The sequence below is a fragment of the Collinsella aerofaciens genome (assembly GCF_039062315.1).
Classification (GTDB): domain Bacteria; phylum Actinomycetota; class Coriobacteriia; order Coriobacteriales; family Coriobacteriaceae; genus Collinsella; species Collinsella aerofaciens_BG.
On record NZ_JBCJBG010000008.1, the window covers coordinates 1 to 86,143 of the forward strand.

The following is an 86,143-nucleotide window of genomic DNA, read 5'->3' on the forward strand; positions in this document are numbered from 1 at the left end:
CGCAACCGGTGAAACCGCCTTTGCGCGAACGGCGCGCCTGTTTAGCGAAACTGGTGAAAAATAGATTGACGCTAACAACATCGGGAGGTTCCCGGACCACGACCACCTGGCCTCGTACTGCGGCATAGCCCCGAGGGTGAGGAGCTCCGGCACGTCGGTGAGGTCGGTCAGGGCGTCCAGGCGCGGCGACGCGAGGCTCAAGTCCCTGCTGATCTTCTCGTGCAACAGCCTGGTGAGGTCCTCGGGGCGCTACGGCGAGTACTACCGGGCCTGCAGGGCGCGGGGCATGGGGCACGGGCGGGCGCTCAAGGCCGTCGCGAGGAAGCGGCTCAGGGCGATATACGCCGTGATGCGCGACCGGGTGCCCTACCGGGAGTAGCCCCGACGGTTGACAAAACTATAGGAACACCCAATGACTACGCAAAAAACGAGCGAGGATCATGGGACCCTCGCTCGTTTTTGTTTTAGGCGATGTTTCGACCGTGCGGCTACTTGTCGGCAGCGGTCTTTTTGGTGGTCGACTTCTTCGCGGTCGTCTTCTTGGCGGCAGTGGCTTTCTTAGCCGTGGTCTTCTTTGCCGCCGTGGTCTTCTTCGCCGTGCTCGCCTTGGTCGCAGTCTTGCGGCCGCGGGCGGGCTTCTTCTCCTTGGTCGGGCAGTCCATGTTGACGCAGATACGCCACGGACCGCGCGCCGTGTTGACCACCACGATGGGAGCGCCGCACTCGGGACAGGTCTCGCCCGTCGCCTCGAGTTTTCCACGCGCCGGCAGCGGATAGCTCACGCCGCAATCGTCATAGTTGGTGCAGCGGATAAAGCGCTTGCCGCTCTTCTCGCTCTTGTGTGCGATCAGGTCGCCATGGCGTCCGGCCTCGGCACACACCTTGCACTCACCCACCTTAAGGTCGGGCTCGTAGTTGGTGGGGCACGTGGGGTTCACGCAGATCTCGAAGGCCTTCTGGCGGAACGGCTGGCACTTAATGCGCGGCGCACCGCACTCGGGGCACACGGCGGCCTCGCCCTCGAGCGGGCTTACCTTGACGCCACTCGGCACCGGATAGGTCACGTCGCAGTCGGGCCATCCCATGCAGCCGATAAAGCTGCCGCGGGTCTTGGCGCTCGTCTTCATAACCAAATCCTTGCCGCACTTGGGGCAGGCGCCCACGCGCGCATCGGCCGTGACGGCGTCGCTGATGGCGTCGCCCAGCTCCTGCGTATGCTTGAGCAGCTCGTCGAGCACGCCGGCCAGCAGCGCGCGCGAGTGCGTCACGACATGCTCTTCGGTGTCCTCGCCGCGCTCCACGCGGGTCATGTCGCCGTCGAGCTCGCTGGTCATATCGGGGCTCGTGATGCGCGGGGCAAACCGCGACAGCGCATCGATGATGGCGATACCCAGCTGGCTCGGCTCCACGGGATCGTTTTTGAGATAGCGCACGGCGTACAGGCGCTCGATGATGCTCGCGCGCGTGGACTTGGTACCCAGGCCGCGCTTTTCCATCTCCTGCACGAGCTTGCCCTGGCTGTAGCGCGCGGGCGGCTCGGTCTGCTTGGCCTCGAGCTTAATGTCGAACACGTCGACCGTATCGCCCTGCTCCAGCGGCGGCATCTGCTCGTCGCGCTTGAGACCGTACGGGTATGCCTCGCGGAAACCGGGGGTCACGAGCACATCGCCCGAAGCCACGAACGGCTCGCCGTTCACATCGAGCTCGAGCTTGGTGTTCTCGATGGTCGCAGGCCCCATGAGCGTCGCCAGGAAGCGGCGGGCGATGAGGTCGTAGAGCTTGCGCTGGCCGCCATCGAGCGCGGACGGGTCGCCCTCGCCCGTAGGATAGATAGGCGGGTGGTCGGTGGTCTCGACCTTGCCGCGCGTGGGCTTCATGGGACCGGCGAGCACCTTTTTGCACACGGGCGCCAGCGCCGGGTTGATCTTTGCCAGGTCGCTCACCACGGCACCCAGATCGAGCGTCGCAGGGTACACGGTATTGTCGACACGCGGGTAGCTGATGAGACCGGCCATGTAGAGGGACTCGGCGATGCGCATGGTACGCGCAGGCGAGATGCCCTCGGCCGCGGCGGCAGCCTGCAGCGAGGTGGTCGCAAACGGCGTGGGCGGCTGCTGCTTGCGCGAACGCTTGGTCACCGCGGCGACGGTTGCCGTCGCAACGCCGTCAACATGGCCGTATGCCGTCTCGGCAGCATTTTTGTCGGTAAAACGCGCCGTCTTGTGCGCAATCTTAAAGCGGTCGTCCTCGGCAGCACCCTGTGCGGCGCCCATGCCGCGGATCTGCCAATAGTCCTCGGGCACAAACGCCATGCGCTCGCGCTCGCGCTCGACCACCAGGGCAAGCGTCGGCGTCTGCACACGGCCGGCAGAGCGCACGTTACCAAAGCCGCCAAACTTGGCGAGCGTCAGGTAGCGCGTGAGCACCGCACCCCAAATGAGGTCGATGTGCTGGCGGCTCTCGCCGGCGTCGGCCAGATTCTGGTCGAGCGAGACGAGATTATCGAAGGCCTGCGTGATCTCGGCCTTGGTAAACGAAGAATACTGGGCGCGGGCGACCGGCAGGTCGGGCGCAACCTCGCGCACCTTGTTGAGGGCGTCCGAACCGATCAGCTCGCCCTCGCGATCGAAGTCCGTGGCGATGATGACACTGTCAGACTTCTTGGCAAGGTTCTTGAGCGAGCGAATGAGCTCTTTCTCGGCCGGCCGCTTAATGACGGGCGCCCAGGTGAGGTAAGGCAGGCTTTCGAGCTTCCAGCCCTTGATAGAAATGCCGTCGGCAAGGAACGGCTTGCGCTTGGTGTCGTAAGGCGGACGAGCCAGGCCATCGGGCATGTCGGCCGGCAGTATCTCACCGTCCTCGGTGACCGAATACCAGCCCAGCTTTTTATCGAACAGCACGCTGTCGCAAAAATCGGGCGCAAGGATGTGACCGGCAAGGCCGATCGTCACGCACTCCTCGCCCTTCCACTCAAAACGGTAGATGGCGGTGTTGTACACCTTGTCCTTTTTGGGCTTGCCCGTGGACAGACGCTCGGCAATCTGACGCGCGGCGTCGTTTTTCTCGGCGATGATGAGCTTCAAAAGAGGCTCCTATCTCGTATCTCTGCGGCTACGCCCGCCCGTATGGCGGCCGACTTACGCCCTTGCTTGCTCAATCTGCCCGATGAGCCAATCGCACCAGGCATCCATGCCCTCGCCCTTACGCGCGCTAACGGAAAACCGCGGCGCCTGCGGATTGAGGTCATCGAGTGTCTTAGTATACCTATCCATGTCAAAATCGAAAGCCGGGGCCACATCGACCTTGTTGAGCAGCTGCGCGCCGGCGTGCTGGAAGATGCCCGGGTACTTGATGGGCTTGTCGTCGCCCTCGGGCACCGAGAGAATCATGATGGACAGGTTTTCGCCCAGGTCAAAGTCGACTGGGCAGACCAGGTTACCCACGTTTTCGATAAAGATGACGTCGATGTTTTGAAGACCCACAGCCTGGTCGAAGGCGTCAACGGCCTCCATGATCATATTGCCCTCGAGATGGCACAGGCCGCCCGTGTTGATCTGGATGGCGGGCATGCCGGCTTCCTTCATGGTGATGGCGTCGACATCCGAGGCGATATCGCCCTCGATGACGGCACAGCGCAGGCCGGCCTTGTCACGTAGACGCTCGTTGGTGCCCAGGATCGCGGTAGTCTTGCCCGAGCCGGGGCTTGACAGCACATTGATCACATAGGTGTTTGTCTCTTTAAATCGCTGTCGCAGCTGATCTGCCAGGCGCTCATTGCGCGACAGAATCGGCGACGCGATATCAATCGTTTTCTCGGCCATATTCGGCACTCCTTAATTTCCAACATTTATACCCCGTCCCCAGGTGGCTGGCGGGCTAATCGTCGGGGGTTTCGATTTCTATACTGGCGATGTCGAGCTCGCGGCCGTGCAGTAGGCGCACATTGGCGCCACCGCACTGGGGACAACGGCAATGGAAGCGGTCGTGCTCAAAGACCTCGCCGCAGTCCAGACACTCGCTTTGTGGATGGACTTCCTCTACGGCAAGCTCGCAGCCGCGCGTGAGCGGGTCCTCGTCGCGAAATGTCTCCCATGCAAAGTCGAGTGCCTCGCGCACGACCTCGGTCATATCCCCGATACGCAGCGTTACCAAAACGGCGCGCGAGGCCCCCGCCCCACGCGCCGCGCGAATCACTGTATCGAGTATGCCGTTGACAATGCCAACCTCGTGCATACCGATTTACTCCTCGTCGTCCTCGTCGTCCGAGAACAGGTCCAGACGACTCACGAACAAGCCCTCCTTGCCCTCGCGCGCGGTAATGACCACACGGGCGATGGCAAGCGAAATCTCGTAGAGCGAGAGCAGGGCGCCATACATAAGGCCCAGCGTAACGGGCGAGCCGTCGGGCGTAATCACAGCCGAGCCCACAAGCAGACCAACATATACGAAACGCCAGGCACTGCGGAAGGCCGCGTAGGACACGATGTGGAAGACGGACAGGTAGAAGATGATGAGCGGCAGCTCAAACGCCACACCAAAGCCGATCATAAAGAGCAGCTCCATGTTGACGTAGTTCTCCAGATCGGGCAGCGCCGTGGCGACGGCCGAAGTCTCGCCGATGAGCCACTCAAAGCCCGCAGGGATGATGATGAAGTAGCAGAAGATTGCGCCCAGGAAGAACAGCACCGTCGAGGCGAGCACCGTGGGTACGACCCATTTGCGCTCGTTGGGGCGAAGCGCCGGCAGGAAAAATGCCAGAATCTGCCAGATGATCATGGGCGTGCACATGACCACGGCCATCTTGATGGCCAACGAGAAGCGCAGGCCAAAGCCGCCGAGCGTGGTGGTGATGTAGAACTTACCGTCCGGCACAAAGGAGCGGATGGGATCTTCCAGGATGTCGAGCACAACAGGCGTGGCGAAATACAGCACGATAGCGGCGGCAAACACCGACACGACCACGATGGTCAGGCGGCGACGGAGCTCTCCCAGGTGATCGAAGAGCGGCATACGCGCAGGTCCGATAGGCATTACTCATCGCCTCCCTTCGGGGCGTCGGCGGCAGCGGCGTCGTCCTCGGCCTCGAGCTCGCGAGCGAGCTGGTCGACGACGGCCTTGCGCTTGCGGGGACGACGAGCGTAGAGGTCAGCCGTCGTGGGCTCTGCCGGCTCGGGCTCGGGCTCCGGCTCTGCAGCAGGCTCGGGCTCGACGGCGGCATCGGCAGGCTCGGCCTTGGCGGGCTCGGCGCTCTCAACCTCTTCAGCAGCACCTTCGCCCTCGGTGGCACCCTCGCTCGCGGCCTTCTCAGCGGCAAGGCGGGCACGGCGCTCGGCAAAGGTCTCCTTCTTTGCGGGCGCGGCCGTCTCGACGGCATCCTCGTCCGCATCGGAATCGTCATCGACGACAGCCTTCTTGGGCTTGACCGGAGCCGACGCGGCCTCGCTTACCGGATCGATGATCTCGGACTGAACAACGGCCGTCATCTTTTCCTGCGTCTCGCGGAACTGACGGATGGCACGGCCGATCGTGCGGCCCATCTGCGGGAGCTTATCCGGGCCAAACAGCAAAAAGCCGAAGACCACGATGATCGCGAGCTCACCCTCTCCAATACCAAACACACATACCTCCAAGGCTCGATGTGAGTCGAGCCCGCACCGCGCCATTCGGCCGGAACTCGTCTATTCATTCGGTCAAGTATAGCGCCCGGACGCCAAAACGTCCGAGCGCATCACAAACATATGCCAAACGGCACGCCCTTTTGGGGGCAAAGATTATGCCGCCGTGATCGAAATCTCCTGGTCGACGCCCAGCAGCTGAACCACGCGCATCACCTGGGGCTGCACATTAGTGCAGCTAAAGCGCTTACCGTGGTCGACCGCGTGGTGCGCGGCGCCCACGAGCACGCCAATGCCCGTCGAATCGATGTAGCTCACCTGGGCAAAATCGAGCTCAACGGCCTCAGTGGGCTGCTCGAGCGCCAGGTCGATAGCATTGCGCAGGCTATCGGCGTTAGAGATATCGATCTCGCCAGTTACCTTAATGGTGTAGATCTCCGGCGTGGGGTTGGTGGAAATACCCAAATCCATGTATACGCTCCTTTACGTATCGAAAGTGCGGATAGTACTGGGCGCGGACTTGCGGGGCCCTAGGCGTTAGGCGCGCTCGGCACGAGCAAGCTCGGCAGCGACAAGCTTAACGGCCAGCACCAGCACGTCGAGCGCGGCCTCCAGGTCATCGACCGTGGGATAGCTCGGCGCGATGCGGATGTTGGTGTCGCGCGGATCCTTGCCATAAGGCCAGGTGGCACCAGCCGGCGTAAGCTTGACGCCCAGGTCGGCACAAAGCGCTGCGACCTTTTGGGCCGAGCCCTCGGGACCATCAAAGCTCACAAAGTAGCCGCCGCGGGGATGCGTCCAAGTGGCGCAACCCGTATCGCCCAGGCCCTCGGTGAGCTTACGCTCAACGGCCTCAAAGCGCGGGCGCAAGAACTCGGCATGCTTTTTCATGTGCTCCTTGACCGCCTCGATGGTGGGAAGGAAACGCACGTGACGCAGCTGGTTGAGCTTGTCGGCGCTGATGAGGCCGGCCTTCAGGCGCTTGGAGAACTCCGCGATAACCGCGGGGCTCGCACCGATAAAGCCGATGCCGGCGCCCGGGAAGGTGATCTTGGACGTCGAGGCAAAGGCCACCACGCGATCCTCGGTGCCCGCCGCGCGAGCGAGGTCGAAGATATTGGCGAGCTCGTCGGTCTCGTCGTACAGGTCGTGCACGCAGTAGGCGTTGTCCCAGAAGATGCGGAAATCGGGCGCGGCCGTGGGCATCTCGACCAGGCGACGCACGGTGTCCTCGCTAAAGGTGATGCCCGTGGGGTTGGAATACTTGGGCACGCACCAGATGCCCTTGATGGAGTTGTCGGCGGCAACCAGGCGCTCGACCTCGTCCATGTCGGGGCCGTTGTCGGTCATCGCGACGGGGACATTCTCGATACCCAGGTCGGCGGTGATGCCAAAGTGACGGTCGTAGCCGGGAACAGGGCACAGGAACTTGACTTTCTTGCCGTCGTGCGCGGCCTCGTAAGCCTCCCAAGGCTCGCTGCCGCACGAACCGCAGCGCCAAAACATGCCGGCGATATCGTGCTCGATCAGAAGGCTCGACGAACCCAGTACGAGCGTCTGCTCGGCAGGGCAACCCAGGAACTCCCCCGCCAGCTTGCGCGCCGAGGGAATGCCCTCAAAGCAACCGTAGTTTGAGCAGTCGACGTTGCCGTCGTGCAGATCGGCATCGGCATTGAGGATATCGAGCATGGGTCGAGAGATGTCCACCTGGGAGGGCGACGGCTTGCCGCGGGCCATGTCGAGCGCCAGGCCCTTGGCCTTGACCTCGGCGACCTCGGCTTTGAGCGCCTCGATGGCGGCATCGAGTTCGGTGGTTTCCATCTTCTGGTAGATCGTCTGCATGGGTGCGACCTTTCGCGAAGCGGGACGTTGCAGTTCGTCTAAGTATAGACCGCCACCGCCGCAACGGCATGAAGCCGTGATAGATTAAGTTCATCGCAATGATTTACGAATCGCCGCGCATGCCGGCGTGGGGCGCCCAAGGAGGCACTATGGAGTACGGATCGTTTCAGGCCGAGGAATTCGGCGACCTGCAGCGCCTGGTCGACGGACTGTTTTACGACCGCCACGCCATCGACCGCCTGGATCTCATCGTGCAGGCCGAGATCTTGGACCTGGCGCCCGACCTCATGGAAATCGTGAACCTTTTGCCGCCCGGCTACTACGACCGCCAGTCACTTTGTGACCAGCTCAACTCCGCCTTGGCCGCCCACGGCTGGGGCGCCGTCTACGGAACGGTGGAATAAGCCTAGTCATTTAAGAACGTCCCCATTGACTAAAACGCCGCTTGTGATGGTGTCCACAGGCGGCGTTTTCAAACTTGTATATGCTTTTACTTGTCTTTGGGCGCGGGGTGTTTGCAGACCACGCTCATGTAGATCATACCGAGCACGGCAGCGGTGACCGAACCGGCAAGGATGGCGGCCTTGGCAGCCAGAACCTCAAACTGGGCCGTCGGGAAGGCAAGGCCGCTGATGAGGATCGACATGGTGAAGCCGATGCCGCCCAGAATGCCCACACCGGCAATCATGTGCCAGTTAACGTTATGCGGCAGCTCGCAGACCCTAAACTTAACCAGGGCAAACGTCATGCCAAAGATACCAATCGGCTTGCCCAGCAGCATGCCAAAGTACACGCCGAGCGTCACCGGGTCGGTGAGCAGCGTGCTCATGTCCACGCCCACTAGGCGAACCTGTGCGTTCACGAACGCAAAGATCGGCAGAATCACAAAGTTGACCGGCGTGGAGATCAGACGCTCCATGCGGATGAGCGGCGGGGTCACGCGGTGCATGACGCGCTCGACCCTGGTGGTCGAGACGGTAAAGTCATGCTGGCCCAAGATGTGCGCCTCGTCGTCGTAGCGGTCATCAAGCAGCGGCAGGCACTCGCCCAACCAATCGGTGAGGCTATCGAGCTTGACGCCGCACTTGGCCGGGATGGTAAAGGCCAAGATGACGCCGGCGAGCGTGGCATGTACGCCGCTCTTGAACATGCAGAACCACAACAGCAGACCCAGTACCGAATACGGGGCAAGGCGGTAATGCTGCGTCTTGTTGAGCCACACGAGCGCGCAGGTCACAAGCGCAGCGGCGCCCAACCAAAACGGATTGGGGCTCTGACCGTAGAAGATGGCGATGGCGGCGATGGAGATAAGGTCGTCGGCGATGGCGAGCGTCGAGAAGAACACGCGCACGCCGTTGGGCACGCGGTTGCCCAAAAGCGACAGCACGCCCAGCGCAAAGGCAATATCGGTTGCCATGGGGATGGCCCAACCGTTGCGGGCGCCGGCATGGTTAAAGATCAGGTAGATGCAGGCGGGAACGACGACGCCGCCCACGGCCGCCAGCATGGGAAGCATGGCCTGACGCGGATTCTTGAGCTCGCCGACCGTCATCTCGTACTTAAGCTCAATGCCCACCAACAAAAAGAAAATCGCCATGAGGAAGTCGTTGACGAAAAGCTCAACGGTGAGACCGGCCGTAAGGTTGCCCAGACCCACATACAGCGGGGTCTCCAAAAAGTGATGGATGGCCTCGTAGGCATCGGTATTGGCGCAAATGACGGCGGCGATGGCGGCGAAGACCATGACGGCGGCGGAAATCGTGCCGTTCTCGGCGATGCGCTCCCAAATGTCGTGGCGTTCAAAGCGCTTGCGCTCACGGACGTTGAACAGCTGCTCAGTTGCTGCCATGGGCGGCTCCTTTCACGGGAAAGCTCCCGTCTTAAAAAAGCACGGCCCGCCCAAGTGGCGGCGCCGCGCTCTAACGTATTACGCTTGCATCTAGCCTACCCTGCACGACAAGCACGCAGGCGCGGCCGAAAAGCGGAACCACAGGTTGAACATTATTTGCTCAACGGCACGGGCACGCCTGTCCAAGAGACGACGCGGCGCATGCACAAAAAACGACCGGAGCGCGGGGCGTCCGCGATCCGGTCGTGGCGTTCGGTCAACTAAACCTAGCAGGCGGCCATGATGGGGGCAGCGACCTGCTTCTTACGGGAGAGGACGCCCGGCATCCAAACGCCGTCGTGCTCGTCGGCAATGCCCAAGCCCTTCTGAGCGGCCTCGGTCTCGCCCTCGAGCAGAACCTGCGAGCCCTCCTCCATGATGTCGGTGATGCACAGGACAATGCCGTCAGCACCCTTCTCGGCGGCGTAGGCGCGCATGGCCTCGCGAATCTCGTCGATCATGCCGAGTGCGCGGGTCTTGTCGACGGTCTCGTACTGGCCGATGAGCAGCTTCTTGCCGGCGGGCTCGAACATCTTGATGTCGTTGCCGACCATCTCGGCAGCGGTGAAGGAGCCGGACGGGCGGGTAAGGAAGACCTCCATGCCAAACTTGACCGGGTCGACGCCCACCTGCTCGCCGAGCTTGGCGGCGACGGCGCGGTCGACATCGGTGGTGGTGGGGCTCTTGAGCATGAGCGTGTCGGTCATCATGGCCGAAAGCAGCAGCTTGGCCTGGACGTCGGAAAGCTCAACGCCGAGCACGCCGGCGAGCTTGGTGACGATGGTGCAGCTGGAGCCCCAGGGCAGGCAGATGTAGTGCAGCGGGCCGGCGGTCTCGAAGTCGCCGATGCGGTGATGATCGACAACACCAAAGACCGTGGCGTCCTTAAGGCCGGCGACGGACTGGGCGGACTCGTTGTGGTCGGTGAGGACGACGAGCTGACCGGCCTCGACGGACTCGATCACGCGGGGCTCGGCGATGCCGGCGTCGGCGAGCAGCTTGGCGGACTCGGCCGGAAGCTGACCAAGGGCGCAGGCCTCGTAGGTGTTGCCGGCATACTCAACCTGGTTGAGCAGCTGGGACAGGACGACGGCGCTCATGATGGCGTCGTTATCGGGGTTCTGGTGACCAAAGACAAGAACGTTTGCCATGGATATCCTCCACTTGATATGTGTACTTGGACGTAGCTATGGTAGCACGCCGATGCCGAGCCTTCGCAGACGGAAGGGCCACGGCATATTTTGTGGCAGGTATGGGGGCCAAGGCTGTCCCTTTTGCACCATGTTGGTGCAAAGTAACCTGACCCCCTTGCACCAGCTATTTACCGGCGGCGCGCAGGGCTACGTAGGCGGCACCGATGATGCCGGCGTCGTTTCCGAGCGAAGCGACCTTAATGGGCGTCTCGCGCGAGGCGGAAAGCGCGTAGCGCTGGAAGTGCTCGCGAACCTTATCGAGGTAGACATCGGCCGAAGCGGACGCGCCGCCACCGATCAGGAACATCTCGGGGTCGACCACGTTGGCGATAAGTGCCAGAGCACGACCGAGATAGTCAGCCATGGTATCGGCAGCTGCCAGCGCGAGCTTGTCGCCCTCGCGGCAGGCCTGGAACACGTCCTTGGAATCGGAGGGGCCGGTGAGCTCGATGGGCTCGACGCCCGCCTTCTTGCACTCGGCCAGGTAATTGCTCACCACGCCGGTGGCGCTGGAATACTGCTCCAGGTGGCCATGGCCGCCACAGCCGCAGGTGCGCTCCTCGGCCGGGTTCAGGCACATGTGGCCAATCTCGCCGCCGGCACCCACAACGCCCGACACCACGTCGCCGTTAACGATAACGCCGCCGCCCACGCCGGTACCGATGGTGACCATCACCACGTTCTGCACGCCCTTGGCAGAACCGAGCCAGGCCTCGCCCATGGCAGCGGCGTTGGCATCGTTCTCATACTTAACGACCGCATCAGGGCAGTGCTCCTGGATGGCGATCTTGAGCTCGGGCAGGTTAATGGCAATGTTGGCCTTGACCTTGGCATCGCCCGACGCCGGGATGGGGCACGGAACGGCCAGGCCAATGCCTGCCACAAAGGCGCGCGGAATCTGCGCCTTGGCGACCACCTGGTCGATAGCCTCGGTCACCGCGGCAAAGCCCGCAGCGTCAACGATGGGAGGCGTGGGCACGCTGGCCTTGGCCAGCAGATTTCCGTCCTCGTCGAACAGGCCCTCCTTAACCGAAGTGCCGCCGACGTCGATGCCGATGTAGTACTGCTTGGGTTCCATGGGGGCCCACCTTTCTCGTTTAAACATTGCCTGTATGGTACCGCTCCCAAAGCAAAAACCTACCAAAAAGGGACAGGTTTGTTTTGGCAGGTTTTATCTGGGGAAACGCAAATGGCCGCTTAACACGACATTACTCATATGTCTATCTATTTAGAGCGCTCTGATTTATATGCAAAGCGACTTTTAATTATATCTTTCTCGAACTTTTTCAATATATAATAGGGATGCTTAGGTGTTAACTATACTTTCTTTTATACTCAATCAAGTTGGAAAGGAGGTTCCATGATTCCCAAATACGAGGCGATAGCTGCAGATATTCGTCGAAGTATCGAGGATGGCGCTCTTAAACCGGGCGACAAGCTTCCCACCGTCGTTGAGTTCTGCGAGCTCTATAGCGTTTCCAAAATCACCGTCAAACGAGCTATCGAGCAAATCACCGAGGAAGGTCTTATTACCAGCCGTCGTGGATCGGGTACCTACGTTAAGGACACGGCGGGGCTTCCCGGCCAGGCGTTTTTCCAGGGCAAAAACGACCGTGCCCAGGGTTTTTCGTATGAGCACCGCGGGGAGAAGGTGACCTCGGTGGTCTACGATTTCTCGATTGTTAATCCACCAGCGGACATCGCAGCCCAGCTGGGAATTGCCGAGGATGACTTTGCCTATCACATCGTGCGCGTGCGTCAGGCCGATGAGAAGCCCATCGTTATCGAGTACACCTACATGCCGCTCGAGCTGATTCCGGGCCTTAAAAAGAAGGACCTGTACGGATCGGTCTACCGCTTTGTCCGCGAGCAATGCGGGCTGAAGATTTCGAGCTTCCACCGCACCATTCGCGCCGTGGCAGCAACCGAGGAAGAAGCCGATCGCCTGGACACCAAACCTGGCTCTCCCCTGCTCGAGCTCACCCAGATTGGCTTTTTGGACAGCGGCGCGGCCTTTGAGTATTCGGTCTCGCGCAACGTTGGCGACCGCTTTGAGTTGTACAACGTAACGTTGGCATAGGTTTTTGTAGTCATCCGGGCGCTCGCTTTGAACAGTTTTACGCAGCGCCCGCGCAACACAATGGGGGTATGAATATGTCCGATTTGATTAAGCTGACGCCGATCTTCCACGAGAAGATCTGGGGCGGACGCCAGCTCGAAACCGTATTTGGCTACGACATTCCCGATGGCCCCATCGGTGAGTGCTGGGCCATCTCGGCCCACCCCAACGGCGACTGCCAGATTGCGGAGGGCCCGTATGCCGGCCACACGCTGTCGTGGCTGTGGGCCGAGCATCGCGAGCTCTTTGGCAACTGCGAGGGCAAGGAGTTCCCGCTGCTCATTAAGATTCTGGACGCCAAGGACGACCTTTCGATCCAGATTCATCCCAACGACGAGTACGCTGCCGAGCACGAGAACGGTAGCCTGGGCAAAACCGAGTGTTGGTATGTGCTGGACTGCGAGCCCGACGCCACGATCATCGTCGGCCAGCGTGCCAAGGACCGCGCCGAGGCCGCACAAATGATCGAGGAAGGACGTTGGGACGACATGCTCAACGTGTTGCCGATTCACAAGGGCGACTTTTTCCAGATTGATTCCGGTACCGTGCACGCCATCAAGACCGGCACGCTCATTTTGGAGACGCAGCAGTCGAGCGACGTGACGTATCGTCTGTACGACTACGACCGTCCCGGCACCGACGGCAACCTGCGCCCGCTGCACATTGAGCAGAGCCTCGACTGCATCGACTTTGATGCTCAGGCTCCGACCGACGGCACGGTGACCGCGCCCGAGGTGGACGGCGTGACCGAGCTCGAGTCCAACCCCTGCTACACCGTCGATCGCGTGCGCGTCGACGGCAGCAAAACCATCGACCAGCGCTGGCCCTTCATGTGCCTGTCGGTCATCGACGGCGAAGGCACCGTCTGCGGCGACCCCGTCCACAAGGGAAGCCACCTGCTAGCTCCGAGCACCGTCAGCTCCATTGACCTCGAAGGCAAGATGGAACTGATCATCAGCCACCTCTAGTTTGCAACAACAACCAAAACGAAACAAGGGGCTCCCCCGTTCATCAACGGGGGAGCCCCTACTCGTATCTATATATCAGCCCACCCAGCTCTCCAGATCAAAAAGCGGACGAGCAAAGCGACGTTCGCGAGCAACGTTATCTAAGGTCCTGGGCGGGCGTATGGGGCAACATCGATCGCGAGTTCCGCACGAGCCGGAGAGCACTTAATGTGCTCTCCGTGCGAGCAGGACTGCCCGAGCAGGCGATGTTGCCCCATACGCCCGCCCAGGTCCGCCGGGATTATGACAGCTTGACGATCGGAGCGAATCCCTTCATGAGCTTTTTGGTCTGGCCGGTCTTTTCGAACTGGACCTCGATCATGTCTCCGGCGACCGAGATCACGGTACCCGTGCCAAAGGTCTTATGGCTCACGGTATCGCCCGCGGCAAAGTCCTGCGATGCGCTGGCGCGATCGACCTTGCGCTCCACCGTCGGGGACACCTTGGACGACGGCTTTTTGGCTCGCGGCGCGCCCGAGCCAAAGGTCGAGGCAACACGGCCGGCGTCGGGCGAGACCCCACGATGGCGCTCGGTCCCGTAGCTGCTGCCGCCAAAGAAATCGTCAAAGCTCGATCCACCGCGCGAACCGGAACCGCCGGTCGAGCGCGTATGCGAGCCAAACACCTTGCCGCCATACATATCCGAACCCATGCCCGAGCCAAAGGTGCCGTGACGGTCGCCGCGCTTCTCCCAGCCCGTGCCTTCAAAACCGGCAGAACCGATACCGCTAAACTCGATATCCTCAAACGGAATCTCATTGAGAAAGCGCGAGCGTGGGTTGGCAGAGGTCGAGCCGTAGGTGCGACGCGTGGCCGCATAGGTCAAGAACAGGCGCTTACGAGCGCGCGTAATGGCAACGTAGGCCAGGCGACGCTCCTCCTCGAGCTTACCCGGGTCATCGCTGCCGCCAAAGTCGTGCACGTGCGGGAAGATGCCCTCCTCCATGCCAGCCACGAACACCGCAGGGAACTCCAGGCCCTTGGCGGAGTGGATGGTCATCATGGTGATGGCATGCGTCTCGCCGGCCAGGGAATCCAAGTCGGAGCGCAGGGCCAGCCACTCCATGAGTGCCGGCAGCGCCTTACAGGTGAGCGGACCGTAGGTGCGCTCAATCTCGTCGGCATGCACGGCACCCGCCGGCATCTCCGTCGGCGCGGCATACGCGTTGCCCGCGATGGCGGCGGCCAGGGCATCCTGCGGAGACAGCGCCGGAGCAGCCAGGCTATCGAGCGGATTGGAGCCCGCGGCATCGCGCGCGCCGACGAGTGCCTCAAACGAGGATGCCGGGGCAGATGGCCCCGGTTCGGGCGCGGGCGCGCTCACCACGACGGGCTCGGGCTCGGCGCCGGCAGGCACGTCGGCAACACCGGCTGCGCGCAGCTCTTCCAAGCTCTCGAGCGTACCCTCGATGTCCTCGTGCGTCTCCTCAAATTCGGCAGCGACGCCCAGGAATTCCTGGATGTTCTCGGCGCGGCTCTCGGACTCCATGGTGCCCTCGGCGCGGAAAGCCTGCAGTAGGCCCGTCTTATCGACAATCATCTCGACAACGTCCTTGAGCTCGCCGTCCATGCGGCGACCCTCGCGCACCAGCGACACAAAGCTCGACAGGCCGTTGCGCACCTTGGCGCTAAACATGCCGGTTTCGGCACACGCGATCTCGCAAGCCTGGAAGAACGAGCAACGGTTGTCGCGCGCCAGCTGCTCGATTTTTTGGATCGAGGTGGAGCCGATACCGCGGCGCGGTGTGTTGATGACGCGCTTGACGCTCATCTCGTCGGCCGGGTTCACGATCATCTTAAGGTAGGCCATGACGTCGCGGATCTCGGCACGGTCGAAGAATCGCGTGCCGCCCACGATCTTGTAGGGCACGCCCGCGCGCAGGAACATATCTTCGAGGATACGCGACTGGGCGTTGGTGCGATAGAACACGGCGATGTCGTCGTAGCTCGTGCCTTTGGCATGCAGTTTCTCGATCTCGCCGGCAATCCAGCGACCCTCGTCGCGTTCGTCGCTCGCCTGGAAGGCCTGGATCTTCTCGCCATCGCCCTCGGCCGTAAACAGGCGCTTGTCCTTGCGCTGCGAGTTGTGGCGCACCACGGCGTTGGCGGCGCTCAGGATGTGACCCGTAGAGCGATAGTTCTGCTCCAGCTTGACGGTCTTGCAGTTTTTAAAGTCCTTCTCAAAGTCCAGGATGTTGGTGATGTCGGCGCCACGCCAGCTGTAAATGGACTGGTCATCGTCGCCCACGACCATGAGGTTTTGATACTTAGCGGCCAGCAGGTTGGCGATCTCGTACTGGACGTGGTTGGTGTCCTGATACTCGTCGACGCTAATGTAGCGGAAGCGCTCTTGGTACTTATTGAGCACCTCGGGGCGGGTGCGCAGCAGCTCGAGCGCGCGCACGAGCAGGTCGTCAAAGTCCATCGCATTGGCGGCGCGCAGGCGGCGCTCCAGCTCTAGGTAGACCTGCGCGGCCTTTTTGTCGTTGGGGCTATCGGCGCTCTTGAGCATGTCCTCGGGGCCGATCATGGCGTTTTTGGCCGAGCTAATCTTGCTGCGGATCATGTTGATGGGGAACTGCTTTTGCTCGATGCCGAGCGCCTGCATAATGTCGCGCACCATGCGCTTTGAGTCATCGTCATCGTAGATGGTGAACTGGCCGGTGTAGCCCAACAGGTCGGCGTCCTCGCGCAGCATGCGCACGCACATAGCATGGAAGGTGCACACCCACATGCCACGGGTGCCGCTGGGAATGAGTGCCGCCAGACGCTCGCGCATCTCTGCCGCAGCCTTGTTGGTAAACGTAATGGCAAGAACCTGCCAAGGCTTAACACCCAGGTCGCCGAGCATATGTGCGATGCGGAAGGTCAAGACGCGGGTCTTGCCCGAGCCGGCGCCGGCGAGCACCAGCAACGGGCCCTCGGTGGACAGGACCGCCTCGCGCTGGGCGGGATTAAGGCTGTCGATGTCGACGAGCGGTTTGGCGGGCTTGGGCGCCGGCGCGGGAGCGTCGTAGATGTCGAGCGGAACGAGCTCGGGCTCCGGCGCAGCGGGGGCGGTGTATGCATCGAGCGGCACGGGTTCCGGCGCGGGCGGTACGGGTACCGCGGCGTTCTTTTCCCAGGGCAGGGGCTGGGTCATGGGCGACTCCTCATCTGACGGACGGCGCGCCTGCGGGCAGCGCCATAGTTTGAGCCGTACCAGTATACCGAGCCGCGCGGACACCGACGCAAATCACACCACGACTCCGTGCGTCACCGTCAGGCCCGCCCCAGCGGATTTGGCGCAAAGTAACCTGTCCCCATTGCACCAAAAAGGCGGCATAGACCTTTTGGTCATGCCGCCCCCTTTGAATGACAAGTTGTCGCTCTGGCCGCCGCGCAGCGTCAACCAAGTTACAGGCCGAGCATAGGCTCCAGAACGAAGAAGTATGCGAGCACCACGATGCCCAGAATGATGCGATAGACGCCGAAGCACTTGAAGTCGTGACGGCGGACGAAGCCCATGAGCCACTTGATGGCGATGAGCGACACCACAAAGGCCACAACGCAGCCCACGCCCAGGATAGCGACCTCGTTGGCGCCGAACGTACCGCCCTTGATGAAATACTTGACCAGCTTGAGCGCACTCGCGCCAAACATGACAGGGATGGCCAGGAAGAACGTAAACTTGGACGCCACCGAACGCGTGCAGCCCAAAAGCAGGCCGCCGATGATGGTGGAACCGGAGCGCGACGTGCCCGGAATCAGCGAGAGCACCTGAAAGCATCCGATGCCCAGTGCGGTCTTCCAACTTAGGTCCTCGAGCGTGGTGATGGAACCAAAGTCCAGATCCTCGTCCTCGTCATCGTCCTCGGCAACATCTGCCGCGGGCGCCGCAAAGTGTGCACCGGCGGGACGTCCACCCGACACCACAGCACGCGAACCAAACGAACCGGCAACGGCCATTTCCTCGCGCTTGCTCGCGCGCCAGTTCTCGATCACGATAAACAGCACGCCGTACACAATGAGCGCCAGCGCCACGACGGGAGCATTGTAGAAATGCTCCTCCATCCAGTCGTTGAGCGGCAGACCGATCGCCGCCGCAGGAATGCAGCCGAGCACAATCTTGCCCCACAGCACCCAGGTGTCGCGACGGCCCTCCTTGCCCTTGCTGGGCGAGAACGGATTGAGCTCATGGAAGAACAGCACACAGACGGCCAGAATGGCGCCGAGCTGAATCACGACCAGGAACATATTCCAGAACGTCTCGCTCACGTTCATCTTGACGAACTCGTCCACCAAGATCATGTGACCGGTCGACGAAACAGGCAGCCATTCGGTGATGCCCTCGACCAGGCCCATGAAGGCAGATTTTAGAAGCTCGATAATATCCAAAGGGACCCCCTCGTTAGACACCCGCCGATATTGTTCTGCGGACGGTGCGGGCGATGTCCCATTATCAACCGTTGGCGGCGCGCCTGCGCCTACCCTTACCAAAAAACTCGCCCGTTCACAGAATTGCGAGCGGTCAAACCCAAATCCTTGGGTATAACTGCAACAAGATAAAGTGTCCGGCGGCCGACGCGCCCGCGCCCGCCCGATGCACGAGCCCCGCGCCCGTGCGATAGACCAAGGAGGAAACCATGAACGAGGGCTACACCAAGGTATTTGTTTCACTCGACGGTACTGAGCAGCAGGATTTTGTGCTCGCACGCGCCATCAAGGTCGCCGCGAACAACGGCGCCAAGCTGATTATCGGCCACGTTATCGATTCCACGGCACTCGAGAGCGCCGGTTCCTATCCGGTCGATCTGGTCAACGGCCTGGAGGAGGCATTTAAGAACTCCATCGCCAAGCAGCTCGAAGAGGCCAAGGCCAATCCCGATATTCCCGAGGTCGAGGTCATGATTCGCGCCGGCCGCATTCGCGAGACGCTCAAGGACGAGATGCTCGACGTGGTTAAGCCCGACCTGGTGCTCTGCGGCGCCCGCGGCCTGTCCTCAATCAAGTATGCGCTGCTGGGTTCGATTTCGACGTTCCTGCTGCGCAACACGGACTGCGACATCTTGGTCGTGAAGTAGCGTTGCTCCCACCGGCCGCGGGGCCTGCGGGGTTTCCACGGGCACGTCCTCGCCGCGTTGCGGCTGCGGGATGTGCCCTTAGGAAACCCCTCCCGGCCCCGCGGCCTTCGCAGCCTTACTTCAACGAGTTGTCTGATAGAAAAATGGCGTGCCGTCCCGTTTGGGGCGGCACGTTTTGTTTGGGCGGACGTCTGCCGCGTGCGTTACTCGAAATATTGAAACTTATTCGTTGAAAAAGCGAATGTTACGACAAAGCCTTCGCCGGAATCGGATGCCGCGGTGACGTCGATGCCCATCTTGGAGCACAGACGCGCCACCAGGTAGAGGCCGATGCCCGTTGCGCGCTTGGTGGTACGGCCGTTGTCGCCGGTAAAGCCCTTCTCGAACACGCGCGGCAGGTCGGCCGCGCTCACGCCGCAGCCGTTGTCCGCGACGGTAAGCTCGATGCGCTCGCTCGCCAGGCCCTCGTCCAGCAACGCACCCGAAAACACGATCTTTGCGCCGTCCTCACGCGCATATTTAATGCTGTTCTGAATGAGCTGGCCCAGAATAAACTCGAGCCACTTCTCGTCGGTAAAGACCTCAAAGTCGAGGTTCTCGCACACCGGCGCCACGTGTGCCGCGATGAGCTCACGCGCATTGGCCTTGATTGCGCCCGTCACCAGAGCCTTGAGGTTCCAACGTCGAATCAGGTAATCGCGCTCCACAACCTCCGAGCGCGCGTAGTACAGCGCCTGGTCGATATAGCGCTCCACGCGAGCCAGCTCGCGACCGAGGTCATCTACGCGCGACAGGTCATCTTCGCTGCCGTCCAGGTTTTCCAAAATCAGATGGGCTGCCGCCAGAGGCAGCTTGGCCTCGTGGACCCAGCTCTCGATATAGTCGCGATAGTCATCGGTCTGGCGCCTGCCTTCGGCAACCTCGTCACAAGCGGTTTTGCCCACCCGACGCAAGACCTCATACTCGAGCTCGCCCTCGGCATAGGTCGGACATTGCACCATCTCCTGCACCCATGCGGGACTCTCGAGCTCCTCTGCCGCACGCTCCAGCTGGCGCAGAAAACGACGACGGCGCGCGTATTCGATCACGATGCCAAGCATGCCAAAGATAAAGGACACGCCGACCGCCACGACCACGATAGAGACGGGTGCACCGGCGACCGTCAGCACAAAGCAGCTCAGCAGCACGCCGCACGTCCACACGGCGACGGGAAGCAGCGCGTCTTTAAAGAACTTGCCAAACGACATAGCCGGCCCCTAGACCGAATAGCCTTGGCCGCGGTGCGTTGTCAAATACCCCTTGATGCCGATTTTTTCGAGCGTGGTGCGCAGGCGGTTGATGTTGACGGTGAGCGTATTGTCGTCCACGAAGGCGTCGGAGTCCCACAGGTCCTGCATGATGGCCGAGCGCGAAACAATCTTGCCCGCGCGGCTCAGAAGCAGTGAGAGGATACGCAGCTCGTTTTTGGTGAGCTCGGTGCTAGTGCCGGTTTGCGTGTTGGTAACCATGGAGCGGGCGAGGTCGAGCTCCAGCCCCTTGTGGACAAGTGTGCTGCGCTCGCCTGCCGCCGCGGTGCGACGCAGCAGTGCGTTGATGCGCGCCACGAGCACACGGGCGCTGTAGGGCTTGGGAACAAAGTCGTCCGCGCCGAGCGTCATGGCCATGACCTCGTCGATCTCGGTCGTGCGCGACGTGAGGACGATAATGGGAACCTCGGATTCGCGGCGAACCTCGTGGCAGATATGCTGGCCGTCCTTGACGGGAAGTGTGAGGTCGAGCAGCACCAGGTCGGGCGCGGCGGCGAGAATATCGCGCGAGACATGCTCAAACGATTCGCAGGCCTCGATTTCAAACCCGGCGCGGGCAAGGATGTCGATAAGCTCACGACGAATGGGCTCGTCGTCCTCAACGACATAGATCAGCGCCATGTGTCCTCCCATTTCGCGTAACTTGCACCTTCCACACCATTATGCCCACGGCGTCGCAACGATACGACCCCGTGGGCACCTAATATGACAAAAGTGTTCGATAGCCTTAAGAGAAAATAGGGGCCGACCGGTCCTAAACCGATCGGCCCCATCACTTCGACCTCGAGCCTCTACTCGAGCGTACGCATGTATGCAGAGATGGAATGATTCTTTAATCCCCGTCCCAGAAAAATCATTTAGCGACGGGCGCGGAGCTTTTCGTAGCCGTCGGCGAAGAAGGTGACCATAGCAGCGTCCGCCTCGGCGGCATCGGTATCGTCGGCGGGAACCACGCCGTGCTCGTCGCTCACCAGGAACAGCGCGCCCTTAAGCTGCGCGGGAATGTCTACGCGCGTGACCGGGATGCCCTTGGTCTGGGCCAGCTGCTCGATGAGCGTCGCCGTGCCGCACAGAAACTCGTCCGCCGGCGCCACAAAGGCGAGCTCGCCGTTGTTGACAGCGGCGAGCAGCTCGGGCGCCACGCCGGTTTCGTCGGCCTCGGAGCGGGCCTCGGCGGAGCGGGCACGCAGCGCCTTGGCCGACGTATCGGCGAGCGGCTCGTACTCCCCCACCGTCATGGCGGCGTTGCCGTTAACGTCGATCACCAGCATGAGCACGCCGTCGCGTGCGGTGTAATCGCCCTCGGCAAGCGACCACTCAACGTGCTGTTTGGCCCAGCTGAGCATGTTATGGGTAAGCGGCTCGCCCTGCACCAGGCGCTCGGACAGCGCACGAATGTGGCGGTTGAGCATGGGCACCTTTTTGTTGGACATGCGCCAGCGGCAGATAAGCGCGGGCTTGTCGAGCGTGAACTTCTCGACCGCCTCCTGATTGGCGCAAAAGTCCTCGTACGCACGCTGATCCTCGGCATTGCCAAACAGCTCGGCATCATCAATCTGGGGCATGGTTGTACCTTTCGTGTTAGTCATTCCGTCCTCTTATACCAAAAAGACGGCCCTCCAAACGGAGCAGCCGTCTTTTGCAGAGATTATTTTGTTCCGGGGCGAAACTTAGTGCCTAAAGTGGCGGGCGCCGGTAAAGACCATAGCAATATTGTGCTCGTTGCAGGCCTGAATGCTCTCGTCATCGCGCTTGGAGCCGCCGGGCTGGATGATGCAGGTCACGCCGTGCGCGGCAAGCACGTCGACGTTGTCGCGGAACGGGAAGAATGCGTCGCTTGCGCAGGCAAAGCCGCCCTTCTCCACGCCCTCACGCTCGCAGAAGTCCTCGGCACGCTCGCAGGCCAGCAGTGCGGAGTCAACGCGGTTGGGCTGACCGGGGCCCATGCCAATGCCGGCCTTGCCCTTGGAGACCAGGATGGCGTTAGACTTGACGCCCTTGCAGACCTTCCAGGCAAACTCGAGCTCGGCCATCTCGGCGTCGGTGGGCTTGCGGTCGGTGGGGAACGTAAAGGTCGCGGGATCCTCGGTCACGTGGTCGACTTCCTGCACCAGCATGCCGCCGTCGATGGAGCGCAGCTCCACCTGGGCGCCGTGGTCCACGCCGCCGGTGGCCAGCACGCGCAGGTTGGGGCGCTTGACCATGCGCTCGAGCGCCTCGGCAGTGTAGCTCGGGGCGATGATAACCTCGACGAACTGCTTGTTCTGATCGGCAAAGTGCTCGACCAGCTCATAAGGAACCTCGCGGTTGCAGGCGATGATGCCGCCAAAGGCGCTCTTGGGATCGCAGGCGAAGGCGCGGTCGTAAGCAGACGTAATGTCCTCGGCAACGGCGGAGCCGCAGGGGTTCTGGTGCTTGAGAATCACGCAGGCCGGCTCGTCGAACTCGCGGACCAGGTTCCAAGCGGCGTCGGCATCCAGATAGTTGTTGTAGCTGAGCGGCTTGCCCTGGATCTGCTCGGAGCCAACGAGCGGGAACTGCGAGCTCGCGGTGTTCTCGCAGCCCTCGGCAAAGCGGTAGACCGTAGCCTTCTGCTGAGGATTCTCGCCATAGCGCAGGTCGTCGACCTTCTCCAACGAAATCTCGAGCTTGGCAGAGGTATCCGCCACGTCGCTTGCCTGGGCGGCAAGCCAACGGGAGATAGCCGTGTCGTAGGCGGCGGTGGTCTGGTAGACCTTCACCTGCAGGCGACGACGGGTGGAAAGCGTGGTGCAGCCACCGGTCTCGTGCATCTCGGCCAGGACGGCATCATAGTCGGCCGGGTCGGAAATGACGGTAACGCTCGTAGCGTTCTTGGCGGCAGAGCGCAGCATGGAGGGGCCACCGATGTCGATGTGCTCGATGGCGTCCGCGAAGGTGACCTCGGGGTTGGCGACGGTCTTCTCAAACTCATACAGGTTAACGACGACCAGGTCGATCAGCTTAATGCCGTGCTGAGCGGCCTCCTGCATGTGCTGCTCGGAATCGCGGCGGGCCAGCAGCGCGCCGTGGACCTTGGGGTGCAGGGTCTTAACGCGGCCGTCCATCATCTCGGGATAGCCCGTGAACTCCTCGATGGGGGTTACGGGAACGCCCGCGTCCTCGATGGCACGAGCCGTGCCGCCCGTAGAGATGATCTCGACGCCAAAGTCATCGACCAGCGTCCGTGCGAAATCGACGACGCCCGTCTTATCGGTAACCGAGATCAACGCGCGTGCGATCTTCACATCAGATCCCATGCAGTCCTCCTGTCTGGTACGCCGCCGTGCTCTGTGAGTCGGTGATACGTCGATCTGCAGCGCTCGCGCAGCGGCATTGAAAATACTGATTCAATGTAGCGCATCGAGCGCATCGATGCACCCCGCAACGGGCGCATGTGCAGAAAAAGTTTGCGAGCGGAGGGGATGGGCGCAGCACCGGGCACGGTGAGTTCATGGAACACAGGGGCACCATAATTTGATGCCAATGGCGTGGTAGAACTGTGCTCGATATGCATCCGCAAAAGAAAGAGGCACCATGGTCTCGCGGGTTCTCTACCGACCGTTTGATACCGAAGACTTCGACGCCATCGCGCTGATTCTGCAGCAGCTTTGGCATAACAATTCGGATAACGATGAGTACAACCGCCTCGAGGCCGCGTGCGACCTCGCCTACTGCCTTTCGTCGTCGACGTTTTCACAGGTTGCGGTGATTGACGGCGAGGCGCGCGGCATTGCACTTGCACGCGCAGGACAGAACTCCAGCGTCACTATCAACGAGCATTGGATGGATACCGAACGCGCGTTGCTGTCGCAGATGCGTGAGCTGGAGCCTGATGCCTGCGCCGAATATCTCTCGTTTGTGCGCGCAACCATCCGAACCAACAACCGCCTGCTCGAGAGCAGCCCGTTGCCGCACGACAACGAGGTCACGCTGCTTGCCGTGGATCGCGATGTCCATGGCCTGGGCGTTGGCACGGTTCTGCTCGATGCCGCGGTCTCGCACCTGTCCTCGCTTGGAGCGACGAGGGCGCACCTGTACACCGACTCCAACTGCTCGTGGAAGTTCTACGAGCTGCACGGCTTTAAGCGCACGGCCACGCACCGTGCCAACCGCGAAGAGCGCCGTCACGACATGCCGCGCGAAAGCTTCCTCTACGAACTCGACCTAACAGCCTAAACCTGGCAGTTAGGGACGTTCCTTTTATGCCGGCACCCCGGGACACTCCTTGGCAGCAACCACACCTAGTCGTTGGGGACGTTCTTAAATGACTAGTCGTTGGGGACAGTCTTGATCAAAACGGCCGCCGAAGCCCTCGTTGGCATCGCCCTATAGGGGGTCTGCAAATAGCTGTGGTCAAAAAACATCAAAAATGAGTACTGTTACCTTTTTAGTAGCAGCGCAATTCGGCTTTTTCGGGTCTCTTAGGCGTCTCGGCGCGTCGGATGAACTAACGTATCTCCCCAAATGTACAATAAAATGGACTCCTAACGAGAAATAATATCGTTAGGAGTCCATTATTTAGTACAAACAAATGTGACAATCTAGGCAACAGTACTCATATTTGGCATTTTTTGCCCACTGCCCCTTGCGCGAAGGTCCGCAGCGGAAAGTATGGCCCGTTTCGATGCACAAAAATGGGATGAATCTTCCCTGGCAACCGCCCAGAAAGATCCACCCCAAAGCAAGCGCTCGCTAGAACGTTCCGCCGCCGCCTCCGCCGACGCCTCCGCCTCCGCCGCCCGAGAAGCCACCGCCTCCGCCACCGCTCGAGCTATCGGAACTCGAAGCCAGCTCGCGGATGGTCTCGTGGTACACGTCGTTGAACGAATCGAGCGGAGACTCGTTGCCGTAGTGATGGTAATACCACCAGTAGCAGGGGTAGTTGTCGTAGAAATCGTCGCTGTTGCGCAGGTCCGCAGGCACGGCCTCGGCCAGCTGTCGCAGCACTTCTTTCGAAACGCCCAGGGCAACGCCCATCACCAGCAGCTTGTTCCACAAGATCAGATCGCTGGGGACGGCCTCCTTCAGGCGCGTAAAATCCTCGAGCCAATGCTTGAGCGCCTTGCAGCGAGCCGCCACCTCGGCGCCCTCCGACGTGTAACGGCGGAAGGTGCAGCTCAGGACAAAGCCCACAATCGTGACGGGGATCGAGATCATAGCGGCACCGACGTTGGCGTCCGCAAAGTCGGTATAGAACAGAGAGCCCAAAATGCCAAAGACAATGATGATGCCGAGAACCAAGCCGGCAACCAGGGCGACGGTGCCGTCCGAGGCGATAAGCTCGCGCGCCTCCAGCTTGCCCTTAACTGTGCTCTGATAGTCCTCGAGCTTGTCGCCAACAGATGTGGTGCGCTCGCTAGCGTACTCCTCCAGCTCGCTAAACGTGCGCGAACGGACTCCGTCCTTATCGGGCTTAACGCCGGCGAAGAAGACCTTGAGCACATCGCGATCGATGCCGTCCTTCTTGGCAGCCTTCCAGGCCTCGTCGGTCACTGTGATGCGATACGTCTGCTCCTCTTTTTCGCGACGGAGCAGACCCTTCTTCTTGGTCTCGGTCGCTTCTTCCAGCTTGATCACGCGGTCGTCGGTCAGCTTCATCAGCGTGGCGATATATGCCTGATCGGGCACGTCGTTCCAGCTCATAAGAGTTGCAAGCACCGCGGGATGATCAGCGGAGGGTACATCGCGGAAGTACTCGTCCTGGAAGAGCGGCTTGGGCTTGGGCCTGCGCAGCTTGAGCATCACGATCACGCCGGTATAGGCAACCGCCACGACAACACACGCCACGGCAATCGCGCTGGCAACCGCACGCGCGTGCTCACGGCGGGCGTTAGCTTCGTCGGCCCATTCCTTCTCTTCGCTCAGGATCGTTGACATGCGCTCTTCGCCCGAAGCGGCAAGCTGCGGCACCCAGTCGCTAGGGAAGGCGATGCGTGCCTCGGCGAATTCGCCCTGATGCACGCAGGGAATGGTATAGGTGACCATGGGTTCGTCCGCATCGAGCGATACATCGCCCGTCAGCGGGCCGTGGCCCCATGCGCGGAAGTTATCGCCCTTGACGGCCGCCGTCCCGGCAGCGGCATTTGCGAAGTACACTTCCATCTCGACATCGTCGGAGTCCGCGGACCAGCCGTCGCCCACAAACTTCCAGTAGAGCTCGGCAGTATCGGCCCAGTTCATGACCGCACCGGTCATGGTGTAGCTCACGTAATAGATCGCGCTGTCGCCGCTCTCGTGGGGGCTGAACACCTTAATCCTTACGCCGTCACCGGCCTGCTCGACCGTGTAGACGCCAGAATCGCCCTTGTTCGCGCTATCGACTTTGTTAAACGCGGTGTCCTCTTCCTCGACACTCAGCACGTCAACGTCCGCCGTGCCGCCCTGCTGGTTGGTGCCCGCATTGATCTCCCAAAACACGCCGTTGATGTCGTCGTCGAAATCAAACTGGCGTCCCTCGACAACGGTCAGCGAGCCATCGGCCTCGACCGTAGCACTGATGTAGGTTTGGGTCATGGAATAACCGTCGGCGTGTGCGGCGGCGGGCAGTAGCAGCAATGCAAGCGCGACGAGTGCGCAGACGGAAGCAAATCGCGCAAACAGGCGGCGCTGCCGGCTGACTTTGGCGGCGAGGGCGTTCATAGGCACATCCTTTGTCTGTGGTACCAACAGCGTTATTGTCCCACGTTTGCGAGCGTACGACACGACCGTCTAGGCAAGCGGGGCGTCAATTGGGACAAAAGTCACGCCCGCGCCCGGCACCTAGAAAATGATCTATTGGAGACGGAGGAAAACGGGTCATTGAGTTGAACCGACGGACAGCAACAAATTTGTCGTTTGGGACGCTCTTTGGCCGAGTCCCGCTCCGGCAATAGATACCACTTCATAGCTCCATCACAGGTGTAGTGGCTTTGTGTGGGCGCGGCACGCGTTGATTGAGCCGCCAACCGAGGGGCATAAAGCAGTTGAGCGAAAACGGTTTGCCCCTTTGCCGTTCGCTTGAGGATCATGTCCCCCTTTTCCGCGGAGACCCCGGCAGTTGCGAAGAGCTGCCGGGGTTTCTGTCGTTTGAGGGGTTGGCTGGCGGGCGCGATCGAGCTGTCGAGCCGGTGGTCCGGCACGCGCAACGCGCGGCCACGGCAACTTGCAGGCCACGGCAGCGTCTCCCCCACCGCACCCCGCGCTATACTCGTCCGCATGGATATCAACGCACGCAACATAGCAACACACGCCGCGGACGTACCAGCAACGGCAGCGCCCACCCCCGTCGTGGGCCGCTTTGCCCCGTCGCCCTCGGGCCGCATGCACTTGGGCAACGTGTTCAGCTGCCTGTGCGCATGGCTTTCGGCCCGCAGCCAGGGCGGCAGCATCGTATTGCGTATCGAGGACCTGGACGATCGCTGTAAGCGCCCGGAACTTGCCGCTCAACTGATTGACGACCTGGCCTGGCTAGGGCTTGAGTGGGACGAAGGCCCCTACTACCAGCACGATCGCCTCGACCTGTACGAGGACGCCCTGCGCCGGCTGCAAGACGTCGGCCTCACCTATCCCTGCTTTTGCACGCGCGCCGAGCTCCACGCCGCGAGCGCGCCGCACGCGAGCGACGGCACGCCCATCTACCGCGGCGCCTGCCGAGGCCTTTCTGCCGAAGAGGTTGCCCGCCGCAGCATCCTGCGCGCTCCGGCCACGCGCCTGCGCGTGCCCGTCGTCGACGACCTCGCAGACGATGTGATCGAATTCGTGGACCGCACGTATGGTGCCCAATGCGAGGCGCTCGCCACCGAGTGCGGCGACTTTTTGGTGCGCCGCAGCGATGGTGTTTTTGCCTATCAGCTGGCCGTGGTGGTCGACGACGCTGCCATGGGCGTCACCGAGGTCGTGCGCGGATGTGACCTGCTTGGTTCCACGCCCCGCCAAATCTACCTGCAGCATCTACTGGGACTGCCCACGCCGCACTACGCGCACATCCCGCTGCTCATGTCACCGGACGGACGCCGCCTTTCCAAGCGCGACCGCGATCTGGACCTGGGCGAACTCCGCGCTCGCTTTGGCACGCCCGAGGCGCTGCTGGGCTGGCTCGCCGGGCAAACAGGCATCGCGCCGGACACCACGCCGCGCTCTGCCGAGCAGCTGGTCGAGCACTTTAGCTGGGACGTCATCCGTGCGCACCGGGAAAACATCACTTTAACGGCTGAGTAGCCAAATACGCCCCGCCCCCTCGTCCCCCTTCAACGAGGACATAATTCTGTGTCTTGTTATGTACGGAATAATTCCGTACAATTATGCAAAGGAGGTTTTTGCCATGCCAACGATTGAGAAACAACGCCGTATGGATCTAAGGTTGACCGAACGTCAACGCCTTACTTACGAGCGCGCCGCGGCCTTACGTGGCCAAACTCTCACCCAATGGGCCACAGCTCACCTTGACGAGAGCTCCGCACGTGATATCGCCGAGGCGTCAACAACCTATCTTTCTCCTGATGGTTTCGATGCATTTTGCGAAATGCTCGATTCCCCCATGCCCCAAGCCGCAAAAGCGCTGCTTGACCGTAAAGCGGTTTGGGAATGAGCACATTTACCAAGCCCGTTCAACTCCCCGTTGGCCAAGGCATCGAGGCTTTCCACTGCGGAAATACTCTTGTAGACGGATGGGCTAAAAACAGATCAGCCTCGGCGCGAAGAAGAGGATCAGCAGTTATATACGCATCGTATTGCGACGGCGCAGTCGCTGGGTTTTATACGTTGTGCACGCACTCCGTGGCTCGCGAAAATGTTGATGGAGGATGGTTCTTGCGAAACTCCCCCTCCCAAGTCCCCACAGTGCTGCTTGGAATGATGGGGGTCGATGAGAAGTTCAAGGGGCTTGGTCTTGGAGCTTCACTGCTCAAAGATGCCATCGAGAACGCCTTGAAAATATCTGCCCTAGCAGGAGCGCGAGCATTGGTTGTCGATCCAGTAGATGATGAGGCGGCAGCATTCTATGAACATTTTGGCTTCGCCACCTTACCCGGCACCAACCGAATGGCGCTGAAACTCTAGATCGTCGGGCGACATCTCCTCCAGCTCCCAGCATGCCTTAAGTTACCCTACAGATATTGATTACTACTGAAATGTAGGGTAACTACCCAAGGCATCGTATGAAGCGCTCGCTATGCCCGCCCCTACGCAACATCCCAGGGCTGGAGCTCGTCGCCCAGGCGAACGATGCAGTCGTAGAGCACGGTATGGCGCTCGGCAGGGTTGGCATCCCGATGAATATGCCCGTAGTACCAGCGCTTGTAATCCAAGCGGTCTTCCAGCTCATCGAAAAATGCCGTAAGCCGATCAACGGCGGGGTAATTCCAGCCGGGTGCCGGATAAAGCGTGGGCGAAAGCATGCGCGTGGAGCAGGTGTGGGTGATCACGTAGTCGACCTTCCAGCCCACGCTGTCGAGCTTTGCCCGCGCCTCCTCAAAGTTGCGCTCGTCCGGAAGCTCCTGCGGCCACCAGCTGGAATACGGAATGCGATATTCCTTGTCCACGCTCGTGGCGCCGCCCATGGTAAAGATCATTGAGTCATCGAGCTCGAAAGTCTCGCCACGCGTCAGGCGCCGTATGGGAGAGGTATCCGACAGGCGCTGCGTCAGCCCGCCGTGCCACAACTCCATGGGGCGCTCCGACCAGTGATCGAAACGCTCGTGGTTGCCGTCGACAAACAGCAACGTATAGGGGCGCGACTCCAGCCAAGCGATATCGGCGCATTCCTCGGCAGAGAAATCCCACGGAAAGCCAAAGTCGCCCGCGATGATGAGATAGTCGTCACTCGTCAGACCATCCCCAAGATCCCAGTCGCGAAGCTTTTGCATGTCGACGCCGCCGTGAATATCGCCCGTCACATAGACCGTCATCGGATCACCACTTCCCTGCAAGTCGCTAGCCCACATCCTGCACGATTACTAAGCTAACCGTTCCAGCCCTTCCATCCCTTAGGGCTTACCCCTCGTTCTTCCATCCAAACGGGTCAAGCACCCAAAAAACCAGATCAAGCACGCCGCCAGTCATCATGGCGCCGGCAAGGGCCATGCAAACGTGCAGGGAACTGGTACTTCGGAGCACGTCGAATGGCCCCAGAACAGCCAGCAGCGCGACCGCTGCGCCGGCTACGCACAGCGCGAGGCACGGTCCCGCGTCCTTGGCGCACTTCTTTGCGAGATGCTTGGTGTTGTCACTCATCAATATCGAACTCCTTAGAGGGTCATTGTTCAGACGCATGCCGCCGCGGCAGAGCGGGGCGGCAGGGTAAGTGTCACATGCCGTGCGGACATCAATGGAGAAACCGCCTGCTCGACCAACCTTTGACGCCGTTTTGCACCGGCACCCCATCCCCCCGCTATCGAGGTCTAATACTTTTCCCGAGAAGTGAACGGCTGTTTTTGAACCCCTGAAACATCCGCATTTTTCGGCGGCAAAATCGCAGGATTTCAGCGCCGAAACCGCAGGAAGCGGCACCTTTAAAGTGTCGATGCTTCGGGGGTCCGTTTTAGCTCGTTCACTTCTCGGAAAAGTATTAGACCTTGCTGCTAGCTACCCAGAAGGACACCTCTCCCTTCCCCACCGCCACCCAAAAACTCATCCAACATTAATCTTGGCTCAAGAATCGCTTAATCTATAACCTGCACTATAGAGTTCGACCAAGGGCGGGGCGGCGCCGCGCAGGCCGCCGAACGCAACGCTCGCGCCCGGGCAAATCGCCCGGCGTCGCATCCATCGAACGAAAGGACAGGTCATGGACGACCTCGAAAAAGTTGAAACCATCCGCACCAAGTGCAACGTGAACTACACCGATGCCAAGGCCGCGCTCGACGCCGCCGACGGCAACGTTTTGGACGCCATCATTTGGCTCGAGTCGCAGGGCAAGACCCAGACCACGTCGGCGCACGCCGCCACCGAGTCCGCGCCAGTCGATGAGCCCTCGGCCGAGATGGTCGCCGCGCAGGCCGCCTACGAAAAGTCGAGCGAAAAGACCGACTTCTCCAAGAAAATGGACAGCGTGTGGGAGTACCTCAAAAAGCTCTTCCGTCTGAGCCTGGACACCAAGTTTATCGCCACGCGCCGCGATGCGATCATCCTCAACATCCCCATCCTGATCCCCATCGTCGCGCTGTTTGCCTGGGGTGCCACGATATGGCTGATGCTGATTGGCCTGTTCTTTGGCATGCGCTACCGCATCGACAGCGACGGCGACGTACCCGGCAGCATCAACAACCTTATGAATCACGCTGCCGATGCCGCAGACGACATCAAGCAAAATCTCAACGACGACAAGTAATCGCAGACGGGGGCACGCATGGCACGGATCCTGATCGTAGAGGACGAGGAGAAAATCGCCCGCTTTGTGACGCTCGAGCTGGAGCACGAGGGCTACCAGGTGGAGCACGCCGCCGACGGCCGCACCGCCGTGGACCTGGCACTGGAGCGCGACTACGATCTGATTCTGCTCGATGTACTGCTGCCGCAACTCAACGGCATGGAGGTCCTGCGGCGCGTCCGCAAGCACAAGGATGTGCCGGTGATTATGGTCACCGCGCGCGATGCCGTGATGGACAAGGTGGCCGGGCTCGATGCCGGCGCCGACGATTACCTGACCAAGCCATTTGCGATTGAGGAGCTGTTCGCACGGATTCGCGTGGCGCTGAAGCGCTCGGAGGCCGCATGGACGGCTTCGGGCGTTAGCGGCGCCGGTGCTGGGGCGGGCACGGCAGGCGGCGCGGGTGTCGGACCCACTGCGATACCCCCGGTCAGCGACTCGACCCAGGCTTCTGCCTCTCCCTCCTCCGCCACGCTCGCCGTGGGCTCGGTCGCGCTCAATCTCGACCGCCGCGAAGTCATGGTCGGCGGCTCGCCCATCGCGCTCACGGCCCGCGAGTTCGACGTCCTCGCCCTGCTTATGGCGTATGCCGAGACCGTGCTCACGCGCGAGCGCATCGCGCACGAAGCGCTGGGCTACGAATACGTGGGCGACACCAACAACGTCGACGTACACATCGCGCACCTGCGTGCCAAGATCGAGGACGCCGGTGGTACCCGCATCATCCAGACTGTGCGCGGGGTGGGCTATGTCTGCCGCGCGTAACGCCGAGGCCAAGCGCGTCACCTCCATCGCCCGCGCCATCAACTGGAGCTATATGTGGCGCCGCTTGATGAGCTACGTCTGGCTCGATCTGTTGCTGTTGGTTATTGCGGCGGCGATCCTCGTCTATGGATACAACCAGACGCTGCCCAACGGCGCGTTTACCGCAGGATGGATCCCCAGCGCCACCGTTCGCGGCATGTCGCTGACGCCCGCGCGCGGCTGGGACCTGACAACGCTCACCTATACCGTCGAGCTTGCGCGTACCAGCAAGACCTTCCCCCTCGCGCAGGACCTCGTCACGCTATGGCCTCTCTACCTTGTCGTTGTGGGTTGGCAGGTCATCGGCGTGCTCAACATGCTCGGCGGCGCCCGCCGCGTGCGCCGCACTATGGCACCGCTCAACGACCTGGCCCTGCGCGTAGACGAACTCGGTCGCATGCAACTCGCCGGCGGCAAGATGGAAACACTGGAGCAGGCCATCGAGCGCGCAAGCGTCGACTCGCCGAGCGTCACCACCGGCGACGCCGACCTGGCAAGCATCGAGGTCGCGCTCAACCGACTGCTGCGCCAGATGCAAGAGGCCAAGCTGCAGCAGATGCGCTTTGTCAACGATGCAAGCCACGAGCTGCGCACGCCCATCGCGGTGATTCAGGGCTACGTAAACATGCTCGACCGCTGGGGCAAAGACGACCCGGACGTGCTGGCGGAGTCCATCGCCTCGCTCAAGGCCGAAAGCGAACACATGCAGGAGCTCGTGGAACAGCTGCTGTTTTTGGCACGCGGCGATGCCGGGCGCACGGTCCTGCGGCGCGCGAATACCAACCTGGCCGCACTGGTCGGCGAGGTATGCGAGGAATCGCAGATGATCGACGCCGCGCACACGTATCGGCTGGCGTACGACACCACGCTTGCCGGCGACCCGCGCTGCGACGCGTCCGTCGACGTGGCGCTCGTGAAGCAGGCTCTGCGCGTGATCGTGCAAAACGCCGCCAAGTACTCGGATGCGGGAACGACCATCACATTTGGCGTAGCGCCGGATGCGGGCGCGGGCACGATCGACATAAGCGTTGAGGACGAGGGTATCGGCATGAACCAGGAATCCGCGGCTCACGCGTTTGAACGGTTCTACCGCGCCGACAACGCACGCGATGCCGGCGCGCAGGGCTCGGGTCTGGGGCTTGCCATTGCCAAGTGGATCGTCGACAGCCACGGCGGCGTCATCGGCGTGACCTCGGTCGAGGGCGTCGGCAGCCGCTTTACGATTCGCCTGCCGCGGTAGGAAGCCCCTCGGCATAAATAAAGGGATAGGACCACGCGGCCCTATCCCTTTTTGCTAGCTATGGTAGCTTGTGCACTACTCGCGGCACAGATGCACGGCGAAGCCGGCGAACTCGCGCTTAAAGTACACGAGCTTGGTGCCGCCGTCGGGCAGCAGCACGCGCGACTCCTCGTTGACCTCGAGCCCGCGCTCGGCAAACCACTTCTCGGCCGCATCGATGTCGTTGACGGCAAAGCCAATGTGGCCCTTGGCGCCACGACCGTTCTGCTTCATGATCTCGACCAGCGAATCGTTAAAGTACGAAACGGGGGTCTCGATAACGGGCAGGCCCATCATCGTCGAGAACAGCTCCGCAATCTCCAAGGCATCTGCCGGGTCGGTGGCGTTAATGCCCACATGGGCAACGCGCATGCCAAAGAGCTCGACCGGATTGGCGCTCTGCTCATTCATACAGGCAGCGCCTACTGAGCCATAACGTCAAGGACGGCCTTCTCGGCAGCAACGCGGTTCATGCCGGTCATGAAGGGCACGCCGCTCACGTACGGGCAGGTGAGGCCCTCGGGGGCAACGGTGGTGGCGATCAGCAGGTCGGCGCCCTCGTCGCAAGCGTCCTTGGCCTCAGAGATGGCGCACTGCACGATCTCATACTTGCCGGCATAACCATTGGCGTCGAGCATGGTAGCGACCTTCTGGGCAACGAGCGTGGAAGTAGCAGCGCCAGCACCGCAAGCCAAAACGATCTTCTTCATAGGTAATATCTCCCTTCATGGTTTACTTTAGGTAAGTGTACCGCAGCGAGCGATGGCACTCAGCCTCGATGAGCTTTTATGCTAGTTTGCTTGCGCGCTGCGTATAATACATCTAGTACGTGTTGTCATACCGCTTGTTTTACGAGCGACTAAGGACCCTAATATGCCCGATTCCCGCACACTCTGGACCGCCGTCGTTATCATCTGCATCGCCGTGTCGGTGTTCTTTAGCGTCAAAAAACGCACCACGTTTAAGCGCCTGCAGCAGCTTATGGCTGCCAAGAAGTGGGACGAGTTCGATCGTTTGCTCGACGGCAAACTCACCAGCATGCTGTACCCACGCTACAACCGCGACTACCTGCGCCTGAACTCCTATCTGCTGCGCGAGGACCACGAGCGTGCCAGCGAGATGTTCGACCTGCTGCTGGGGCTCAACCTCCCCAAGATGCAGCGCGTCGACCTGGTGATCAAAGCCTTTAACTACTATGTTGGCCAAGAGGACCGCAAAAAGTCCAAAGAGCTGTTGCACGAGATCAAGGGCTTTGAGGGCGGTCAGGCCGAGGCAGTTGCGCACGAATGCCAACTGATGTACGACACGATGATCCTCAAGCGCCACAACGACATTCCCGAGCTGGAGCGCATGCTCGAGGATGTCGGCGACGATAAGGTTAAGGGTTGCCGCTTGGAGTACCTGTTGGCCCTACAGTACAAGAACAAAGGCGACGAGGCCAAGTTTGCCGAGTACTTGGAAAAGTCGGGCCGGCACTCGATGGCTGTCAACGCGTAACGGGCGGCTTGTGCTAGACTTCTAGTCTCACGGGGGCGTGGCGGAATTGGCATACGCAGGAGACTTAAAATCTCTCGCCGCAAGGATTGTGGGTTCGAGTCCCACCGCCCCTACCATGTATTGTCTACGAGCCCGTGTCCCTTTGGGATGCGGGCTTGCTTCTTTTGGGCGCCGGTGGGGCTCGAACCCGCGAGGGGGCGAGCGTCAAGCGGACGCGCAGCGTCCGCAGCGAGCCGGCGAGGGCGCCGGCAGGCGGCCGAAGCCGGTGCGGATTTGCGCAGCAAATACGCGGACGTCCCACCGCCCCTACCATATGGAGCTTTCGAGCCCGTGTCCCCAAGGGATGCGGGCTCGTTTCTTTTAGATGCCGGCGGGGCTCTAAGTTGCGGTGGAATAGATCCTGTTTATACCGTTTACCAGCTTATTTAGGAACTATTTCACCGCAACTCAGAGGAAGACGGTTAAAGAGCACTCAGACTCGGGGTCCAGGCGATGGTGGGAGTCGCGCCGTCGAGAGTTTCGTTGATGGTGGCGGCCATGCCGGCGAGTAGGCTGTTCTCGCTTACGGTGAGCGTCTTGTAACCGCCAGCTCGCATGAGCTCGCGAATTACCACGGCGCCAGCGAGAATCACGCCCGCGCGTTTGGACTGCACGCCTGGCAACGCGGCAATGCCTGCAACATCCAGCGCAGACATATGATCGATAGCGTCCGAGATCTGCTCCATCGAAAGCTCGCGCAGGTGCACAAAGTTCGAGTCGTACGGCTCCAGTTCGTGGACCAGCGCCACGAGCGTGGTGACGGTACCGCCCACCGCAACGAGGCGCTCAGCACGCTCAAAGTCACTGGGTAGGCCTTCAAAATAGGCGGAGAACTGCTCGCCCGCCCACGCGGCGGCAGCCGCAAGCTCGTTCGTCGACGGCGGCAGCGCAGAGAAAAACCGCTCGGTCACGCGCCGGCAACCGATGTCCAGCGAGCGCGTTCCCTCCAGCGCAAAGACCCCGCGCTCCGGAGCGTATACGCCCGTCGCGAGCTCCGTGGAGCCGCCGCCCGAATCGGCGACGATAATGCGTTCACCGGCAAAGTCGTGCGCCACGCCAAAAAACGTCAGGCGCGCCTCGACCTCGCCCGGAATCACCTGCGGTTCGAGCCCCAGCCCGCGCAGGCCGTCCAGCAGCAGCGCGGCGTTGGACGCATCGCGCGCGGCACTCGTGCAGGTGGTACAGACGCACGCGGCTCCAAAGGCGCGCGCCTCATCCACAAACATGTGACACGCATCGAGCACACGCTCGACAGCCGCCTCGCAAAAGCGCCCCGTCGCGTCCACGCCTTCACCCAAGTCGGTAATCTCGGTATGCTTGGACGATTCCACAATCGCCCCGCCCTCGACCTGGGCCAACACCAGTCGCGACGACACCGTTCCCAGGTCGATCGCGGCCACCTTATAGCGTTTGCAATTTGTCATTGCGGGCTCCCCTCCGGGCGCTATTTGCCGTTGGACACGACCGTCTGGCCCTCGACGCCGTTAAATCCAAACAGCATGTCGAGCGCTTGGATGTACCACGGCGCGTCCTTACCGACTTCTTCGATTTCCTTGGCAACTTCGCTGGCCTTCTTGGCGTTCGACGACTTCTGGCTCGACAAGGCATCCGAATCGCCGTCCAGGCCCTGCACTTCAATCCTCTTCTCGCCGGGCATCACCAAGCCCAGGTCCTCGGATGCCGCATCCTTGATACCCTCCTCCGAGAGCAGCTTGTCGACGCTTTTTTGCAGCCCATCATTGTATTGCTGGCGAATCTCGACCTGCTTAGCCAAGATATCGCTCGAACGCTTTGCCACGTACAGGTCGCGCACGGGGAAATACAGGCTCACGAGCACCAGGGCAACGACGATGCCGATGAATAGCCCTCGCTGAGGACCGTGGGTAAAGTCGTAGATCGCCTTGACCACCGCGTTGTCGTTGGCGTAGTGCATAAAGTCCGAGCCCGAAAGACGGTTCGAGGGCCTGCTCGATTTGTCGTGTGCCTGAGTCGAGGGACGCGATGCATGCGACGAACGTGCCGGGCGCACCGGTCCATCTGCCGAAGTATTCACTTGAGCACTGGGGCGCGAGGTACTTGTCGGGCGCTGCGTGGAGCGGTCGGCGCCGGCGTAGGCGGACCCACCGAGCTGCACCGTGCGCGCACGGCGAGGCGACGGCTCACGCGAACCGGCGGAATAGTACCTGTTGTCGTAAATCTGATCCATGTGCGCCTTGTGCGGTTGAGGTTTGTTTGCGCTAAGTATTCTAGTTATAGCACGAGCGCGCGCACCACCTTCGGCAGCCTTTGCTCGACATAAAAAAGGCGCTGAGCCATATGGCCCAGCGCCCACAGCGCTTTGCGGCGTCCAGCCAAGGCGGGGCGGAGCCGAGTCAGCCTCCCCCTCGCCAAATTCGCCCGTTTAGCGAATGTTGTAGAACGCGGCCTTGCCGGCGTAGCGCGCGCTGCCCTCGAGCTCGTCCTCGATGCGGATGAGCTGGTTGTACTTGGCGATACGGTCGCTGCGGCACGGGGCGCCCGACTTGATCTGGCCGGCGTTGACGCCCACGACCAGGTCGGCGATCGTGGAGTCCTCGGTCTCGCCGGAGCGGTGGCTCACGATGCAGGCGTAACCGGCCTCCTTGGCGGTCTCGATGGCCTCGAGCGACTCGGTGAGCGTACCGATCTGGTTGACCTTGACCAGGATCGCGTTGGCGGCGCCCAGCTCAATGCCCTTCTTGAGGCGCTCGGTGTTGGTGACGAACAGGTCGTCGCCTACGAGCTGCACCTTATTGCCAATGCGGCGGGTAAGCTCGACCCAGCCGTCCCAGTCCTCCTCGGCCATGCCGTCCTCGATGGAGATGATGGGATAGGTGTCGACGAGCTTCTCCCAGTAATCAACCATCTGGGCACTCGTGTACTCCACGCCCTCGCCCTTGAGCTCGTACATGCCGGTCTCGGCGTTGTAGAACTCGGTCGAGGCCGGGTCCATGGCGTACATGAAGTCGACGCCGGGCTTAAAGCCGGCCTTCTCGACGGCCTTGGTGATGTACTCGAACGGCTCGGCATTGGTCTTAAGGTTGGGTGCAAAGCCGCCCTCGTCGCCCACGCCGCCGCCCAGGCCGGCCTCGTGCAGCACGCCCTTGAGGGTGTGGTAGACCTCGGCGCACCAACGCAGGCCCTCGGCAAAGCTCGGGGCGCCCACCGGCATGATCATGAACTCCTGGAAGTCGACGTTATTGTCGGCATGCACGCCGCCGTTGAGGATGTTCATCATAGGTGTGGGCAGCAGATGAGCGTTGACGCCGCCCAGGTACTGGTACAGCGACAGGCCCGCCGACTCGGCGGCGGCGCGGGCAACGGCCAGCGACACGCCCAGGATGGCGTTGGCACCGAGCTTGGTCTTGTTGGGGGTACCGTCCGCGGCAATCAGCGCGGCATCGACGGCGCGCTGGTCGAAGGCGTCGAGGCCCACGACGGCGTTAGCGCACTCGTTGTTGACGTGCTCGACGGCCTGCGAAACGCCCTTGCCCAGGTAGCGGCCCTTGTCGCCATCGCGTAGCTCGCAGGCCTCAAAGGCGCCGGTCGAAGCACCCGAAGGCACCATTGCGCGGCCAAAGCTGCCGTCCTCGAGTACGACCTCGACCTCGACGGTGGGATTGCCGCGGCTGTCGAGTACCTCGCGACCGTAGACGTCCAAAATATCGCTCATGTTGTCTCCCTCTCACTTGGAAACGTAGTGGATGCAAGCGACCGGCTGACCGTGCACCATCGGTGCGCCTCCGTAAGTTAGCCATGTCGCACTTTTTGCATTATGCCCTAAGTTAGCCGAGGGATACACTTGATTTTCGAAAAATTTAGCGGGAACGATGAGGCGTGTCAGCCCGTCGTTCCCGCAGTCTTACTCCTCCGCCTTTGCGGCATCCCACAGGTCGTTGAGGCCGTGGGTCGAAAGCTCGGCAAGATCAACGTGGGCATCGGACGCCATCTGCTCCATCGCGGCCCAGCGACGGCGGAACTTTGCCGTGCTGGCGCGCAGGGCACTCTCGGCGTCGATCCCCTCTTTGCGCGCGACGTTGACCAAGGCAAAGAGCAGGTCGCCAAACTCCATTTCGCGCTCGGGCGAGCCAGGGGCCTCGGCCTCAAACTCGGCACGTTCCTCGGCGACCTCGTCCCACACGTCCTGGACCGTCTCCCACTCAAAGCCCACGGCAGTCGCCTTGCGCGACACCTTCTGAGCCTGCATCAGCGCCGGCAGATGCGTGGGCACGCCGTCGAGCAGGCCCTCGGGCGCGGCCTCGCCCGCCGCCACGGCCTTGTCCTTGGCGGCTTTCTCGGCAAGCTTGACCTCGTCCCAAATCTTGAGTACCTCGTCGGAGCTGTCGGCATCTACATCGCCAAACACGTGCGGGTGGCGACGGATGAGCTTGGCATTGATATCGCGCGCCACGTCGGCCAGCGTAAACTCGCCGGCGTCCGCCGCGATCTGCGCGTGCAGCGCCACCTGCATGAGCACGTCACCCAGCTCCTCGCGCAGGTGAACCGCGTCGTCCGCCTCGATGCAGTCGAGCGCCTCGTAGGCCTCCTCGATCATGTTCTTGCCAATGCTGCGGTGCGTCTGCTCACGGTCCCACGGGCAGCCATCGGGCTGACGCAGACGCCAGATGGTCTGCACCAGATGCTGCAGCTCGGCCGACGCGTCTACCAGCGTGGACAGATCGCGCGAGCCCTCGGCATTTTGCTGAGCCATATGCTGCGCCATGGTTATTCCTCCTCCAGGATCACGTGGCGGAACGCACCGCCCTCGTAGATGCCGTAGCTGTGCGTGCCGTCCTTGGGGATGCTCACGCTGCCGGGGTTGAAAAGCCACAGGCCCGGGTGCGCCTCGCTTGCCTCGTTAACCTTGATGTGCGTGTGACCGTAGACGAGCGCGGAGCCCTCGGGCAGCGCGGGCGCGTGGTCGACGCTGTTGTGCATGCCGGCGCCAAAAACGTGGCCGTGCGTCAGGAACAGCTCGCGGCCGGTCTCGTCGAACAGCGTGGCGTAGTCCGCCATGACCGGGAAGTCGAGCACCATCTGGTCGACCTCGGCATCACAGTTGCCGCGCACCGCGATGATTCGGTCAGCCAGGGCGTTGAGCAGCGGAATCACGCGCTTGGGGGCGTAGTCGCGCGGCAGGTCGTTACGCGGACCGTGGTAGAGCAGGTCACCCAGCAGGACGATGCGGTCGGGCTGCTCGGACTCGATGGCGGTGACCAGGCGCTCGGTCCAGTATGCCGAGCCGTGGATGTCGGAGGCGATGAGGTATTTCATGGTGGTCCTTTCGGTGAGGTTGATGGGGTGGGTGTGGCGCGTCGTTGGCCTGTGTCACTCAAATCGCAGTGCCGCGCTCTGAGCCGTCTGCATCACGCGCTGGAGCGGCACGTTGTGCTCGTGGGCGAGACGGGCACAGTCCTCGTACTCGGGCGCCGCACGCTCGCTGCCGTCGGGCAGGGTGGCCACCTTGACGAACACCTCGCCCCAAGGCGTCGCCACCTGCTCAAAGCGACGTGGCAGGCAAACACGCTCCATGACCTGGCGACGAATGCCGTTGGTCGTGGTTTCCAAAAAGATAATCGTCTGCAGGCGCTCGATATCCTCATGCGAGCAAATCACCTGCAGCTGCCAGCCGGGGCGGCCTTTCTTGCAATAGAGGGGCAGCCAGTGTACCTCGCGGGCGCCTGCCCCGCGCAGACGGTCGGCGGCGTAGGCGAGCACCTCGGGCGACGCATCGTCGATGTCGCATTCCAGCTTGACGATGGTCTCGGGCGCATCGGTCTCGCGAGACAGCGGAGATTTGCTATCGCATGGCATACGGTCCGGCTCCTTTCCGCACGGGCTCGTTTTGTTCATCCAAACGCTAGCACATCGCGGGCGGCGCAGGGGCGGCGTCATGGGATAGGTGCGACTTTTGCTGGGCGCAAGTGCTGGCGCGCTCCAACGCCGGCCCGCTCCATTCAAACGTGTACGTCAGCCTCCAAACATGTCATTTTTTGCAGCTTTTGGAGGCTGACGTACACGTTTTGAGACAGGGCCGATGTCGTGCGGCAGCTCTTGCGCGCCGCCTCGCCCTTTCCAGTCGGTTTCGACTTGCAGTGCTCCCGGCGCGCCAGGGGTCGCGCCGTTACAATGGAGCGGATTCGCTTGACGCAAAGGAGCCGCCATGTCTGCTTGCCCGCTGGTCGATTGCCATACCCACACCTCGTTTTCGGACGGGCATGCCTCGTTTGAGGACAACGTTCGCGCCGCTGCTGCGGCCAGCTGCCGCGTCATGGTCTCGACCGACCATCTCACCCTGCCCGCCAGCATGGACGCCAACTGCGAAGTGCAGGTTGTCGAGGGCGACCTGCCGGCACATCGTCTGGCCTTTGAGGACGCCCGCAAACTCGCCGCGCAGATTGCGCCGGAGCTCGAGCTTATCTATGGCTTTGAATGCGATTGGTACGAGGGCTGCGAGCCTTTGGTCGAGCGCTGGTCCCGAGGCGCCGTCGTGCGCCTGGGCAGTGTGCATTGGATTGGTAACCCAGGCGATATTGCGGCAGGTGCTGCGGGCACGGCGGGGACGGAGGACGTCGCTCGTCCCGATACGCCCGATTCGCGCTGCGGCTGGATCGACGATGACGCCAATCTGCATGTTTGGGAAAACTTAGGCGTGCGCGGCGTGTGGGAGCGCTATGTCGATGACTGGTGCCGCGCCTGCGAGAGCCCGCTCAACTTTGATGTGATGGCTCACCCCGACCTGGTCATGCGCTTTTCGAAGGAAGGCTTTGCGCCCGATTTTGACCCCGCACCGTTTTGGCAGCAGATGGCCGAGTGCGCGCACGATACGGGCCGCCGCGTTGAGGTCTCGACCGCCGCACCGCGCAAGGGGCTCGACGACTACTACCCCGCAACCGGTCTTTTGCGCTGCTTTGCCCATGCCGAGGTGCCGATCACTTTTGGCTCGGACGCGCACCGCGCCTGTGATATCTGCTGGATCATCCGCGAGGCCCAGGCCCACGCCTACGACTGCGGTTATCGAACCTTCGACATCCCCCACCTCACCGGAGAATGGGAGTCCACGCCCCTCGCCTAACTAGTCGTTTAAGAACGTCCCCAATGACCAGTGGCGGCGGGCGTTGAGTTCGCCGGCTAGCTCGTCGAGGGTGATACCGTAGCGCTCGAGCGTCACGAGCAGGTGGTAGATCAGGTCGCCGACCTCGTAGCGGATGTGATCGTGATCGTTATCCTTGCAGGCCATGATCACCTCGCTCGCCTCCTCGGCAAGCTTCTTGAGCAGCTCATCCTCCACGTCGGTCAGCAGACGCGCGGTATAGCTCTCCTGCGGCGATGCATCACGACGGCCGTGAATCACCTCGGCCAGACCCGTCAGCGTCTCACCGATATTTCCATCCTGAACATTCGCGGTGCGCACACCCATGGTTCAATCCTTTCTGGTTGGCCAAGCGCCTAGTCGAGCGCCCGCCCTACGCGAGTTTCTTAAAGAAGCAGGTACGGTTGCCGGTATGGCAGGCCGGACCCGGCGAGTCGACCTTGACCAGCAGCGTATCGTTATCGCAGTCGGCCCAAAGCTCCTTGACCTCCTGCATGTTGCCGCTCGTCGCGCCCTTGTTCCAGAGCTCCTGACGGCTGCGGCTCCAAAACCACGTGGTGCCGGTCTTAAGCGTCAGCCCCACCGATTCCTCGTTCATCCAAGCAACCATAAGCACCTCACCGGTGTCATACTGCTGAACCACACAAGGAATCAGCCCCTTGGCGTCGTATGTAAGCTTTGAAGGATCGGTTATCTCTTCCATTTCTCTTCTCAATTCAAACATCGCAGGTCGGCGAGGGTTGTCCAGGTGCCCGAGATTCCGAGCGACAAGCCCGACGACGCGTACTTAAGTACGCGAGGAGGGTTGGAGCCGGAAGGTCGGGTGCCTGGGCAAGCCGCAGCGCTAGAAGTCCAACCTGACAGGGATGCCTTGAGAGGCCATATACTCTTTGACTTCGCGAATGCTGAAGGTTCCAAAGTGAAAGACGCTGGCCGCCAGCACGGCATCGGCCTCGCCCTCGATCACGCCCTCGGCAAAATGCTCGAGCGTTCCCACACCGCCGCTCGCGATCACCGGAATCGGCACCGCGCGCGCCACGGCGCGGGTGAGCGCCAGGTCAAAGCCGGCCTTGGTGCCGTCGCGATCCATACTGGTGAGCAAGATCTCGCCGGCGCCGCGACGAGCCGCCTCCTCGGCCCACGCCACCGCGTCGATGCCCGTGGCGTTGCGGCCGCCCGCCGTGAAGACCTCCCACTTGTCGGCACCAGATGCGCCGGGCAAACCGACGCGCTTGGCATCAATCGCCACGACCACGGCCTGGCTACCAAACGCCGCGGCAGCCTTGCTAATCAGCGACGGGTCGCGCACGGCGGCAGAGTTGAGCGACACCTTGTCAGCACCGGCTGCAACCATGGTGCGCATGCCCGCCAGGTCGCGAAAGCCGCCGCCCACGGTATAGGGAATGGCGAGCTCCTCGGCCGCGTGCGCCGCCATCTCGATGGTCGTCGCGCGGTTGTCGCTCGTCGCGGTAATGTCCAGGAAGACGACCTCGTCCGCGCCCTCGCGGTCGTAGGCACGTGCCAGCTCCACCGGGTCGCCCGCATCGCGCAGGCTCACAAAGTTGACGCCCTTGACCACACGGCCGTCCTTGACGTCCAAGCAGGGAATCACGCGTTTGGCAAGCATGGGCTACTCCTCCCCTCGGACGGCGTCCAGCGCCTGGGTCAGCGTAAAGTTGCCCTCGTAGAGTGCGCGACCGGTAATGGCACCTTCAATCGCGCCCTCACCCACTGCGGCCAGCGCACGGATGTCGCCGAGCGTCGAGATGCCGCCCGATGCCACGACGGGAAAGCCCGCGACCTCGGCCACATGGCGATACGCCGCCACATCGATGCCCGTCTGCATGCCATCGCGCGCAATGTCGGTATACACCAGATGCTTAAAGCCCAGCTCGGAAAGCTGCGCCACGGCATCGTCGAGCGCCACGTCCGCGCCGTCGCGCCAGCCGTTCACCTTGACCTGGCCGTCGCGCGCGGCAATATCTGCCACCAACAGCTCGCCAAAGCCTTGGGCCGCCACCTCGGCAAAACCCGGCTCGGTCACGAGCACCGTGCCCAGTGCGATGCGGCGCGCACCGTAGCCGGCCAACTCGTCGATGCGCGCGAGCGAGCGGACGCCGCCGCCCGCGTCCACGGACAGACCGTCGACGCCGCAGATGGCCTTGATCGCCGCCGAATTGGCAGCGCATGTGTCCTCATCCTCGCCAAAGGCAGAGGACAAATCGACGACGTGCACCCAGCTCGCGCCCTGCTCGGCAAACGAGCAGGCGACTGCCACGGGGTCGTTGGAATATACCTTGCAGCGGCTGCGGTCGCCGCGCTCCAGGCGCACGACCTTGCCGCCGATCAAATCGATTGCGGGAAACAGGATCATCGGCCAGCCTCCTCGACGATGTTGACGAAGTTCTTAAGGATGCGCTGACCCAGCGCGGAGGATTTCTCGGGATGGAACTGGCAGCCCCACGCGTTGCCATGGCGCACGATGCACGGGAAGCTCCGCGTATAGTGCGTGCGCGCCAGCACATCGGCGGCATTGGCATCGTCGGCCACCGCGTAGCTGTGGGTGAAGTACATGTTGGCACCCTCGGCAAAACCGACAAGCAGCGGATCGACCGCACCGGCGGGCGTCATGTGCACCTGGTCCCAGCCCACGTGCGGCACCTTCAGGCGGCTCGACTCCAGGCGCGTGCACGAACCGCGCATAATACCCAGGCCATCGACCCAAGGACCGCCAGCCTGCTCGGAGGCGTTGCCGTCGGCGACCGCGCCCTCGTCCGCAGGCACGCCCTCGTTGCCGCGCTCAAAAAATAGCTGAAGGCCCAGGCAGATGCCGAGCAGCGGAGTTCCGGCGGCGACGGCATCGAGCACCGCGTCTGCCTCGCCGCTCTGGCGCATAAAGGCGATCGCATCATAGAACGCGCCCACGCCCGGGATGACCAGGCCGTCGGCGCTGCGGATCTGCTCCGGATCGTCCGACGTGCAGGCGGCGGCACCGGCGCGCGCAAGCCCACGCGCAACGCTAGACAAGTTGCCCTTGTGGTAGTCGACCACCACGATCTTCGGTTCGCCCACGCGACCCTCCTTTTCCCCATTCAAAACCACCACAAAGGGGACAGGCACCTTCGTGGTGGTTTTTGCCTTTGTGGCGGTTACAGCGAGCCCTTGGTGCTGGGGATGCCCTGCACGCGGGGATCGAACTCGCAGGCGCGGCGCATCGTGCGGCCCACGGCCTTAAAGGCGGCCTCGATAATGTGATGCGAGTTACCGCCCGCCAGCTCACGCACGTGCAGCGTGAGCTTGGCGTCGCGCGCAAAGGCATAGAAGAACTCGACGGCCAGCTCGGTATCAAAGGTGCCCACGCGCTCGGTCGGTACGGGCAACTCGCAGTAGGCCTGCCCGCGGCCCGAGATATCCACGGCGGCCATCACGAGCGTCTCGTCCATGGCGATCGTCGCGTCGGCAAAGCGCGTAATACCCGCTTTATCGCCCAGCGCCTGGCAAAACGCCTCGCCCAGCACAATGCCCGTGTCCTCGACGGTATGGTGTGCGTCGACCTCCACGTCGCCCGCCGCGTGTACCGTCAAATCGAACAGACCATGGCGACCAAAGGCGTTGAGCATATGGTCGAAAAACGGCACGCCGGTCGAGATATCGCACACGCCGCTCCCGTCCAGGTCGAGCTTAACGACAATGTCGGTCTCCCCCGTCTTGCGGGTCACCTCGGCATAACGGCCCATCTACATTTCCTCCTTCACCAGCGCGACAAACGCAGCCAGCACCTCGTCGTTTTCCTGCGGGGTGCCCACGGTAATGCGCAGACAATCCGCGAGCCCCGGCGCGTAGCTAAAGTCGCGCACCAAAATCGAATACTCGTCGCGCAGGCGCTCGCGCACGCGCGTGGCATGCGGCGTGCGCACGAGCACAAAGTTCGCCGCGCTCGGCCATGCCTCCACGGGCAGGCCCTCGGCAGCCATTGCGCGCAGGGCGGCCAGCTCGCGCTCGCGCTCGGATGCAACCTGTGCCACCACGGGCGCATACGCATCGCGAGCGCGCACGCAGGCGAGCGCGGCGGCCTGGCTCAGCACATTGACCGAATAGATCTGGCGAATCGCAGCGAACACATCGATGACCTCGGGCGCGGCGATCACATAGCCCAGACGCGTGCCGGCGGCGCCAAACGCCTTGGACAGCGTATGCAGAATCACCAGGTTGGGATGCTCGGCGATAAGTCCCTGCGCCGTGGTGGCCGCGCCAAACGAATCGTCGGCAAACTCAACGTAGGCCTCGTCGACCATCACCATGCCGGGGCACGCATCGCACAAGGCCGCGACAAAGTCGAGCGGTGCCACGTCACCCGTGGGATTGTTAGGCGAGGTCACGATCGCCAGGTTGCACTCGGGCGCGGCCGCGAACATAGCCGCCTGGTCGAGCTCAAAGGTCGCCGGGTCGCGCCACACATCGCGCACTTCAGTCTGGCAGAGCGACGCAAAGAACGCATACTCGCTAAAGCACGGCGGGCAGTTGAGCAGGGTCCGCCCCGCGCCGCCAAACGCCAGCAGGTAGTTATAGAGCAGCTCGTCACCGCCGTTACCCACGCAGACGTTCTCGCGCGCCACACCATGCCAAGCGGCCAGCTCGTCGCGCAGGTCACAGGACATGGGATCGGGGTAGCGGTTGAGCGGCGTGACAGCCAGGGCGGCGTCGACCGCCTCGCGCACGCCGGCCGGCACGGGATAGGTGTTCTCGTTGGCCGAAAGATTGATGCGCGTGGGCGTAAAGTTGGGATCGTAGGGCTCAATACCGGCCAAGTAAGGCTGGACGAGCTCCTTCATGCGCGGCGTGAGTTCGGCCATGTTAAGCCTCCTCGCCGGTCGCGCCAGCGCCATCCGAGCCTGCAGCCGCCAGGTCCACACCCTCGGCGACCGTCGCCACAGCGTCGCCCGGCCAGGCGACCTTGGTCAGGTCGGCCGCAGCCAGCGACTCGGCACTCACGGCATCCTCGCCCTGCTCCAGCACGCGACGACGCAGGGCGGCAGAGAGCGCGTGCGCCCACAGGCCCTCGGCCTCGGCCAGGCGCTGCGTAGCGGGAGCGTCGGAGAGCAGACCCTCGGGCGTATAGCAAATGACGCTCGAGCGCTTAACGAACTCTTCGACCGAAAGCGGGTTGGAGAACATGGCCGTACCGCCGGTCGGCAGCGTGTGGTTCGGGCCGGCAACGTAATCGCCGAGCGGCTCGGAGCTCCACGCGCCCACAAAGATGGCGCCGGCGTTGCGAATGCCGCCGAGCAGGCCCATCGCATCCTTACAGTGCAGCTCAAGGTGCTCGGGCGCCACGGTGTTCACCGCCTCGACAGCGGCAGCCATATCGGCGGCCACCACGATGGTGCCCTCATTGTCGAGCGAGGCGCGTGTGATCTCGGCACGCGGCGACTGCGCCACCAGGATGTCGATGCCGGCCTCGACCTCGCGCGCAAACTGCTCGTCGCAAGTCACCAGATAGCAGGCTGCCAGCGGATCGTGCTCGGCCTGGGCCATCAGGTCTGCCGCGACCACCATGGGCTTGGCCGTGGCATCGGCCAGCACGCAGACCTCGGACGGGCCAGCGACCATGTCGATTCCCACATCGCCCGAGACAATCTGCTTGGCAGCGGCAACAAAAGCGTTGCCCGGACCGGTGATTTTATCGACACGCGGAATGCTCTCGGTACCGTATGCCAGCGCGGCCACGGCCTGGGCGCCGCCCACCATATAAATTTCGTCCACGCCGCCGAGCTTTGCCGCGGCGAGCGTGTAGGGGCTGATCAGGCCGTCTTTTTGCGGCGGGGTCACCATGACCACGCGCTTAACGCCGGCGACCTTGGCGGGAATGGCATTCATAAGCACCGTGGAGGGATACTGCGCGCGACCGCCCGGCACGTAGATGCCGGCCGCCGCGAGCGGGGTCACTTTAACGCCGAGCATCGTGCCGTCCGGGCGCGTGGTAAACCAGCTCTGCTCGACCTCGCGCTGGTGGAACTCACGAATCTGGCGCGCGGCCTTCTCGAGCGCGGCGACAAAGGCCGGATCGAGGCCTTCGAGCGCGGCATCGACCTGCTCTTGCGGCAGACGGAAGCTCTGCAGCTCGACACCGTCAAAACGCTGACAGTAATCGCGCACCGCGGCATCGCCGTTGGCGCGCACGTTAGCCACGATATCGCGGGCGGCGTCGACGATGCTTTGCGGCAGCACGCCCTTACGGTTGAGCTGGTTGGTAACGAGGCGCTCACCGGGAGCAAGCTTGATGGTCTTCATATCGGAATCCCCTATCGGTCGAGGTTGTGTTCGAAAAACGAGCGACTGGGCAGCGGCGCCAATCGGCCCGCAGCCCAGACGTTGGGACGCCCGTGCGTGCTCGCACTATTGTGCCGAGCCCGCGACGGGCTCAAAATGCTTGTCCTTAACGGCCGCTGCCAGGCGATCTGCCAGATTGCGTACGCGCGGATCCAGGCGCGCAGCACCCGGATTGACAAAGAAGCGGGCCGTGCAGTCCATGATGCGGCCGGTGATGACCAGGTCGTTGTCGCGCAGCGTGGCGCCCGTGGCGGTGATGTCCACGATGCGATCGGTCATGCCGACAATGGGGCCCAGCTCGATGTTACCGTGCAGTGAAACGATATCGGCGTTCACGCCGCGCTCGGCATACCAGGCACTCGCGATGCGCGGGTACTTGGTGGCCACGCGAAGCGAACCGCGGCGGGCATAGTTGCGCTCGGCCTGGCCGGCGCGCCACGCGGGCTCCGCCTCGATAAAGGTGCACAGACCATAGCCCAGGTCGACCAGCTGCAGCAGGTTGAGGTCTGCCTCAATGAGCGAGTCCCAACCGCAGATGCCGCAATCGGCACCACCGCAGCCCACAAAGGCAGGCGCATCGCTGGGACGCACGATGACAAACTCGATATCGCCGACCGCGCCCTTACCGGCACGCGTGTCGCGGCCGCGCACGATCAGGTGACGGCCGGGGTCACGCAGCTCGGAGACGTCCAGGCCCGCGGTCTCGAGCACGTCGAGCGTGTCGGCCTTAAGCGAGCCCTTGGGCACGGCGATACGCAGCGGCCCCTCGGCGCCACGGCCCACGGCGTGGTCGCCATCGGAAGCGGCGTCCTCGGCCGAGGTGCGCACGGCCTCCAGACGCTCGAGCGAAAAGGCGAAGCCCGCCGCCGGCACCTCGATACCGTCGCCAAATGCGCCGGTAAAGATGGAGTCGTAGCGACCGCCCGAGCCCACCGGATCGGGCAGGCCGCCGGCATAGGCCTTAAAGACCAGGCCCGTGTAGTAATCGAAAGAGTTCATGATGGAGAAGTCGAACGACAGCACCTGGGCGTCCTCGGGTGCCAGGCCCTCAACCAGGGCACGCAGCTCGCGCGTCAGCGGCGCGACGATACCGGCAGCCTCCAGCAGCGCGTCCACGCGGTCGAGCACCTCGGCACCGCCGTGCAGACGCGGCAGCTCGCTAATGGCGGCCTTGACGGCATCGGACTCGGTGCTTGCCGCCACGCGGGCATCGAGGCCCACAAAGTCGTTTGCGTGCACGCAGCGCAGGGCCTCGGCGGCCAGCTCGCGATCCTCGCACGCCGCGAGCAGTTCCTTAAACGGACGCACGCTACCTGCGATAATGCGCGCATCGGGCAGTGCCAGCTTACGCACGGCCTCGGCCACGAGCGAGACGATCTCGACATCGCCCGCGGTATCGCCCGCGCCGATAAGCTCAAAGCCCAGCTGTGTAAACTGGCGCGAACCACCGGCATTGCGCTGACACTCGCGAACCACCGGCGCCTCGTAGCGAAGGCGTAGGGGCAAGTCGGCAGCGCGCATACGGGTCGAAACCAAGCGCACGATCGGCAATGTGTTGTCGGGACGGACCACCAGCAGGCGGCCATCATCGTCAAAGAGCTTAAACGGCGTGTCCGCAATGCGGCCGCCTTCCTCGAGCGAACCCTTGTCCTCGAGCAGCGGCGTTTCGACCGGCAGGTAATGATGCTCCCTAAAGCAGCCCTTCACCGTACATGCGATCTCCTCGCGCGCCTGAGCTTCCTCGGGCAATATGTCCCGGAATCCCCACGGTGTGGCCGTCATCTGGTGAGCCTCCTCATGCTGTGTTTCATATAGAGCAGAAGACCGGCATAGCTCCGCCAGTCTTCTGGGTACTTTAGCATACTAGAGTGTTTGCGGGGAGAATCGTCCTCCTCGGCTCACACTGTATTCATTTGGAAACATAGGAGCGGATTGTCGCAACCCAACCCCACCTAGACGCCAATCGCACGACGATACTCTGCCATTACCTGCGCATCGGCAGCTGCGGGGTCGGCAAAATAGCGCCAGTCATAGGTCTCGGCCGAAACAACTCCGCGATAGCCGCGCGCCACCAGCCTATCCAGGTCGGCACGCATATCGCGGTCGCCGTCACCCCAGGCAAGATGCGTCGTGCCGTCTGCCGCAATATCGACAAAATGCACGTGGGCGACATCATCGCCAAGCAGATCGAAATAATCGTCAATGGTATCCCCCGCCACCGCCATAGCGCCCAAATCCAGACATGCCTTAAGTGCCGGATGATCAACTGCCTCGATCATGCGCTTCGTATCGGCCGCCGAGTTCACGATCATCGACTCAACCGGCTGTAGGGCCTCGAGCACCAGTCGCACGCCGCGCTCTCCCGCATGCTCGGCAATCGCACGCAGCATCGAGGCGCTGCGACCCCACGCGTCCTCGATCGGCTCGTTCAAAAATGCCCAGCCGCTCGAGACCATGACCTGCTCGGCTCCAAGTTCCGCCGCGATATCCACAACGTTCTTAAAGTACGCGAGCGTGCGAGCGCGCGCCTCATTCCCGCGCGCCGCGATATTCCACGGCTTGGGATTGTTCTGTTCGGGACAAAGCCCCACAATCCGAACCCCATACCGCTGTGATAGCTCCCGCACCTGCTCGAGCGAATCGTATCCATGGCAATCGACATACAGATGCATCGCCCCGGTCCAAAGCTCGCAACACGTGTAGCCCGAAGCCGACGCCGAAGAAAAGAACTCCTCAAGGTCAAAATAACGATGGCTGATATTCATGACGGCAAGCTGGGGATAGCTCATAATTACTCTCCAACCCAAACGAGGCCCCGTTCCATATAGGAGCGGGGCCCGATTACACAAACGTTATTTGCTCTTAGTAGTCGAACTGGTGATAGTAGCGACGGTAGTTGAGGTTGTGCTTGGTGACCGTCTCGTAGTAAGCGGCAAGGCGATCGGTGATCAGCGAGGAGAGGATCCACGGGGAGACGATGACGCGGAACTCGTCGTCAAGGCCGGGGATCGCGAACTCGGCGGTGTCGATGATGTTGATGTCGGTGTCGCCGGTCACGCCGCGGGTCAGGAACGCGCGGACGCGCTCGTCGAGCTTGCGGTTCTCGTCCTCGCCCATGAACAGGAAGACCGGGACGCCGGGCTCCACGAGCTCGAGGGTGCCGTGGAAGAAGTCGGCCGAGGTGATGTAGCGGGTGCGCTTCCACTGCATCTCCTCGAGGATGCACATCGAGAACAGGATGGTCTCGCCCCACAGGGCGCCGGAGCCGATGAACATGGTGTAGGGGGCCAGGGCGTACTTCTTGGCGAGCTCCTCGGCGCGCGGCTCGAAGCGCTTGCGGATGTCGACCAGGTGAGTCCAAACGTCCTTGGTCTGCTCGATAAACAGATCGAACTTGGGGAAGCAACCGCGGCGGTTGAGCAGGCGCAGGCCGAAGCAGTCGGCGAGGTAGTAGCCCATCTCGCAGCCACCGTTACCATGATCGGAAGCCATCTTGACGCAATTCTCGGCGCCGACAGCCTGGCCGATGGGGCCCTCGGGCTTGGTCATGGCGTAGACGCGCACGCCCATGCCCTTCATCTTCTTGACGGCCTCGAGGACCTCGGGGGTGGTGCCGGACTCGGAGGCGGTGAGCACGACGGACTTCTCGGTCATGCGCTTGTGGCCCATGACGTTCCACTCGGCGGCGTGGATCAGGTAGACCTCGAGGTCGCGGTCGCCGAACTTGTTCATGAGGTACTCGAGCTGCATGAGCTCGTCCCAGGTGCCGCCGACGCCCATCAGGAACACGGCGTCGTAGCCCTCGTCGGCGACCTTGTCGGCGAGCTCAATCATCTTCTTGCCGGTCTCGTAGACGTTCTTGCCGTCCTCGAGGTAGCCCTCCAGGCTAAAGTGCATGATCTCGATCTTCTCGGTTTCCTTCATGGCTTTTCCTTTCTGTCCTGCACGCAACTCTATACATCGCGTTTCTTTTCGATACCAATTATAGACATACACCTAACATGTTTTTAATACCACTTATCAATCTGTTCCAATCCTCGGTGAACGGTCGAAATTCTCTGGTGAGTGGTATTAAATTAGAATTGAATGTATAGCTAACGCCTCTGACGCCTCCCTTGTGTGACAAAGAACAGCGTTCCTACCAGCGCAATAATGGTCGATGCCCCAAACAGCACCGCCTGGACGCCCAAAGCCTCCGCCAAAAACGGAGCCGCCAGCAGCGGCAGCACGCCGGCGCTCATCAGGCCAAAACGCACAAAGCCGGTAATGCGCCCCAGGTATTTGATGCCAGCGCGCTCCTGAATCAAGATCATCTGCAGCGGTTCCAGGAATCCCCAGGCCAGACCGTTAATCGCCTGACCGATAATCGCGACCCCCAGCATATCGGTGCCCACGTACACCATGGACCCAATGCCCACGGCCATGAGCGCGCCGAGCAGCAATCGCAGGTTGACATGGCGGGCAGAAAGCTTGGTCAGGATGAACGCGCCCACCGAGGAAGTGAGGCCCACGACCGAGGACAGCCAGCCCAGCCAGACGATATCCACGTTGAGCACATCGCGATAGAACAACGACTCCAGCGAATCAAACGCGCCAAACGCAAAGAAACCCAAAAAGCCCGAGATAAAGATGAGGCGCAGGTCGTGGTCGCGAAACGTAAGTCGCGCGCCCTCGGCCATGCCGCCCAGAATACCGCCCTTCGACTTCTCCCCTTTTGCGGGAACAACGCACTCGTGACAGCCCAAGGAGAGCACGGCCGCCACACCCATCATGCCCGCCATGAGCAGATAGACCGATTGCGTGGCAAAACAGCTCACGATGGCACCACCAAGCAGCGGGCCAGCGGTATAGGCGATATTGCTGTAGAACACCATGAGGCCGTTCACGCGGGTACGGCCCTCGGTGGTCGACTCCAGGTATCCCGGAAACGCATGCGTGCAGGTGTTGATAAAGCCGCCCGCAAGTCCCAAGACGCACGCGGCAAACACAAGCCCGGGGACAGACAACGGTGCCAACCCCACGCCAAGCGATAGCACTGCCGTAATCACGCACGTCACAAATGACGTCCGGCGCGGTCCAAAGCGGTCGATGACCGAACCCGACACCATATTGCCCACCGACGTCATAAGATTGCGCGCGAGCGTAATGGCAGCAACCAAAAAGGCCGTGCCAGCCAGATCATACGTGGCCGCACCGATAAGTCCCAAAAAGTAGACCGCGTTGTTGGCGCACCACTGCAGGGATTCAATAAGAATCAGCCTGACCTCTGCCGGCGTCAGGCGCATTGCTTCGCGATCCTTCGCGAACATACGAACTCCTTCTATACAAAAAGGGGATGGAGGGCATAGGCCTGCTCCATCCCCTTTCCAGGTTGCAACGAAAATCTATGCAGCCGGGCTCTTACGCCAGCACGCCGAAGAACGCGCCGATGATGCCCACGACCATGGTGGCCACGATCAGCACCATGGGGTTGATCTTCTTGGACAGCAGCCAGTAGTACAGCCAGAAGGCGATCATGCCGAGCATGCCGGGCATGATGCCGTCCAGGATGTCCTGGAGGGTCTGGGCGTCGTCGCCCGAGCCGATGGCCACCGGGATGCTGGCCCAGAACATGTCCTTGCACATGGCGCCCACGACCATGACGCCCACGATTCCCACGCAGGTCATGATCTTCTGCATGAGGCCGGTCCTCTGGGCCTCGTCCAGGAAGCCCACGCCCAGCTCGTAGCCCTTGACGGCGCCCCAGATGCGCAGCGCGAAGCCGGGGACGTTGTAGATGAGCAGGAAGGCGATGGGGCCGAAGGGGTTGCCGGCCTGGCACAGGCTGATGCCCACCGCGGCGGCGACCACGCGCAGCGTCGACAGGAAGATGGAGTCGCCGATGCCGGACAGCGGACCCATGAGGGCGGCCTTGACGTCGTTGACGCTCTCGGGCTCGATCTCGCCGCGGGCGACCTTCTCCTCCATGGCCATCGCGATGCCGCCGACGAACGGGGCAAACTGGACGGTGATGTTGAAGAACGCGCAGTGGCGGTGCAGGGCCGCGGCGTAGTCGTCGGGGCGGCCGGCGTAGATCTTCTTGAGCATGTTGGCGACCATCAGGCAGAAGGCGATGTTCATCTGCTTGTAGTAGGTCCAGGAGAACTCCATGCCCAGGGCGCCGACGTTGACGGCGCTCTTGACGAGGTCGGAGCGCGTGATCTTGTTCTCGGGACTAGAAGTCATCGTCCTCATCCCCTTCCGCGGAGAGCTGGGGCTGGGCTCCGCCCAGGCCGAGCAGGTCGAACTTGTCGATGCCGATGATGATGGCGATCAGGGCGACGCCCAGGACGGGCACGTTGGCGTAGGAGCACAGCAGGAAGCCCAGGAAGTAGAAGGGCACGAGCTGCTTGGTGAGCACCAGGCGGCCGAGCATGGCGAAGCCCATGGCAGGCAGGATGTTGGCTGCAACGCCAAAGCCAGCAAGGACAAAGGGCGGGATGAAGTCGAGCAGGCCCTGGATGGCGTCAGCACCCAGATAGAACGACAGCGAGCACAGCAGGAACGCCATGATGATACCGGTCAAACCGATCAGGAAGTGCATCGCATAGACACCCTTAAGGTTGCCCTGGCCGGAGTAGACATCAGCGCGGTCGACCAGGATCGGCAGGGCGGCGTTAAGGATGTTCTTGATGGCAAGGCACAGCGTGGCGATGGGCATGGCAAGCGCGATGGCTGCCTCGGTGCTCTGGCCCAGCTGGATAGCGAAGGCGCAGGCGAGCACGCCGCCGATCGTCTCATCAGGCGGCACGTAGGCGCCGATGGAGATCGAGCCCATGAACAGCAGCTCCAGACTCGCACCGATCGCGAGGCCGGACTGCAGGTCCCCCAGCACCAGGCCCACGAGCGGGCACAGGACGATGGGGCGGAACGCGTAGAGCGTACCGAGCTGGCAGTCGAACTTACCAAATGCGGCGATAAGTCCGATGAGGATTGCTTGGGTAAGCATACATCCCCCTTTCCATATAGGACACTACGAAGAGCTCAGACTCTTCGAAATTGAACGCCTAGAGCACGCTGGCGCAGTCGACCTTGGGGTCATCGGCCAGGGGTCGAATCTCGACCTCAACGCCACGATCCAGCATCTCGCGCACATCGGCTTCCTCGGCCGCGGTCAGGAAGATCTGACGAGAGACCTGACGAGCGTCGGGACGCTTCTCGTCCTTGGGCTTGGTGTTGCCCAGGTTGACCGACTTGATCTGCGGGCAGCCCTCAACAAGCTGCTTTGCCTCAGCGATAGTGGCGACGCAGATGATCATCTTGTACTTGTCGGTCACGCCCGAGTTGATAGCTTCGATTGCATGCTCCATATCTTTGATGACGAGCTTGCAGCCGGCAGGCTTGCCCATCTTGAGCGTCGCCTTCCACACCGGGTCGTTAGCGACCTTATCGCCCACGCAGAAGATGCAGTTGGAGCCAAGGCCCTGAACCCAGGAAACTGCGACCTGGCCATGAAGCAGGCGATGGTCAACGCGAAGTAGCTGAATCATAATGTGACCCCCCAAAGGTCTTGTGCCGTCATACGGCGTGTCAGTAGGTGCTGCGGATTAGAACTCTTCCTCCTCCTCGTCATCGACCAAAAGATCGTTGACAAACTTCACGCGCGTATCGTCCGCAGCGACGATGGCGCGAATCGTCTCCTCAACCGGCGCCGACTCGTCAGAGAACAGCAGCTGGATGAGCAGAGGAAGGTTCATGTTGGTAACGAGGTACGTGCGGGGACGCGTCTGGACGATCTTGGTGAACTCGTTGTTAACGCTACCGCCAAAGAGGTCGGTGCAGACAACGACATCATCGTCGGCAGACATGCCTGCCAGCAGTTTTTGGGCCTCCTCGGCCACGTCCATGCGGCCATCGACGAACATCGAAAGATCGTGGACGTTGTCGCGAGCGCCCGAGAGCAGCTCGACGCTCTCCTTGATGCCGGTGGCGAAGTGCGCATGGCTGGCGATGATGTACTGTCTCATTCTGTGTTCCTCTCAATAGCCCGGCACGTTCCCGCACCCGTTTTCTTTAGTAGTCGAACTGGTGATAGTAGCGACGATACTTGAGGTTGTGCTTGGTGACCGTCTCGTAGTAGCGAGCCAGGCGGTCGGTCACGAGCACCGTCAGAATCCACGGGGAGACGATGACGCGGAACTCGTCGTCAAGGCCGGGGATCGCGAACTCGGCGGTGTCGATGATGTTGATGTCGGTGTCGCCGGTCACGCCGCGGGTCAGGAAGGCGCGGACGCGCTCGTCGAGCTTGCGGTTCTCGTCCTCGCCCATGAACAGGAAGACCGGGACGCCGGGCTCCACGAGCTCGAGGGTGCCGTGGAAGAAGTCGGCCGAGGTGATGTAGCGGGTGCGCTTCCACTGCATCTCCTCGAGGATGCACATCGAGAACAGGATGGTCTCGCCCCACAGGGCGCCGGAGCCGATGAACATGGTGTAGGGGGCCAGGGCATACTTCTTGGCGAGCTCCTCGGCGCGCGGCTCGAAGCGCTTGCGGATGTCGAGCATGTCCTTCCAGATATCCTTGGTCTGCTCGATAAACAGATCGAACTTGGGGAAGCAACCGCGGCGGTTGAGCAGGCGCAGGCCGAAGCAGTCGGCGAGGTAGTAGCCCTTCTCGCAGCCGCCCGAACCATGGTCAGAAGCCATGGCGACGCAGTTCTCGGCACCCACAGCCTGGCCGATGGGGCCCTCGGGCTTGGTCATGGCGTAGACGCGCACGCCCATGCCCTTCATCTTCTTGACGGCCTCGAGGACCTCGGGGGTGGTGCCGGACTCGGAGGCGGTGAGCACGACGGACTTCTCGGTCATGCGCTTGTGGCCCATGGCGTTCCACTCGGCGGCGTGGATCAGGTAGACCTCGAGGTCGCGGTCGCCGAACTTGTTCATGAGGTACTCGAGCTGCATGAGCTCGTCCCAGGTGCCGCCGACGCCCATCAGGAACACGGCGTCGTAGCCCTCGTCGGCGACCTTGTCGGCGAGCGCGGTCATCTTCTTGCCGGTCTCGTAGAGCGCCTTGCCGTCCTCGAGATAGCCCTCCTGGTCGAAATGCATGATCTCGATCTTCTCGGTTTCCTTCATTTGTCTCTCCTTTCTGGGGTTGTTTCCACATCCCCCATGCCAACGGGCATCAAAACCCGCTTACATTCCGTAACACTCGGCCGCTTTGGCCTTAAGCGCATTGACTGACTCTTCGTAGCCCTCTGCCTTGACCTCCATTTGCTTGGAGACGGCATCAAGATACGGGTGCACGTCCCATGACTTCAGACGCTCGGTTATCATGGCCGCAATCGTCTGGAAGAACACAAGATTGGGAATTGCGCTGAGCAGCGGAGCCACCTGAGGCACCGCAACCTCGTGAGCCCTACCCTTGGGATGGGCCGTGAGCAGCACCGTTTTTGTCGTAACGTTCGATAGCGCATCAGCGATATTCGCAAGACGCTCCGACCCCTGCGGATCGTCGACGATAAACACCAGATAGCCCGGAACGATCTGCATCTCGGGACCGTGGACGAACTCCTCGCCTTCGTGATGCATGGCAGGAATCTTGATGGTCTCGCTCAGCTTGAGGGCCGCCTCTTCGGCAACGCCATAGTTGGGGCCGTTGCCGACGACCATGGCGGGCGTGTGCTCAGAAAGCTCGAGCATGTGGTCTTGGACATATGCCTCGGCGGTCTTGCACATCACGGCATTGGCATGGATAGCCTCGCGCAGGTCGTCAAGACGCTGGGCAACGCCCTTGGCGTCAACCGTTCCGCGCGCCTGACCGCCGTAAATACCAAAGAGCACCAGATACTCAACGAGAACCTCGACGCCCAGAGTTACAAAGTCCACCGACTCGACGCCCACACCGTAGTCAAGAACGATGTCAGCGTGTTCCTTGATGGGTGCCTCGACGTTTGCCGTGAGCGCAACTGCAGCCATATCGTGTGCGCGCATGTAATCGAGCGCCGCAATCGTATTGGTCGAATAGCCACTCTGCGAAACGGCAATGTTGAGCACATGCTGCGGATAGGTGTGTTCAAAATCGACGAAGGCCTCGGGCGTCACAACGGACACCTGCATTTGCAGGGCATCTTGCAGGTAATCGCGGGCGCAATCGGCGGCATGGCGCGACGAACCCGAAGCAACGATGCGCAGCGCGTCAAAAGAACCGGACTGGAAAATATCAACGAGCTGCGCTACCAGCTCAGACGAACGCTCGAGGTTCTCCCCCATACGCACATGGGCAAGCTGAACGTAATCGAGCATCTTCATCGTCTCACCTCGTAACAAATCATTAGTATTTGATACCAATCACAGTTACAGGTTACGGCTTTTTGATACCTCTTTGTCGATTAATTTATCCCCATCGGCGAACGGTCGATTTTGAGCCCTGTAAGGTTGTATATACAGCTGACCCAACGAATCAAAATTCCGTCAGCTTTTCAGCCCGTTATGCAAAAAAACCAGCTAGTACGTATAGGTATATCCACCCGCATCACCGCGGTTAAACGACTTGACGTACTCGATCGCCTGGCCGCTCGCATCGAAGCTCACGCACTCAAGCGTCAAGGCAAGATCGCCCTGCTCCAGTCCAAGCAGGCCGGCATCTCGCGCGCCCAGCGCTTCGATATCGAGCTTTTCCTGTGCCATAACTGGCTTTCGGCCCAGCATCTCATAGGTCTCGTACAAACTGAAGACCGACACGTCAATATCTTCGATGGTTGGAAACAGCAGGCACGGGATGAACGCCATCTCAATCGATACAGGGTCGCCGTTGACGCAGTTCAAACGCCGAATCGAATACAGCAAATCATCCTCGGCGATGCCAAACAGGTCGGCGTAGTATGGCCCCGCATAACGCTTGGAACGCGCGAGAATACGGACGGACGGCTCGCCGCCCGAAGCACGGACCGATTCACGGAAACCGCCCGTGCGTTCAAAAAAAGCAGGTACTTTCTGCGCCACAAAGGCACCTTTTCCCCGAACACGGCGAATCTGCCCGCGCCGAACCAGCTCATCGACAGCGCTTCGGATGGTCAAGCGTGTCGTACCAAATTCCTCGGCGAGGTCTTTTTCGGACGGAATCATGGAACCCGTGGGATATATACCGCGCTCGATACGCTCCTCGATGCGGCGTCGAATGCGCATATAGACCGGGGTGGCATCTACTGTTTCAGCCATTGTTCACCTGCCACGCTCCTCATGCCGTTCTCTTCGCCGTTATCGGCAAAGCGGAACTTTGTGGGCAAAATCACCGATTTGCAATGCTCCACAAAACGCATGTCCTTATCCAATTCGATCGTGCTCTCATAGAACACCGGCGTTCCCTCTTCTTGCTGGAGCAGCTCGGCCTCTTCGGCGTTCAAACGCGAGATGGAGATATGCTCACGTCCATGCTCAACACGCACGCCACCTTCTTTGAGCAAGACATCGTAAAGGCTCTCGCACTCAAAATCGTGCTCGATAAGCGATGGGCACAGGGACAGGTTAACGTGAGCCGTCTCGATTGACGCCGGCTCGCCCTCAATAAGTCGAACGCGCTGCATGCGAAGCAAAGGAGCGCCTACAGACACCCCAAGCTTGTCGGCAAGTGCCTCATCCGCCTCGATGGTCCCGGTGGAAACCAGACGAGAAGAGGGGCGCAGGCCGGCAGTCCGCACAGCATCGGAAAAGTTATACGTTTCCTGGAAGATGTTCAGCGGCTTGGGAGGACACACATACGTACCCGATCCGCGTCGGCTCTCGAGCGTTCCACACGAGATGAGCCGCGTGATGCCGGCGCGCAACGCCGTACGCGAAACGCCAATCTCTTCGCACAGCACGCGCTCGGCCGGTAGGCGATCACCGCCGGCAAGCTGATGGTGCTGGATATACCAAAGAATTCCCTCAACAGCACGATCTTTGGGGGGAATTGCATAAGATTCGCCTGCCATTGCACAGACTCCTCATTCAGAAACGTATGCCGCCAAAATTAGGCCAGCCCTCCCATGGCATCAAATTCGGCCTTGATCTTCTCGGCGACATTCCGATACGACTTATATAGACTTGAATCGCGTTTAACTTCGTCGGTCATAACGGGAATCTCTAATTTGGAAACCTCGTCTTTTCCCGTCTGAACCGCCACAACAACGCCCATACCAAGACACATATTACGCTTGGCAGCATTTATTTTCGCCGCCTTGGCGGGATTTACCAGGATACGCTGGGCAAATTCCTGTTTTGAGACCACTTCCTCGGCCTCCGGATCGCCCGCCTCGGCTACTTCGCACTGCAACACGTCCGCATAGGCAAAAATCTTCGGCTCGCCGCCGCGCTGATGCACGGCCCACTTGCGACGCGTGGCATCCTGGTAGATAGCCGGCAAAAACGTAAACCGCGGCGGGTCCAAAATCGTATCCGTGATGGTAAACACATCGGGATCAAAGGCATCCTGCGGGTTTTTCTTCTTGAACAGCCCCATATCAGCCTCCCGTACTAGCATTAAACAACTCAAGCCGAATATAGCACCAATTTCAAGCTCATCCTTTAGTAGATCGGTGCGCGGCGTCTATGGCTCGCCCAGCGGAAGAGTTTACGGACGAGGGCCGGGGTGCCTGCTTTGTTTTGAGAGGTGGGCTTCGCGAACTTCTCAAAACAAAGCAGGTACCCCGGCCCCGCCGGCAAATAGCGGACGCTCCGCATGCAATCTATGCAAACAAACAAGTGCTTAACTATATTCGGTAAGGTCAAGCACACTGCCCTTCACGATAAGCGCCGGCTCCAGAACGACCTCTTCGGCACGTCTACCGCCCCTACCGGCAAGACGCTTGGACATGCAGCCAAAAGCATGCTCCGCGAGGACACCAGGGTCCTGCTCAATCGCGGTCAGCGCTGGTTCAAAGAGAACATCGGCGGCCGAGTTGTCATAGCTTACGACCGAGATATCGCCCGGGATGTTCTTCCCCATCTCGTGCAAGCGCTTGAGCAAACCGAGGGCAATGTTGTCCGAGCTTGCGAACACGGCAGTGGCGTCGGTTGCGAGCACCGCCTCCGAGGCCTCGTAGGCGCTCGGAATGTAGTACTCGCTCTCAAACTCCAGGCGCGCGTCGATGGGCAGTCCCACCTCGCGCAGTGCGCGCTCATAGCCAGCAAGTCGCTTGCGGCCCGTATTGGAGCGACGCGCGTTAACCAGACAGGCGATGCGGCGATGACCCTGCTCAATCAGATACCGCGTGGCCATGTAGCCGCCCATCTCGTGGTCGAACATCACCTTGTCGCACTCGAGCCCCTCAATGGCACGGTCGACCATCACGGCAGGGATAGGCAGATGGCTGACCTCTTCGCGCAGGGCACGGTCGTCCGAGAACTCGTCGCCTACCACCAGGAAGACACCATCGACGCCGCGCGTCACCAGCTGGCGCAGCAGTTCCAAATCGTCATCGGCGCTTCCACCCGAGCTGGTAATAAAGAGCGCGTAGCCGTCCTCGCGGCAGCGCTTTTCCAAGCTGCCGGCAAGCGAGGCAAAAAAGCGGCTCTCGATATTGGGAACGATAAGGCCCAGGGTGCGTGACTCGCGCATGACCAGGCTGCGCGCAATCTGATTGGGGACATAGTGGTTGCGCGCCGCGACCTCCTTGATGAGTTTGCGGTTTTCTTCCGAGATGCGACAGGGCCGATTGTTGAGAACAAGCGAGACCGACGAGGGGGAAAGCCCCACCTCCTGGGCGATCTGCTTGAGGGTGACTTTGTTGGCCATCTCGCTCCTTCCGGGTTTGCGCGCAATCTCTTGAAAGTATAGCGACCGCCCATCTACCTCGATGATAAACGCTTTACCAATCCGGTAGACGGCTGTTTTATCGCCGCGATTGGTGCAAAGTAACCTGCCCCCTTTGCACCATGTGGTGCATTGGGGCCAGGTTACTTTGCACCAAATCCATCCAGGTAGGGTATATTGCATTCGATTGATGAAAACGACCACCATAAGGCGGATATTCGTATGCACGAGAACGACTTTTTTAACGAGGACCTGCTCTGCGCGCTCGCCGGTGTTGCCGGCGAGGACAACGTGCTCATGAGCGAGCCCATGCGCGATCACACCACGTTTAAGATCGGCGGCCCCGCCGACGTCTTTGTTACGCCCGATACCGAGCAGGGCCTCGTCGCCACGCTCGACACTTGCTATCGCTGCGACCTGCCGCTCACCATCGTGGGCAACGGTTCCGACCTGCTCGTTGGAGACAAGGGCATCCGTGGCGTCGTCGTGGCACTGGGCGAAGGCCTCTCCGACATTACCGTCGACGGCACGCACGTCACGGCAGCAGCCGGCGCCCTGCTCTCGAATGTGGCCGCCGCGGCTGCCGAGGCCGGTCTCACTGGCATGGAGCCCATCTCGGGCATTCCCGGTTCGGTCGGCGGCGCCTGTTACATGAACGCCGGCGCCTACGGTGCCTGCATGGCAGATGTTCTGGAGTCCGTGCGCGTCTACAAACCGGCCCGCATGCTCGACGACGGCACGCGTGGCAGCGGCAACATCATCGAGTTCGATGTCGATGAGCTCAACCTGGGCTATCGCAAGAGCCGCATTGCCGACGACGGCTTTATCGTGCTCTCCGCCACCTTCAACCTCGCCCCGGGCAACGCCGCGATGATCAAGGCCGACATGGACGACTACCGTCAGCGCCGCGAGGACAAGCAGCCGCTCGACATGCCGAGCGCCGGCTCCACCTTCAAGCGCCCCGAGGGCTACTTTGCCGGCAAGCTCATCATGGACGCCGGCCTGCGCGGCCACGCCATTGGCGGCGCACAAGTGAGCGAGAAGCATTGCGGCTTCATCGTCAACGCCGACCACGCCACCGCAGCCGAAGTCGACGAACTCATCCGCCACATCCAGGCAACCGTTAAAGACCAGTTCGGAGTAGACCTAGAACCCGAAGTCCACCGAGTAGGCGAATTCCTCTAACAAAGAAGGCCCCAAGCGCAAAAAGAAGGCCCCGAAAGGGGCCTTCACCATATTTATTCAGCTAACCCAGTCCGGAGCGAAGCGCACCGGACCCGAGAGGGCCGCGTGCCCGCCCGCAATATATTTGATTGATCGCGAGTTCCGCACGCAAAGAAGGCCACTTAATGTGGCCTTCGTCTTGCGCAGGACTGCCCGAGCAGGCAATCAAATATATTGTGGGCGGGCACGCGGCCCAACTTGCTTTACGACAGCGCCACGCCGCCAAGCCAGCCCCAGCGCACGCCAGAGCCAGTACCATAGAAGCTAATAAACGAATCAAGCGACTTAGACGTAATGGCACCCTCGTTGCTCATAACGATGCCGCCGCCAACGTAGATACCCACATGACCGTAGATAAGGCCCGGAGCACCCGTGCCGCTGTGCGAGGAATCGGCCACGATCATGCCCACCTGCAGCACCGAGCGGTCGGAGCTATAGCACCAGGCGTTGAACATGTCACACGCGTTGCCGCCAAAATAGCCCACGCCGGCATTGCGGAAGACGTTGGTAACCCAGGCAGCACACCAGCCCTGGCCGGGAGAAGGCGTCGAGTAGCACGCATTGACGACGGCCTGCTGCTTGCCCGAACCGCCCGTCTGTTGCGGGGTGCCGCCGGCATACGAGCCGCCACCCGAGCTCGAGCCACCCGAAGAAGAGCCCGTGTTCGCAGAGGCCGCGGCTGCCGCAGCCGCCTTCCTAGCGGCCTCCTCGGCCTGGGCGGCAGCGAGGATCTCGGAATCGCGCTGAGCCATGAGCTCCTTGACGTCGTCGGAAAGACCGTTCAGCACGGTCTGGACTTCTTGCTGCTTGGCCTGCATATCCTGCATCTGAGCCGTCTGCTGGTCCTTGAGTTTCTCCAGGTCGGCCTTTTGTGCTTCGAGCTCGGTCTTCTGTGCGTCGAGCTCAGCCTGAATCGTCTGGATATCCTCGATGGCATCGCGGTCGCTCTTGTTGATCTTCTCAACGTAATGCGCGTTGGCGACGAGTTCCTCAAACGAGCCAGAGGCCAGCAGCAGCGACAGGATGTTCGTGCCGCCGGACTTGTAGCTGGCGGCCACGCGATCGGAAAGGTCGTTGCGCTTCTTCTTGAGTTCGGCCTTCTTTTCATCGATCTGGGCCTGCGTGTCGTCAATCTTGCCCTGGACATTCTCGATGTCGTTGAGGGTCTGGGCATTCTTGTTGGCCAGCGCCGCATAATCATTTGCGATGCTGTCGAGCTGGGCCTGAACCTCGTCGAGTTGGGCCTGGGCGGCATTCAATTTATCGGTGGTTTCTTTGGAAGCCTCCGCCGCATGGGCGCGAGTGGGCAGGCCAAAAAGAACTGCCGCAGAAGCGGCGCCGAACAAGGCCTTGAGGGCAGTGCGGCGCGAGAGCTCCTGGGAAAGGATGGAATCGCTGTTTGGTGACATATGTACTCCGTTACATGCTTATTTATATGTCGCTCAACTCATACATATTAGCGTACATATGGCGCGTCCCAACGATTTCCACGAACGGCAGGAAACTGCAAGGTCGGCGGCTCGTAAGCAATTGTCAAATTTGAGGTAACAATTGAGCAAGCTCTTATATGAGTACGTTAACATAATCCTCTGCTTTTCCTCGGCGCACGATTTGGGCGTCCCCGCCTGCGCTATACTCCCCTCTAGAAGTGTTCCTGATTCGATAGGAGACTACATGTCCAAAGCACTCGACCCCAAAGACACCTGCGTCCTCGTTACCGGTGGCGCCGGCTTTATCGGCTCGCACACCGTCGTTCAACTGCTCGAGGGTGGCTACCAGGTCGTCATCGTCGATGATCTCTCCAACTCCAGCGCCGTCGCCGTCGACCGCGTCAAGACCATCGTGGGCGACGAGGCCGCCAAGAACCTCACCTTCTACGAGGCCAACGTGCTCGACCGCGATGCGATGAACAAGATCTTCGATACCCATCAGATCGACCGCGTCATCCACTTTGCCGGCTTTAAGGCCGTCGGCGAGTCGGTGAGTAAGCCCGTCGAGTACTACCACAACAACATCGAGAACACCCTGGTGCTCATCGACGTCATGCGCAACCATGGCTGCAAGTCCATCATCTTCTCGAGCTCCTCGACCGTCTACGGCGACCCGGACAACCCGCCCGTCACCGAGGAAGACCCCAAGAAGCCCGCAACCAACCCCTATGGCTGGACCAAGTGGATGATCGAGCAGATCCTTATGGACGTCCACACCGCCGACCCCGAGTGGGACGTCGTGCTGCTCCGTTACTTCAACCCCATCGGCGCTCATCCGTCGGGCCTGATCGGCGAGGACCCCAAGGGCATCCCCAACAACCTGGTGCCCTATGTCGCCCAGGTCGCCGTGGGCAAGCTCGAGGCCGTTCAGGTCTTTGGCAACGACTACCCCACCCCCGACGGCACCGGCGTGCGCGACTACATCCACGTGTGCGATCTGGCCTCTGGTCACGTTGCCGCCCTTAACTGGATGAACGGCAAGACCGGCGTCGAGATCTTTAACCTGGGCACCGGCACCGGCACCTCGGTACTCGAGGTCGTCGCCGCCTTCTCCAAGGCTTGTGGCAAGGAGCTGCCCTACGTGATCCGCGAGCGCCGCGCCGGCGACATCGCTGCCAACTGGTGCGATGCCTCCAAGGCCGAGCGCATGATGGGCTGGAAGGCCCAGTACGACATCGCGGACATGTGCCGCGATAGCTGGAACTGGCAGAGCCACAACCCCAACGGCTTCGCCGACGCCGAGTAGCAAAAACCTACATACCGCTCTTGCCCCGATCTCACGTTGTGAGGTCGGGGCTTTTTCATGGCATGTAACCATTCGCCGAAAATCGACCAACTTTTTTATCTTGCCTGTACATGTTTAAACAACATGTTTTACAATAGGCATATCGAATCAGAACATCGGAGGCGGACTGCACACCCATCGGCAGGCCGACCCCACAAAAAGAAGGTTGGTGAGCGCATTCATGGAGCGTGCAAGCGGCGTCCTCATGCCCGTCTCATCTCTGCCCGGACCATACGGAATCGGCGGCTTTGGCTGGAATGCCTACGACTTCGTCGATTTTCTCGCCTCGTGCAAACAACATTACTGGCAGATTCTGCCCCTTACGACGACCAGCTATGGCGATTCGCCCTATCAGTCGTTCTCGGCCCGCGCTGGCAACCCCAACTTCATCGACTTTGCCGAGCTTATCGAGGCAGGGTATCTGGAGCAGCGCGATATCGATGGCGTGTATCTGGGATCCGACCCCAGCAATGTCGACTACGGTGCTATCTTTGGCGGCCGCCGCCAGATTCTCGACCGCGCCGCTGAGCGCTTTGCCGCCGACAAGCCGGCCGATTTCGATGACTTTATCCAGGCCAACGAGGACTGGCTCATCCCCTACTGTGAGTTCATGACCGTCAAAGAGGAGTGCGGTCTCAAGGCGTTTTGGGAGTGGCCCGCGGAACTCCGCACCCGCGGCGAGGCTTCCGCCAAGGTCTGCGCTGACCATCCGGCGCGTATGCTCTACCACCAGATGACGCAGTACTTCTTCGATCGCCAGTGGAGCCGCCTCAAGGCCTATGCCAATGAGCGCGACATTCTCATCATCGGCGACCTGCCCATCTATGTCTCGCGTGACTCCGTCGAGATGTGGGCGACGCCTGAGCTTTTTAAGATCGACGCCGCCGGCAATCCCGTGAGCGTCGCCGGCACGCCGCCCGACCAGTTCTCGGCCACCGGCCAGTACTGGGGCAACCCCATCTACGACTGGGACGCCATGGAGTCCGACGGCTTCTCCTGGTGGGAGGGCCGCATTCGCGCCGCCCTCGACATGTACGACGTCATCCGCCTGGATCACTTCCGCGGCTTCGAGGCCTATTGGGAGGTGCCGTTCTCCTCACCCGATTCGTCCTACGGTTCGTGGACGCAGGGGCCCGGCCTCAAGTTCTTCAAGACGCTCGAGGAAAAGCTCGGCACGCTGCCCATCATCGCCGAGGACCTGGGCTTCCTCACCCCCGGCGTCATCGACATGCGCGACAACTCGGGCTTCCCCGGCATGAAGATCCTGCAGTTTGCCTTTGAGGGCACCAACTCGTACTACCTGCCGCATAACTACATCGCCAACACCGTCGCCTATGTGGGTACCCACGACAACGAGACGGCGCGCGGTTGGTTTGAGGGAACGGCCACCCCGCGTCAGCGTGAGCAGGCAGCCCTGTACACCCATCAGCAGGCCGGCGAACCCATGGCAGATGCACTCAATCGCACCATCGCCGCCAGCGTGAGCGACACGTGCATCTACACCATGCAGGACCTGCTCAACTTGGGCAACGAGGCGCGCATCAACACCCCTGCCACGCTGGGCGGCAACTGGACCTGGCGCATGCTCGACGGCGCCATCACCCGCGAGCTCGAGCACAAACTCACCGACTGGACCGAGACCTACTTCCGCATCCCGTCGGAAGCCGAAATCGAGCTTCCTCAATAGAAGCCACCGCGCCCGACCCCTCCTCACCGTGCGGACGCGCTTGCTTTTCCCGCGCGAGGCCACCCCAATCCCCTCGCGCGGGCTTCTTATGAATTGCAGACATGAAACCACCCATCACAGGAGAAAACATGCCCCAAATTAACCTCATGGAACTCGCCGAGCAGTCTTTTGGCACCTCGCTCGAGCAGCTCGACGACCGTCGCATTTACAAGCTACTGGTCAAACTCGTGCAGGAGCGCTCCGCCGCCCGCCCGCTCAACAACGGCAAGAAAAAGCTCTATTACATTTCCGCCGAATTTTTGATCGGCAAGCTGCTCATCAACAACATGATCGACCTCGGCATCTACGACGAGGTTAAGGACCAGCTCACCGCCGCAGGCCACGACCTCAACAAAATCGAGGAATTCGAGGTCGAGCCGTCACTCGGCAACGGCGGCCTGGGCCGCTTGGCCGCATGCTTCCTGGATTCCATCGCCACGCTGGGCTTGACCGGCGATGGCGTGGGCCTCAACTATCACTACGGTCTGTTCCGTCAGCGCTTTGTCGACAACCAGCAGAAGGCCGTCCCCGACGAGTGGCTCGGTGAGCAGGACATCCTAGTCGACGATGACCGCTCCTACACCGTCGAGTTCGGCGATTTTGCCGTTACCTCTAAGCTCGTCAACATCGATGTGCCCGGTTACGGCCAGCCCACCAAGAACCGCCTGCGCCTGTTCGACCTGGCGAGCGTCGACGACGGCCTGGTCCCCGGCAGCTCCATCGACTTCGACAAGACCGAGATCGCCAAGAACCTCACCTTGTTCCTCTACCCCGACGATTCCGACGAGCAGGGCCGCCTACTTCGCATCTATCAGGAGTACTTCATGGTGAGCAACGCCGCCCAGCTCCTGATCGACGAGGCCGTCGAGCGCGGCAGCAACCTGCACGATCTGGCCGATTACGCCGTTGTCCAGATCAACGACACGCACCCCACCATGGTCATCCCCGAGCTCATTCGCTTGCTCACCACCGAGCATGGCATCGAGTTTGACGAGGCCGTGACCATCGTACGCTCCATGGTCGCTTACACTAACCACACGATTCTTGCCGAGGCGCTCGAGAAGTGGCCGCTCGCCAGCCTGCGGAAGGTCTCCCCTGCCATCGCCGACATTATCGTCAAGCTCGATGAGATCGCGAAGGCCGAGCACGATGACCCGCGCGTCGCCATCATCGACGAGCACGATACCGTCCACATGGCCCACATGGACATCCACTTTGGCTTCTCCATCAACGGCGTGGCCGCCCTCCACACCAAGATCCTGGAGGACACCGAGCTTCATCCGTTCTACGAAATCTATCCCGAGAAGTTCTCCAACAAGACCAACGGCATCACCTTCCGCCGCTGGATCCATGGGGCCAACCCCGCGCTCGCCAGCCTGCTCGACGATGTGATCGGCACCGACTGGCGCAGCACCGGCGATCTGAGCAAACTCGCCAAGTTCGCCGACGACAAGGACGTTCTTGAGCGCCTGGCCGCCACCAAGACCGAGGCCAAGGCCATCATGCGCCAGTTCATGGCGCTCGAGCAGGGCGTGACCATTCCCTCCAACGCCATCATCGACGTCCAGGTCAAGCGCATCCACGAGTACAAGCGCCAGCAGATGCTCGCACTCTACATCATCTGGAAGTACCTCGATATCAAGAACGGCAACAGACCTAAGCACCCCGTCACCATCATCTTTGGCGGCAAGGCGGCGCCTGCCTACACTATCGCGCAGGACATCATCCATCTGATCTTGACGCTGTCACAGTGGATTGCAAACGACCCCGACGTGGCTCCCTACCTGCAGGTTGTCATGATCGAGAACTACAACGTCACCGCCGCCGAGCGCGTGATCCCCGCCGCTGACATCTCCGAGCAGATCAGCCTGGCCTCCAAGGAGGCGAGCGGCACCTCCAACATGAAGTTCATGCTCAACGGCGCCCTAACCCTGTGCACGCTCGACGGCGCCAATGTGGAGATTGCCGAGCTCGTGGGCGACGAGAACATCTATACCTTTGGTGCCTCGTCCAAACAGGTCGAGCAGCTCTATGCCGACGGCACCTATGACGCCGGTGTGCTCTACCGCAAGCCCGGTATTAAACTGCTGGTGGACTTCATCACCAACCCGGCTTTTATGGCGACCGGCAACGCCGAGCGCCTGCAGCGCCTGCACGATGACATTAAGGGCAAGGACTGGTTTATGGCCCTGCTCGACATTGAGGAGTACATCCAGACCAAGGAGCGCGTGTTGGCCGACTACGAGGACCAGGACGCCTGGATGCGCAAGACGCTCATCAATATCGCCAACGCCGGCACCTTCTCGTCCGACCGCACCATCTCCCAGTACAACGACGAGATCTGGCACCTGAACTAATTTCGCTTCCCTTACCCATCCTCTTGAGAAACGGAGTCGTGGCAACACGGCTCCGTTTTTTGTGCCCGCACGTTATCCCGTGACCCGACTCGGCCAAACAATCTCGATCTGTAACAACTACTCGGTAAAAACGGCCCCAGCTGTTACAGATTGAGACATACCGGCCCCTTCCCTTGGGTTTATCTCAATCTGTAACATCTAGCAGCTGAAATTCACCTTTGGTGTTACAGATTTAGATGAAATGGTTAGCTCAGCGGAACCGTCTCGATCTGTAACATCTAACGTCCGAAATCGGCCCTACCCGTTACAGATCGAGACAAACGACCGACCAGACAACCCCAACACAAAGAAAGGCTCCCCTCTCGCCCAGTGGACGGGAGGGGAGCCTTATATGTGACCGCGGCAAAAGGATGGCAATACCGCAGTCGCCCAAAGGAAGGGCCTGGTTGCACCGGGCCTAGATAAGGTTCTTGCCAGAGACCTTATCGAAGAGGTGGGTCGCGTTCTTCTCGAACTTGAACCAGATGGGGTCGCCCGCCTTGAGCGCACCCTTGGCCTCGAGGTCGACGACGGGAATGATCAGGACAAACTGGCCGTCGGGAGCGGTCACGTGGACATGCTCGGTCGAGCCCATGAGCTCGGTCACCTCGACGGTGCCCTGGAGCGCACCCTCCTCGCCCTTGTCGGCAAGCAGGATCTGCTCGGGACGCACGCCGGCCGTAATCTCCTTCACGTCGCCGCCGTCCCAGTTGAGGGCAAGCTGAGCGCAGGTCTCGGGGGCGAGCGCCACGTTCATATCCTCGGTCTTGACGGTAAAGCCGTTGCCCGAGCGCACCAGCTGGGCATCGAAGAAGTTCATCTGCGGCACGCCGATGAAGCCGGCGACGAAGATGTTCGCGGGATGGTTGAAGACCTCCTGCGGCGTGGCGATCTGCTGGACAACGCCGTCCTTCATGACCACGATGCGGTCGCCAAGGGTCATGGCCTCGGTCTGGTCGTGAGTAACGTAGATGAAGGTGCCCTTGATCTCGTGACGCAGCTTAATGAGCTCGGCTCGCATCTGGTTACGCAGCTTGGCGTCCAGGTTGGACAGCGGCTCGTCCATCAGGAAGACCTTGGGGTCTCGCACGATGGCGCGACCGATGGCGACACGCTGACGCTGACCGCCGGAGAGCGCCTTAGGCTTGCGGTCGAGGTACTCGGTGATACCCAGAATCTCGGCAGCGGAGCGAACCTTGCGGTCGATCTCGTCTTTGGGGACCTTCTTGAGCTCAAGCGTAAACGCCATGTTCTCGTACACCGTCATGTTGGGGTACAGAGCGTAGCTCTGGAACACCATGGCGATGTCGCGGTCCTTAGGAGCGACGTCGTTGACGCGCTTGCCGTCGATGAGCACGTCGCCCGAGGTAATGTCCTCCAGGCCGGCAACCATGCGCATCGTCGTGGACTTACCGCAGCCAGACGGGCCAACGAGAACGATAAACTCCTGGTCATGCACGGTGAGGTTAAAGTCCTCCACCGCGAGCACACCGTCCTCGGTAACCTTGAGGTTGTGCTTCTTCTCCTCGGTCTTCTTCTTTTTGCCAAAGAAGCCCTTCTTTTTGGACTCGTTGTTGGGATACACCTTCTGAACATGTTTGAGAACGATCTCGGCCATGTCTCTACCTTTCGATATGCGGCGCCACGCTGAGGGGCGCCGCAGAAACTTGCAAAACAGTTACGGCATCAGCCCTTGACGGCACCTGCTACCACGCCGTCGATGATGTACTTCTGACAGAGGATGTACATGATGACGATGGGGATAACGACCATCATGATGCAGGCCATCATGGGGCCGAGCTCGACGTGGCCGTAGCCGCCGCGGAAGTACTGGATCAAGATAGGAATGGTCTTGTACTTGGTGGAGTCGAGCGTAAGGTAGGGCAGCAGGTAGTCGTTCCAGACCCACATGGTCTCGAGGATGCCGACCGAAAGATAGGTGGGCTTCATGATGGGAAGGACGATCTTAAAGAACACCTGGACCGGGTTGCAGCCGTCGATCATGGCCGCCTCCTCGATCTCGAGCGGGATGTTCTTTACAAATCCGGCGAACATAAAGACCGCCAGGCCCGCGCCAAAGCCGAGGTAGATAAAGCAAATGTTGAACGGCGTGTTGAAGCCGATGCGGTCCGCCAAATTGGACAGCGTGAACATGAGCATCTGGAACGGTACGACCATCGAGAACACGAACAGGTAATAGAAGAAGTTCGAGATCTTGTTGTTGACACGAACCACGTACCAAGCGCACATGGAGCAGCACAACAAGATCAGCACGACCGACGTGACCGTGATGATGAGCGAGTACATAAATGCCGAGGCAAAGCCCTGCTCGTTAAGGGCGTGCACGTAGTTTGCAAGGCCGTTGAACGTCTCGGGCGTGAGCAGATCGAACGCCGTGGTGGTGCTGATTGCGGTCGCTTTCTTAAAGGAATTGAGCGCAATCATGAACACGGGGTAGATCCACGCGAGCGAAAGGATCGTAAAGAAGATCGAGAGCGCGCGGTTGATAACCTTATCGCGTTTCATTACTGCTGCACCTCCTTGGACCTCGTGGCCTTAAGCTGGATCATAGAGATGGCGACGACCAGGATGCAGAAGATAACTGCCTTGGCCTGACCGATGCCCTGCCATGCGATGCCGGCACGCGAATAGAACGTGTTGTAGATGTTCAGGGCAAGCATCTCGGTGGAGTGCGCCGGGGCGCCACCGGTAAGGGCGAGGTTCTGATCGAACAGCTTAAATCCGTTGGTGATGGACAGGAACAGGCAGATGGTGATGGTCGGCATCAGATTGGGGATCTTAACCTTCCAGAACGTCTGCCATGCCGTGGCACCGTCGACCTTGGCGGCCTCGATGTAGTCGGACGGAATGGACTGCAGACCAGCGATGTAGATGATCATCATGTAGCCGACCTGCTGCCACAGGGTCAGGATGATAAGGCCCCAGAAGCCAGCAGCAGAGTTAAGCGCGATGAGCTGGGCGCCCACGTTAGAGAGCAGGCAGTTGATCAGAATCTGCCAAATGTAACCCAGCACGATGCCGCCGATCAGGTTAGGCATAAAGAAGATCGTGCGGAAGATGTTGGTGCCTTTGAGCGCCTTGCGGGTGAGCGCCTGTGCAATGGCGAGGGCAATCACGTTGATGAGCACCGTCGACAGGAAGGCAAACGCCACCGTAAAGAAGAACGACGTAGCAAACTGCGGATCGGACAGCGCGCGCACGTAGTTCTCGATACCGACAAAGTGCGCGTTGTTAATGGTAATAAACTGGCAGAACGAGAGATAGAAGCCCTGGATAAAGGGAATCACGAACCCGATCATAAACGCCAGGCACGTGGGCAGCATAAAGAGCGGCCACCAGCGCTTGAGTGCTTTGCCCATAGAAGGGTCCTTTCAATATGCAGGGGGCGGGCAAACCAACGTCTGCCCGCCCCCTGTCGCTAATCAGATAGCTTGGGCAGCAACTGCTTACTCGGAAGCAGCCTTCTCGGTCTTCCAGCCATCGACGAAGGCGTTCTTGACGCCGTCCCACTTGCTGTTGTCGGCAGCATAGGCAATCAGAGCCTGCTTGAGGTTCTTCTTCCACTCCTCAGAGGGGATGTAAACGAAGTCCCAAGCGACGGTCTTCTTGCCGTCCTTGGCCATGGCAACGGCCTGCTGCGAGAAGACGTTGGTGGTTTCCTTGGCGCTCTTGAACGGGGCGGTCAGACCCATCTTGTCAGCGATGATGCTGGTGGCGGTATCAGAAGTGACGCACCAATACATGAAGTCCTCGGTGGCCTTCTGGGCATCCTCGGAAGCCTGGGAGCTGACGCACCAGTAGTTCTCGCCGCCGGAGCACAGGCCCTGGTTCTCCTCGCCGTCAACGCCGATGTAGATCGGCAGCATGCCGAGCTGGTCGTCGGTCATACCGGCCTTGGTGAGGTCAGCGTAAGCCCAAGAGCCGTTCTGATAGAAGACGGCCTTGCCGGTTGCGAACTCGTTGGTGGCGTCGTCGCCGGTCTTGGAAGCAAGCTGCGAAGGATCGCAAGTGGAGTCGGTGATGTACAGGTCGAAGATCTGCTTGAAGTTGTCGAGATACTCGCCCTTGATCTCGTCGTCCTCCTGGTTGTGCTCCTTCTCGAACTCGTAGTAGAGCGGGAGGTTGGCGAGGTGGGTGGTATAGCGCCAGCTGGAAGAGTCATCCATGCCGGCAGAAGTGAAGGCACCCTCAACACCAAGCTCGTCCTTGCGGGCCTGGATGTCGTCGGCACAAGCCTTCAGCTTGTCGAAGGAGTTGATGTCCTCGGCCTTGTAGCCAGCCTTCTCGAGCAGCTGCTTGTTGTAGATGATGCCGTAGCTCTCCTGGACCCAGTCGATACCCAGATCCTTGCCATCGGACTGCAGAGCCAGGGAGTCGTCAATGAGCTCACCGCGGAGCTTGGTATCGGACAGATCGGCGCAGTAATCCTTCCAGTTCTTAAGACCAGTGGGGCCGTTGACCTGGAACAGGGTCGGAGCGGAGCTCTTGGACATCTCGGACTTGAGCTTCTCCTCGTAGGTGTTGGAGGCGGCGGTCACGATCTTGACCTCGACGCCCTTCTCCTTCTTGTACGCCTTGGCGATCTCCTTCCACTCCTTGTCGACCTCGGGCTTGAATTGGAGGAAGTAGACCTCGGCAGCGTCACCAGAAGCAGAGGAGCCGGAGCCGGCAGAACCGCCGCAGCCCACGAGACCCAGACCAAGAACCGCAGCCGCGGAACCAGCAAAGCCCAGGAACTGCCTTCTGCTCATTTCGTTCTTCATTACAATCCACCCTTTCACACCGTGGCGGCACCCTTTGCCGCCGCCTTCGGAGATTGGCTCGGGGACTTTGCCCCTTTTGCTGATTCGTACGATACGCTATTTGGCTAGTTGTTTGAACAAGTATTACTAGAGCGGTAGAAAAACTTCGGTGAACGGTAATTTCAACTTGATACTTGACAAGTTTTGTATAAACAATTATTTGTTATCGAATGCAGAGAAAACGCCCGGTCAAGCCGATGCATCGTCGGTTTGACCGGGCGTTTTCTCTTTGAGGGCATGAGTCTCGTCAGGCTGCGAGCTAGCCGGCTATCGCTTGGAGTTGACGCGGTAGTGGAAGATCTCGGGATGCGTGCGGGCATGCGTGACCTCGAACAAGATGCCGTCCGAGGTGTACGACTGGCTCTCCATGACGGCAACGCAGTTGTATTTGCCGAGGTCAAGATAGCTGCAGTCCTCATCGTTGGCAAGCTCGACGCTCACCGTACGGCGACTCGCCATCACTTTGACGCCGCGTTTGTGCTCCAGATAGTCGTAAATTGACTTTGCGGCGATCTCGGGCGTCAGGCCTTTGGCGATCGACTCCAGACAATAGCCGTGGTCCACCTGGCGGGCGCTACCGTTAAGGCTACGGACGCGCACCACGCGAATCAACTCCTCGCCCACCTTAAAGCCCAGGTGACGAGAGAGTTGCTCGGTGCAGACCAGATGTTCAAAAGACTTAACGTCCGTCGATGCAACGGCATTGTTGCGCTTTGCAAACTCGCCAAACGACTCAACCTCTTCGAGCGCGCCCAACATGTCGGTTTCGCCCTTAAGCCAAATAACGCGCACGCCCTTGCCGTGTATGGGCTGCACAAACATCCCGTCGGCCAGCATACCCAAGGCGCGACGGACGGTATTGCGAGTGCATCCGAACTCCGCGGTCAGCTCGGCTTCGGTTGGCAGCATCTCCTGAAACGCATAGGTCCCATTAATGATGCGCGAGCGTATTTCTCGGTAGATTCCTTCGTATATCGCTTTTGGCATTGTTTCACCTCTACATTGTTCATTTCCGGCTAGGCACGATAGCATTTCTTAAAGTTGTTTAAACCGAATATCGGTAAAGCGACAGGATTTAACCGTTGACGGTTTCTGTCATGCCCAAATCGGTTTCGCTCAAAACTGCCGGTACGACAATCGTCTGGTCCTCTACAATGAATCCATTGTTTAAACGTTTCCCCACGCGCAACGCGCCTCGATATTCGGGAGGCAGAACATGCTGCAAAAAATCCAACGCTTTGGCGGGGCAATGTTCGCGCCCGCCATGCTGTTTTCTATATCAGGCCTCATGGTCGGCGTCTCCGCTCTCGCAACGACTGCGGACATCGTCGGCGATCTCGCCGTATACGGAACCCCTTGGTACGTTTTTTGGACCATCATCCAGCGCGGCTCGTGGACGGTCTTTAAGCGCCTTCCGCTCCTTTTTGCTGTAGCGCTGCCCATCGGCCTTGCCCAAAAGCAACCGGCACGTTGCTGCCTCGAGGCACTCGTGGCCTATTTTGCCTATTGCTTCTTTTTGAGCGAAATCATTAAGCTGAGCGGAGACAATCTTGGACTTAAGTACCCGTCGTCTTTGACCTCCGCTAGCGGCATCACCATCATCGACGGCATCAAGACGCTCGACACCGGCATTATCGGCCCGCTGGCGGTATCGGCAACCGTCGTCGCCATCCATGACCGCTTCTACGATGCCAAGGTTCCCGATTGGCTCGGCACCTTCTCGGGCTCCTCGCTGGTCTACCTCATCAGCTTTTTTGCCGTGTTTGCCCTTGCCGCTATCTCGGCCGCCATCGTGCCCTACGTATACGATGTAACTGATACGCTGCGTCACGCGCTTGCAGGCGTCGGTCCCTTTGGCGTGGGCATCTTTGTCTTTTTAGAACGAGCACTCGAGCCCTTTGGCCTGCACCACCTGCTCTACATGCCGATCTACTACGACAACCTGGTCATTAACGACGGCATCTACGCCACGTGGAGCAGTTTGCTCCCCATCCTCTCCCATAGCACGCGCCCCCTTAATGAACTTGCGCCGTGGGCCGGTTTTACCGCCACCGGCTGGGTCAAGCTCTTTGGCCTTCCCGCCATCGCGGCAGCATTCTACTCCACCGCAAAACCCGAGCGCCGCGCCGGCCTCAGGGTCATCCTTGTTCCCGCCATCATCGCCTCGGTGGTTTGCGGCGTTACCGAGCCACTCGAGTTTCTCTTTATGTTCACCCACCCCGGGCTCTTTTTGCTCTACGCCGTCTTATCGTCTTGCCTTGCCACAACCATGAATCTCTTTGGCATCGTCGGCATCTTCTCGGGCGGCCTGATGGAGATGGCAGCCTTCAACTTTATTCCGCTCATGCGCACGCATGCCGGTGCCTATCTTTTGGCGCTCGGTATCGGCCTTGCCTTCAGCCTCATCTTTTTTGTTAGTTTTCGGGCACTCATCTTGGTCTATGACCTTAAGACGCCGGGCCGCGAGGATCATGTCGCCAATAGCGCGGCAATCGATCGTTTAACGGAAAGCGGCTTTGCCAAAGAGCAATCTCCCAATGACGAGGTCAATAGTCGATCCGATCAAGATCACGTCCTCGCTGAGCGGGTAATTCAGCTTTTAGGTGGCGTTGGCAATATTGTGGGCGCAACCAACTGCGCCACGCGCCTGCGCGTCGAGGTCGCAGACCCTTCCATCGTTGCAGATAACGCGTCGTTTGTCGCGGTGGGCGCCAAGGGCCTCATCATTACGGGCAAGACCGCCCAGGTGATCATCGGCATCTCCGTTCCCCGCGTTAAAGAGCATTTTGACCAGATCATGGGCCTCGAGCCGGGATTTGTGCCCACTACCTCGGCCTCCCCTGCCGCCAGCGCAGCCCATAAGCGCGGCGATATCTGCTTCTTCGATATCGACGGAACGCTCGCCTGGCAAGACCCCAGGCTCGCCCAAGACCTTCCCGAAGACGAGCGGGACCTCTCCCCCTATCCCAACGAGGCGGTTTCGCAGGCAATCCGCGAGTTTGTCGCCAACGGCAACATGGCCTTTATCTGCACGGGACGCACCCTCAGCTGCATCCACCCCAAACTTCTTGAGCTGCCCTGGACCGGCATCGTCTGTCTTGCGGGCGGTTACGCCGAGATCAACGGACACGCAATTCGCGATCTGTCGATGACGCCCAGTATGCTGCAGCGTCTTGTCCCCTACCTTGAGCAATCGGGCGAGGTCATCCGCTTTGAGGGCCTCAACGGCGTCGTGCGCATGAGTGCCGATGCCCCCGATGCTCCCGGATACGCGCGCACCCTGGGCGACGCAGTCACGCAGCTACAACATTACAGTGTCTACAAGATCTTGATGTCTACATCGCTCGCCAACCACATCGCTCAAGATAAGGCACTTGAGCCGCTGCTGTGCTTTAACGAGCTCGAACTCGAGGTAACCGAAATCTCGCCCCGCGAATGCACGAAGCGCGGGGGCATCCAGTCTGTACTCGACGCCCTCGATCCCCACCACGGAACCGTGTACGGCATCGGCGACGCCAGCAATGACGTCTCGCTGATGAACGCCGTCGATGTCGGTATCGCCATGGGCAATGCGCCGGACTATCTCAAAAAGCGCGCCGACTACATCACCGACTCGGTCGACAAAGATGGCGTCGTCAAGGCGCTCGAGCACTTTAGGCTTATATAAGCAGCCGGCACGCGCACGCGTCCCGTTTCCCCAAATCGCCAAAACAGACGCGCCGGCAACTCCAATGTGGCAATATGGTATCTGCACACCGCAACGATGCAACCTCAGAAAGAATGCGAGAACCCGTGTCCAGTCCGTTTACCAGCTTTTTAGCCCAGCACTTTGACCAGATTAACGACTATCTGGCCACGTTCTTTGACGGACAGGCGACCTCTGCCGATATCGAGCGCTACCTGTATGCGCCGCTCTCGGCTTTTACGGCCAACGCCGGCAAGCGCCACCGCCCGCTTATCTGTATGCTCGCCGCAACCGCAGTGGGCGGCAGCTTTGAGAGCGCCCGCAGCGCCGCGGCAGCCATCGAGCATTTCCAGTCGGGCGCGCTGATCCACGACGACATCGCCGACAACGGACAGCTTCGTCGAGGCAAGCCCTGCATGCACCTTACCGAGGGCACGGGGCTTGCCATCAATTGTGGCGACCTGGCGCTCACCATGGTCACCAAGACGGTTCTCGACGACCCTACGCTTGAGTCCGACGTGAAGCTGCGCGTGCTCCACGAGCTTACCGAGATGATCGTCCGCACCATCGAGGGTCAAGCACTCGACCTGGGTTGGGTCCGTGACGGGCGCTTTGATATCTCGGTTGATGACTACCTGGACATGGCGACGCACAAGACCGCGTTTTACAGCGGAGCCACGCCGCTTGCCGCCGGAGCCATTATCGGCGGCGGCAGCGATAAGCAAATCGAAGCGCTGCGCGCCTTTGGCCTGCACACGGGCCTTGCCTTTCAGATTCAGGACGACCTGCTCAACCTTGTCGGCACTAAGGAAGCCGCCAACAAGGACTTCCGCACCGACATCACCGAGGGCAAGCGCACGCTTGTCGCCGTACATGCCCTCTCTGATGAGCGCTACCACTACGAGGTCGAGGCGATTCTTTCCTCGGGCACCGATGATCCCGCGCAGCTCGCACGCGCCGTGGAGATCTTCCAGGAGACCGGCTCCATCGATTACGCCCACACTTACGCGCTCGACCTGACCGCTAAGGCCAAAGCGGCCATCGAGAACGTTGAGCTTGATCCGCACGCACGCGAGCTGTTCCTCTCCATGGCAGATTTCTTTGTGGAGCGCCTTAACTAACGGGGGTTATAAAACCTGTCAGCAGCGTATTTAGGCACAACTTGCTACACTGTTGAGTGCATGTTTATGCATCCCTTTGCGTTGTCTATCCGACAGACGCTCAAATAGTACGAATGGTACGCCGAAAGGGGTTCGTTCATGGAACCTATTACAACGGGCATGCAAGGAGCAGCCGTCGAGGACGTGCAGTCTCGTCTCCTGCAGCTCGGCTACACGATTGATGCCGCCGAAGTCACCGACAAGTACTTTGGAGCCACCACTGAGCAGGCCGTCAGCACCTTCAGGCTCGACAGCGGCCTTGCTGCCGGTCATGCCGTCGATATTCCCTGCTGGAGCGCCCTTGTAGACGCTTCGTATAAGCTGGGCGACCGCACTCTCTATCTGCGCATGCCCAATTTCCATGGCGCCGATGTGCAGGCCCTGCAGCGCGCTCTCAACGTTTTGGGCTTTGCCTGTGGCGAAGACGACGGCTACTTTGGTCCGCATACCGAGGCCGCCCTGCAGCAGTTCCAGGAAAATGTCGGCCTGTTTGCCGACGGCATGGCCTTCCAGGACACCTACGCCTACATCAACCGCCTGCACCATGTGTGGGAGGGCAAGCCCTCGGTCACCGAAGCCGAGTCCCGCATCGGTTTTGCTCGCGCCGCCAACGTGCTCGAGCGCTTCCAGATTGCCGTTATCGGCGAGGACCCCATCGCACGCAGTGTTGCGTCGCGCATGTGGAATATCGCCACGGCAACGACCGACAACAGCGGCATGATGCTCTGCGACTCCGAGGTCCCAACCGACGTTGACCTGGTGCTCGAAATCGCAAGCGACGAGCTGCCCGCCGACGCCGCACCGCGCGCCACGATTGCCCTCGCCGAGTGCCACAACCTGGCCCAGCGCATCCGCACCGCCAATGTCGCCGCGCAGCAGAAGCCGGCTCGCATTCGCATTGAGCTCACGGGCATGACGCGCTACAACGGCACCTTCACGGCCAGCGACGCGCAGACACTCGCCGTACGCCTGCTCGATGGCGTTTGCGATGCCCTCGCAGATTAGGTAAACTAGACGAGTTGCTTTTGGCAACACCCATACTGGGACGTAGTTCAACGGTAGAACTCCGGTTTTTGGTGCCGGCTGTTGGGGGTTCGAATCCCTCCGTCCCAGCCAAGGTAACTGAGCGCCCCAGGCTTTCATCAGCCCGGGGCGCTTTCTTGTGGGCACGCGGAGGGATTCGAACCCGCAAGGCAACACAACTTCTCGTCCAGCACGGGAAAATCTACCTCCAAAAGACAGGCACCCCAGGCCCTTAACGACCAAGAGCGCCTTACATCTAGAAAATATCAGCTCAGTTCCGAAAAGCGAGCCGCTTGCGACAACCAAGTGCCGCGTGGCCCCGGCGGGCCGGGCATTAAGTTTGTCGCGAGTTCCGCACGCAAAGAAGGCCACTTAATGTGGCCTTCGTCTTGCGCAGGACTGTAGAGCAGCAAACTTAATGCCCGGCCCGCCGGGGCCACGCGTCCCTAATTGTTCAGCATGCGGTCGAAGCTTCCCGAGTCGCCATCCCGATAGTCTGCGGTCATCAGGATCTCCTGCGGAATGCGCCCGCCTTCACGTAGCACGTTGCGGAACTGCACGCGCGTAACCATGGGCAGATCCTTGATCGTCGCTGCCAGGTTCTGCGGCACGCCCTGGTTGGCAGCCGCGGGCTCGCACTCGCCGCCAGCCTTCACGCGACGCTTATGCTCGGCGAGCATGGCGCGGTACATGCCGGCATGCAGGCGAATCTCAACCACATTGGCATTGCGAGCCTGCTCGACAATGCGCGCGCCCTCGCGATCGATATCGCCCACGTAGTAGACGTAGTTAAAGCGATAGCCAATCTCGGCCAGATAATCGTCCAGGGCATGCGAGACGCTCGCCTTGCATCCGCCGCCAAAAATCACGCCGCCCACCTTGATGCCAAAGAGCTTGGCGTGCTTGCGGCCACGCAGCAGCTTGACGATCTCGTCGTAGGTGTCCAGGTTCTCGACCATAATGAACGGCTTGTCGGCTCCCAGCGTAAAGAAGCCCGTAAAGTGCACGGGGCGATTGGGGGCGACCTTGATCGCCTGCATGCTGATGCCCTTTTCGGTCATACGCCTGATCAAGCGCTCACCGTGCTTGCCGTCAAAAGCCTTCTCGTCGTTAAAGATCTGGTAGGCACGCTGGCGGCGCGAGGCAACCGGCGTATCGGCACCTCGGTTCTGCTCGATCCAAGCCTGGATGATTGCGATTTCCTCGGCAATCTTGCGGTTGGACATCTCGTTGTGCTGAGTGCGCTGCGGAGCCTTTTTGCCGTCCTTGCCCTCGACCTTTACGATCTGTGTCTGCTGCTCTTTGATCTTAGAGAGCGCCATAGGCGTAGGGACAACTTTGAGCAGCTGCCTGCCTAAAACGCGGGCAAGAGCAAACGCCGAGACCTCGCCGTGGGCGGCCGACTCGGGCTGCCGGGCAGCAGTATCTGCTGCGGCAGACTCCGGCTTCTTCTGAGACTTGCGCTTAGAATCGCCTTGGGAATTGCGCTCGCGCTTCGGCATAGGCGCCTGCTTCTGCGGACGATCGGACTTGCTCTCCTTCGCCGGCTGGCGCTTAGGCTGCCCCGAAGAAACCTCGACCTTCGCATCCTCGTCCTGCGGCGTGATCTTCTCGGCTGCAGTCTCGGCATGGGAACTGCGGCCCCCACGATGGCGACGGCGGCGAGGCTTGCTCGACGCGCCCTGCTCCGCCTGCTCATCAGTAGGCTGCTGGCCATGAGTCTCCGTATCGGACGTAACCTGCTCATCAACAGGCTTCTGTTCACGAACTTCCGACTCGGCAGGCTTCACGGCCTTCTCGGCCCTCACCTCCGGAACCTGATTAACCTTCTCCTGACGCTTTACGGGGTACGCGCGACCTGCAAAGCCGCGACCGGGACGACACGAGTCTGAGGCCTTCTTGGCCGGCTTCTCGGAATCGTCCGCAACCTCGGCAGTCTCTTCGGCCTCGCGCATAACATCCTGCTGTTCGGCCCTAAAATGCGCACCGCGGCGACGCTTGGGCTCCTGGATCTTAGCATGCTCTTGAGTGCGAGTCGGCTCCTGCATCCCGACGGACTTTTCCTCGACGGCCTCGGCATCCGTCTCACCCTTTTGAGCAACGGCGCGACGGAAGCGCTCCTGCTGGGCGCGGCGCTGCGCATCGCGCTTGCCACCCCCACCAAAACCGCCGCGTCCTGCCTTGGCCGTAAAGGCACGCACGACGTTCTCATCGAGCAACTCATCGGTATCGACATGCTCGCGCGGAGCAACCTCTTCCACAGCAGGCACGTCAGCAGAATCCTCGACGACAAAGTCTTCGACGGACTCGGTAGGTTGTTCCTGGACATCGCTGATCTCGGCATTGATGGCATAGAACGCCGGGCGCCCGTTAATGCCGCTACCCTCGATCTTTGTCACGATATTTGCCGCGATAAGCTCATCGCGCATCGCCTTGGTGTCACATTCCTTATCGACGGAGCGGAAAATCTGCGCCAGCGCACTCGACTTAATCTTGAGCGCCTTGCGGCAAAGCAGGTCGTAGGCAACCAGCTTGGCACGCTCGGCAGAAAGCGACGTCTGGCTGCTCAGACGCTCAGCCAGGGCATCGACATTATTTTGGTTATCGGAATATACCGTCTTGGCCACGGGGCCCCTTTCATATGTACACATATACGTCTATATGGTACAACGCGCGAGCCTATCCACGCAAAACATCTGCGAGGACGCCCCTGCATCACCCGTTCTCGCAAGAAAAAAGACCGAGTCCGCGTCGTTGCGGACCCGGTCTTTCCGAGTCATATAGATGTGACGCTCAACTCGTCAGGTCGATTAGGCCTTGGCAGCCTCGGCGTCGGCGGGAGCCTCGGCAGCAGCAGTGCGGCCATACTCGGCCTTGCCCATCTCGGACCACTCGGGCTCCTCGTCGGGCATGGAACCAGCCTCCTTGCCGAAGAACTCCTTGAGGCAGTTAACGGCAACGATGAGGCCCAGGACCATCAGCAGGACGGCGAAGACAAGCTGCAGGCCCTTGGTGGCGGCGACGGAGACGGCGGCCGTGGTGGCGGTAGCCGGGATGGTGCCGAAGAAGCCGTAAGCCTGGACAGCAGCCATGCAGCCCATGGCGCTCTGGACCAGCGAGGTGAAGGTGCAGCAGAGCAGGAAGGCGACGGGCACATAGAGCATCCAGCCCTTGCGGCCGGTGCACTTGCAGAACACGGCGAGGGTGATCATGGTCATGCCGCCGAGCAGCTGGTTGGAAGCACCAAAGAGCGGCCAGATGTTGGCATAGCCACCAAAAGCGAGGGCGAGACCGGGAAGCAGGGTAACGACCGTGGCGAACCAGGGGTTGCCGAGGACCTTCATGTAGCCGGCCTTGGACTCGATGGCCAGGGCATCGTTGGTCTGGGCAAAGAACTCGGAGAACGAAGTGCGGGCGATGCGGGCGACGGCGTCGAGCGAGGTCAGGGCCAGAGCGGAGACGTTCATGGTCATAAAGACGGTAGCGAGCGTGCCGTCAACACCGAAGGCCTGCATACCGCGGGAGATGCCAGCGGCGAAGATCTGGAACGGGGTGGAAGCGACACCGGCGTTGAGGGCGCCGGTACCGGCGGTGTTCATGTCGGAGAACATGATGCCGGCGACGATGATGGCAAGGATGCCGACGAAGGACTCGACGATCATGGCGCCGTAACCGACCTTGACGGCGTCCTGCTCCTTCTCGACCTGCTTAGAAGAGGTGCCGGAAGAAACGAGGCTGTGGAAACCGGAGAGAGCACCGCAAGCGACGGAGACGAACAGGACCGGGAACATCATGCCGGAGGCAGTGGAGAAGCCGGTGAAGACCGGAGCGGTGATAGTGGCCTGACCGTTGACGCCCAGGACGACGATGCCGAGGACAGCGCAGACGATCATGACGATCATCATGATGGAAGTGAGGTAGTCACGCGGGGTCTTGAGCATCTGGATGGGCATAGCGCCAGCGAAGACCAGGTAGACCATGACGACGGCGAACCACTGGAACTTATCCAGGTAGACCGGGAACTGCATACCGACGGCGAACATGAGAACCATGAGGACAACGCCGGTGACGAACTCGGCAGCGCCGGTGAGGTTGAACTTCTTCTGGGCCCAACCAAAGGCGATAGCGACGAAGGTGAACAGGATGGAGATGGTACCAGCGCAGCCGGCGGCATAGGACTTGGTGAAGTCGATGGCACCGGTAGCAGCACCAGAAGCGTCAACGGCCGGGGTGAACATGAACGTCTTGCAGACCATGTCGGTGAAGGCGGCGATGACGATGATGCAGAACAGCCAGCAGAACAGCAGGAACAGGCGACGGCCGGTCTTGCCGATGTACTTCTCGATGAGCTGAGCGAGCGACTTGCCGTTGTTCTTCATCGAAGCGTACAGGGCACCAAAGTCGTGGACGGCGCCAAAGAAGATGCCGCCGACGAGGACCCAGAGCACGACGGGCAGCCAGCCAAAGGCCATGGCGACGATCGTACCCGTAACAGGGCCAGCACCGCAGATTGAGCTGAACTGGTGCGAGAACGCGGTGAAGGCGGAGACGGGCGAGAAGCTCTTGCCGTCCTTCATGCGCTTGGCCGGCGTGAGGGCCTCTTTGTCAACGCCCCATTTGTTGGCCAGCCATCGGCCATAGCCCAGATAGCCGCAGGCGAGCACCGCCGCGGCCACAACCATGAGCAAAACTCCGTTCATTACATTTCCTCCTCTAAAATGAACTTCCTAGACATAAAAAATGAGGGCCGTCGGTTGCGCTCGACGGCCCTCATCTTTATCAGCCGCCCGTTATCGTACGGGCTAGCTGTATGTGCTAACCCGCATCAGATAATTACTACGCTGATAATGTTTAGCTGATGCGTGAACATGTCTAAGAAATCCTCTTCAATCATGATGCGAACAATCCGTGCGTGTTCACATCCCCCAGTGGTTGAAAAGGAGTATGAAACTTTAGTTGCCTAAAGTCAACGCAAATTTGTAATGAATTTTCAACTTTTTTGGATTTCTCGGTATAAAACGCCACTGACCTCGGACTTTACCCCACGACAGTTTTTGCATGAGAGATGCCCCTCGGGAGCGGGCGGGCGTATACAAGGTTT

79 protein-coding genes and 2 tRNA genes are annotated in these 86,143 nt (G+C 60.9%); 23 read left to right on the plus strand and 58 right to left on the minus strand.

Translation table 11 applies throughout. The features are described 5' to 3' along the window. Positions 1-225, minus strand: a 225-nt coding sequence (locus tag ABCP74_RS05600) for a hypothetical protein (protein WP_343001146.1), incomplete at its 3' end; no start/stop codon positions are given. Between ABCP74_RS05600 and ABCP74_RS05605 the strand changes: the two genes are divergently transcribed. After that, positions 125-379, plus strand: a complete 255-nt coding sequence (locus tag ABCP74_RS05605; RefSeq protein WP_117790903.1) for a transposase — start codon at positions 125-127, stop codon at positions 377-379. The genes ABCP74_RS05600 and ABCP74_RS05605 overlap by 101 nt on opposite strands. Positions 380-488: 109 nt before the next feature. On the opposite strand, the gene ABCP74_RS05610 is transcribed toward ABCP74_RS05605, so the two are convergent. From ABCP74_RS05610 to ABCP74_RS05640, 7 genes are all read right to left on the minus strand, one after another. Next, positions 489-3,083 (minus strand): DNA topoisomerase I, encoded by a 2,595-nt coding sequence (locus ABCP74_RS05610; RefSeq protein ID WP_343001147.1) that lies wholly within the window; start codon positions 3,081-3,083, stop codon positions 489-491. Positions 3,084-3,137: 54 nt separating this feature from the next. Next, complete coding sequence (hypB, locus tag ABCP74_RS05615; RefSeq protein ID WP_343001148.1) at positions 3,138-3,821, minus strand: hydrogenase nickel incorporation protein HypB; 684 nt, start codon at positions 3,819-3,821, stop codon at positions 3,138-3,140. 55 nt (positions 3,822-3,876) lie between these two features. Beyond that, positions 3,877-4,233 carry a hydrogenase maturation nickel metallochaperone HypA gene (gene hypA / locus ABCP74_RS05620; RefSeq protein ID WP_117565013.1) on the minus strand — a complete coding sequence of 119 codons (357 nt, stop codon included), beginning with the start codon at positions 4,231-4,233 and terminating at the stop codon, positions 3,877-3,879. A 6-nt stretch (positions 4,234-4,239) separates the two neighbouring features. Beyond that, on the minus strand, positions 4,240-5,031 hold the full coding sequence (gene tatC / locus ABCP74_RS05625) for a twin-arginine translocase subunit TatC (protein ID WP_171025188.1): 792 nt from the start codon (positions 5,029-5,031) through the stop codon (positions 4,240-4,242). Then, positions 5,031-5,618 carry a Sec-independent protein translocase subunit TatA/TatB gene (locus ABCP74_RS05630; RefSeq protein WP_343001149.1) on the minus strand — a complete coding sequence of 196 codons (588 nt, stop codon included), beginning with the start codon at positions 5,616-5,618 and terminating at the stop codon, positions 5,031-5,033. The genes tatC and ABCP74_RS05630 overlap by 1 nt, the downstream gene beginning before the upstream one ends. Positions 5,619-5,771: 153 nt before the next feature. After that, on the minus strand, positions 5,772-6,086 hold the full coding sequence (locus ABCP74_RS05635; RefSeq protein ID WP_117769921.1) for an STAS domain-containing protein: 315 nt from the start codon (positions 6,084-6,086) through the stop codon (positions 5,772-5,774). 66 nt (positions 6,087-6,152) lie between these two features. Beyond that, entirely contained in the window at positions 6,153-7,457 is a 1,305-nt protein-coding gene (locus ABCP74_RS05640; protein WP_343001150.1) for an aspartate aminotransferase type Ic, read from the minus strand. Positions 7,458-7,606: 149 nt separating this feature from the next. Between ABCP74_RS05640 and ABCP74_RS05645 the strand changes: the two genes are divergently transcribed. Next, complete coding sequence (locus tag ABCP74_RS05645) at positions 7,607-7,861, plus strand: hypothetical protein (protein ID WP_022093864.1); 255 nt, start codon at positions 7,607-7,609, stop codon at positions 7,859-7,861. An 86-nt stretch (positions 7,862-7,947) separates the two neighbouring features. Here ABCP74_RS05645 and nhaA read toward each other — a convergent pair whose 3' ends face one another. The 3 genes from nhaA to ABCP74_RS05660 all read right to left on the minus strand — a co-directional run bounded on the left by nhaA (position 7,948) and on the right by ABCP74_RS05660 (position 11,616). Continuing rightward, complete coding sequence (gene nhaA / locus ABCP74_RS05650) at positions 7,948-9,306, minus strand: Na+/H+ antiporter NhaA (protein ID WP_343001151.1); 1,359 nt, start codon at positions 9,304-9,306, stop codon at positions 7,948-7,950. Between the two features lie 266 nt (positions 9,307-9,572). Continuing rightward, a complete protein-coding gene (locus ABCP74_RS05655; RefSeq protein WP_118226883.1) occupies positions 9,573-10,496 on the minus strand; it encodes a manganese-dependent inorganic pyrophosphatase in 924 nt (307 codons plus the stop codon). 166 nt (positions 10,497-10,662) lie between these two features. Then, the gene (locus ABCP74_RS05660) at positions 10,663-11,616 is read right to left on the minus strand and encodes an ROK family protein (protein WP_226812558.1); all 954 of its coding nucleotides are present in this window, start codon (positions 11,614-11,616) and stop codon (positions 10,663-10,665) included. Between the two features lie 282 nt (positions 11,617-11,898). Between ABCP74_RS05660 and ABCP74_RS05665 the strand changes: the two genes are divergently transcribed. Both ABCP74_RS05665 and manA read left to right on the plus strand, forming a co-directional pair. After that, a complete protein-coding gene (locus ABCP74_RS05665) occupies positions 11,899-12,618 on the plus strand; it encodes a GntR family transcriptional regulator (protein ID WP_343001152.1) in 720 nt (239 codons plus the stop codon). A 74-nt stretch (positions 12,619-12,692) separates the two neighbouring features. Further along, complete coding sequence (gene manA, locus ABCP74_RS05670; protein ID WP_425458547.1) at positions 12,693-13,625, plus strand: mannose-6-phosphate isomerase, class I; 933 nt, start codon at positions 12,693-12,695, stop codon at positions 13,623-13,625. Positions 13,626-13,905: 280 nt separating this feature from the next. Here the strand turns inward: manA and ABCP74_RS05675 are convergent, their stop codons facing one another. Both ABCP74_RS05675 and ABCP74_RS05680 read right to left on the minus strand, forming a co-directional pair. Beyond that, entirely contained in the window at positions 13,906-16,806 is a 2,901-nt protein-coding gene (locus ABCP74_RS05675; RefSeq protein WP_343001154.1) for an ATP-dependent helicase, read from the minus strand. Positions 16,807-17,060: 254 nt separating this feature from the next. Further along, positions 17,061-18,041: an undecaprenyl-diphosphate phosphatase gene (locus tag ABCP74_RS05680; RefSeq protein ID WP_343001155.1), complete on the minus strand. Its 981-nt coding sequence runs from the start codon at positions 18,039-18,041 to the stop codon at positions 17,061-17,063. Positions 18,042-18,289: 248 nt separating this feature from the next. Between ABCP74_RS05680 and ABCP74_RS05685 the strand changes: the two genes are divergently transcribed. After that, positions 18,290-18,727, plus strand: a complete 438-nt coding sequence (locus tag ABCP74_RS05685; RefSeq protein WP_006235921.1) for a universal stress protein — start codon at positions 18,290-18,292, stop codon at positions 18,725-18,727. A 203-nt stretch (positions 18,728-18,930) separates the two neighbouring features. Here ABCP74_RS05685 and ABCP74_RS05690 read toward each other — a convergent pair whose 3' ends face one another. The 4 genes from ABCP74_RS05690 to purH form a co-directional block, all read right to left on the minus strand. Next, positions 18,931-19,974, minus strand: coding sequence for a sensor histidine kinase (locus ABCP74_RS05690; protein WP_343011743.1), 1,044 nt, complete (start codon positions 19,972-19,974; stop codon positions 18,931-18,933). 9 nt (positions 19,975-19,983) lie between these two features. Beyond that, positions 19,984-20,655: a response regulator transcription factor gene (locus tag ABCP74_RS05695; RefSeq protein ID WP_215693267.1), complete on the minus strand. Its 672-nt coding sequence runs from the start codon at positions 20,653-20,655 to the stop codon at positions 19,984-19,986. Positions 20,656-20,891: 236 nt separating this feature from the next. Further along, a complete protein-coding gene (locus ABCP74_RS05700) occupies positions 20,892-21,599 on the minus strand; it encodes a hypothetical protein (protein WP_343001157.1) in 708 nt (235 codons plus the stop codon). A 105-nt stretch (positions 21,600-21,704) separates the two neighbouring features. Then, complete coding sequence (purH, locus tag ABCP74_RS05705) at positions 21,705-23,312, minus strand: bifunctional phosphoribosylaminoimidazolecarboxamide formyltransferase/IMP cyclohydrolase (protein WP_343001158.1); 1,608 nt, start codon at positions 23,310-23,312, stop codon at positions 21,705-21,707. A 277-nt stretch (positions 23,313-23,589) separates the two neighbouring features. Between purH and ABCP74_RS05710 the strand changes: the two genes are divergently transcribed. Further along, a complete protein-coding gene (locus ABCP74_RS05710; protein ID WP_343001159.1) occupies positions 23,590-24,231 on the plus strand; it encodes a GNAT family N-acetyltransferase in 642 nt (213 codons plus the stop codon). A 516-nt stretch (positions 24,232-24,747) separates the two neighbouring features. Here the strand turns inward: ABCP74_RS05710 and ABCP74_RS05715 are convergent. Next, positions 24,748-26,694 carry a DUF2207 family protein gene (locus ABCP74_RS05715; protein WP_343001160.1) on the minus strand — a complete coding sequence of 649 codons (1,947 nt, stop codon included), beginning with the start codon at positions 26,692-26,694 and terminating at the stop codon, positions 24,748-24,750. A 555-nt stretch (positions 26,695-27,249) separates the two neighbouring features. Between ABCP74_RS05715 and gluQRS the strand changes: the two genes are divergently transcribed. The 3 genes from gluQRS (at position 27,250) to ABCP74_RS05730 (ending at position 29,091) form a co-directional block, all read left to right on the plus strand. Continuing rightward, the gene (gene gluQRS, locus ABCP74_RS05720; RefSeq protein ID WP_343001162.1) at positions 27,250-28,251 is read left to right on the plus strand and encodes a tRNA glutamyl-Q(34) synthetase GluQRS; all 1,002 of its coding nucleotides are present in this window, start codon (positions 27,250-27,252) and stop codon (positions 28,249-28,251) included. 103 nt (positions 28,252-28,354) lie between these two features. Then, positions 28,355-28,621, plus strand: a complete 267-nt coding sequence (locus ABCP74_RS05725; RefSeq protein ID WP_158550249.1) for a type II toxin-antitoxin system TacA family antitoxin — start codon at positions 28,355-28,357, stop codon at positions 28,619-28,621. Beyond that, positions 28,618-29,091: a GNAT family N-acetyltransferase gene (locus ABCP74_RS05730; RefSeq protein ID WP_343001163.1), complete on the plus strand. Its 474-nt coding sequence runs from the start codon at positions 28,618-28,620 to the stop codon at positions 29,089-29,091. The genes ABCP74_RS05725 and ABCP74_RS05730 overlap by 4 nt, the downstream gene beginning before the upstream one ends. Positions 29,092-29,213: 122 nt before the next feature. Here the strand turns inward: ABCP74_RS05730 and ABCP74_RS05735 are convergent, their stop codons facing one another. Beyond that, positions 29,214-29,939, minus strand: a complete 726-nt coding sequence (locus ABCP74_RS05735) for a metallophosphoesterase (RefSeq protein WP_343001164.1) — start codon at positions 29,937-29,939, stop codon at positions 29,214-29,216. An 85-nt stretch (positions 29,940-30,024) separates the two neighbouring features. Continuing rightward, positions 30,025-30,264, minus strand: a complete 240-nt coding sequence (locus ABCP74_RS05740; RefSeq protein ID WP_195361829.1) for a hypothetical protein — start codon at positions 30,262-30,264, stop codon at positions 30,025-30,027. A 553-nt stretch (positions 30,265-30,817) separates the two neighbouring features. Here ABCP74_RS05740 and ABCP74_RS05745 point away from each other — a divergent pair. From ABCP74_RS05745 to ABCP74_RS05755, 3 genes are read left to right on the plus strand one after another with little or no spacing between them, the layout of a single operon-like run. Next, positions 30,818-31,360 (plus strand): UBA domain-containing protein, encoded by a 543-nt coding sequence (locus tag ABCP74_RS05745; RefSeq protein WP_343001165.1) that lies wholly within the window; start codon positions 30,818-30,820, stop codon positions 31,358-31,360. Between the two features lie 18 nt (positions 31,361-31,378). Continuing rightward, positions 31,379-32,164, plus strand: coding sequence for a response regulator transcription factor (locus tag ABCP74_RS05750; RefSeq protein WP_343001166.1), 786 nt, complete (start codon positions 31,379-31,381; stop codon positions 32,162-32,164). Next, positions 32,148-33,443 (plus strand): sensor histidine kinase, encoded by a 1,296-nt coding sequence (locus ABCP74_RS05755; RefSeq protein ID WP_343001167.1) that lies wholly within the window; start codon positions 32,148-32,150, stop codon positions 33,441-33,443. Before ABCP74_RS05750 ends, ABCP74_RS05755 begins: the two co-directional genes overlap by 17 nt. A 75-nt stretch (positions 33,444-33,518) precedes the next feature. Here ABCP74_RS05755 and ABCP74_RS05760 read toward each other — a convergent pair whose 3' ends face one another. Together ABCP74_RS05760 and ABCP74_RS05765 are read right to left on the minus strand one after the other, a co-directional pair. Beyond that, positions 33,519-33,893, minus strand: coding sequence for a VOC family protein (locus ABCP74_RS05760; protein WP_343001168.1), 375 nt, complete (start codon positions 33,891-33,893; stop codon positions 33,519-33,521). Between the two features lie 11 nt (positions 33,894-33,904). Further along, a complete protein-coding gene (locus ABCP74_RS05765) occupies positions 33,905-34,192 on the minus strand; it encodes a PTS sugar transporter subunit IIB (RefSeq protein ID WP_055252380.1) in 288 nt (95 codons plus the stop codon). A gap of 163 nt (positions 34,193-34,355) precedes the next feature. Between ABCP74_RS05765 and ABCP74_RS05770 the strand changes: the two genes are divergently transcribed. Together ABCP74_RS05770 and ABCP74_RS05775 are read left to right on the plus strand one after the other, a co-directional pair. Continuing rightward, a complete protein-coding gene (locus ABCP74_RS05770) occupies positions 34,356-34,979 on the plus strand; it encodes a hypothetical protein (protein ID WP_343001169.1) in 624 nt (207 codons plus the stop codon). Between the two features lie 31 nt (positions 34,980-35,010). After that, positions 35,011-35,095, plus strand: a tRNA-Leu gene (locus ABCP74_RS05775). Positions 35,096-35,440: 345 nt separating this feature from the next. Here the strand turns inward: ABCP74_RS05775 and ABCP74_RS05780 are convergent. The 6 genes from ABCP74_RS05780 to larC2 all read right to left on the minus strand — a co-directional run bounded on the left by ABCP74_RS05780 (position 35,441) and on the right by larC2 (position 40,850). Then, the gene (locus ABCP74_RS05780) at positions 35,441-36,442 is read right to left on the minus strand and encodes a Ppx/GppA phosphatase family protein (RefSeq protein ID WP_343001170.1); all 1,002 of its coding nucleotides are present in this window, start codon (positions 36,440-36,442) and stop codon (positions 35,441-35,443) included. Positions 36,443-36,462: 20 nt separating this feature from the next. Next, positions 36,463-37,224, minus strand: coding sequence for a hypothetical protein (locus tag ABCP74_RS05785; protein ID WP_343001172.1), 762 nt, complete (start codon positions 37,222-37,224; stop codon positions 36,463-36,465). Between the two features lie 195 nt (positions 37,225-37,419). Further along, a complete protein-coding gene (gene eno / locus ABCP74_RS05790) occupies positions 37,420-38,709 on the minus strand; it encodes a phosphopyruvate hydratase (protein ID WP_117564903.1) in 1,290 nt (429 codons plus the stop codon). A 189-nt stretch (positions 38,710-38,898) separates the two neighbouring features. Continuing rightward, complete coding sequence (mazG, locus tag ABCP74_RS05795) at positions 38,899-39,759, minus strand: nucleoside triphosphate pyrophosphohydrolase (RefSeq protein ID WP_343001173.1); 861 nt, start codon at positions 39,757-39,759, stop codon at positions 38,899-38,901. 2 nt (positions 39,760-39,761) lie between these two features. After that, complete coding sequence (gene yfcE / locus ABCP74_RS05800; protein ID WP_343001174.1) at positions 39,762-40,310, minus strand: phosphodiesterase; 549 nt, start codon at positions 40,308-40,310, stop codon at positions 39,762-39,764. A gap of 54 nt (positions 40,311-40,364) precedes the next feature. Further along, positions 40,365-40,850 carry a nickel pincer cofactor biosynthesis protein LarC2 gene (gene larC2 / locus ABCP74_RS05805; RefSeq protein ID WP_343001175.1) on the minus strand — a complete coding sequence of 162 codons (486 nt, stop codon included), beginning with the start codon at positions 40,848-40,850 and terminating at the stop codon, positions 40,365-40,367. Positions 40,851-41,199: 349 nt separating this feature from the next. On the opposite strand from larC2, the gene ABCP74_RS05810 reads away from it, so the two are divergent. Next, complete coding sequence (locus ABCP74_RS05810) at positions 41,200-42,111, plus strand: PHP domain-containing protein (protein WP_343001176.1); 912 nt, start codon at positions 41,200-41,202, stop codon at positions 42,109-42,111. Here ABCP74_RS05810 and hisE read toward each other — a convergent pair whose 3' ends face one another. From hisE to ABCP74_RS05920, 22 genes are all read right to left on the minus strand, one after another. Beyond that, complete coding sequence (gene hisE / locus ABCP74_RS05815; protein WP_343001177.1) at positions 42,112-42,456, minus strand: phosphoribosyl-ATP diphosphatase; 345 nt, start codon at positions 42,454-42,456, stop codon at positions 42,112-42,114. Between the two features lie 46 nt (positions 42,457-42,502). Beyond that, positions 42,503-42,832 carry a phosphoribosyl-AMP cyclohydrolase gene (gene hisI / locus ABCP74_RS05820; RefSeq protein ID WP_152067993.1) on the minus strand — a complete coding sequence of 110 codons (330 nt, stop codon included), beginning with the start codon at positions 42,830-42,832 and terminating at the stop codon, positions 42,503-42,505. Positions 42,833-42,973: 141 nt separating this feature from the next. After that, a complete protein-coding gene (hisF, locus tag ABCP74_RS05825; protein WP_343001178.1) occupies positions 42,974-43,756 on the minus strand; it encodes an imidazole glycerol phosphate synthase subunit HisF in 783 nt (260 codons plus the stop codon). 3 nt (positions 43,757-43,759) lie between these two features. Continuing rightward, a complete protein-coding gene (locus tag ABCP74_RS05830) occupies positions 43,760-44,503 on the minus strand; it encodes a 1-(5-phosphoribosyl)-5-[(5-phosphoribosylamino)methylideneamino]imidazole-4-carboxamide isomerase (RefSeq protein ID WP_343001179.1) in 744 nt (247 codons plus the stop codon). Beyond that, positions 44,500-45,201 (minus strand): imidazole glycerol phosphate synthase subunit HisH, encoded by a 702-nt coding sequence (locus tag ABCP74_RS05835; protein ID WP_343001180.1) that lies wholly within the window; start codon positions 45,199-45,201, stop codon positions 44,500-44,502. The genes ABCP74_RS05830 and ABCP74_RS05835 overlap by 4 nt, the downstream gene beginning before the upstream one ends. Positions 45,202-45,278: 77 nt before the next feature. Then, positions 45,279-45,866, minus strand: a complete 588-nt coding sequence (gene hisB, locus ABCP74_RS05840) for an imidazoleglycerol-phosphate dehydratase HisB (RefSeq protein ID WP_343001181.1) — start codon at positions 45,864-45,866, stop codon at positions 45,279-45,281. After that, a complete protein-coding gene (gene hisC, locus ABCP74_RS05845) occupies positions 45,867-46,982 on the minus strand; it encodes a histidinol-phosphate transaminase (RefSeq protein WP_343001182.1) in 1,116 nt (371 codons plus the stop codon). Between the two features lies 1 nt (position 46,983). After that, complete coding sequence (hisD, locus tag ABCP74_RS05850) at positions 46,984-48,420, minus strand: histidinol dehydrogenase (protein WP_343001183.1); 1,437 nt, start codon at positions 48,418-48,420, stop codon at positions 46,984-46,986. A gap of 105 nt (positions 48,421-48,525) precedes the next feature. Beyond that, a complete protein-coding gene (hisG, locus tag ABCP74_RS05855) occupies positions 48,526-50,241 on the minus strand; it encodes an ATP phosphoribosyltransferase (RefSeq protein ID WP_343001184.1) in 1,716 nt (571 codons plus the stop codon). A gap of 170 nt (positions 50,242-50,411) precedes the next feature. After that, on the minus strand, positions 50,412-51,248 hold the full coding sequence (locus tag ABCP74_RS05860; protein WP_343001185.1) for a sugar phosphate isomerase/epimerase family protein: 837 nt from the start codon (positions 51,246-51,248) through the stop codon (positions 50,412-50,414). Positions 51,249-51,321: 73 nt separating this feature from the next. Continuing rightward, positions 51,322-52,383, minus strand: coding sequence for an SIS domain-containing protein (locus tag ABCP74_RS05865; protein WP_343011744.1), 1,062 nt, complete (start codon positions 52,381-52,383; stop codon positions 51,322-51,324). Positions 52,384-52,553: 170 nt separating this feature from the next. Continuing rightward, the gene (locus ABCP74_RS05870; RefSeq protein ID WP_343011745.1) at positions 52,554-53,768 is read right to left on the minus strand and encodes an MFS transporter; all 1,215 of its coding nucleotides are present in this window, start codon (positions 53,766-53,768) and stop codon (positions 52,554-52,556) included. 91 nt (positions 53,769-53,859) lie between these two features. Continuing rightward, positions 53,860-54,693, minus strand: coding sequence for a PTS system mannose/fructose/sorbose family transporter subunit IID (locus ABCP74_RS05875; RefSeq protein WP_196022811.1), 834 nt, complete (start codon positions 54,691-54,693; stop codon positions 53,860-53,862). Continuing rightward, the gene (locus tag ABCP74_RS05880) at positions 54,674-55,447 is read right to left on the minus strand and encodes a PTS mannose/fructose/sorbose/N-acetylgalactosamine transporter subunit IIC (protein ID WP_148346726.1); all 774 of its coding nucleotides are present in this window, start codon (positions 55,445-55,447) and stop codon (positions 54,674-54,676) included. The genes ABCP74_RS05875 and ABCP74_RS05880 overlap by 20 nt, the downstream gene beginning before the upstream one ends. A 58-nt stretch (positions 55,448-55,505) precedes the next feature. Further along, positions 55,506-55,988, minus strand: coding sequence for a PTS sugar transporter subunit IIB (locus ABCP74_RS05885; protein WP_343011747.1), 483 nt, complete (start codon positions 55,986-55,988; stop codon positions 55,506-55,508). 57 nt (positions 55,989-56,045) lie between these two features. Then, positions 56,046-56,465, minus strand: coding sequence for a PTS sugar transporter subunit IIA (locus ABCP74_RS05890; protein ID WP_148346728.1), 420 nt, complete (start codon positions 56,463-56,465; stop codon positions 56,046-56,048). Between the two features lie 46 nt (positions 56,466-56,511). Then, the gene (locus ABCP74_RS05895) at positions 56,512-57,573 is read right to left on the minus strand and encodes an SIS domain-containing protein (protein WP_250787561.1); all 1,062 of its coding nucleotides are present in this window, start codon (positions 57,571-57,573) and stop codon (positions 56,512-56,514) included. Positions 57,574-57,633: 60 nt separating this feature from the next. Beyond that, the gene (locus ABCP74_RS05900) at positions 57,634-58,749 is read right to left on the minus strand and encodes an SIS domain-containing protein (RefSeq protein WP_343001187.1); all 1,116 of its coding nucleotides are present in this window, start codon (positions 58,747-58,749) and stop codon (positions 57,634-57,636) included. A gap of 195 nt (positions 58,750-58,944) precedes the next feature. Beyond that, a complete protein-coding gene (locus ABCP74_RS05905) occupies positions 58,945-59,658 on the minus strand; it encodes a GntR family transcriptional regulator (RefSeq protein ID WP_343001188.1) in 714 nt (237 codons plus the stop codon). Beyond that, on the minus strand, positions 59,643-60,410 hold the full coding sequence (locus ABCP74_RS05910; RefSeq protein WP_343001189.1) for a GntR family transcriptional regulator: 768 nt from the start codon (positions 60,408-60,410) through the stop codon (positions 59,643-59,645). The genes ABCP74_RS05905 and ABCP74_RS05910 overlap by 16 nt, the downstream gene beginning before the upstream one ends. A 38-nt stretch (positions 60,411-60,448) precedes the next feature. Then, the gene (locus tag ABCP74_RS05915; protein ID WP_343001190.1) at positions 60,449-60,937 is read right to left on the minus strand and encodes a hypothetical protein; all 489 of its coding nucleotides are present in this window, start codon (positions 60,935-60,937) and stop codon (positions 60,449-60,451) included. 246 nt (positions 60,938-61,183) lie between these two features. Next, on the minus strand, positions 61,184-62,212 hold the full coding sequence (locus ABCP74_RS05920; protein WP_343001191.1) for a LacI family DNA-binding transcriptional regulator: 1,029 nt from the start codon (positions 62,210-62,212) through the stop codon (positions 61,184-61,186). A gap of 240 nt (positions 62,213-62,452) precedes the next feature. Here ABCP74_RS05920 and murB point away from each other — a divergent pair, with 240 nt between their 5' ends. After that, positions 62,453-63,415, plus strand: a complete 963-nt coding sequence (murB, locus tag ABCP74_RS05925) for a UDP-N-acetylmuramate dehydrogenase (protein WP_343001192.1) — start codon at positions 62,453-62,455, stop codon at positions 63,413-63,415. 242 nt (positions 63,416-63,657) lie between these two features. Here the strand turns inward: murB and ABCP74_RS05930 are convergent, their stop codons facing one another. Beyond that, a complete protein-coding gene (locus tag ABCP74_RS05930; RefSeq protein WP_343001193.1) occupies positions 63,658-64,863 on the minus strand; it encodes a coiled-coil domain-containing protein in 1,206 nt (401 codons plus the stop codon). Positions 64,864-65,128: 265 nt separating this feature from the next. Here ABCP74_RS05930 and galE point away from each other — a divergent pair, with 265 nt between their 5' ends. The 3 genes from galE to glgP all read left to right on the plus strand — a co-directional run bounded on the left by galE (position 65,129) and on the right by glgP (position 70,312). Continuing rightward, complete coding sequence (gene galE / locus ABCP74_RS05935; protein WP_006235870.1) at positions 65,129-66,190, plus strand: UDP-glucose 4-epimerase GalE; 1,062 nt, start codon at positions 65,129-65,131, stop codon at positions 66,188-66,190. A gap of 208 nt (positions 66,191-66,398) precedes the next feature. After that, on the plus strand, positions 66,399-67,916 hold the full coding sequence (malQ, locus tag ABCP74_RS05940; RefSeq protein WP_260699337.1) for a 4-alpha-glucanotransferase: 1,518 nt from the start codon (positions 66,399-66,401) through the stop codon (positions 67,914-67,916). A 128-nt stretch (positions 67,917-68,044) separates the two neighbouring features. Next, on the plus strand, positions 68,045-70,312 hold the full coding sequence (gene glgP / locus ABCP74_RS05945; RefSeq protein WP_343001194.1) for a glycogen/starch/alpha-glucan family phosphorylase: 2,268 nt from the start codon (positions 68,045-68,047) through the stop codon (positions 70,310-70,312). Between the two features lie 457 nt (positions 70,313-70,769). Here the strand turns inward: glgP and ABCP74_RS05950 are convergent, their stop codons facing one another. The 5 genes from ABCP74_RS05950 to ABCP74_RS05970 form a co-directional block, all read right to left on the minus strand. Next, entirely contained in the window at positions 70,770-71,969 is a 1,200-nt protein-coding gene (locus tag ABCP74_RS05950) for an ABC transporter ATP-binding protein (RefSeq protein ID WP_117640835.1), read from the minus strand. Positions 71,970-72,037: 68 nt separating this feature from the next. Continuing rightward, positions 72,038-72,877: a carbohydrate ABC transporter permease gene (locus ABCP74_RS05955; protein ID WP_343001195.1), complete on the minus strand. Its 840-nt coding sequence runs from the start codon at positions 72,875-72,877 to the stop codon at positions 72,038-72,040. Next, positions 72,877-73,731 carry a carbohydrate ABC transporter permease gene (locus tag ABCP74_RS05960; protein ID WP_117759387.1) on the minus strand — a complete coding sequence of 285 codons (855 nt, stop codon included), beginning with the start codon at positions 73,729-73,731 and terminating at the stop codon, positions 72,877-72,879. Before ABCP74_RS05960 ends, ABCP74_RS05955 begins: the two co-directional genes overlap by 1 nt. A gap of 87 nt (positions 73,732-73,818) precedes the next feature. After that, positions 73,819-75,135, minus strand: coding sequence for an ABC transporter substrate-binding protein (locus tag ABCP74_RS05965; protein ID WP_343001196.1), 1,317 nt, complete (start codon positions 75,133-75,135; stop codon positions 73,819-73,821). Between the two features lie 306 nt (positions 75,136-75,441). Continuing rightward, the gene (locus tag ABCP74_RS05970; protein ID WP_343001197.1) at positions 75,442-76,206 is read right to left on the minus strand and encodes a GntR family transcriptional regulator; all 765 of its coding nucleotides are present in this window, start codon (positions 76,204-76,206) and stop codon (positions 75,442-75,444) included. 184 nt (positions 76,207-76,390) lie between these two features. Between ABCP74_RS05970 and ABCP74_RS05975 the strand changes: the two genes are divergently transcribed. The 4 genes from ABCP74_RS05975 (at position 76,391) to ABCP74_RS05990 (ending at position 81,135) form a co-directional block, all read left to right on the plus strand. Beyond that, positions 76,391-78,841, plus strand: coding sequence for a PTS transporter subunit EIIC (locus ABCP74_RS05975; RefSeq protein WP_343001198.1), 2,451 nt, complete (start codon positions 76,391-76,393; stop codon positions 78,839-78,841). A gap of 125 nt (positions 78,842-78,966) precedes the next feature. Beyond that, positions 78,967-79,980: a polyprenyl synthetase family protein gene (locus ABCP74_RS05980; protein WP_343001199.1), complete on the plus strand. Its 1,014-nt coding sequence runs from the start codon at positions 78,967-78,969 to the stop codon at positions 79,978-79,980. 138 nt (positions 79,981-80,118) lie between these two features. Further along, the gene (locus ABCP74_RS05985) at positions 80,119-81,024 is read left to right on the plus strand and encodes a peptidoglycan-binding domain-containing protein (protein WP_022094145.1); all 906 of its coding nucleotides are present in this window, start codon (positions 80,119-80,121) and stop codon (positions 81,022-81,024) included. Between the two features lie 36 nt (positions 81,025-81,060). Next, positions 81,061-81,135 (plus strand) — tRNA-Gln (locus tag ABCP74_RS05990). Positions 81,136-81,488: 353 nt separating this feature from the next. On the opposite strand, the gene ABCP74_RS05995 is transcribed toward ABCP74_RS05990, so the two are convergent. Beyond that, positions 81,489-83,669 carry a hypothetical protein gene (locus tag ABCP74_RS05995; RefSeq protein WP_343001200.1) on the minus strand — a complete coding sequence of 727 codons (2,181 nt, stop codon included), beginning with the start codon at positions 83,667-83,669 and terminating at the stop codon, positions 81,489-81,491. Positions 83,670-83,852: 183 nt separating this feature from the next. After that, positions 83,853-85,742, minus strand: a complete 1,890-nt coding sequence (locus ABCP74_RS06000; RefSeq protein ID WP_343001201.1) for a carbon starvation CstA family protein — start codon at positions 85,740-85,742, stop codon at positions 83,853-83,855. Positions 85,743-86,143: the final 401 nt, after the last annotated feature.

Excerpts from the sequence above, each read along its gene's own strand:
- ABCP74_RS05755 (WP_343001167.1), top strand. The coding sequence starts at position 32,148 with ATGTCTGCCGCGCGTAACGCCGAGGCCAAGCGCGTCACCTCCATCGCC.
- ABCP74_RS05880 (WP_148346726.1), bottom strand. The coding sequence starts at position 55,447 with ATGCTTACCCAAGCAATCCTCATCGGACTTATCGCCGCATTTGGTAAG.
- ABCP74_RS05810 (WP_343001176.1), top strand. The coding sequence starts at position 41,200 with ATGTCTGCTTGCCCGCTGGTCGATTGCCATACCCACACCTCGTTTTCG.
- ABCP74_RS05770 (WP_343001169.1), top strand. The coding sequence starts at position 34,356 with ATGCCCGATTCCCGCACACTCTGGACCGCCGTCGTTATCATCTGCATC.
- ABCP74_RS05930 (WP_343001193.1), bottom strand. The coding sequence starts at position 64,863 with ATGTCACCAAACAGCGATTCCATCCTTTCCCAGGAGCTCTCGCGCCGC.
- gluQRS (WP_343001162.1), top strand. The coding sequence starts at position 27,250 with ATGGATATCAACGCACGCAACATAGCAACACACGCCGCGGACGTACCA.
- ABCP74_RS05960 (WP_117759387.1), bottom strand. The coding sequence starts at position 73,731 with ATGGGCAAAGCACTCAAGCGCTGGTGGCCGCTCTTTATGCTGCCCACG.
- ABCP74_RS05765 (WP_055252380.1), bottom strand. The coding sequence starts at position 34,192 with ATGAAGAAGATCGTTTTGGCTTGCGGTGCTGGCGCTGCTACTTCCACG.
- ABCP74_RS05895 (WP_250787561.1), bottom strand. The coding sequence starts at position 57,573 with ATGAAGGAAACCGAGAAGATCGAGATCATGCATTTCGACCAGGAGGGC.
- ABCP74_RS05900 (WP_343001187.1), bottom strand. The coding sequence starts at position 58,749 with ATGAAGATGCTCGATTACGTTCAGCTTGCCCATGTGCGTATGGGGGAG.
- ABCP74_RS05860 (WP_343001185.1), bottom strand. The coding sequence starts at position 51,248 with ATGAGCTATCCCCAGCTTGCCGTCATGAATATCAGCCATCGTTATTTT.
- yfcE (WP_343001174.1), bottom strand. The coding sequence starts at position 40,310 with ATGAAATACCTCATCGCCTCCGACATCCACGGCTCGGCATACTGGACC.
- ABCP74_RS05675 (WP_343001154.1), bottom strand. The coding sequence starts at position 16,806 with ATGACCCAGCCCCTGCCCTGGGAAAAGAACGCCGCGGTACCCGTACCG.
- ABCP74_RS05690 (WP_343011743.1), bottom strand. The coding sequence starts at position 19,974 with ATGTCGTTTGGCAAGTTCTTTAAAGACGCGCTGCTTCCCGTCGCCGTG.
- nhaA (WP_343001151.1), bottom strand. The coding sequence starts at position 9,306 with ATGGCAGCAACTGAGCAGCTGTTCAACGTCCGTGAGCGCAAGCGCTTT.
- ABCP74_RS05885 (WP_343011747.1), bottom strand. The coding sequence starts at position 55,988 with ATGATTCAGCTACTTCGCGTTGACCATCGCCTGCTTCATGGCCAGGTC.
- ABCP74_RS05715 (WP_343001160.1), bottom strand. The coding sequence starts at position 26,694 with ATGAACGCCCTCGCCGCCAAAGTCAGCCGGCAGCGCCGCCTGTTTGCG.
- glgP (WP_343001194.1), top strand. The coding sequence starts at position 68,045 with ATGCCCCAAATTAACCTCATGGAACTCGCCGAGCAGTCTTTTGGCACC.
- ABCP74_RS05875 (WP_196022811.1), bottom strand. The coding sequence starts at position 54,693 with ATGAGGACGATGACTTCTAGTCCCGAGAACAAGATCACGCGCTCCGAC.
- ABCP74_RS05640 (WP_343001150.1), bottom strand. The coding sequence starts at position 7,457 with ATGCAGACGATCTACCAGAAGATGGAAACCACCGAACTCGATGCCGCC.
- ABCP74_RS05740 (WP_195361829.1), bottom strand. The coding sequence starts at position 30,264 with ATGAGTGACAACACCAAGCATCTCGCAAAGAAGTGCGCCAAGGACGCG.
- ABCP74_RS05725 (WP_158550249.1), top strand. The coding sequence starts at position 28,355 with ATGCCAACGATTGAGAAACAACGCCGTATGGATCTAAGGTTGACCGAA.
- manA (WP_425458547.1), top strand. The coding sequence starts at position 12,693 with ATGTCCGATTTGATTAAGCTGACGCCGATCTTCCACGAGAAGATCTGG.
- ABCP74_RS05905 (WP_343001188.1), bottom strand. The coding sequence starts at position 59,658 with ATGGCTGAAACAGTAGATGCCACCCCGGTCTATATGCGCATTCGACGC.
- ABCP74_RS05665 (WP_343001152.1), top strand. The coding sequence starts at position 11,899 with ATGATTCCCAAATACGAGGCGATAGCTGCAGATATTCGTCGAAGTATC.
- ABCP74_RS05745 (WP_343001165.1), top strand. The coding sequence starts at position 30,818 with ATGGACGACCTCGAAAAAGTTGAAACCATCCGCACCAAGTGCAACGTG.
- ABCP74_RS05970 (WP_343001197.1), bottom strand. The coding sequence starts at position 76,206 with ATGCTATCGTGCCTAGCCGGAAATGAACAATGTAGAGGTGAAACAATG.
- hisI (WP_152067993.1), bottom strand. The coding sequence starts at position 42,832 with ATGGAAGAGATAACCGATCCTTCAAAGCTTACATACGACGCCAAGGGG.
- hisF (WP_343001178.1), bottom strand. The coding sequence starts at position 43,756 with ATGCTTGCCAAACGCGTGATTCCCTGCTTGGACGTCAAGGACGGCCGT.
- ABCP74_RS05950 (WP_117640835.1), bottom strand. The coding sequence starts at position 71,969 with ATGGCCGAGATCGTTCTCAAACATGTTCAGAAGGTGTATCCCAACAAC.
- hisE (WP_343001177.1), bottom strand. The coding sequence starts at position 42,456 with ATGGGTGTGCGCACCGCGAATGTTCAGGATGGAAATATCGGTGAGACG.
- ABCP74_RS05735 (WP_343001164.1), bottom strand. The coding sequence starts at position 29,939 with ATGACGGTCTATGTGACGGGCGATATTCACGGCGGCGTCGACATGCAA.
- galE (WP_006235870.1), top strand. The coding sequence starts at position 65,129 with ATGTCCAAAGCACTCGACCCCAAAGACACCTGCGTCCTCGTTACCGGT.
- hypA (WP_117565013.1), bottom strand. The coding sequence starts at position 4,233 with ATGCACGAGGTTGGCATTGTCAACGGCATACTCGATACAGTGATTCGC.
- ABCP74_RS05750 (WP_343001166.1), top strand. The coding sequence starts at position 31,379 with ATGGCACGGATCCTGATCGTAGAGGACGAGGAGAAAATCGCCCGCTTT.
- ABCP74_RS05700 (WP_343001157.1), bottom strand. The coding sequence starts at position 21,599 with ATGCCCCAGATTGATGATGCCGAGCTGTTTGGCAATGCCGAGGATCAG.
- ABCP74_RS05760 (WP_343001168.1), bottom strand. The coding sequence starts at position 33,893 with ATGAATGAGCAGAGCGCCAATCCGGTCGAGCTCTTTGGCATGCGCGTT.
- murB (WP_343001192.1), top strand. The coding sequence starts at position 62,453 with ATGCACGAGAACGACTTTTTTAACGAGGACCTGCTCTGCGCGCTCGCC.
- ABCP74_RS05985 (WP_022094145.1), top strand. The coding sequence starts at position 80,119 with ATGGAACCTATTACAACGGGCATGCAAGGAGCAGCCGTCGAGGACGTG.
- ABCP74_RS05780 (WP_343001170.1), bottom strand. The coding sequence starts at position 36,442 with ATGACAAATTGCAAACGCTATAAGGTGGCCGCGATCGACCTGGGAACG.
- hisG (WP_343001184.1), bottom strand. The coding sequence starts at position 50,241 with ATGACGGCCACACCGTGGGGATTCCGGGACATATTGCCCGAGGAAGCT.
- ABCP74_RS05710 (WP_343001159.1), top strand. The coding sequence starts at position 23,590 with ATGGTCTCGCGGGTTCTCTACCGACCGTTTGATACCGAAGACTTCGAC.
- purH (WP_343001158.1), bottom strand. The coding sequence starts at position 23,312 with ATGGGATCTGATGTGAAGATCGCACGCGCGTTGATCTCGGTTACCGAT.
- ABCP74_RS05785 (WP_343001172.1), bottom strand. The coding sequence starts at position 37,224 with ATGGATCAGATTTACGACAACAGGTACTATTCCGCCGGTTCGCGTGAG.
- ABCP74_RS05910 (WP_343001189.1), bottom strand. The coding sequence starts at position 60,410 with ATGGCAGGCGAATCTTATGCAATTCCCCCCAAAGATCGTGCTGTTGAG.
- ABCP74_RS05655 (WP_118226883.1), bottom strand. The coding sequence starts at position 10,496 with ATGGCAAACGTTCTTGTCTTTGGTCACCAGAACCCCGATAACGACGCC.
- hypB (WP_343001148.1), bottom strand. The coding sequence starts at position 3,821 with ATGGCCGAGAAAACGATTGATATCGCGTCGCCGATTCTGTCGCGCAAT.
- ABCP74_RS05695 (WP_215693267.1), bottom strand. The coding sequence starts at position 20,655 with ATGGCGCTGATCTATGTCGTTGAGGACGACGAGCCCATTCGTCGTGAG.
- ABCP74_RS05955 (WP_343001195.1), bottom strand. The coding sequence starts at position 72,877 with ATGAAACGCGATAAGGTTATCAACCGCGCGCTCTCGATCTTCTTTACG.
- hisC (WP_343001182.1), bottom strand. The coding sequence starts at position 46,982 with ATGGCCGAACTCACGCCGCGCATGAAGGAGCTCGTCCAGCCTTACTTG.
- ABCP74_RS05915 (WP_343001190.1), bottom strand. The coding sequence starts at position 60,937 with ATGGGGCTGTTCAAGAAGAAAAACCCGCAGGATGCCTTTGATCCCGAT.
- ABCP74_RS05975 (WP_343001198.1), top strand. The coding sequence starts at position 76,391 with ATGCTGCAAAAAATCCAACGCTTTGGCGGGGCAATGTTCGCGCCCGCC.
- ABCP74_RS05660 (WP_226812558.1), bottom strand. The coding sequence starts at position 11,616 with ATGGAACCCAAGCAGTACTACATCGGCATCGACGTCGGCGGCACTTCG.
- ABCP74_RS05870 (WP_343011745.1), bottom strand. The coding sequence starts at position 53,768 with ATGTTCGCGAAGGATCGCGAAGCAATGCGCCTGACGCCGGCAGAGGTC.
- ABCP74_RS05865 (WP_343011744.1), bottom strand. The coding sequence starts at position 52,383 with ATGAAGGAAACCGAGAAGATCGAGATCATGCACTTTAGCCTGGAGGGC.
- ABCP74_RS05830 (WP_343001179.1), bottom strand. The coding sequence starts at position 44,503 with ATGATCCTGTTTCCCGCAATCGATTTGATCGGCGGCAAGGTCGTGCGC.
- hisD (WP_343001183.1), bottom strand. The coding sequence starts at position 48,420 with ATGAAGACCATCAAGCTTGCTCCCGGTGAGCGCCTCGTTACCAACCAG.
- eno (WP_117564903.1), bottom strand. The coding sequence starts at position 38,709 with ATGAGCGATATTTTGGACGTCTACGGTCGCGAGGTACTCGACAGCCGC.
- ABCP74_RS05635 (WP_117769921.1), bottom strand. The coding sequence starts at position 6,086 with ATGGATTTGGGTATTTCCACCAACCCCACGCCGGAGATCTACACCATT.
- hisB (WP_343001181.1), bottom strand. The coding sequence starts at position 45,866 with ATGGGCCGTTATGCCGAGGTGACCCGCAAGACGGGGGAGACCGACATT.
- mazG (WP_343001173.1), bottom strand. The coding sequence starts at position 39,759 with ATGGCGCAGCATATGGCTCAGCAAAATGCCGAGGGCTCGCGCGATCTG.
- ABCP74_RS06000 (WP_343001201.1), bottom strand. The coding sequence starts at position 85,742 with ATGAACGGAGTTTTGCTCATGGTTGTGGCCGCGGCGGTGCTCGCCTGC.
- larC2 (WP_343001175.1), bottom strand. The coding sequence starts at position 40,850 with ATGCCATGCGATAGCAAATCTCCGCTGTCTCGCGAGACCGATGCGCCC.
- ABCP74_RS05645 (WP_022093864.1), top strand. The coding sequence starts at position 7,607 with ATGGAGTACGGATCGTTTCAGGCCGAGGAATTCGGCGACCTGCAGCGC.
- ABCP74_RS05730 (WP_343001163.1), top strand. The coding sequence starts at position 28,618 with ATGAGCACATTTACCAAGCCCGTTCAACTCCCCGTTGGCCAAGGCATC.
- ABCP74_RS05685 (WP_006235921.1), top strand. The coding sequence starts at position 18,290 with ATGAACGAGGGCTACACCAAGGTATTTGTTTCACTCGACGGTACTGAG.
- ABCP74_RS05965 (WP_343001196.1), bottom strand. The coding sequence starts at position 75,135 with ATGAAGAACGAAATGAGCAGAAGGCAGTTCCTGGGCTTTGCTGGTTCC.
- tatC (WP_171025188.1), bottom strand. The coding sequence starts at position 5,031 with ATGCCTATCGGACCTGCGCGTATGCCGCTCTTCGATCACCTGGGAGAG.
- ABCP74_RS05920 (WP_343001191.1), bottom strand. The coding sequence starts at position 62,212 with ATGGCCAACAAAGTCACCCTCAAGCAGATCGCCCAGGAGGTGGGGCTT.
- ABCP74_RS05890 (WP_148346728.1), bottom strand. The coding sequence starts at position 56,465 with ATGAGACAGTACATCATCGCCAGCCATGCGCACTTCGCCACCGGCATC.